Here is a 90,160-nt window from a genome sequence, read left to right as displayed (position 1 = left end):
GTCAGCGGCTCACCCGGCTTGCTCTGGAAATAGGAGCGGATGGTCTCCGCATCGACGCGACGGTTGCCCTCGACCACGATCGAGCTGGCGCTCTGCGCGACGGCACTCACGGGCGCGACGACAACTCCGGCCACCCCAGCGACGGTCAGCATCGCCACCACACCGGCGATCGAAGCCATCTTACTCATAAACCGGAAACTACCAGCCATTTGGCGCGCAACCTTACCGTTGTTCTGACGCCGCGCCGCTTGCGGCCGCAAGCTGGCACGTTCTTCACCCTGCGATCCGCTTGTACAAGCTTTTCCAGAGCCTGCAAACCAAGGCGGTCCGCCCCTCATGCCTTTTCAGGATGGCGTGGCCCATGCGCAACGCCATCCTGCGAACCTACTCAAGATTTTGAGATATTTAGGATATCGTTCCATGTCGCGAACAGCATCAACATCAACACCAACGCCAGACCGATGCGGAATCCGACTTCCTGCGCCCGATCGCTGAGCGGCCGGCCGCGCAGCGCCTCGATGGCATAGAAGAGCAGATGCCCGCCATCCAGTAACGGTACGGGGAAGAGGTTAAGAAGACCGATCGAAACCGACAGAACCGCCGCCAGCTGAAGCAGCGCCGCGATTCCGAAGGTGGCCACCTGCCCCGACACCTGCGCAATGCGAATCGGCCCGCCGAGCTGATCGGCCGATTCGCGCCCCGTCACCACGCCACCGAGATAGCTGAAGGTGCGGTCGACGATGAACCACACTTCGCGCGTGGCCATCACGGTCGCATCCACCGGGCCGAATCGCTCGGTGCGCGCATCCGCCCCGCCGCTGGCGCGCGAAATGCCCAACACGCCGATGCGATGGGTGTTGCCGAAAGTATCCTTGATCTCGCGCTGGTCCGGCGTCGCGGTCAGCGTCAGCACCTGGCCGCCGCGCTCCACCTCGATGGCGAGCGGGCGATCCGCGCTGGTGCTGACGATGCGCTGCATGTCGCCGAACGTGTCGACCTTGGTGCCGTCGATCGACAGGATGATGTCGTTGGGCGCGAACCCCGCCCGCTCCGCCGCGCTGCCCGCCTGCACGGTATCGACCTGCGGCGTCGTCACCGGGCGGCCCACCACCATGAACAGCCCGGCGAAAATGACGATCGCCAGAATGAAATTGGCGATCGGGCCGGCGGCCACGATGGCGGCGCGGGCGCCGACCGACTTGTGGAAGAAACTGCCCCGCCGGTCCGCGTCGCTCATGCGCTCCAGCGCGCCGCGATCGGGCGTCGAGGCGGCATTGTCGTCACCGAGGAATTTCACGTAGCCGCCGAGCGGAATGGCGGAAATCTTCCAGCGGGTCCCATGCCGATCGTTGAACCCGATCAGCTCCGGACCGAAGCCGATGGAGAAGGCGACGATCGAGACCCCCGCGCGGCGGGCCACCCAGAAATGGCCCAGCTCATGGAAGAACACCACGATGGTCAGCACGAACAGGAACGGGACGACATAGCCGAGGAGCCAGCTCGCATTGCCGCCCATCGAGGCGAGTATTTCCATTACAAGGTTTCCCACATAGCCGGCGACGAGGTCGTGTCGTCTTTTCCTGCCAAGCTTTTACGGCGAAGTTGGGCGAAAGTCCGCCCCGTCCCCTGCATATTTGGCCGCGACCCCGCCCCGCTTGGCGACGTCACCACAGAAGCAGGCCGAGCGCGGGGGCGTCGGGATCGCGGACGAGCCCGACCAGCAGCGCGAACAGCGCGGCCGTGATCAGCCCGTCCAGCCGGTCCATCAGCCCACCATGGCCGGGAATGAGCGAGCCGGAATCCTTCACGCCGAAGCGACGCTTCATGGATGATTCGAACAGGTCGCCCACCTGGCTCACGGCACTGGCGAGCAGTGCCACCGGGGCGGCGAGCAGCGCGGAGGGAAGGCCCGCGAGATAGATGGTGAGCATGCCGGCCAAGGTGCCGAACAAGGCGCCACCAAGCGCGCCGGACCACGTCTTGTTCGGGCTGACACGTGGCCAGAGCCTGGGCCCGCGCAGCAGACGCCCGCAGAAATAGGCGGCAATGTCCGTGCTCCACACCACGGCCAGCAGCCAGATCAGGGTGACGAGCCCGACATGCGTATCCGCCCGCAAAATCAGCGCCGGCAACGCAAGCGCGCCCGCGTAGAACAGGCCGCCGGTCGCCCAGGGGCGCAATTGCCGCCCCCCGCGGGCCACCAGCGCCATCAGCACCATGCCCACCAGCAGGACGGCCGCCGCGGCCGAGACAGGGCGGATCACCAGCATGAGGGACGCGACCACCAGCGCCGCGCCGCCAATGGCGACCAGCGCGGGCTTGGGCCGGGCGGCGATGATGCCCAGCCATTCCCACAGCACGATGAGCGACGTGGCGACGACCAGCGCCATATACGGCCAGCCGCCCCACCAGCACAGGAACAGCACCAGCGGGGCCAGAGCCATCGCCGACCCGAGGCGCGGAAGGAAATCGGCACCGATCCGCAACGGCTCAACACCCGTCCGGTTCGATTCCGCCGAAACGCCGCTCGCGGCGGCTATATTCGGACAGAGCCTTCTCGAACCAGGCGCGGTCGAAATCCGGCCAGTGCACCGGCAGGAACACGAGTTCGGCATAGGCGGCCTGCCAGAGCAGGAAATTCGACAGCCGCTGCTCGCCGCTGGTGCGGATGACGAGGTCGAGCGGCGGCAGCTCCGCCGTGTCGAGCCGCTCGGCAATGCGTTCGGGGGTGATATCGTCGGGCGTCAGCCGGCCCTGCGCCACATCGCGGGCAAGGCCCTGCACCGCGCGGGCAATCTCGTTGCGCGAGCCATAGTTGAAGGCCACGGTGAGGCGAAGCCCGGTATTGCCGCGGGTGATCACCTCGGTCTCCCGCAGCATCGTCTCGATCTCGGAATCGCCGGGGTGCCCCTCGCCGATGATGCGCACACGCACATTGTTGGCGTGCAAATCCCGCAGGTCCGAGCGGATGAAGCGCTTCAGCAGCCCCATGAGTTCGCTCACCTCGGCGAGCGGGCGCGACCAGTTCTCGCTGGAGAAACTGTAGATCGTCACTGCCTCGATGCCGAGGTCGCGGGCGGCGCTGACCGTGCGGCGCACCGCCTCGACACCGCGCCGATGCCCCTCGAAGCGCGGCAGACCGTGCGCCTTCGCCCAGCGGCCATTGCCGTCCATGATGATGGCGACATGCCGCGGCACAGCGCTGCCGGCAACCGACACCGCTGGAGACTCACGTTCACTGGGAGTGCCACCCGGCACCCCGATCTTCGCCATGTTCACGGAGGATCCCTCTCGCACCCGCGAGCTAGACGGCCAGAATTTCCTTTTCCTTCGACGCGAGGACCTGGTCGATCTCGGTGATGGACTGGTCCGTCGCCTTCTGCACCTGATCGGCCAGCCGGTCGAGGTCGTCCTTGCTGACCTCGGCGTCCTTCTCCGCCTTCTTGAGCGAATCCAGCCCGTCGCGGCGCACATGACGCACGGAGACGCGGCAGGCCTCGGCATATTTGTGCGCGACCTTCACCAGTTCCTGTCGGCGATCCTGGGTCAGCTCGGGGATGCGCACGCGCAGCACCTGCCCCTCGGTCTGCGGGTTGAGGCCGAGATTGGAATCGCGGATCGCCTTTTCCACCGCCGCCACCATGCCGCGATCCCACACCTGCACCGAGAGCAGGCGCGGCTCCGGCACATTGACCGAGGCGACCTGGTTGAGCGGCATGTGGCTACCATAGGCATCCACCTGCAGCGGCTCCAGCAGGCTCGCCGAGGCCCGCCCGGTACGCAGACCCGACAGCTCCTGCTTCAGGACGCCGATGGCACCCTGCATGCGACGCTTGAGATCGGCAATGTCGACCGGCGCAGAACTCATGGCGAACCTCTTCTCTTGATCTCGCAACACCAAGACCGGCTCCCGCAAGCCGGCATCGGCTATATCGACTCTATCCCAGCCCGAGGCAAACACTTTCGGGCGCTGGTACACCGCTGCGATGGCTAGGGAGCCACGGTGGTGGCGCGCCCCTGGCCGCGGACCGCCGCCGCGATTGCACCAGGCTCGCGGATGGAAAACACCACGATGGGCAGCTTCGCCTCGCGCGCCAGCGCGAAGGCTGCCGCGTCCATCACCTTGAGGTCCTTGGCCAGCGCCTCGTCATGGGTCAGCCGCTCATAGCGACGGGCGGTGGGATCGGTCTTGGGATCGGCGGTATAGACCCCGTCGACATTGGTCGCCTTCAGCACCGCGTCGCATTCCAGCTCGGCGGCGCGCAGCACGGCGCCGGTATCGGTGGTGAAGAACGGGTTGCCGGTGCCGCCGGCGAGCAGCACGATTCGTCCGCGCTCGAGATGGCGCGAGGCGGTCTGGCGGGCATAGGGCTCGCAGATGGTCGGCATGGGAATGGCGGAAAGCGTGCGCGCCGGGCTGCCGGCCTGCTCCAGCGCCTTCTCCAGCGCCAGCGCGTTCATGACCGTCGCCAGCATGCCCATGTGGTCGGCGGTGGCGCGGTCGAGCCCCTGCCCCGCCACGCTCGCCCCGCGCAGGATGTTGCCGCCGCCCACCACGACCGCCACCTCGGCGCCGGTGCTGCGGGCCTCGACCAGATCCTGCGCGATACGCTCGATGGTCGGCCAGTGAAGGCCGAAGGCCTCGCCGCCCATCAGCGCCTCGCCCGAGACCTTCACCAGCACGCGGGCATAGGCCGGTTTGACGGGTTCAGTTGCGGTCGACATGGGGCACCTCGCAGATTCGCGCGACGTGGGTCGCGCAGATACTAAAACACGCCGGACCGCCCTTGGGCGCTCCGGCGTGCAATTGTCAACGGCTCGTGCCGAGCACCGGGGCGATCAGACGCCGGCGGCCGCGGCGACTTCGGCGGCGAAGTCGCTTTCCTGCTTCTCGACGCCCTCGCCAAGGCCGAAGCGGACGAACGCCACCAGCTTGACCGGCGCGCCGATCTTGCCTTCGCTTTCCTTCACCGCCTGCGCCACCGTCTTGGACGGGTCGTGGATGAAGGCCTGCTCCAGCAGCGTGACTTCCTTGTAGAAAGTCTTCAGGCCGCTCTCGACGATCTTCTCGACCACGTTGTCCGGCTTGCCGGAGGCCTTGGCCTTCTCGGCCAGCACGCCCTTCTCGCGGGCGACGACATCCGCGGGAATGCTGGACGCGTCGAGCGCCTGCGGGTTGGCTGCCGCCACATGCATGGCGATCTGCCGGCCGAGCGCGGCCAGTTCATCCGCCTTGCCTTCCGACTGCAGCGCGACCAGCACGCCGATCTTGCCGAGGCCCTCGCCCACGGAGCCGTGGATGTAGGAGCCGACCACGCCCGGCGCCACGTCCAGGACGGCGGCGCGGCGCAGGTTCATGTTCTCGCCGATGGTGGCGATGGCGGTGGAGATGGCGTTTTCGACGGTGCCGCCGGTGGCGAATTCAGCCGCCTTGATCGCCTCGATATCCGCACCCGCGGTAAGCGCGACGGTGGCGATGCCACGGACCAGCTGCTGGAACTGCTCGTTGCGGGCGACGAAGTCGGTCTCGGAATTCACCTCGACCAGCACGCCCTTGCCACCCTGAACGGTGAGGCCGATCAGGCCCTCGGCGGCGACGCGGCCGGCCTTCTTGGCGGCCTTGGCGAGGCCCTTCTTGCGCAGCCAGTCGATGGCGGCTTCGACGTCGCCGTCCACCTCGTTCAGCGCGGCCTTGCAGTCCATCATGCCGGCGCCGGTCTTCTCGCGCAGATCCTTCACCAGGGCAGCGGTGATGTTGGCCATGTTCGATCCCTCAAACGATCCCGAATGTCAGTCGACGACACGGCCGGCCGGAGGGTTCCGGGCCGGCCGTGCGGTGCAATGCTTGATGTCACACGGTGACATCCTCGCGAAGGCGAGTGGTCACTCGACCTCGGCGGTCAGTCCCTTGGCCTGCGCGATCCAGCCGTCCACGCGGCCCGGCAGACCCACTTCCTCGCCGAGACGCTGGGCGTCCACGGCGTCGAGGCCGGCCACCTGCGAGAAGTGGAAGAAGCCAAGGTCGGTCAGCTTCTTCTCGATCGCCGGCGACACGCCGGTGAGCTTCTTCAGGTCGTCGGCGATGCCGCGCGGGCCCGACAGCGGCTCGAAGCTCGACCAGGCGGCTTCCGCCGGCAGCTCCTCGACAAGCGGGGCGTCCATCGCGCCAAGATCGATGCCGACATCGCCCTGGGCGCGGCCGATGCCGTCCAGCGCGGCGCGGGCCACGAGGTCGCAATAGAGGTTGATGGCGCGGCCGGCATCGTCATTGCCGGGAACCGGGAAGGCGATGCCGTCCGGATCGGAATTGGTATCGAGAATCGCGGCGACCGGAATGCCCAGGCGGCGCGCTTCGGCCACCGCGAGGTCTTCCTTGTTGGTGTCGATCACGAAAAGCAGGTCGGGAATGCCGCCCATGTCGCGGATGCCGCCGAGGGCGCGATCCAGCTTTTCCTTCTCGCGCTGGAGCGTCAGGCGCTCCTTCTTGGTGTAGCCGACGCCCTCACCCGCGTTGAGCAGCTCTTCCAGCTTCTTCAGGCGTGCGATGGAGTGGGAAATGGTCTTCCAGTTGGTCAGCATGCCGCCGAGCCAGCGGGAGTTGACGTAATACTGGGCCGAGCGCTTGGCCGCATCCGCCACCGCATCCGCCGCCTGGCGCTTGGTGCCGACGAACAGCACGCGGCCGCCGCGGGCCACGGTGTCCGACACCGCCTGCAGCGCGCGGTGCAGCGAGGGCACGGTCTGCGACAGGTCGATAATGTGGATGTTGTTGCGCGAGCCGAAGATGAAGGGGGCCATCTTCGGGTTCCAGCGGTGCGACTGGTGGCCGAAATGCACGCCAGCTTCCAGCAGCTGGCGCATGGAGAAATCAGGAACTGCCATGGTCGTCTCTCGTCCGGTTGGCCTCCGCGGACATGGCCGTGCCGAGGGATTTCGGCGCCGGCACCGGGAGCGGCGGGCCTTTCCATTCACGATGTCATGGAAAAGGGAGCCCGGCCGCGAGTCCGCGTGCGGAATGGCCGCGCATATACGCGAGCTAGGCGAAAGGTGCAAGTCGCGGGGGATTGGGGGCCGATGCGGTGGACTGCTCTGCCCCCCTCCCCCTAATAGCCCCGTCTGTGCCCAACATATTTGCCGTGGATGGTTCGCTCAAACAGGACGCCCCGATATTCCCCCAGCTCGGCCGCCAGTTCGTCGCTCAAGCTGAGCTCGATTCGGCTGAGCAGAACGGATCGTCTGCGCCCCACCACCAATGCCGAAACATCGAGCACATAGTCACCCGGTTCGAACCGGAAGGATAAATAATCGATCGGAATGAGAAAGTGATGGTTCGCCGCGGTTCCGGCCCTACTTACAAGGAGGCCGCCGCCCGCCAGCAGACCCGAAGCGTCGCCATATCCGTCGCCACATCCCCAGAAACTGAAAACCGTCTCGGTGCCGGCGCGGCGCGCTCTCGCATGCATACCCTCGACGATATGGCCCCGCGCGCCGTGCTGTAGAGCAGCATACGGAAGAATATCTTCGGCACCGGATTCGGCTCGACATCAAATCCGAAGAACACCACCGCCGGCTTCGTCATGCGCACCCGGCCGCGTCGTATATAGGTCAGCCAGAACGTGCCGAGGGAAGCCGCCAGCGCGACCAGCGAGATCCCCAGCGGCGCATAGCTCGCGGCCTGCCCATTCGCTCACCTGACACGTCTCCCGATGCCGCGCCGCCGCTCTTCGCGAGGCAATGTCGATGCGCGCGCCCTCAATGCGCCTCCACCGCCACCACGCCCGGCACCGCCTTGATGGCGCCGGCGATCTGCGGCGAGAGCGAGAACCGGCCGGGCAGTTTCACCTCGACCTCGGTGGCCCCACTCTCGCCGAGCAGCAGCACGAACGCCACCTCGCCATCGCCCCGTCCCCCGCCCGCCAGCGAGCCGAGCCGCGCGGCGACGCTTTCCAGCGGCTCGGGCGAGCGCAGGAAAATGCGCATGCTTTTCTGCATCCGCGCGGTGGCGGCATCGAGCGGCTCGGCGGTCTGGATGCGCGCGCGCACATCCTCGCCCTGCAGCTCGGCGGAAACCTGCAGCAGCAGCGCCGTGCCGGGCTCCAGCAATTCGCGATACTGCGCCAGCGTCTCGGAAAACAGCACCGCCTCGAACTGGCCGGACGGGTCGGACAGGCCGACAATGCCCATCTTGTTGCCGGTCTTGGTGCGGCGCTCCTGCCGGCTCACCACGGTCGCGGCCAGACGCCCGGCGATGGAGCCGGCCCGCACCGAGCGGGTGAACTCGCTCCAGCGCTGCACGCGCAGCTTTTCCAGGGCCTTGCCATAATCATCCAGCGGGTGGCCGGTGAGGAAGAAGCCGATGGCGTCATATTCCTTCTGCAGCTTGTCGGCCGGCAGCCAGGGGGCGGCATCGGGCAGCGGCAGGTCATTGGCCTGCGCCGGGCCGCCGAACATGTCGTTCTGCCCGACCGCCTCGTCCGCCCCGCGCTTGGCGGCATGGCCGAGAATATTGTCGATCGCGGCGGCGGCGCGGGCGCGGTTCTTCTCCAGCACGTCGAAGGCGCCGGCATTGACCAGGCTTTCCATGGTGCGCTTGTTCAGCGCCTTGGCGTTGATGCGCGCGGCGAAGTCCGACAGGCTGGCGAAGGGCCGGTCGCCGCGCGCCTCGACGATGGCGTCGACCGCGTGCCCGCCAACGCCCTTGATGGCGGCGAGCGCGTAGAGAATGCGCCCGTCCCTGACCGCGAAATCGCGGCCCGACTGGTTGACCGAGGGCGGCACCACCTCGATGCCGAGGCGTTGCGCCTCCTGACGGAATTCGGCCAGCTTGTCGGTATTGCCCATGTCGAGCGTCATGGACGCCGCGAGGAACTCGGTGGCGTAGTTCGCCTTCATGTAGGCGGTCTGGTAGGCGACCAGCGCATAGGCCGCCGCGTGGCTCTTGTTGAAGCCGTAATCGGCGAACTTGGCGAGAAGGTCAAAGATCTCCGACGCCTTGGCCTTGGGCACGCCGCGCTCGATGGCGCCGTCCACGAAGCGCTCGCGCTGCTTGTCCATCTCGGCGCGGATCTTCTTGCCCATGGCGCGGCGCAGGAGGTCGGCTTCGCCCAGCGAATAGCCCGAGAGCGTCTGGGCGATCTGCATCACCTGTTCCTGGTAGATGATGACGCCGTAGGTTTCCTTCAGGCTGGTTTCCAGCGCGGGATGGGCATAGACGGCCTTTTCCTGCCCGTTCTTGACCGCGCAATAGACCGGGATATTGGCCATCGGGCCCGGGCGGTAGAGCGCCACGAGGGCGATGATGTCCTCCAGCCGGTCCGGCTTCATGTCGACGAGCGCGCGCCGCATGCCCGAGCTTTCCACCTGGAACACGCCGACCGTCTCGCCCCGCGTCATCATGGCGTAGCTCTTGGGGTCATCGAGCGGGATGGTCGACAGGTCCAGCTGGACGCCGCGCTGCGCCACCAGCCGCACCGCGGTCTGCAGCACGGTGAGCGTCTTGAGGCCGAGGAAGTCGAACTTCACCAGTCCGGCCTGCTCCACCCACTTCATGTTGTACTGCGTCACCGGCATGTCGGAACGCGGGTCGCGGTAGAGCGGCACGAGCCGGGCGAGCGGGCGATCGCCGATCACGATGCCGGCGGCGTGGGTGGAAGCATGGCGATTGAGCCCCTCCAGCCGCGTCGCGATATCGAAGGCGCGCTTCACCACCGGGTTGGCGTCGCTTTCGGCCTGCAGGCGCGGCTCGTCCTGGATCGCCTGCTTCAGCGATACCGGGTTGGCCGGGTTCTGCGGCACCAGCTTGCACAGCTTGTCGACCTGGCCATAGGGCATTTCCAGCACCCGGCCGACATCGCGCAGCACGCCACGCGCCTGCAACGTGCCGAAGGTGATGATCTGCGCCACCTGGTCGCGCCCGTAGCGCTGCTGCACATAGCGGATCACCTCGTCGCGCCGCTCCTGGCAGAAATCGATGTCGAAATCCGGCATCGACACGCGCTCGGGATTGAGGAAGCGCTCGAACAGCAGGCCGAAGCGCAGCGGGTCGAGGTCGGTGATGGTGAGCGAATAGGCCACCAGCGAGCCGGCGCCCGAGCCGCGGCCCGGGCCGACCGGAATGCCCTGCGCCTTCGCCCACTTGATGAAGTCCGCCACGATGAGGAAGTAGCCAGGAAACTTCATCTTCTCGATGATGGACAGTTCGAAGGCGAGGCGGTCCTCATAGTCCTTCTGCGTCAGCCCCTCGGCCGGGCCATGCACGGCGAGGCGGCGCGCCAGCCCCTCCTCCGCCTGCAGGCGCAGTTCCTCCGCTTCGTCGCGGTCCATGGTGAAGCGCGGCAGGATGGGCTTGGCCGTGCGCGGGCGATAGGCGCAGCGCCGGGCGATCTCCACCGTGTTGGCCAGCGCCTCCGGCAGATCGGCGAACAGTTCCGCCATCTCGGCGCGGGTGCGAAAGCGATGCTCGGGGGTCAGATGGCGGCGGTCGCCTTCGGCGACGAGGCGCCCCTCGGCGATGCAGATGAGCGCGTCATGCGCCTCATAATCATCCTGCGCGGCGAAGAACGGCTCGTTGGTGGCGACCAGCGGCAGGTCCAGCTTGTAGGCGAGATCGACCAGCGCGGCCTCCACGCGGCGCTCCTCTGCCACGCCGTGACGCTGGATCTCGACATAGAGCCGGTCGCCGAACAGGGCCGCCAGCGTTGCCAGACGCTGCTCCGCCAGTTCGCCGCTGCCGGCGGCGAAGGCGCGGTCGATCGGCCCGGCGGGCCCGCCGGTCAGGCAGATGAGCCCGCCGGAAAAGGTCTCCAGCCAGTCGAGCTTGATATGGGGAGCGCCATCGGACGCGGTGTCGAGAAAGGAGCGCGAGACGAGCTCCATCAGGTTCGCCCAGCCCTCATGCGTCGCGGCGATCAGCACGACGCGCGGGCGCTGCGCGCCGGCCGGGCCGCGCGGGGCCGGACCGGGAAGATCGATCGCCAGCGAACAGCCGGCGATCGGCTGGATGCCCGAGCCGGACATCTTCTCGGAGAATTCCAGCGCACCGAACAGATTGCCGGTATCGGTCAGCGCGATCGCGGGCTGATGGTCCTTCTTGGCGAGGTCCGCCAGCTTGGCGATGGAAAGCGCGCCTTCCAGCAGCGAGAACGACGAATGGACGTGCAGATGCACGAAGCCTGGATCGGCGGCCATCGGGTTCCTCCTGCGACTCGGATCTCAAGCCATGAATGGTGGGCGCGCGCGCCGGCGCCGTCCACCCTGGCGCGGAAATGGTCCCCGCTGTCCTCAGATCCCGCTGAGCACGCCGGCCCAGAGGCCGAGAACGGTGACGAACAGCCCGACCGAGGCCAGTGCGGCGACTTCCTGAAGAAGGATGCGGATCATGTCGACCTCCATGGAACATATGATGAACATTACCCCCATAATCCCCGGAGTCAAATTATGTTCTTCTTTCGTTCCATCGCGTGGTTGACGAACCGATAACGAGGGACGCTCACGCGGTGATTCGCCCCGTGCCCGCCTGGCATCGGCGGTCGCGAAGGCCATGCCTTCGCACTTCGTCCTCCGCCAGATCGACGGCCGCGCGACCCGGCCCCAAAGCAAGCCGCATCAGCGGCTTGCCCGGCCTTCTCGCCAGATTGATTCCGGCATGCGCGCGGCGTCAGTCGAGACGCGGTGGCCAGACCGTATCGAGCTTGACCGACAGCCGCCCCATTTTCGAGGCCACCACCACGGCCTCGCACCGCGCCGCGCGGCCATCCAGCGCGGCGTTGAAATGGGGAACCTCCAGAGGCGCGATATGGCCGATGCGGGCGCCCTCGACCGTCACCCAGATGGCGCGCAGTTCGCCGGCCCGCGATACATCGGGCAGAAGCTCGGCGGTGCAGTCCGTGCCTTCGGCCGGCACATGCCGGCCCGCGATGCGCCCGAGCACCGCCTGATGGTCATCCGCCCCCGCCACGGGATAGTCATAGCCGCCATCGCCCTGCAGCGTCTGCGAAGCCTGTGGCGCGACGCTGCGCCGGCCGAGAAGGCGCAGCACCACGATCAAGACCACGGCGGCAACGATGACGAGCGCGAGCAGCGTCATGTGCTCGATACGGGAAAGAAGCTCCGCCGACATGGATACGCCCCGATCCTACCCCAGACATGGCCTGAAATAGCATAGGATTACCATTGCGTGGAGGTGTTGGCGTGCGAATGCGCCGCCCTTTCGCCGGCATCGCGCTGGATCGGCCGCACGGCTCCGCCAGCCCGTTCGCCCGCCAGCCCGTTCGAACGAATGATCTTCCGCGCCGCGCCGCCGGGAGATTTCCCCGGCCTTCGCGATTCGTGTCGGTCGATGGTCGCCTAGGCCAGTTCGACGACCAGCCCGTCCTGCAGGGTCACGCGCCGGTGCATGCGGGCGGCGAGCGCCAGATTATGCGTGGCGATGATGGCGGCGAGACCGGTGGCCTCCACCAGCTGGGACAGCGCGTGGAACACATGGTCGGCCGTGTGTGGGTCGAGATTGCCGGTCGGCTCGTCGGCCAGGAGCACGCGTGGCGCGTTGGCGACCGCGCGGGCGATGGCCACGCGCTGCTGCTCGCCGCCCGACAGTTCCGCCGGGCGATGGTCGAGGCGCTTGGCCAGGCCGAGATAGCTGAGCAATTCCTTGGCGCGCGCCGCCGCCTCGCGCTTGGATAGGCCGCGGATCATCTGCGGCAGCATCACGTTCTCCAGCGCGGAGAACTCGGGCAGCAGGTGGTGGAACTGGTAGACGAAGCCGATCTCGGTGCGGCGGATGCGGGTCCGCTCCGAATCCGGCAGGCCCGCCGTTCCCGCGCCGGCGATGAACACCTCGCCGGCATCCTGATGTTCCAGCAGGCCGGCCACGTGCAGCAGGGTCGACTTGCCCGTGCCGGACGGCGCGACAAGGGCGACCGACTGGCCTTCCATGACGGAAAAGTCGACGCCGCGCAGGATCTCGAGCGTGCCCTCGCCCTGTACATAGCGGCGCTGGATGCCTTCAAGGCGCAATACCGCGCCCTTCGGAGCTATGGAGGTCGGAACGACAGGCGACGGTTCAGCGGACACGTGCGCCCCCTATTCGTAGCGCAGCGCTTCCACCGGATCGAGGCGCGCGGCGCGCCAGGACGGGTAGAGCGGAGCGAGGAAGGACAGGACCAGCGCCATGATGACGACGGCCGTCGTCTCGCCGGCATTCATCTCCGCCGGCAGTCGGCTGAGATAATAAAGCTCGGGCGAGAACAGTTCGGTTGCCGTCAGCCAGGAGATGAACTGCCGGATCTCCTCCACATTCAGGCAGACCAGCAGCCCGAGCAGGAAGCCGGCCAGCGTGCCGACCACGCCGATGGCCGCGCCGGTGACGAGAAAGATGCGCATGATCGCCCCGCGCGTCGCCCCCATGGTGCGCAGGATGCCGATGTCGCGCCCCTTGTCCTTCACCAGCATGTTGAGGCCGGAAATGATGTTGAAGGCCGCCACCACCACGATCAGCGTGAGGATGAGGAACATCACGTTGCGCTCGACCTGCAGCGCGTTGAAGAAGGTGGCGTTTCGCTGGCGCCAGTCGACAATGTAGACCGGCCTGCCAGAGGCATCGTGCACCGCCGCGCGCATGCGCTCGATATCGTCGGGATTGTCGGTGTAGACCTCGATCGCGGTGACGTCGCCATTCTTGTTGAAATAGGCTTGGCTTTCCGTCAGCGGCATGAACACGAAGGCGCTGTCATATTCCGACATGCCGATCTCGAACACCGCGGCGATCTTGTAGACCTTGATGCGCGGCGTCGTGCCCATGGGGGTCACGGCGCCGCGGGGGGCGACCAGCGTGAGATTGTCGCCCGCCTGCAGCGAAAGCTGATCGGCAAGGCGCTTGCCGATGGCGATGCCGGAGCCCTCGTCGAAGCCGTCCAGCGTGCCCTGGCGGATATTGCTGCCGATCGAGGGCAGCGCGCGCAGATTGGCCTCGGAAATGCCCCGCACCAGCACGCCGCCGGCATTGAAGGCGGAGGAAGCCAGCGCCTGCCCTTCCACCAGCGGCACCGCCAGCTTGATGCCGGGCACCCCGGCAATGCGCTTGGCCACCAGGTCATAGTCGGTGAGCGGGCTTTCCAGCGGCTGCACCAGCAGATGGCCGTTGAGGCCGAGAATTTTCGACAGCAGCTCGGTGCGGAAGCCGTTCATGACCGCCATCACGATGATGAGCGTCGCCACACCGAGCATGATGCCGAGGAAGGAGAAGCCGGCGACGACCGAGATGAAGCCTTCCTTGCGGCGGGCGCGCAGGTAGCGCAGCGAGAGCATCCATTCATAGGCGCTGAACGGGCGCGTGCCCGTCGGCGCAGCGTCAGCCTTGGGCTGCGCCTTCGCGGAGGGCTTCGCGGTCTTCTTGGCTGCCATGCGTGCTCCGCCAGTGGCGTTCATCCGACAATCCGCGCCAGCGCCGATTCGAGGGACAGCGTCTCGCGCGCACCGTCCGCGCGGCGCTTCAGTTCAACCGTGCCGGCCGCCAGCCCCTTCGGGCCGACAATGATCTGCCACGGCAGGCCGATGAGATCGGCGGTGGCGAATTTCGAGCCGGGGCGCTCGTCCGTGTCGTCATAGAGCACGTCGACGCCCTTGGCGGTCAGCGTGGCGTAGATGGAATCGCACGCGGCGTCGGTCGCGGCATCGCCGGCCTTGAGGTTCAGCAGGCCGACGCTGAACGGGGCGATCGCCTCCGGCCAGATGATGCCGTTCTCGTCATGCGAGGCCTCGATGATGGCCGCGACCAGCCGCGAGGGACCGATGCCGTAGGAACCCATGTGCACCGGGCTGTCCACGCCGTCGGGTCCCGTCACCTTGGCGCCCATGGGCGCGGAATATTTGGTGCCGAAATAGAAGATGTGACCCACTTCGATGCCCCGGGCGGAGAGACGCTCGCCTTCGGGAATCGCCCCGAACGCAGCTTCGTCATGCTTCTCTTCCGTGGCCGCATAGAGGCTGGTCCAGCGGTTCACGATGGATTGCAGTTCCTCAGCGTCATCGAAGTTCACCCCCGCGGCCGGCGTGTCCATGGCGAGATAGTCGGCATGGCAGAACACCTGGCTCTCGCCGGTCGAGGCGAGGATGATGAATTCGTGGCTGTGATTGCCGCCGATCGGCCCGGTATCGGCCACCATGGGAATGGCCTTGAGGCCGAGCCGCGCGAAGGTGCGCAGATACGCGACGAACATCCGGTTATAGGCGGTGACCGCGCTCTCGAAATCGAGGTCGATCGAATAGGCGTCCTTCATCAGGAACTCGCGCGAGCGCATCACGCCGAAGCGCGGGCGCACCTCGTCCCGGAACTTCCACTGGATGTGGTAGAGGTTCAGCGGCAGGTCCTTGTAGGACTTCACATAGGCGCGGACGATCTCGGTGAGCATTTCCTCATTGGTCGGCCCGAACAGCATGTCGCGCTCGTGCCGATCCTTGATGCGCAGCATCTCCTTGCCGTAATCGTCGTAGCGCCCGCTCTCGCGCCACAGATCCGCCGACTGGATGGTCGGCATGAGGATCTCGACCGCCCCCGCGCGGTTCTGTTCCTCGCGGATGATGTTGCAGATCTTGTCCAGCACGCGCTTGCCCAGCGGCAGCCAGGCATAGATGCCCGCGCTCTCCTGACGGATCATGCCGGTCCGCAGCATGAGGCGGTGCGAGATGATTTCCGCTTCCTTCGGGACTTCGCGGAGGATGGGCAGGAAATAACGGGACAGGCGCATCGGAAAACTCGCGATTCGGCCGGCGTGGGGCGCGCGGCAATATTGGCCGACAGAAACCGGATCGGTCACTAAAATACAAGCCCTCGCGCGCGCAGGGGTCGCGACACCGCCGCAGCCTTGCGCGCTCCTGCACGGAACCGGACGCACGCAAGCAACGCGCCTCGCTATATTGCGTCGCACCATCGATCTATTGCGACGCAAGGATGACAAGGCCTTAACTTTTGCTCTATGGTGCCGGCCTCTAGAAAGAGGTCCGCCTGTCGCTGCCAGAGGCGCGCTGCCGGTCCAGGTCTCGGGAGGAATGACGGCTAAGAAAGCCCCCTGACAGACGTCGAAACGGCGCAGAATCAGGTGTGGGCGTTCAGGGTTAAAAAGGGCGGGACCTTGGGTCCCGCCTCTTTTTTTGATCACGTCCTTTTGTGCCGCGCCCCGGCCCCGGGGGCGCTTCCCACGCCAGCAGGCTTCCCGCGTCAGCAGGCTTCCCGCGCCAGACGTCGGCGCGGCGCGCGAGAACGACCTGCGCCTCAGTAGATCTTGAACGGCATCGGGAACATTTCCAGCGTCAGCCGGCCGGTCTCGACCGACCAGGCGAACAGGCCGACGATCACCGCCGCGATGATGCTCGTGGCGATCGCCTTGCGCAACATCAACGGGCGCTGCGGCGCGCCCGGCTCCGTGCCGTCTTCCACCGGCCCGTCCTCATGCTGCGAGCGAATGCCGAAGGGCAGCATGGTGAAGATCACCGTCCACCAGACGATGAAGTAGATCGCGATATAGGTCGTGAAGCTCATCCTGCCACCCTCCTGCGTGCGGTCTCATGCGTGCGCGTTCGGCAGCCCGATCCTGGCTGCGCCCCTGCCGGATGCCGCTCACGCCTGCTCAAGCTCGACCAGGGTGCCGAGGAAATCCTTGGGGTGCAGGAACAGCACCGGCTTGCCATGGGCGCCGATCCGCGGCTCTCCCGCGCCCAGCACCCGCGCGCCCGCCGCGACCAGCCGGTCGCGCGCGGCGCGGATATCGTCCACTTCATAGCAGAGATGGTGGATGCCCCCGTCCGGGTTGCGTTCCAGAAACCGGGCGATGGGCGAATTCTCGCCGAGCACGCCGAGCAGTTCCACCTTGGTGTTGGGCAGGAGCACGAACACCGTGTTCACGCCATGCTCGGGCTGGGGGACGACGGGGGACACCTCGGCCCCGAGCGTATCGCGATAGGTCGCGACCGCCGCCTCCAGATCGCGCACCGCGATGGCGACATGATTGAGACGACCGATCATCAACACATCCTCCCGCCTGCCCCTCCCCGCCCGGGCGGGCGGGGCTGGAATCCCAGCGCCGGGATGGCCACGAAAATCACTCGGCTCGCGGCGCGCGCTCCCGGCGCGCTCCCTTCATACCGTGATCACCAGCACATGGCAGAGCGGCTTCTTGCCCCACACCGCGTTGACCTGCCCGCGCACCGCGCGGGTGATCGATTCGGCAACCGCGTCCGGGTCACGCCGGCGCTGCCGCGGCAATCCGTCGAGGCAATCGAGCACGGCTTCTTCGATCACGTCATCGATCAGCTTGCCGCCAACGCCCTTTTCCGGCAGGCCGGACAGGTCGATCATCGGATCGCCCACCACCTCGCCCTTGGCGTTCATCGCCACCGCCACCGAGACGACGCCCGCGAAGGACATGCGCCGGCGCTCGGCCACCGCCGGCTCCGTCGACTTGATGAGCACGTGGCCGTCCTTGTAGAGCCGGCCGAACGGCACTTCCTCGATCACCTCGGCGGGCTGCGCCGAATCGGCGCTGGCCAGGCGCACCATGTCGCCGTCGACAAGGCGCACCACCTGCCGCACGCCCATGGCCCGGGCCAGTTCGGCATGCTCGGCCAAGTGCAGCGGCTCGCCATGCACGGGCACGGAAATCTCCGGCCGCAGCCACTGGTACATCTGCTCCAGTTCGCCGCGCCGGGGATGGCCGGACACGTGCACCAGCCCGTCCCGGTCGGTGATGACCTTCACGCCCTGCAGCACCAGCGCGTTGATGATGCGGTTCACCGAGCGCTCATTGCCCGGAATGGTGCGCGAGGAGAAAATCACGTGGTCGCCCGGGGACAGCGCGATCTCGGGATGGTCGTCATCGGCGATGCGGGCGAGCGCGGCGCGCGGTTCGCCCTGGCTGCCGGTCAGGATCGCCACCACCTTGTCGCGCGGAAGGAAGCCATAGGCATCCGCCGGGCGGAAGGCCGGCAGTCCGTCCAGCATGCCCTGCTCGCGGGCCACGCCGACGACACGTTCCATCGCCCGGCCGACCAGCACGACTTCGCGCCCGTTCCGTATGGCCGCCTCGGCGATGGAGCGCACGCGCGCGACATTGGAGGCGAAGGTCGTCACCGCGACACGGTTCGGCGCCTTGGCGATGAACTCGGCGAGCACTTCCTGCACGTCGGTCTCGGAGGGCGAAATGCCCTCGCGAAACGCGTTGGTGGAATCGCAGATGACGGCGCGCACGCCCTCATCGCCCAGCGCGGCGAAGCGGGCGGGGTCGGTGACATTGCCCACCACGGGCGTGGGATCGATCTTCCAGTCGCCCGTATGCACCACCAGCCCGAGCGGCGTGCGGATGGCGAGGCCATGGCTGTCGGGGATGGAATGGGCGACGGGAAGGAATTCGACGTCGAACGGACCGATCTGCACCCGCCCGCCGGTCGGCACCACGTGGAACGGCACCTTGGGCGCGCCGGGCTCGCCGAGGCGCCGCGCTTCCGCCAGCGCGTGGGTGAACGGCGTCGTGTAGACCGTGCAGCCGAGCCGCGGCCACAATTCCCCCAGCGCCCCGACATGGTCTTCATGGCCATGGGTGATGATGAGCCCGACCAGATTGCCCTGCTTGGCCTCCTGTTCGAGGAAGGCGACGTCGGGCATGATCAGGTCGATGCCGGGAATGTCCGGCGACGCGAAGGAAATGCCGAGATCGACCGCGAGCCATTTGCGACGGTGACGGGGTCCGAGGCCGTAAAGGCCGAGATTCATCCCAATCTCGCCCACGCCGCCCAGCGGCGCGAACACCAACTCCTCGGTGGACTTGCTCACTGCACTCCCTTTCACCCCTGTGCGCCGGACGAGGGAAATACATCGCCGGCGCTTATTATCTCACGCCCACCATCGCGGCAGCGAAGAACCATAGCACCGGAAATATCCAGTGCCTCGAAAACGCCCTGCATCTCGCGCCCGGGAAGCCGCACCGTCACCGGCTGGCCGAGCCCGGGAGCCCGGCGCAGCCAGGCCTCGCGCGTGTGCGCAAAGCCGCGGCCGCCATCCCATTGGCCGATCCGGTCCCGCATCGCCGCATCCAGCGCCCGCAGCAGGCCCGGCGGATCGGTCGGATAGCCGGCCGTCGCGAGATCGACCGTCGGGTAAGGGGCCTCAAGCGGATGATGAGCGCAGTTGACGCCGAAGCCGATCACCGTCGCGCGGCGCCCGCCGGGCAGCACCGCTCCCTCCAGCAGGATGCCGGCGAGCTTGCGCCCGTCGATCAGCACGTCATTCGGCCATTTCAGCCCGATGCGCAACGGGTCAATGCCGGTGACGGCCCGTACTGCGTCATAAAGCGCGAGCGAGGCGACAAAACACAGCTGCGGCAGACGGGCAACCGGGCCGATATCGACCAGGAGCAGGGTTGCGTAGAGATTGCCGGGTTCCGACTGCCAGACCCGTCCCCGCCGGCCGCGCCCGCTCGTCTGGCGCTTCGCGACGAACCAGCAAGGCGCCGGCCCATCGGCATGGGCCAGCGCCTCGGCATTGGTGGAACCGATCGTCTCGTAGCGGATGACCGGCGTCGCGCCGGGAAGCTCCGCCATGCTCAGAAAAGCGCCCTCGCCGCCGCGCCGGCCGCCGACAGCAGCGGCGCCGGGTAGAAGAACAGCAGCAGCGTGAACAGGCCCGACACGGCCAGCACGGCGCGCAATTCGGTCGACATCGGCTCGAAAGCCGCCGCCGGCTCGTCGAAATACATCACCTTGACGATGCGCAGGTAATAGAACGCACCAACCACGCTCGACAGCACGCCGATCACCGCCAGCGCATAGAGCCCGGCCTCGATCGCGGCGAGGAACACGTAGTACTTGGCGAGGAAGCCGGCGAGCGGGGGAATGCCGGCCAGCGAGAACATCAGCACCGCCAGGAAGAACGCCTTGACCGGGCTGGTGCGGGCGAGGCCGGCCAGTTCATCGTAATTCTCGACCATGCCTTCCTTGCGCCGCATCGACAGGATGCAGGCAAAGGTGCCCAGCGTCATCGCGACGTAGACCGCCATGTAGATCAGCACGCCGCGAACGCCCTGCTCCGTGCCGGCGGCAAGCCCGACCAGCGCGTAGCCCATGTGGCCGATCGAGGAATAGGCCATCAGGCGCTTGATGTTGCGCTGGCCGATCGCCGCGAAGGCGCCGAGCGCCATGGACGCGATCGACACGAAGACGACGATCTGCTGCCACTGATGCGCGACATGGGGCAGCGCCTCGACCGCGAAGCGCACGAACACCGCCATCGCCGCCACCTTGGGCGCGGCCGCGAAGAACGCCGTCACCGGGGTGGGCGCGCCTTCATAGACGTCCGGCGTCCACATGTGGAACGGCACGGCCGACACCTTGAAGCACAGGCCGGCGAACACGAAGACGATGCCGAAGATGAGCCCGAGCGAAGGCTCGCGCGCCGCCTCGGCGATGTGACCGAAATTGATCGAGCCGGTGAAGCCGTAGATCAGCGAGGCGCCGTAGAGCAGCATGCCGGAGGAGAGCGCGCCCAGCACGAAATATTTCAGGCCCGCCTCGGTGGAGCGCACCGATTCACGGTTGTTGGCCGCGATGACATAGAGCGCAAGGCTCATCAGTTCGAGGCCCATATAGAGCGCCAGCAGGTCGCCGGCCGAGATCAGCATCATCATGCCGAGCGTCGACAGCAGCACCAGGATGGCGAATTCGAACCGGCTCTGCTTCTCGATCTTCAGCCAGTCGACCGACATGACGAGCGTGCCACCCGCGCCGATCAGCGCCAGCACTTTCAGGAAGCGCGCATAATCGTCGAGCACGAAGCTGCCGCCGAACAGGACCGCCTGCGACGGGCCGAGGATCACCAGCACCAGTGCCGCGAACAGCGCCGCCAGTGCCAGGCCGTTCACCGTGTCGGTCGACTTCGGACCGACGATGGCGCCGAACAGGATGAGCGCGATGGCGGAAACGGCCAGCAGCAATTCAGGCAGCGCGGGGCCGAGCGCCGAGAGGGTAAACGTCATGAGCGAGGCTCCGCGAGGATCATGTACAGGTTCACGGCAGCACCAGGCTCGCCGCCTTGATGGCACCGGCCGCCACATCCGCGCGGGCCACGATCGCGTTCACCGCGGCGTTGCAGGCGTCGAGAATGGGCTGCGGCCAGACGCCGAACAGGATGGTGAAGAACAGCAGCGGCACGAGCGAGGCCATCTCGCGCGGGCTCACGTCGAGAATGGTCTTGAGGCTTTCCTTCTCCAGCGGCCCGAACACCACGCGGCGATAGAGCCAGAGCGCATAGGCGGCGGAGAGGATGACGCCGGTGGTGGCGAAGAAGGCCACCCAGCTGTTGCGCCCGAAGGCGGCCAGCAGCGTGAGGAATTCGCCGATGAAGCCCGACGTGCCGGGCAGGCCGACATTGGCCATGGTGAAGACCATGAGCAGCGTGGCGTAGACCGGCATGCGGTGCACCAGCCCGCCATAGGCGGCGATGTCGCGGGTGTGCATCCGGTCGTAGATGACGCCGACGCACAGGAACAGCGCGCCCGACACAAAGCCGTGGCTCACCATCTGGAACACGGCGCCCTGGATGCCTTCCTGGGTCAGCGTGAAGATGCCCATCGTCACGTAGCCCATGTGGGCGACGGAGGAATAGGCGATGAGCTTCTTGATGTCCTCCTGCACCAGCGCGACCAGCGAGGTGTAGACGATGGCGATGACCGAGAGCGTGAAGACGAAGGGGGCGAAATAGGCCGAGGCGTCAGGGAACATCGGCACGCTGAAGCGCAACAGCCCATAGCCGCCCATCTTCAGCATGATGCCCGCCAGGATGACCGAGCCCGCGGTGGGCGCCTCGACATGCGCGTCCGGCAGCCAGGTGTGCACCGGCCACATCGGCATCTTCACCGCGAAGGAGGCGAAGAAGGCGAGCCATAGCCAGGTCTGCATGCCCGGGGGGAAGTTGAACTTCAGCAGCGCCGCGATGTCGGTGCTGCCCGCCTGCCAGTACATGGCCATGATGGCGAGCATCATGAGCACCGAGCCGGCCAGCGTGTAGAGGAAGAACTTGAACGTGGCGTAGATACGCCGCTTGCCGCCCCAGACACCGATGATGATGAACATCGGGATCAGGCCGCCTTCGAAGAAGATGTAGAACTGCAGCAGGTCCAGCGACGCGAAGGTGCCGATCATCAGCGTCTCGAGCACCAGGAAGCAGATCATGTACTCCTTGACGCGGACCTGGATCGATTCCCAGCTCGCCAGGATGCACATCGGCATCAGGAGCGTGGTGAGCAAGAGGAAGGGCAGCGAGATGCCGTCCACGCCCATGCGGTAGGCCGCGATCTCGCCGAGCCAGGCCTTGTGCTCGACGAACTGGAACTCATGGCTGGTCGAATCGAAGCCCGCCAGCAGCAGCAGCGAGATGACGAAGGTGACGAGCGTCGCCCACAGGGCGACCCAGCGGGCATTGCGCTTGGCCACCTCGTCGTCGCCCCGGATCATCAGGACGATGAGCAGCGCGCCGACCAGTGGCAGGAAGGTGACGACGGAGAGAATGGGCCAGTCGTACATCAGTGCGCGCCCCCGAACATGAACCAGGTGATGAGGGCCGCGACGCCCACCAGCATCACGAACGCATAGTGATAGAGATAGCCGGACTGCAGCCGCACCACGCGGTTGGTGACGTCGACCACGCGGGCGGAGACGCCATTCGGGCCGTAGCCGTCAATCACGCGCACGTCGCCCTGTTTCCACAGGAAGGTGCCCACCCACTTCGTCGGCCGCACGAACAGGAAGTCGTACAATTCGTCGAAGTACCATTTGTTGAGCAGGAACCGGTAGAGCCCGTCATTGCGCTTGGCGAGGCCCTTCGGGATCGCCGGGTTGACCACATACATCCAGTAGGCGATCGCGAAGCCCATCGCCATCATCACCGTGGGCGCCCATTTCGCCCAGCCGGGAATGTGGTGGATCTCCTCCAAGATCTTATTCTCGGGGCCCATGAAGATGGCTTCCCGGAAGAAGTGATCCACATCGTGGCCGACGAAGTAGGGGTAGAGGATCATGCCCGCGAAGATCGCGCCGACCGACAGCACACCGAGCGCAATCAGCATGGTGAGCGGGGATTCATGGGCGTGCTCGTAATGATGGTGGTCATGCGGATGCCCATGGAAGGTCATGAACATCTGCCGCCACGTATAGAACGAGGTCAGCGCCGCCGCCGCCACCGTCAGCGTCCAGGCATAGGTCGAGAACGGGCTGTGGCTGACGAAGGCCGTCTCGATGATGGCGTCCTTCGAGAAATAGCCCGCCGTGAAGGGGAAGCCGGTCAGCGCGAGGCCGCCGATCATCATCGTGGCATAGGTGAACGGGATTTTCCGCCACAGGCCGCCCATGTGCCGCATGTCCTGCTCGTGGTGCATCGCATGAATGACCGAGCCGGCGGCAAGGAACAGCAGCGCCTTGAAGAAGCCGTGGGTGAGCAGGTGGAACACGCCCACCGAATAGGCCCCGGTGCCGAGCGCGACGAACATGTAGCCGAGCTGCGAGCAGGTGGAATAGGCGATCACGCGCTTGATGTCGTTCTGCACGCAACCGATCGTCGCCGCGAAGAAGGCGGTGGAGGCACCGACGAACATCACCACGTTGAGAGCGGTCGGCGACAGTTCGAATAGCGGGGAGAGCCGCGCCACCATGAACACGCCGGCCGTCACCATGGTGGCGGCGTGGATGAGCGCGGAGACCGGGGTCGGGCCTTCCATCGCATCCGGCAGCCAGGTGTGCAGGCCGAGCTGCGCCGACTTGCCCATGGCGCCGATGAACAGCAGCAGGCAGATGATGGTCGGCGCGTGCCACTCATGGCCGAGGAACAGGATGTTCTTGTCCATCAGCGCCGGCGCCGAGGCGAAGACCTGCTCGAAGGAGACCGAGCCGGTCATCATGTAGACCGCGAAGATGCCGAGCGCGAAGCCGAAATCGCCGACGCGGTTGACGATGAACGCCTTCATCGCCGCCGCGCAGGCCGAGGGCTTGTCGTACCAGAAGCCGATCAGCAGGTAGGAGGCAAGGCCCACACCTTCCCAGCCGAAGAACAGCTGGACCAGGTTGTCGCTCGTCACCAGCGTGAGCATGGCGAAGGTGAACAGCGAGAGATAGGCGAAGAAGCGCGGCCGGCTCGGGTCCTCGTGCATGTACCCCATGGAGTAGAGGTGCACGAGCGAGGAAACGGTGGTGACGAGGATCAGCATCACCGCGGTCAGCGTGTCGACGCGGATGGCCCATTTCACGTCGAGCCCGCCCGAGGCGAACCAGGTGAAGAGTTCGACCGTGCCGTCATGCCCGCCGAACGCCGTCTGGAAAAACACGATCCAGGCGAAGAAGGCGGCGACGAAGAGCAGGCCGGTCGTTACCAGCTCGGAGGCGCGCGGGCCGATCATGCGGCCGAACAGGCCGGCGATGAGGAAGCCGACGAGAGGGAGGAAGACGATCGCGTAGTACATGCTGGCTCCCTCAGCCCTTCATCGCGTTGATGTCCTCGACAGCGATCGAACCGCGGTTGCGGTAGAACACCACGAGGATGGCAAGGCCGATCGCGGCCTCGGCGGCGGCCACCGTCAGCACGAACAGCGCGAAGATCTGGCCGGTAATGTTGCCGAGGAACACCGAGAAGGCGACGAAGTTGATGTTCACCGCCAGCAGGATCAGCTCGACCGACATCAGGATGACGATCACGTTCTTCCGGTTAAGGAAGATGCCGAGCGTGCCCAGCGTGAACAGGATCGCCGCGACGGTGAGATAGTGGGGAAGTCCGATCGCCATCGCTCACAGCCCCTTGCCGGAAGGCACCTTGACGACGTCGATCGCCGTCGCCTTGCTACGCGCATTCTGGACCGGGATGCTCTGGCGCTTGACATTCTCCTTATGGCGGAGGGTCAGCACGATGGCGCCGATCATGGCGACCAGCAGAATGAAGCCGGCCGCCTGGAAGAAGTAGATGTAATCGGTGTAGAGCACGCGGCCAATCTGCACGGCGTTGGACACGCCGGGCGCCGCCGTCGACGCGACCGCTCCGGTGACGCCGGTACCGAAGGTCCAGGAGCCCAGCACCAGCACCAGTTCGGCGAGAAAGACCAGGCCGACCAGCGCGCCGACCGGCAGATATTGCAGGAAGCCCTGGCGCAGCTCGACGAAATCGACGTCAAGCATCATCACCACGAACAGGAACAGCACCGCGACCGCGCCGACATAGACGACAACCAGCAGCATCGCGAGATATTCGGCGCCGATCAGGATGAAGAGGCCCGAGGCGTTGACGAAGGTGAGGATGAGGAACAGCACCGAGTGCACGGGGTTCCGCGACGCGATGACCATGAAGGCCGAGGCGACAGCCACCCCGGCGAAGAGATAGAAGAACAGCGCGGCGAGGCTCATGCCCGACACCCCCAAGTGATCCTCGCAGTGGTCCCCGCGCACGACATCCCCGCCAACGCGGCGTCCGGGGCCTTTGCGGCTTGTATCGTTAAGGTGTTCACGTCCGTCATCCAGTCATTCGTAGCGCGCACGCTCAGCGGTAAGGCGCGTCCAGCCCGATGTTGCGCGCCATCTCGCGCTCCCAACGATCGCCGTTCGCGAGCAGCTTGGCCTTGTCGTAGTAGAGTTCCTCGCGCGTCTCGGTGGCGAACTCGAAGTTCGGTCCCTCGACGATGGCATCGACCGGGCAGGCTTCCTGACAGAAGCCGCAATAGATGCACTTCACCATGTCGATGTCGTAACGGGTGGTGCGGCGCGTGCCGTCATTGCGGCGCGGGCCGGCCTCGATGGTGATGGCCTGCGCCGGGCAGATCGCCTCGCACAGCTTGCAGGCGATGCAGCGCTCTTCCCCGTTCGGATAGCGGCGCAGCGCATGCTCGCCACGGAAGCGAGGGCTGACCGGTCCCTTCTCGAACGGGTAGTTCAGCGTCGCCTTCGGCTTGAAGAAATAACGCATCGCCAGGAAGAACGCCGAGACGAACTCGGTGAGCAGCAGCTGGCGGGCGGCCAGGTCCAATCTCATGACGCTCTCCTCAATCGGCCATGGCCGCGGCGAGCCCAAAGCCCAGCAGCGGCATCGAGACGGCGAAGACGCGGATCGTCGTCTTCCACCAGGAAATCACGCCCTCGAGCTGATCGCGGTTCAGCTTGCGGGCCTCGCGGGAGCCGCGGATCGATGTCTCCATCAGCCGCGGCAGGAACAACCATTCGAGGGCGCCGATCACCAGACCGAACAGAGCGCCGGTCCAGGCGATGGCGGAGACCTCGAACAGGCCGGTGAGAGCGCCATCGCCCATGTCAGCCCCCCGCCCCCGGCGCCAGCCCGGTGAAGTGCAGCACGCTCGCCACCAGCACGACCATGAACAGCGAGATCGGCAGGAACACCTTCCAGCCCAGCCGCATCAGCTGGTCGTAGCGGTAGCGCGGAACGATCGCCTTCGCCATGGCGAACATGAAGAACACCAAAAGGACCTTGAGCAGGAACCAGATGATGCCGGGCACCCAGGTGAAGGGCGCGAAGGGGATCGGCGACAGCCAGCCGCCCATGAACATGATGGCGGTCAGCGCGCACATGGTCATGATCGCCACGTATTCGCCGAGCATGAACAGCAGATACGGGGTGGAGCCGTATTCCACCATGAAGCCGGCCACCAGCTCGGATTCCGCTTCGCCCAGATCGAAGGGCGGGCGGTTCGTCTCGGCCAGCGCCGAGATGAAGAAGATCACGAACATCGGGAAGAGCGGCAGCCAGTACCAGCCGAGCATGCCCCACTGGCTGTCCTGCGCCTCGACGATGGCGGAGAGGTTCAGCGAGCCGGCGCACATCAGCACGGTGACGATGACGAAGCCGATGGAGACTTCGTAGGACACCATCTGCGCCGCCGCGCGCAGCGCCGACAGGAACGGGTATTTCGAGTTGGACGCCCAGCCGGCCATGATGACGCCGTAGATGCCGAGCGACGAGATGGCGAAGATGTAGAGCACGCCGACATTGATGTCGGCGATCACCCAGCCCGCGTCGAGCGGCACCACCGCCCAGGCGGAGAGCGCCAGAAGGCAGGTGAGGAAAGGCGCCAGGATGAACAGGCCCTTGTTCGAGCCGTCCGGAATGACCGGCTCCTTCAGCACGAACTTGAGCAGGTCGGCGAAGGATTGCAGCAGGCCGAACGGGCCCACCACGTTGGGGCCGCGGCGCAGCTGCACCGCCGCCCAGACCTTGCGGTCGGCCAGCAGTACATAGGCGATGACGATCAGCAGCCCGACCAGCAGCCCGAGGCTCTGGGCAAGGATGATGAGGACCTGAATGAGCGTATCGAGCCAGCTGGTTTCGGTCATGCTCTCCCTCCCCTCACTCAGCCGCGGCCTGAAGACGGGCGCGGGCGAGCGCGGAGCATTCAGCCATCACGGCGGATGCGCGCGTAATCGGATTGGTCAGGTAGAAATCGGCCACCGCGGCGCGGAACGGCGCGCGCTCCGGCGAGCCGCCCATCCCGGCCAGGGCAAGGATGGAAGCCGCATCGGCCGGCTCGACATGGTCGAGGCGGGCGAGATGCGGGTGGACGGCATAGAGCGCGGCGCGCAGCTGGCCGAGCGTGTCGAACGGCAGGCGCTTGCCGAGCACATCGGACAGCGCGCGCAGCACCGCCCAGTCCTCGCGCGCCTCACCCGGCGGGAAGCCGGCGCGGTTGGTGATCTGCACCCGGCCTTCCGTGTTCACATAGGTGCCGGACTTTTCGGTATAGGCCGCGCCCGGCAGGATGACGTCGGCGCGGTGGGCGCCGCGATCGCCATGCGTGCCGAGATAGACCACGAAGGCACCGGGAGCGATGTCGATCTCATCCGCACCGAGCGCGAAGATCACGTCCGCACCGCCCGGATTGGTCAGCGCCACCGCGTCGAGACCGCCCTCGCCCGGCACCGCGCCGATATCCAGCGCGCCGACCCGCGACGCTGCGGTGTGCAGCACGGAGAAGCCGTTCCACCCGTCCTTGACCGCGCCGACCGATACCGCGAGCCGCGCCGCCAGCGCCAGGATCGCCGCGCCGTCCGGCCGCGCCAGCGCGCCCTGCCCGATGAGGATGAGCGGACGCTGGGCGTTCTTCAGCGTCGTGGCAAAGGTGCCGTCGCCGACCAGATCCAGCAGCGTGTCCGAACCGGCGCCGAGATACTCATAGGGATAGGTCAGGTCGACATGCTCGCCGATCAGCCCGATGGGGAAATTGCCGGCCAGCCAGCGCTTGCGGATGCGCGCGTTCAGCACGCTCGCCTCAAGGCGCGGGTTGGAGCCGATGATCAGCAGCGCGTCCGCCTGCTCGATGCCGGCGATGGTCGCGTTGAACACATAGGTCGCGCGGCCGAGCGCGGGGTCCAGCTTCACCCCATCCTGCCGGCAGTCGATATTGGCCGAGCCGAGCGCGGTGAGCAGCGTCTTGAGCGCGAAGGCTTCCTCAACCGAGGCGAGATCACCGACCAGCCCGCCGATACGGTTGCCGGGCACGCCCGTCACCCGGGCGGCGATGGCCGCGAAGGCCTCGGGCCAGCTCGCCTGCCGGAGCCGACCACCGACGCGCACATAGGGGCGATCGAGCCGCTGGGTCTTCAGACCGTCCCAGATGTACCGGGTCTTGTCCGAAATCCACTCCTCGTTGACCTGTTCATTGAGGCGCGGGAGCACGCGCATCACTTCGCGGCCGCGCGTATCGACGCGGATATTGGAGCCGACCGCGTCCATCACGTCGACGGATTCGGTCTTCACCAGTTCCCACGGACGGGCATGGAACTCATAGGGGCGCTGGGTCAGCGCGCCGACCGGGCAGAGGTCGGCGACATTGCCCTGCAGCTCGGACGACATGGCCGCCTCGAGATAGGTGGTGATTTCCATGTCCTCGCCGCGCCCGATGGCGCCCAGCTCGGACACACCCGCCACCTCGGTGGTGAAGCGCACGCAGCGGGTGCACTGGATGCACCGCGTCATGGAGGTCTTGATCAGCGGGCCGATATACTTGTCCTCGACCGCGCGCTTGTTCTCGGCGTAGCGGGAGGTATCCACGCCATAGGCCATGGCCTGATCCTGCAGGTCGCACTCGCCGCCCTGGTCGCAGATCGGGCAATCCAGCGGGTGGTTGATGAGCAGGAACTCCATCACCCCTTCGCGCGCCTTCTTCACCATCGGGCTCTTGGTGAGCACGACGGGCGGCTCGCCATTGGGGCCGGGGCGCAGGTCGCGCACATTCATGGCGCAGCTCGCCTGCGGCTTGGGCGGGCCGCCCTTCACCTCAACGAGGCACATGCGGCAATTGCCGGCGATCGACAGCCGCTCATGAAAGCAGAAGCGCGGGATTTCCGCGCCCGCCGCCTCGCACGCCTGCAACAGCGTGTATTCCGGGGGAACCTCGACCTCGATGTCGTCAACGATGATCTTGGCCATCAGTTCGCCTCATGCGCTGCGCGATATGCCGCCAGCATATCGGTCACGAGAATTCCATCGATCCGCATGCCGTCGAGCCGGCATTCCGTGATCGAGACGCCGATCAGGTCGGCACGCGTGATGCGCCCGCCCGACATGTTGGCGCGCTCCAGCGTGAGGCCGGAGAAATTGACGTTCGTCACCGCCCAGCCCGACATGTTCACATCGTCAAAACGCGCGCCCGCCAGATTGACGTTCACGAAGGTCGATCCCGCGAGATTGGCGTCGTTTGCGTCGAGGAGTTCAACGACCTTGTGAAGATCCATCGCCCTCACTCCGCCGCGACCGGAACGGGGACGGGATCGGAATGCGGGTTCGCCGAATACTGGTCGATCCGCTTCTCGATCTCGGGCCGGAAATGCCGGATCAGCCCCTGCACCGGCCATGCCGCCGCGTCGCCGAGCGCGCAGATCGTGTGACCCTCGATCTGGGTGGTGACCTGAAGGAGCAGGTCGATCTCGCGCTTCTGCGCGCGGCCGGCCACCATGCGGTCCATCACCCGCCACATCCAGCCCGTGCCCTCACGGCAGGGCGTGCACTGGCCGCAGCTCTCGTGCCGGAAGAAATAGGAGATGCGGGCGATCGCCCGGATGATGTCGGTCGATTTGTCCATGACCAGCACGCCGGCGGTGCCGAACGACGATTTCACGGCGCGGCAGCCGTCGAAATCCATGATCAGGTCCATGCACTGGTCGGCCGGGATCACCGGGCAGGAAGCGCCCCCGGGAATGATCGCCAGCAGGTTGTCCCAGCCACCGCGCACGCCGCCGCCATGCTTCTCGATCAGCTCCTTGAACGGGATGCCCATCGCCTCTTCGACGATGCAGGGCGTGTTCACATGGCCGGAGATGCCATAAAGCTTCGTGCCGACATTGTTCGCCCGCCCGATGCCGGAGAACCATGCCGCGCCACGGCGCAGGATGGTCGGCGCCACCGCGATGGATTCGACATTGTTGACCGTGGTCGGGCAGCCATAGAGGCCGACATTGGCCGGGAATGGCGGCTTGAGGCGCGGCTGGCCCTTCTTGCCCTCCAGACTCTCCAGCAGCGCGGTTTCCTCGCCGCAGATATAGGCGCCGGCGCCATGGTGGACGACGACGTCGAAATCCCAGCCATGCACGTTGTTCTTGCCGATGAGGCGCGCCTCATAGGCCTGGTCGACCGCCGCCTGCAGGCGCTCGCGCTCCTGGATGAACTCGCCACGCACATAGATATAGGCGGCATGCGCGCCCATGGCGAAGCCGGCAATGAGGCAGCCCTCGACCAGATGATGCGGGTCGTGGCGCAGGATCTCGCGGTCCTTGCAGGTGCCGGGCTCGGATTCATCGGCATTGACGACGAGATAATGCGGGCGACCGTCCGACTGCTTGGGCATGAAGGACCATTTCAGCCCCGTCGGGAAGCCCGCGCCGCCGCGCCCACGCAGGCCCGAGGCCTTCATGTGCTCGATGATCCAGTCGCGGCCGGCATCGAGCAGGGTCTTGGTGCCATCCCACGAGCCGCGCTTCAGCGCGCCCTGCAGGCCCCAGTCCTGATAGCCGTAGATATTCGTGAAGATGCGATCCTTGTCGGCCAGCATGGTTCGCTCCTCAATCCGCCGTCTTGCCGGCCGCCTGGCCGCCCGGAGGCGGCGCGACGGGCTTGGCGGGCTTCTCGGCATCGGCATTGCCGGCGGCCTTGACGGCCTCGGCCACGGGCGGCTTGGCCGGCGCCGGATCGCTCTTCGGAGGAGCGGGCGGCGCCGCCGCGGCCGCGGCCGGCGCCGGAGCGGCGGCCGCTGTTGCGCCATTGGCACGCGCCGCGATCGCCTCGCGGGCGAGCGCGAGACCCGCGCCGGTGCCGACCACCGAGCCGTCATACAGTTCCGGCGAGGTGAGCACGCGCAGGCCGGTGACCGGCTCGGAAGACTTCCGGCCGTTCTGCGGGCCGGGCGTCGGCGTCTCGCCGCGCGCGAAGGCGTCGAGGATCTTTTCCAGATCCTCCGGCGTCAGATCCTCATAGACGTCCTTGAACACCTGGATCATCGGCGCATTGGTGCAGGTGCCGGCGCATTCCACCTCTTCCCACGAGAATTCGCCGGTCTCGGAGAGGTGGAAGGGGTCGGCATGGATGCGCCGCTGGCAGACCTTGATCAGGTCGCCGGCGCCCTTGAGCATGCAGGGCGTGGTGCCGCACACCTGGATATGCGCCCTTGTGCCGACCGGCTGCAGCTGGAACTGCGTGTAGAAGGTCGCGACCTCGTAGACGCGGATCGGCGCCATGCCGAGCATGTCGCCGATATAGCGCATGGCCGGCTCGGAGACCCAGCCGCCCGCCTGTTCCTGCGCGCGCATCAGCAGCGGAATCACCGCGCTGGCCTGACGGCCCGCGGGGTATTTCGCAATCGTACTCTGCGCCCAGGCGAGATTCTCGGCCGTGAAGGCGAAGCTCTCGGGCTGGACCTCTTTTGGCGCAAGCCTACGGACAGACATGCCGTACCCTTCCGATCGAACCGCAACCCCTGCCGGGATCAGCGGTCCACTTCACCGAACACGATGTCCAGCGATCCGAGGATCGCCGAGACGTCCGCGAGCATGTAGCCGCGGCACAGGAAATCCATCGCCTGCAGATGCGCGAAGCCGGGCGCGCGGATCTTGCAGCGATAGGGCTTGTTGGTACCGTCGGCGACGAGATAGACGCCGAACTCGCCCTTGGGCGCCTCCACCGCGGCATAGACCTCGCCGGCGGGAACATGGAAGCCTTCCGTGTAGAGCTTGAAATGGTGGATCAGCGCTTCCATCGAGCGCTTCATCTCGCCCCGCTTGGGCGGGACGACCTTGTTGTCGACGGCCGAGACCGGGCCGGCTTCCTTCAGGAGCAGATCGCAGCACTGGCGCATAATGTGCGCCGACTGCCGCATCTCCTCCATGCGGATACAGTAGCGGTCGTAATTGTCGCAGTTCTTGCCGATCGGAATGTCGAATTCCAGCTCGTCATAGCACTCATAGGGCTGCGACTTGCGCAGGTCCCATGCCGCGCCCGAGCCGCGCACCATCACGCCGGAGAAGCCCCAGGCGAACGCGTCCTCAAGGCTGACGACGCCGATATCGACATTGCGCTGCTTGAAGATGCGGTTGTCGGTCAAAAGGCCCTCGAGATCGTCGCAGACCTGGAGGAAATAGGGAATGAAGTCGCGTATGTCCTCGATCAGCTTGACCGGAAGGTCCTGATGAACGCCGCCCGGACGGAAATACGCCGCGTGCATGCGCGAGCCGGACGCGCGCTCATAGAACACCATGAGCTTCTCGCGCTCCTCGAAGCCCCAGAGCGGCGGCGTGAGCGCGCCGCAGTCCATGGCCTGCGTGGTCACGTTGAGCATGTGGGAGAGGATGCGGCCGATCTCGGAATAGAGCACGCGGATCAGCTGGCCGCGCCGGGGCACCTCGATGCCCAGCAGACGCTCCACGGCGAGGCAGAAGGCATGCTCCTGGTTCATCGGCGCGACATAGTCGAGCCGGTCGAAATAGGGCACCGCCTGAAGATAGGTCTTGGTCTCGATCAGCTTCTCGGTGCCGCGGTGCAGCAGGCCGATATGAGGATCGACGCGTTCGACGATTTCGCCGTCCAGCTCCAGAACAAGGCGCAGAACGCCGTGCGCCGCAGGGTGCTGCGGGCCGAAATTGATCTGGAAGTTGCGGACGTTGGGATCGACCTTCGAAGGAGCGTTCATGTCTCGATCCTCACCTCAGCCCGCCTTGGGGGCGCTGGCCTTCTCATCCCCGGGGAGCACATAGTCGGGCCCCTCCCACGGCGACAGGAAGTCGAAGTTGCGGAACTCCTGGGCGAGCTTCACCGGCTCGTAGACCACGCGCTTGCGCTCGTCGTCATAACGCACCTCCACGAAGCCCGTGGTCGGGAAGTCCTTGCGCAGTGGATGGCCGTCAAAACCGTAATCGGTCAGCAGGCGGCGCAGTTCAGGATGGCCGGAGAAAAGGATGCCGTACATGTCGTAGGCCTCCCGCTCGAACCACAAGGCACCGGGGAAGACCGGCGTGGCGGACGGCACGGGCGTCGCCTCGTCGGTCTCCACCTTGATGCGGACCCGCGCGTTCAGTGTCGGCGACAGCAGGTGGTAGACGACGTCGAAGCGGTTGTCGCGCTTGGGGTAATCGACACCGCAAATGTCGATGAAGCTGACAAACTTGCAGGACGGATCGTCGCGCAGGAAGCTCAGGACCTTGACGACATCAGGGGCGGACACCACGAGCGTGAGTTCGCCGAAGGCGACAACGACGTCCTCGATGGCCCCCGGCAGCGCCTCTTTGACGTGCGCGCCCAGCTCATTCAGCGTCTCGTCCATGTCTTTCCCGTAGTCGGTTCTTGTTGAGACCGGCGATCAGCGTTCGATCGTACCCGTACGGCGAATCTTCTTCTGCAGCAGCAACACCCCGTAGAGCAGCGCCTCCGCGGTCGGCGGGCAGCCCGGAATGTAGATGTCCACCGGCACGATGCGATCGCAGCCGCGAACCACCGAATAGGAGTAGTGATAGTAGCCACCGCCATTGGCGCAGCTGCCCATGGAGATGACGTAGCGCGGCTCCGGCATCTGGTCGTAGACCTTGCGCAGCGCCGGGGCCATCTTGTTGGTCAGCGTGCCGGCCACGATCATCACGTCGGACTGGCGCGGCGAGGCGCGGGGCGCGAAGCCGAAGCGCTCCACGTCATAGCGCGGCATGGAGACCTGCATCATCTCCACCGCGCAGCAGGCCAGGCCGAACGTCATCCACATCAGCGAGCCGGTGCGGGCCCAGTTGATGAGATCGTCAGTCGCCGTGACAAGGAAACCCTTGTCGGCAAGCTCGGCATTCACCTCCACGAAGAACGGGTCGGTGGCGCCGATCGGCTTGCCGGTATTCGGGTCGATGATGCCCCGTGGCGCCGGAGCGACCAGCGGGCTATTCGCGCTCAATCCCATTCGAGCGCTCCCTTCTTCCACTCGTAGACAAAACCGACGGTGAGAACGCCGAGGAAAACCATCATCGACCAGAAGCCGAGATCGCCCAGACTGCCGAACGTGATCGCCCAGGGAAACAGGAAGGCCACTTCGAGATCGAAGATGATGAACAGGATCGAGACCAGATAGAAGCGGACGTCGAACTTCATGCGCGCGTCGTCGAACGCATTGAAGCCGCATTCATAGGCCGACATCTTCTCCGGATCGGGACGGCTGAAGGCGACGAGGAACGGCGCGACCAGGAGCGCGAGGCCGATGACGGCCGAGACCGCGATGAAAATGACGACGGGCAGATAATCCTGCAGCAAGCTGCTCATGGACGGCTCCCTCCCCGGTCAACATACGTCATCCGACGCTGTATCGCAGTTGCGAAATATTCAAAGCACGCGGCAGGCTTATCGCACCGCCCTAGCCGAGGCAAGGGCATCCGATCCCATTCCCTCGGCACTGGTATACAGAATTCACAGCTTGAGTGCGACGGCAAGCGAGACGCCCCCATCCTTCCCGGGCCCCCTGGCGAAAGCCGGGCGCTTTCCGGCACTTATTGCATCCGGCCGATCCGCCCCCCGCGCGGGGCGCCGAGAGCCTCTCGGGTATCCGCCACCATGGTGACGGCCTGATGATACCGCAGGCGCCGACCCCGCGATCATGTCCCTGCGGCGTCAGGCTGCGTCAGCGGCATGGGTGGCCCGGAAGCCCTGCATGGCGCGGCGAGCCCCCGACCCTCGACGGGCCGCGAGGGCCGCCGCTCCCTACCCCGCCGCCAGCGCCACCACGGGATCGAGTCGCGAGGCGTTGCGCGCCGGCAGGTAGCCGAAAATGATGCCGATCGCCGAGGAACAGAGCACCGCCATGACGATGGAGCGGGTCGAATAGATCAGGCTGAATCCGGTGTCGAACGCGTCGAACGCCGCGCCGAAACCGAGCGCCAGCGTGATGCCGAGCACACCGCCGAGCAGGCACACCAGCATCGCCTCGATGAGGAACTGCTGCAGGATATCGCTACGCCGCGCGCCGACCGCCATGCGGACGCCGATTTCCCCGACCCGCTCCGATACCGATACCAGCATGATGTTCATCACGCCGATGCCTCCGACCAGAAGCGAGATGACGGCGATGACGGCCACCAGCAGCGTCAGGGTTTCCGTGGTCGAGGTGATGGTGCGGCGGATATCGTCGGTATTGAGGATGAAGAAGTCCTTGCCCCCGTGCCGCTGGGTGAGCAGCGTCGTCACCGCCTGCTCGGCGAGGCCGGTCGACACGTCGTCGGCCACGCGGATGGTGATGCTCCGGAGCGAGCTGGAGCCGAGCAGGCGCGCCTGCACGGTCGTGTAGGGCAGATAGACCGAGAGATTCTGGCTGCCGCCGAATCCGCCCTGCTGGGTCTGGGTGACGCCGACCACGCGGGCCGGCACCTTGCCGATGAGAATCACCCGTCCCAGCGGGCTGCCCGCCTCGTCGGCGAACAGCGTCTTGCGCGTATTCTCGTCGATCACCGCTTCCTGCGAGAAGTCATCGACCGCCCCGGCCGAGAAGAACCGCCCCTGCGCCAGCCTGGTGCCACGGGCGGCGAAATAGCGCTCGCTCACGCCATTGACGAGCGCATTGGCTTCCCTGGAGCCGTAGCGCACCACCGCCGAGCTGGAGACCGTGGGCGTGACGGCGGCCACATAGGGCTGGCCCGCCAGCGCATCGGCATCGGCCACCACCAGCGTGCTGATCTTGGCCGAGCGCACATCGCCGAAGCTGCGGCCGGCAAACACCTCCAGCGTGTTGGTGCCCAGGCTCGAAATATTGGCGAGCACGCGCTGGCGCGACCCCTCCCCGAGCGCCACCACGCACACCACGGAGGCGATGCCGATGATGATGCCGAGCATGGTCAGCAGCGCGCGCATGCGGTGCGCGTTCATGGCGAGCAGCGCCATGCGGAAAGCCTCGCGCAGCCGCCCCACCGCCGCGCCCACGGCACCCGCCTTTGGCGTCCGACTGCCGGCCATGGAGGTTGCGGCCGGCGCGCACGGGGACGCCGCCGTGTCGGTGCGGCGATCGGAGATGATGACGCCGTCGCTGATCTCGACAATGCGCCGGGCCCGGCTCGCCACCGCCGGATCATGCGTGACGATCACCACGGTGCGGCCCTCGGCGTTGAGTTCGTCGAGGATGCGCAGAACCTCCTCGCCGCTGCGCCGGTCGAGCGCGCCGGTCGGCTCGTCGGCGAGAATGACGTCGGGATCGTTCATCAGCGCCCGGGCGATCGACACGCGCTGCTGCTGGCCGCCCGAGAGCTGGCCCGGCCGGTGCCCCGCGCGGTTGGTGAGGCCGAGCCGCTCCAGCAGCGCATCGGCCCGCGCGCGGCGACGGCGCGGTCCCGACCCGGCATAGACGGCCGGCACCTCGACATTGCCGCGCGCGGTCAGTTCGCCCAGCAGATGATAGCGCTGGAAGACGAAGCCGAAATGTTCGCGGCGCAGGGCGGCCAACTCGCCCGCGTCGAGTTCGGCGGTCTCGCGCCCGTTGATCCGGTAGCTGCCGCCGGTCGGCCGGTCGAGACAGCCCAATATGTTCATCAGGGTCGACTTGCCCGACCCGGACGCCCCGACGATGGCGACCATGTCGCCCGCCTCGATGGAAAGGTCGATGCCGTTCAGCGCGGATAGCCGGTCCTCACCGGCCGCATAGTCGCGCCGCACGCCCTTGAGCGTCAACATGGGCTCGCCCATGTCAGAAACCCATGGGCGGCGGAGGCCCGCCGGCCCCGAAGCCGGATGTGACCGCGCTCCCTTCCTGCAGCACGACGCGCTCGCCTTCCGTCAGTCCCGACCGCACCTCGACGGTGATGCGGTCATCGAGCCCGGTCTCGATCTCGCGCGGCGTCGCGCGGCCATCCGGGCCGATCACCCGCACCTGCGCCTTGCCATCGACAGCGGGTCCCACCAGCGCCGCCGAGGGAATGGTGAGCACGCCCCGCGCCTCGCCGAGCACGATATGGACCTCGGCGGTCATGTAGGTGCGCAGGCGCCCGTCCGCATTGGGAACATCGAATATGCCGTTGTAATAGACCGCCTCGGAGCTGCTCGAACTGGTGCTGCTCGACGACAAGGAGGAGCTTGAGGACGAACTGAAGCTCGAATCGCTGCGCACCGATTCCGGCGCCGGCTCGATGAACTCCAGCTGCGCCTCGTAGCGCCGGCCCGGCTCGCCGAGAATGGTGAAATAGACCGGCTGGCCGGAATGCACGCGCACCACGTCGGCCTCGGAGATTTCCGCGCGGATGGTCATCGTGTCCAGCTGGCCGAGCACGACAATCGTCGGTGCGGACTGGATGGCGTTCACCGTCTGCCCTTCCTGGCTGACGATGGCGAGCACCGTGCCGTCTATCGGGGCGGTGATGCGCGTATAGGCGAGATCGGCCTCGGCGATGGCCACCGCCACCTCGGCCTCGCTGATCTGCGCCCGCAACGCGGCGATCTGCGCGCGCGTCACCGCGACATCCGCCGTCGCGGTGTCGAACGTGGTGCGCGAGACCGCGCTGCTCTCGACCAGCTTGCTCTGCCGTTCCAGCGTCTTCTCGTTCAGGGTCAGTGTCGCCTGCTTCTCCGCCAGCTGGGCGCGCACCTTGGCCAGCACCGCCTGCGCGGTGCGCAGTTCGTTCTGCTGGGTGATGGAATCGATCTCGGCGATGAGGTCGCCACGCTTGACGCGTTCGCCAAGCTTCACCTTCACGGAGGTGATGCGGCCCGACACCTGGGCACCCACCGCCACCAGCTTGGAGGGCTTCAGGGTACCGGTGGCCAGCACCGTCACCTCGACATCGCCGCGCGTGGCGGGCGAGCTGATATAGGCCGGCGCGGCAGCCGCGAACAGCTGCGAGCGCAAGGCCCACCAGCCGCCGGCGGCGAGGAACGGCAGGAGCAGCAGCGGAACCAGCCAACGGGTGCGGGACTGGCGGGGCGACGGGGGAGAAGCGATGGTCATGGCCTTCAGTCGGTTGGGCCATTGTCCGGCCGGACCAGGCCGATCCGGCCGGGCAATGGCCGCTCCAGAATAGGGAAAGCGTTCGGTCCACGAGATGTTCCCGATCAAGCGATCGGCTGCGCGGAGATAGGAAGCCTGGCGCGGCTACGCACCCCACGCCGCGAATGAAGATAAGGGGATGGCGGGCGCGCCGGATCGACGCGCCCGCCTCCGGAGGCCGATCAACGGGGGGGGATGTGATCGGGCTCCGGCTCCTCCGGCCGGAGCGAGGCCGGAAGAAGAGGGTTCGCGCCGGGCATGGCACCGCCAACGGCGCCGGGAACGGCACTGGGCGGCGGGACGGGCATCCAGGCCGTGGCCTGCAGCCGACCGATCTGCTCGGGAGAAAGTTCCGCGCGCAATGCGCCGATGGCGGCGGCCAGCCGCGTGGCCTGCTCGCCCTTGCGCGCAAACTCCCGCGCCAGTCGCTCGCCCGGAAGATCGCGGCCGCCGGCCGTGGAGGACAGGATGTCGGGCGGCATGGCGCCCGGCGGGCCGGCATCCGGCCGAGTATCCCGCCGAGTATCCCGCCGAGTATCCCGCCGAGTATCGCCCGTCGCTCCAGCCTCGGCCATGCCGGCGGACGGGCCCGGGAGCGGGGGCGCCATCATCGCCTGGAGAGCTTCGGTATAGCCCCGCCAGCCATCCAGCTGGTCACGGGTGATGCCGAGATAGGTTTCCATCGCGGCGAGATGGCCGGCAAGCACCAGCGGTCCGCCCGGCGGCGGGGCGAAACCCGGGGGCGGACCGAATGGCGGGCCAAACCGCGGTCCGAATGGCGGGCCCGGAGCGAAATTGAGGGGAGCGAGATCGGTGGGAGCGAAATCCGGGGCGGCATCGCGGGTCGCGAAATCCGGCGGCGTGCCGGGATTGGCCGCGAGGGTCGACACGCGCGCCTCGACCGCCACGCCGACGACGGCCAGCACAGCCATGACGAGAGTGAGGAGGACGGGCGGCAGGCGCATGGACATGGATTTCCTCGCATCCATCGGGAACGCCCGACATTCCCAGCCTTCGTTTGCCGCCAGTGGTCGTATGATTGCCGAACGTTGACGGTTTGGTCCTTTTTGTTTCCCTAGGTGTCTCCAGCCTTTTGAGCAAAGTTGGCTTGCCATTCACGCGTTGGAATGGGGAGCACTGCCGGCCATTGATGGCGGGGCACCGGGCCATCAGGGAGCCGATCTTTCGGGAGCCAATACGTGGAAGCCAGTCCGCATATCCTGGTCGTCGACGACGATCAGGAAATCCGCAAGCTGCTCGGCCGCTATCTTCAGGGCCAGGGGTTTCGCGTGACACTCGCCCAGGACGGGCGGCAGGCCGAGAAGAGCCTCACCTCGAACCGCATCGATCTGGTGGTTCTCGACCTTATGTTGCCCGACACGTCCGGGCTCGACTTCTGCCGGTCGCTCAGGGCGCGCTCGCAGGTGCCGATCATTCTGCTCACCGCGCTGAAGGAAGACGTCGACCGTATCATCGGGCTCGAGGTCGGTGCCGACGACTATCTCGGCAAGCCGTTCAATCCGCGCGAATTGCTGGCACGCATCCGCGCCGTGCTGCGCCGGACGGCGGCGCGCGAGGCCGCCGTGCCCGTGGCCCAGCAGCAGACCTATCGTTTCGCCGGCTTTGTCGCCTATCCCTCCACCCGCCGGGTGATCGACGCCTCCGGCGAGGACGTGCCGCTGACGGCCGGCGAGTTCGAGCTGCTCCAGGCCTTCCTGCTGCGGCCGGGACGCATGCTCTCGCGTGACCAGCTGCTCGACATCACGCAGGGGCGCAGTGGTTCGACCTTCGACCGCTCCATCGACGTGCTGGTCAGCCGGCTGCGACGCAAGCTGGGCGACGTGGGAAGCTTCCGCATTCTCAAGACGCTGCGCAATGGCGGCTATCAGCTCGCCGTCTCGGTTGAAACCGTCGACGCGCCGTCCCCGCCCGGACAAGAGCCATGAACACGCTGCGCGCCAAGATCACCGCCCTGCTGGTCGCCTCGGTGCTGCTGGTGATCCTGGCGGCGACCGGCCTGTCCTTCCTCCTGCTGAAGCCGCCACGGCTGAGCGAAATCGACGAATCCATCGCCGCCCAGTGGGGCCTGGTCGCCGAACTGGCCGCGCGCGGGCCGCTGCCGGCTTCGATGCAGGGCGAGTTCATCGGCCTTCACGACGACGAACCCGCCGGAGTGATCGTCGAGAACCCCACCAACGGGATAAACGAGGCCCTGGCGCGCAATGGCCGCGCCGAGCGCATCATCGTGAAAGATGGGGCCGGCTCGCCCTGGCCCGTGGTGGCGGGCCAGCTCGCCGATGGCCGCTGGCTGCTCCTGCCGCTCGCCATGCCGCCGGGCCCGAAGAATGGCGGCTGGGCACTGGCGGGCTGGGCGCTTTTGATCGCGATCGGCACCACGCTGGTCATCGTCGTCGCGGTGCGCCGCCTGACAGAGCCGCTGGCGCTGCTGGAGCGCACCGTCGCGACGCTGGGGCCGGACGGCGAGCTGGAGCCATTGCCCGAGGCGGGCCCGACCGAGGTCCGGGCCGCGGCACGGGCGATCAACCTGCTGTCCACCCGCCTGAAACGGGCGATGGAAAGCCGCATCCGCATGGTGGCTGCCGCGGGGCACGACCTGCGCACCCCGATGACCCGCATGCGGCTTCGCGCGGAATTTCTCGACGAGGAAGAACGCGCCAACTGGATCGCCGATCTCGATGAACTCGACCGCATCGCCGACAGCGCGATTCGCGTGGTGCGGGAGGAAGTCGAGCGCTCCTCGCGCACCCGCCTGCGGCTCGACGAACTGGTGAGCGAGGTCGTCGCCGAGCTTGACGCGATCGGGCTGGATATCCACCTCACCGCCAGCACTCCCGCCAGCGTGGTGGGGCGCCCGCTGGCACTTCGGCGGGCGATCCGCAACCTCGCCATCAATGCCGCCACGCATGGCCACAAGGCACGCATCCGCGTCGAGGCGGGCTATGGACGGGCCGGCGTGGTGATCGAGGATGAGGGGCCCGGCATTCCGGAGGAACTGCTGGCCCGGGTATTCGAACCGTTTTTTCGGATCGATGCGGTCAAGAATGCGCCTCTCCCCGGCGCGGGGCTCGGATTGGCCATTGCCCGCGAGATCATCACCGGCAATGACGGCACGCTGGAACTGCGCAACGGCCCGCGCGGCGGCCTCGTGCAGCGGATCGGCCTGCCCACCGTGATCACCAGCTGAGGTCCCGCGCCGCGCCGGCCACGCGCCGTGACGCGGGATAAAGCCGCACGATCAAGGCCCTGGCGGCATTTGCCGCGACATTGATTCATCAAACCACGCCGATGTGGCCACGCGCGCTGGCGCGCGCCATGCGGCGCCCGCGCGGAAATGCCATCTGCGGGACGCCGGCGGCGATGTTGGGAAGCGCGCGGATGCGGAGGAAACGACCGCCGAAAACGTCACATGCCGATCCGGCACAATGTCACGAATTTCGGGGAACAGGAGCCAAGCCATTGAAGCAAATGGCGGGAGTGACGGGGCTCGAACCCGCGACCTCCGGCGTGACAGGCCGGCGCTCTAACCAACTGAGCTACACCCCCAAAGCGCCCCCGGCAAAGGAACCGCGTGGAGTGGGGCGGGTGTTAAGGCAGCCGCCGCCGGGTGTCAAGCGCCTCCGAAGTCATCCACAGCCCTCCCCTCATCCCGGCAGATCGGGACGGCGGCGGGCGATGACGCCGTCGGCCAGCGCCATGGCGGCAATCAGCAGCGGCACCGCAAGGAAAGTGCCCGCCGGCCCCCATAGCCAGGTCCACAGCGCCATGGACAGAAACACCGCGAAGGGATTGAGCGATACCCGCCGGCTGATGATCAGCGGCGTCAGCACATGCCCCTCGACGCTGGTGAGGGCGACGAAGGCCGCGGCGGGCAGCAGCGCCTGGACGATGCCGGGAAAGCTGACAATGCCCGCAACCGCCAGAATCACCACCATCACCGCCGGCCCGAGATAGGGCACGTAGTTCAGCAGGCAGGCCAGCGCGCCCCACAGCAACGGGCTGGGCAGGCCGAGCGCCCAGGTGATAAGCGCGGTCGCCACGCCGAGCCCGATATTGATGAAGGTGGCGGTGACGAGATAGGCGCCGAGGCGATCCTCGATCTCGCGAAACACCCGCAGCGCCGCCAGCCGGGTCGAGCGCGGGCCGATGGCCTGTACCAGCCGGCGCTTGATCTGGATTCGTCCGGCGAGAAAGAACACCAGCGAACCGGTGAAGAGTATCAGCTCGCCGATGGCCGGCGTCACCAGCCCCAGCGCGCTCTCCAGCATGCGCGAATCGGCCAGACGCACCGTCATGGGCGGCTCGGCGGCGCGGCCGAGCGATTCGATCGTCTCGACGAAGGAACTCACCGTGTGCAACGCGGGCTTCAGCGCGGCGAAACGATCCTGCACGATGGCGCCGATCTCCGGAGCGCGGGCGGTCCAGTCCGCCAGCGGCGCCGCGAGAATGACCGCGGCTCCATAAAGCAGGCCCGCGAGCACGGCGACGATCAGCGCGGAGCCGAGCGGGGTCGGCACCCCCCGGCGCGCCATTGCCTCGATGGCGGGCCCGATCACGCTACCGATGATGACCGCGGCGACGATGGGAACGAGCACGGCGCGCGCCACCACCATGGCGGCCGCGAGCACGATGACGGCGGTGACGATGATCGCGACCTGCGTGGTCCGGCGCCAAAGCCGCTCGCCACGCTTTTCCTCGGGAGGCGGATCGCCCGGGCCACGTCGCGTGCCGGCCTGCCGGACGACGCCCTGACGCGCCTCCGCCGCCGCCACGATGTGCCGCTTCATGTCCATTGCCCATCCCCGCCTGTGCCCATCGCATGAAACGCGGCGCCGACCGTTCGGGTTCCCGCCGCCCGGCTGACAATAACGTGGACAAATCGGCCTTTTGCGGCATGCTGCGGCGCGTCAACCGCAGCGTCATGTCATGCATCGCCAGATGCGTGCGGCGCCGTGCGTTATGTCAGCCGCCATGCCGTTCCGGAAGGGTTCGGCAACTTGCGAGGAACCCCATGTTGAGCACAGCCCCCATCCTTCCCGTCATACTTGCCGGGGGCTCCGGGACGCGGCTGTGGCCGGTCTCGCGCGACAGCCTGCCCAAGCAGTTCCAGATGCTCACGGGTAGCCACACGCTCTTTCAGCAGACCCTCAAGCGCGTGTCGGACCGCGCGCTCTTCGCGGCGCCGCTGGTGCTCACCCATGAGGATTTCCGCTTTTTCGCCCGCCGGCAGGCGCAGGAGATCGGCATCGAGGCGACGGTAGCGCTGGAGCCTGTGCGGCGCGATTCGGGCCCGGCGCTGATCGCCGCCGCGCTCATCGCCCAGCGTCTCGCCGGCGAGGGCGCGCTGGTGCTGGCGCTGGCCGCCGACCACGCGGTGCTGGACCCCGAACTGTTCATCGATGCCTGCCGCGCCGCCGCCCGCGCCGCCCGCGAAGGGCAGATCGTCACCTTCGGCATCACGCCGGTCGAACCCTCGACCGCCTATGGCTATATCCGTCCCGGCGAGCCGTCCGGCGAGAGCGGCGCGCGCAAGGTCGAGGCCTTCGTCGAGAAGCCCGACGCCACCACGGCCGCGCGCTATCTCGGCGAGGGCTATCTGTGGAACTCGGGCAACTTCCTGTTCCCGGCCGCCCTGCTGATCGAGGAAGCCGAGCGCTTCGAGCCGGCCATGGTGGCCGCCGTGCGCGAGGCGGTGGAACTCTCCGGCGAGGATCTCGGCTTCATCCGGCTGGACGCCAAGGCCTTCGGCGCGGCGACGCCGAAATCGATCGACTATGCCGTGATGGAGCGCACCAGCCGGGCCGCCGTCATCGAGGGGCGCTTTCGCTGGTCCGACATCGGCAGTTGGGATGCGCTCCGCGCCCTGGAGCCGGGCGATGCCGCCGGCAACGTGGTGCACGGCCCGGCGACACTGCTCGACACCCGCAACAGCTTCGTCCACACGGACGGCCCGCTGGTGGCGACCGTCGGCCTCGACAATGTGTCGGTCATCGCGACCGATGATGCCGTGCTGGTCATGCCCTCCGACCGCTCGCAGGATGTGAAGGCGCTGGTCGCCCGGCTCAAGGCCGAGAACCACAATTCCGCCAACGAGCATCTGAAGGCGCACCGGCCGTGGGGCACCTATCAGACCATCTGCCGGGGCGATCGCTTCCACGTGAAGATGATCGTCGTCGAGCCGGGCGGGCGGCTTTCGCTGCAGAAGCACTATCACCGTGCCGAGCACTGGATCGTCGTCAAGGGCACCGCCGAGGTGACGCTGGACGAGCGGGTATTCGAGGTGCGCGAGAACGAATCCACCTATCTGCCGCTGGGCGGCGTGCACCGGCTCGCCAATCCCGGCAAGATCCCGCTGGTGCTCATCGAGGTGCAGACCGGCTCCTATCTCGGCGAGGACGATATCGTCCGGCTGGAGGACGTCTATAACCGCGGCTGAGGCGGGCTATTGCGAGGGTTGACGGGCCCACGCCGGGAACGGCTCGGATGCCCGCTCACGACGGCTGCGTTGCATCCGGCGCCAAGGCCGCTTATGACCCCCTCCGGTGGGTGGAGATCAAGGCGGGCGCGGCACGGCTTCACGCATGCGCCCGACGCCGATGGAGTAACGCTCAGGGCATGACCGCTCAAGGCAGCATCACGCAGGACGTCACCGCCCTGAATCTCCGCGCGGAGGGCAGCGCGACGCGCGCCGTGTCCCCCCGCGATCCGCTCGCGCCAGAAATCGCGGCGGAGATGGCGCCAGACACCGGCCGGGCGCTTGGGGTCGATGGGACGCATGGCTTTGACGGGGTGCCGCTCGATTCGGCTACTCTCGCCTCTGTCCGCACCAGCGCGCTGCGCACGCTCTCGGTGGAAGCGAGGGCGCTCGCCGCGCTGACCGCCAGCGTCGAGGGCGCGCTCGGCGACGCCATTGCCCGCGCCGCGCAGATCGTGGAAGCCGCGCGCGGCCGCATCATCGTTACCGGCATGGGCAAGAGCGGGCATATCGGCCGCAAGCTGGCGGCCACCTTCGCCTCCACCGGCACGCCGGCGCTGTTCCTGCACGCCGCCGAGGCGAGCCATGGCGATCTCGGCATGGTGACGCCCGATGACGTGCTGCTCGCCATGTCCTGGTCCGGCGAAACCGCCGAACTCTCGGACATCGTGCATTATGCCGGCCGCTTCGCGGTGCCCCTCCTCGCCATGACCTCGCGGGCGGAAAGCTCGCTCGGGCGCGCGGCGACCGTGGTGCTGGCGCTGCCGCGGGTCGAGGAGGCCTGCCCGAACGGGCTCGCCCCCACCAGTTCCACGCTCATCCAGCTCGCGCTGGGCGACGCGCTCGCCGTCGCGCTGCTGGAACGGCGCGGCTTTTCCGCCTCCGATTTCCGCGTCTTCCACCCCGGCGGCAAGCTGGGCGCGCGGCTGCTCAAGGTCGCCGACCTGATGCATCGCGACGAGGCGCTGCCGCTGGTCCGGCTCGGCACGCCGATGGCGGAGGCGTTGATCGAGATTACCGGCAAGCGCTTCGGCTGCTGCGGGGTGGTGGATGCGACCGGGCATCTTGTCGGCATCGTCACCGATGGCGACCTGCGCCGCCACATGAGCGCCGCGCTGCTGGCCCAGCCGGTGGAAGAGGTGATGACCCGCTCGCCTCTCGTGGTCGAGCCGGCCGAACTCGCCAGCGCCGCTCTGGGCCTGATGAACCGGCGGCCGGTCACGGTGGTGTTCGCGGTCGCCGAACGGACGCCGGTCGGCATCCTCCATATCCACGATATCCTGCGCGCCGGCGTCATCTGACCGCCAGCGCCCTTTTCTTAGCGCCTCGAGGGCCTTCCCATGAGCGGCACCCCCGCCAATTCCACCGTCGCCATCGGCGATGTCCGTTTCGGCAACAACCTGCCGCTGGCCCTCATTGCCGGCCCCTGCCAGATGGAAAGCCGGGAACACGCGCTGGAATGCGCCGCCGCGATCCATGAAATCGCCCGGCGGCGTCATGTCGGCGTGGTGTTCAAGACCTCGTTCGACAAGGCCAACCGCACCTCGATCAACGGCGTGCGCGGCATGGGGCTGAAGGCGGCGCTGCCGGTCTTCGCCGAGATCCGCGAGCGCTTCGGCATGCCCGTTCTGACCGACGTGCACGAGAACGACCAGTGCGCTCCGGTGGCGGAAGTGGTGGATGTGCTGCAGATCCCCGCCTTCCTCTGCCGGCAGACCGACCTGCTGCTCGCCGCGGCGGCCACCGGGCGGGTCGTCAATGTGAAGAAGGGCCAGTTCCTCGCGCCCTGGGACATGAAGAATGTCGTCGCCAAGCTGCTTGAGGCCGGCAATGCCAACGTGCTCGTCACCGAGCGGGGCGTTTCCTTCGGCTACAACACGCTGGTGACGGACATGCGCGCGCTGCCGATCCTGGCGGCGACGACCGGCGCGCCGGTGATCTTCGACGCCACCCATTCCGTGCAGCAGCCGGGCGGCCAGGGCACCTCCTCGGGCGGGCAGCGTGAATTCGTGCCGGTACTGGCCCGCGCCGCCGTGGCGGTGGGCGTGGCCGGCGTCTTCATCGAAACCCATCCCGATCCCGACAAGGCCCCCTCTGACGGGCCGAACATGGTGCCGCTCAACCAGTTCGAGGCGCTCGTCGCCCATCTCCAGGCCTTTGACCGCGTCGCCAAAGGCGACGGGAACTGAGGGCGACGGGAACTGAGGGCGAGAACAACCGGGCGCCGATCATGGCTGGGAAGAGTGAGGGAACGGGCGTGGCGATTTTCCACGACAGGGCGGCATTTACCCGCGCGCTCGAATGGATGTCGTGGCTGGGCGCCCTCGCCTGCCTCATCGCCCTTCCGCTGCTCGCGCTACTGCCGGCCGGGACGATCGAGCGCACCGGCGCGGGCAAGAATATCGAGCATTTCATCGCTTATTGCGGCACCGGCGCCCTGCTCTGCTTCGGCCTGGCCACGCCGCGCCGGCGGCTGATCGGGGTGCTGGGGCTCATCGCGCTTGCCGGGACGCTGGAATACGCGCAGGGCTTCACCGCCACCCGCTCATCCGAACTCGCGCAGTTCATCGCCAGTTCGATCGGCGCGGCCACCGGCTTCGCCGTGGCAAGCGTGGCCCGCGCGCTGCTGCGCGCCAGCTGATTTTCGCGCCTTCGCGCCTTCGCGCCTCAGCCCGCGCGCGCGGGCGCCGCGTCAAAGGCCGCACGCAGCTGCCGTGCCCCGCGCCACAGGTGCCACAGCCGGGTGAGCGGCCCGGCCGCCGGCACGCTCACGAAAGGATCGTGCGCCCGTTCCATGCGCGCGAGATCGCCGGGCACCAGCACGAGCGGCAGGAAGGCCGGCAGCAGCGCGGGATCGCGCCCGGCGAGGTGAGCCAGCGCCAACTCGTAGTGCTTGCGCGCCAGCACCCGCATGTCGCCGAGCACCGCCCGCAGCGCCGGGCTGGCCTTGCCGGACACCGCATCCTCGCGCTTGAGCCCGTGGCTGGCGAGGATGTCGAGCGGCACGTAGCACTGGCCGCGCCGCGCATGGATGGGAAAGGCGCGCAGCAGCCCGGCCACCGCATAGGCCACGCCGGCATGGCCGGCGGCATCGGCCGAATTCCGGTCGGCCCCCCCGGTCAGCACGAGGCCGGCGAGCCGGATAAGCGCGGAGGAGGTTTCCCCGGCATAGCCCTCGAGGTCGTTCATCGTCGGCATCGGGTCGTCATAGAGATCGAAGATGCGGGCATCGAGCAGCGAGAAGAACGTCTCGCGCGGCAGGCGGTGGGCCTCGATGGCGTCGAGCAGCGCCGCCGCCACCGGATTGGCCCGCACATCGCCGCGCGCGCCGCCGATCAGCGCCTCGCTCCACCATTGCAGCCGCACCTCGCCCGCCATCGGGTTGGTGATGGCCTCGCGCACCCGCGCCACCTCGACATTGAAGGCGTGCAGGGCGAACAGCGCCCCGCGCCTGTCGGCCGGCGCGAACAGATCGGCGATGTAGCGATCCCGGTCGAGCGCGCGCACCAGTTGCGCGCAATAGGCGGCGTCAGCCCCGCCCGTCTCCGCCCCGCTCATCGACCCGCCTCCGTCCGGCGTCACGGCAGCGCCAGCAGCGCGCACGCGACCGCCCGGCCCTCCCCGAGCAGCACATTATAGGTGGAGGCGGCGGCACGGGTCGGCATCGCATCGACGGAAATGCCGACATCGCGCAGCCGCCAGCGCAGCGCGTCGGGAATGGCCCAGGGATCCGCGCCGGTACCGATGATCAGCAATTCGATGCGATCGGCCTGGTCGATCACCCGTTGCAGCGCGGCGGCATCGATGTCTTCGGCGACGACCGGTGCCCACGCATGCACGCCGGAGGGCAGCGCCAGCACCGAACCTTCCGACGCCATGCCGGCGAAATGGAACAGCCCGCGCCCATAGCCGTCGATCGGCACCTGGTAGGGTAGATGGGCGGCGGATGTCGCCATGTCGGGCTCCCGCTGGGCGACCCGCTCAGGGCGTGACGCGTTCAGCCTTCGACTTCGCGGCCTTGGCTTCCTTCTCCTGCTTCTCGGCGATCGCACGGGTCGAAACGCCGAGATAGATGAGCAGGGGCGAGGCGATGAAGATGGAGGTGTAGGTACCCACCAGCACCACGCCGAACATCATCGTCACCGAGAAGGAATGAATCGCCCGGCCGCCGAACAGCACCAGCGCGAGCAGCGCCAGCGTGACGGTAACGTGGGTGATGACTGAACGCGACAGGGTCGAGTTGATCGACTGGTTCAGCAATTCGTCCGTCGGCATCTTCTTGTAGCGCCGCAGCATCTCGCGGATGCGATCATAGATGACGATGGTGTCGTTGAGCGAATAGCCCAGAATCGTCAGCAGCGCGGCGACGCTGGTCAGATCGAAATCGATCCGGAAGATCGCCATGAAGCCGATGGTGAGCACGATATCGTGGAAATTCGCGATCGAGGCACCGAGCGCGAACTGCCATTCGAAGCGGAACCACAGGTAGATCAGGATGCAGAGCACCGCCAGCATCAGGCCGACAATGCCGTAGCTGAGCAGTTCCTGCGACACGCGCGGGCCGACAACCTCGATGCGGCGATACTCGACGCCCTCGCCGAGCGCGGCACGCACCCGGCCGACCACGGCCTGCTGGGCCTGCTCGCCGCCGGGCTGCTGGGCGATGCGGATCAGCACCTCGCCGTCATTGCCGATCGCCTGGATCTGCACCTCGCCGAGGTCGAGCGCCTCCAGCTTGGAGCGCACGTCGCCCATGTTCAGCGAACTGGCGGGGTAGCGCACCTCGAGCAGCGTGCCGCCCTTGAAGTCGATGCCGAAATTGAGCCCCAGCGTGAGGAAGGCCACCAGCGCCACGATCGACAGGAGCGCCGAGATCGGGAAGCTGATGCGCCGGAAGCGCATGAAGTCGAAAGTGGTGTCGTCCGGGACGATGCGGAGCAGACGCATGGGTTTTCGACTTTCTCAGATCGGCACGTGCTGGGGACGCCGCCAGCGCACCCAAACCGCCACCATCAGGCGGGTCAACGTGAAGGCGGTGAACACGGTGGTGATGATGCCGATGCCGAAGGTGATGGCAAAGCCGCGCACCGGGCCCGACCCGATATAGAACAGCACCGCCGCCGCGATGAAGGTGGTGATGTTCGAATCAAGGATGGTCGCCAGCGCGCGCGAGAAGCCCGCATCGATCGCGGAGATCGCCGAACGGCCCGCCCTCGCCTCCTCGCGGATGCGCTCATAGATCAGCACGTTGGAATCCACCGCGATGCCGACGGTGAGCACCACGCCGGCAATGCCGGGCAGCGTGAGCGTTGCGCCGAGCATGGCCAGCACGCCGAAGATCATGCCCACATTGATCGCCACGGCCACGACGGCGACGACGCCGAACAGTCCGTAGGTCGCGATCATGAACAGCGCGACCGCGGCCGCGCCCACCAGCGAGGCGATGAGGCCGGCGCGGATCGAATCGGCACCGAGGCCGGGGCCAACCGTGCGCTCCTCCACCACCTGCAGCGGAACGGGCAAAGCGCCCGCGCGCAGCAGGATGGCAAGATCATTCGCCTGCTGGACGGTGAAGCTGCCGCTGATCTGGCCCGAGCCGCCGAGAATGGGCTCGCGAATGACCGGGGCGGAGATCACCTTGTTGTCGAGCACGATGGCGAAGGGCTTGCCGACATTGGCCTGCGTCGCCTCGGCGAAGCGGCGGGCGCCGTTGGTGTTGAAGCGGAACGTCACCACCGGCTCGCGGGTCTGCTGGTCGAAGCTCGGCTGCGCGTCGGTCAGGTCCTCGCCCGCGACCAGCACGCGCTGCTCGACGAGATAGGGGACCGGCGGGTTGTCCTGCGAATTGAGCACCTCGGTGCCGACCGGCGGCCGGCCCTGCAGCGCCTGCTGCGCGCTCATCGACGTGTCGACGAGCCGGAACGTGAGCTTGGCGGTCTGGCCCAGAAGGGCCTTCAGGCGCGAGGGATCCTGCAGGCCCGGCACCTGCACCTGGATGCGGTCGGAACCCTGGCGCTGGATCGAGGGCTCGGTGGTGCCGAGCTGATCGATGCGCTTGCGTATGATCTCGATGGACTGCGCCACCGCCTGGATGGTGCGCGCCTGAATGCCGGCATCGGTGGGCGCGAGGGTGATCGCGTCGCCGCTGAGCGACACGGTGCTGTCCATCTGCCCGCTGGTCGACATCGGGCCGCCGATCGGTGCCACCAGCGTGCGCAGCTGGGTCAGCGCCGCATCGCCATCCTGGGGATCGCGCAGGCGAACCTGCACGGCATCGCCCTGGATGTTCAGCCCGCTATAGCCGATCTTGGCATCGCGCAGGACGCGCCGCGCATCATCGCGCAGTTGCTCAAGGCGAGCCTTGCGCAGGTCCGCGGCTTCCACCTGCAGCACGATGTAGGAACCACCCTGCAGATCGAGGCCCAGCACGATCTTGCGCTGGAGGACGTGCGGCAGGCTGTCATAGGCGCTCGTCGACAACAGGCTCGGAACGATCATCAGGCAGATGATCGCCGAAACCGCGAGGATGGCGAGAGCCTTCCATTTCGAGAAATAAAGCATGTCGTTCCTTCCGGCCGCGCCCCGCGCCGCCGCAAGAGGTCAGCGTCAGGCGGCGCCGTCTTCCTTGGCCGGCTCGCCCTTGGCACGCACTTCCGAAATCATGCTGCGCAGCTGGCGCACCTTCACGCCGTCGCCGACCTGAAGCTCGATCTCGGTTTCGTCGACGACGCGGGCCACCTTGCCCACGAGGCCGCCGGAGGTGACGATGGTGTCGCCGCGGCGAACGTTCTTCACCATTTCCTGATGCGCCTTCACCTTCCGCTGCTGCGGACGCAGGATCAAGAAATACATGATCACGAAGATCAGAACGAAGGGCAGGAGCGACATCAGCATGTCGGTACCGGCGGGACCGCCGGTCTGCGCATAAGCGGGCGTGATGAACATGTCGGTTCCCTAGGTCCGTCGAAATCAGGCGGGCGAAAGGCCCGGCGAAGCGGCGCGGACTATACTGACGCGCCGGCCGAATGCAAACGGCGTCGGCAAGGCCGCAGCGTCATGTCTGCGACAGGCGTAACGGACGTTACGGTTGTGCTTGTGCCGCGCGCCGCGGATGGCTATTCCGGCAGCGCCAAGGAGCACGCTCATGACCCCCACCCCGGACGATCTCGCGCATACCCTTTCGCGCATTGCCGACGCGCTGGAGCGCATCGCCCCCGCCCGCACGGCCCGTGCCGATTTCGCGGCCGCCGACGCTTTCGTGTGGATGGCCGCCGAGAAGCGCCTGGAGCCGGTGCCGCGCGTCAACCGTGTCGACATGGCGCTGCTGAGGGGAATCGACCGCACGCGCGATTCGCTGGTGGACAACACGCTGCGCTTCGCGCGCGGCCTGCCGGCCAACAACGCCCTGCTGTGGGGCGCGCGCGGCATGGGCAAGAGTTCGCTGGTGAAGGCCAGCCACGCCGAGGTGAATGGCGAGGTGGTCGCGCAGGGAACGCCGCCGCTCAAGCTGGTGGAGATCCACCGCGAGGATATCGAAACGCTGCCCGTGCTGATGGGGCTGATGCGCCCGGCGCCGTTCCGCTTCATCGTGTTCTGCGACGACCTGTCCTTCGACGGCGACGATACGTCCTACAAATCGCTCAAGGCGGTGCTGGAAGGCGGCATCGAGGGGCGCCCGGAAAACGTGATCTTCTACGCCACCTCCAACCGCCGGCACCTGCTGCCGCGCGACATGATGGAGAATGAACGCTCCACCGCGATCAATCCCGGCGAGGCGGTGGAGGAGAAAGTCTCGCTGTCCGACCGGTTCGGCCTGTGGCTCGGCTTCCACAAATGCAGCCAGGACGACTATCTCGCGATGGTCGAGGGCTATGTCGCCCATTTCAACGTTCCGCTGGATGCGGCGACGCTCCGGCGCGAGGCGCTGGAATGGGCGACCACACGGGGCGCGCGCTCGGGCCGCACGGCGTGGCAATATGTGCAGGATGTCGCGGGGCGGCTGGGCGTCTCGCTCTCCGAGCCTCCTGCCGCCCCGCGCTGACCGGCGCCAAGGTCCTGACGTCGCGCCGGTATTCAAGGAAACGGGGGCACGCCCCCGCTCACGGCCCGGCTTGGGTGGGTCAGAGGCCGGCGAGATATTGCGAGGGATCCACAGGCTCGGATCCCTTGCGGATCTCGAAGTGAACCTGCGGCGAGTTGACATTGCCGGTCTGCCCGGCCTTGGCGATCACCTGGCCACGCTTCACCGGATCGCCCTTCTTCACGTCCAGCTCGCTATTGTGGGCATAGGCGGTGACATAGCCGTCGGCATGCTTGATCAGCACGAGATTGCCATAGCCCTTCAGCTCGCTGCCGGCATAGGCGACGACGCCATCCTCGGCAGCTTTGACCGACGTGCCTTCCGGCACCGAGACGTTGATGCCCTCGTTCTTCTGGCCGCCGGGCTTGGGACCGAAACCGGAGATCACGCGGCCACGCACCGGCCAGCGGAACTGGGTGCCGCCCGCCGCGCGCGCATCGTCCGGCGTCTCGGCCGGCTTGACGGCGGCAATGGTCTGCGGCTTTTCCACCGCCGGCTGCACCGGGGCCGGCGCGGGAGCGGCCGCGACCACGGCCGGCTTCTGGGGAGCCGGCGCGGCGGCGACATGGGGAGTGGGCGCGGCCAGCGGCGCGGGCTTGGCACCCGTGGCCGGCGCGGCGCTGGCGACCTCGTGGGTCAAAGGCTTGGGCGCGGCGGCGACCGGATTGCCGGCCGCTCCGGCGCCGGGAATCACCAGCTTGCGGCCGATCTGCACCTGCGCGTTGAAATCGACGCCGTTGGCGGCAGCGAGCGCCGAGCGCGAGATGCCGTAATTGCGGGAGATCGAGCTGAGCGTCTCGCCCGGCTGCACCACATGGGCACCGGTAGTGGCGGCAGCCACCTGCGGCGCGCGAACGGGGGCGGCAGCCGGCGCCGCCAGCTGCTGGGGCTGCGTGCCATAGAGCGGCTGCGGCTGCGCCACGGCCGGTGCCGGGTATTGCGGGGCCTGATACTGCGCGTTCGGGTATTGCGGCGCGGGCGCGGCGGCGTTGGGATAGCCCGGGGCGGGATAGGCGGGATTGGGATAGGCGGGATTCGGATAGGCCTGCCCGGGGTATTGCGGCGCCGCATTGGCCGGGGTCGCGCTGGCAAGCTGCTGCTGGCTGTAGGGAGCGGGCGCGGCGCCATAGGGAGCCGGCGCGCCATAGGCCGGGGCGGGATAGCCGGACGCGACCGCCGGCCCGCCGGGGGCGTTCATCGGCGCGCTCTGCACGGCACCTGTCGGCGCGGCGGCCACCGAGCCGGTATAGGCCGGGCCGCCCTGCCCCGCTTGGCCACCGGCGCTGCTGAACCGCGCGCTATCGGAACTGCAGGCAGCCGCCGTTCCGCCGATAAGCGCGACAACGGAAAGCCGCATGAGTGGCTTGCAACCGGACGCCGACAGAATGTTACGCATCGCACCACACCCGAACTCTGAAACCGCCCGGATTAAAGGGTCGTATAGGTAAACGTCGGCTTAAGCCGCACCGATTCCCGCCAACTCCGCGGCGGATTGACGGCAGTGTGTTCAAAGAACCGCCGCGATTCCCGGCAGCATCGGCACGAAGCGCACACGGGCCAGGTCGCGCCGCTCCAGCCCCTCCCGGCCGCGGGTGAAGCGCACCAGCGTCTGGGTTTCGCCGGGCGGGCCGATCGGGGCGACGAGCACGCCGTCGGGCTCCAGCTGGTCGAACAGCGCGGCCGGCACCTCGCTTACCGCCGCGCTCAGCACGATACGGTCGAAGGGCGCGCGCAGCGGATAGCCCTTGAGCCCGTCCGCCACCGCCACCTCGACATTCGCCAGCCCGAGATCGCGCAATCGCGCCGCCGCCGCGCCGGCCAGCGAGCGGAAGCGCTCCACGCTCACCACGCGGCGGGCGATATGGGCGAGAATGGCGGCGTGGTAGCCCGAGCCGGTACCGACCTCCAGCACGCTATGAGCCGGCAGCAGGTCCAGCGCGTCGGTCATCAGCGCCACGACGGTGGGCTGGCTGATGGTCTGGCCGCAATCGATCGGCAGCGCCTGGTCGATCCAGGCGATGCGGTGCATCACCGGCTCGATGAATCGGTCGCGCGGCACCTGCTCGAAAGCGTTCATCACCAGCCGGTCGCGAATGCCGCGCTGGCGCAGCGAGAGCAGCAGCCGCGCCCGCTCCACCGCATCGTCGGTCTCGGCAGCTTCCACCAGCGGGTCCCCAGCCAACGCCCCTCCCCGCCTATCGGATCAGCGCGCGAAGACCTGTGCAAGCCGGGTCATCATCGGCTCGTCGGTCATGTCGAGGCGCAGCGGCGTCACCGAGATGAAGCCCTGATCGAGCGCGTGCAGGTCCGAGCCGTTCACCGTCTCGAAGATGCGCTTCTCGAAGGCGATCCAGTAATAGGGATTGCCGCGCCCGTCGGCGCGCTGGTCGATGCGCAAGAGATTCTGGTCGCGCCTTCCCTGCGCGGTCACGGCGATGCCCTTCACCTCGTCCACCGGGCGGTTGGGGAAATTCACGTTGACCACGATGCCGGCCGGGATGCCCTCGTCCAGCAGCGTGCGCACCACCTGCGCGCCCCAGTGCTCGGCGACCGTGTAGGGCGGGGCCTGCTTGGTCTCGAAGCCATAGGCCTGCGACAGCGCGACCGAGGGGATGCCGAGCACCGTGCCTTCCATGGCGCCGGCGACGGTGCCGGAATAGCCGACATCCTCCGCCACGTTCTGCCCGCGATTGACGCCGGACAGCACGAGATCGGGCTTGTGATCCCTCAGGATGTGGCGCACCGCCATGATCACGCAATCGGTCGGCGTGCCCTGCACGGCGAAGCGCTTCTCCTCCACCTGCCGCAGCCGCAGCGGATCGGACAGCGAGAGCGAGTGCGAGACGCCGGACTGGTCGGTCTCCGGCGCCACCACCCACACATCCTCCGACAGCGCCCGCGCGATGCGCACGCAGGCCTCAAGGCCGGGGGCGTGGATGCCGTCATCGTTTGTGACCAGAATGCGCATGTCCACTTGATCCTACCCTGAAACGCCGTCATCCCGGTCGAAGCGCAGCGGAGAGCCGGGATCGCCCTCCACCGGCAGGCGATCCCGGATCGGCCTTCGGCCGTCCGGGATGACGCCTCACCCGCCGATCCGGGTGACGCCGCCCATATAGGGCAGCAGCACATCCGGCACCGTGACGGAACCGTCCTCGTTCTGGTAATTTTCGAGGATCGCCACCATGGCGCGGCCGACCGCGACGCCCGAGCCGTTCAGCGTGTGCAGGAAGCGCGTGGACTTGGCGCCGGCCGGCCGGTAGCGCGCATTCATCCGCCGCGCCTGGAAATCGGTGCAGGTGGAGACCGAGGAAATCTCGCGATAGGCATTCTGCCCCGGCAGCCACACCTCGATATCGAAGGTACGGGCCGAGGCGAAGCCCATGTCGCCGGTGCACAAAGTCACCACGCGGTGGTGCAGATCGAGCTTCTTCAGCACGGCCTGCGCACAGGCCAGCATGCGCTCCTGCTCCTCCAGCGATTTCTCCGGCGTGGTGATGGAGACCATCTCCACCTTGTTGAACTGGTGCTGGCGGATCATCCCGCGCGTATCGCGCCCCGCCGACCCGGCCTCAGCACGGAAGCAGGGCGTGAGCGCGGTGAAGCGCAGCGGGAGTTCTTCCTCGGAGAGGATGGACTGGGCAACGAGATTGGTCAGGGGGACTTCGGCGGTGGGGATGAGCCAGAGGTTCGCCGGCACTCCCTTTTCAAATGCGATATACTCCCTCGCATATGCCTCCCTCAATCTACGTACTTCGCTGGAAGGAGGCGGCGGATCATCCGCGCTCGTCGACTTGTATTTACGTGCACGATCCCATGCATTGAAAGCGGCCAGAAGCCTTCCATCCTTACTCTTTTCAGCATGCTCTCGATCTGCATTTGGATTGTCTAAATCTTCAAACCATAGCAGTGCCTCAGAAAAGTCGGAGATGCTTTTGTCTACCGTTTCGACTGAGAACTGATCCTCCCGGAATTTCGGCAACTGCGCCGTGCCGAACATCGCCGCATCGTTCACCAAGATCGGCGGCGCGACCTCGGTGTACCCGTGCTCTTCGGTGTGCGTGTTGATAAAGAACTGGCCGATGGCGCGTTCCAGCCGGGCAAGCTTGTTCTTCAGCACCACGAAGCGCGCGCCGGAGAGTTTGGCGGCGGCCTCGAAATCCATCTGGCCGAGCGCCTCGCCGATTTCGAAATGCTGCTTCGGCGTGAAGGCGAAGTTGCGCAGCGCCGGCATGGGCAGCGCGCTGCCGGGCGCTTCCGCATGCGCGGGGGCGTCGAACGGCACGTTGTCGTGCTCGTCCCGGCCCTCGGGCACGATGTCGAGCGGCACATTCGGGATGGCGGCGAGCGTGTCGTTCAGCTCGGTCTCCGCCGCCTTCACGTCCGCTTCCAGCGCGGGAATGTCGGTCTTGAGCGCGGCCACTTCGGCCATCAGCGCCTCGGCGCGATCATTGTCGCCCGCCTTCTTCGCGGCGCCGATCTCCTTGGAGGCGGCATTGCGGCGCGCCTGCAGTTCCTCCAGCTTGGCGATGCCGGATCGGCGGCGTTCGTCCAGCGACAACAGGCTGTCCACCAGCGCCCGCGCTTCGGCGGCGTCGGTGCCGCGCCGGGTAAGCGCGCGGATGAGGCCCTCGGGCTCCTCGCGGATCCATTTGATGTCATGCATGGACGTCTCGCTTTCGCGTCTGATCGGTCTGCGGCCGTGACGGGAACTATCCCGGGATGGGGACTACCCAATGACGGCGCCCGCGACAAGTGCGGCGCGCGCCGCCGGGCGCCCGCGCCGCTGCGCTGATGGGCGTGCGCGTCAGGTGGCGGCGTTTTCCGCCGCCGCCTCGGCCGCCGCGCGCTTCTTCTCGATCATGCGCACCAGCACGACCGAAATCTCGTAGAGCAGCAGCGTCGGGATCGCGAGGCCGAGCTGGCTCACCACATCGGGGGGCGTCAGCACGGCGGCTGCCACGAACACGCCGACAATGGCATAGCGGCGGAACTTCTTCAGCTGGTCGGAAGTGACGATGCCGATCTGCGCCAGCAGCGTCAGGATGACCGGCAGCTGGAAGCAGATGCCGAAGGCGAAAATCAGCGTCATGATCAGCGAGAGATATTCGCTGACCTGCGGCAGCATGGAGATTTCCGGCGAATCCGGCCCCGCCGCCTGCTGCATGGAGAGGAAATAGGTCATCGCCAGCGGCATGGCGACGAAATAGACGAAGGCCGCGCCGATGCCGAAACAGACCGGCGTCGCGATCAGATAGGGGCGGAAGGCGTTCTTCTCGTGGCTGTAAAGCCCCGGCGCGACGAACATGTAGATCTGCGTCGCCACCACGGGGAAGGAGATGAACGCCGCCCCGAACATGCCCAGCTTGATCTGTGTGAACAGGAATTCCTGCGGCGCGGTGTAGATGAGCTTCACATGCTCGGTGCCGCCGGCCGCGAACTCATACGGCCAGAGCAGGATGTTGTAGATGAACTTGCCCAGCATGAAGCAGGCGATGAACGCGACGAAAAACGCGATCAGCGACTTGATCAGCCGCGTGCGCAGTTCGATCAGGTGCTCGATCAGCGGCGCCTTGCTGGCGTCGATCTCATCCTGGCTCATACCTGCGGCTCTTCATTTCCGGTCGTATCACGGCCGACGGGCGTTGCCTCGCCCGGTTCGGTCACACGCGACTCGGCCACACGCGACGGGGCCACACGCGGCTGGCCGACGCGGGCCTTGGCTGGTTTGACGGCATCACCCTGCGTGGCCGACGATGCCGGAGCACTCTCCGCAGCCGGCAATACCGGCTTGGCACGCGCGCGGGTCAGCGCCGGTTTGGCCGCGGGATCCACGGCCGGATCGGCAACCGGATCGGCGGTCGTCGTCGACGTCTTGCTCGCCACCCGGTTCGATCGGGCGACAGGCTTTGCCGCCTCGGTGGGCGCACCCGATGACGCATCAACCAATGACGCATCGCCGAGCGCGAAAGCGGTCTGCACCCCTTCCACCTCGACTGGCGCCACGACCTTGCGACGCGGCGCGCGCCTGGACTTCTCGTCCGCCGGTGCATCGGCGATAGCGGATGGCGGCGTCACGCTGGCAGGCTTGATTTCGGCAGGCTTGACGTCAACCGGCTTGCCGTCAGCCGGCTTCGCCTCGGCAACCGCCGGCGGGCTGACCGCGAGCGCGGGCACGGGCGGCGCGATGACGGGCGCCGGCGTGGTCGCCTCGGGCAGGTGAGCGGCAGCGGCGCGCACCTCGTCCTCGATCGATTCGAAGGCGTTCGGTTCCAGCTCGCTCGGCTCGGGGGGCAGCCCCTCCGCCGCGTCGGGAGCCAGATCCTTGCGCTCGACCGGCGATGTCGGCGCTTTCAGCGAATCCTCGATATCGTGGAGAGGATTGGTTGGAATGGCGTTGGCGATGCTCTTGTGCGCATCGGCCGCGAGATTGCCGAGATCGTTCTTGAGACCGGTGATGTTGTCCTTGAACTCGGACAGCTCCGCCTCGCGTAGCGCCTCGTTGAACTGACCCTGGAAATCGCCCGCCATGCGGCGCAGCTTGCTGACGCCCTGCCCAACCTTGCGCAGGACGGTCGGCAATTCCTTGGGTCCGATCACGACAAGCGCGACGACGCCGATCACCAGAAGCTCGGACCAGCCGATATCAAGCATGAATTACGCACGGGCCACGCACCGCGGCCCTCCCCGATCGCCGATCCGCTTGCCGCCAAGCCGCTTGCCGCCAAGCCACCTGTCACCAAGCCACCTGTCGCCAAGCCACGCGCGAAATCAACCGACCTTGGTACGCTCGGTCTCGCCGGTCGCCTGATGGTCAAGCGTGCGCACCGGCTCGGCCGGCTTGGCGGGCGGCGTCTCGTCATCCGCCATGCCCTTCTTGAACGCCTTGATGCCCTTGGCGGCGTCCCCCATCAACTCCGACAGCTTGCCGCGACCGAAGAGGAGGAGCACGACAACCAGCACAATGATCCAATGCCAGATGCTCAACGAACCCATTTTACAACTCCCTGTCCAAAGCGCAGTCGGCCCCTCGCGGCCGCGCTCTGCAATCAGGAGCGGACACTAAGGGCCGGTTGCGGCGAAGACAAGGACTTCCGCCGGATCTATGTGCACGCCTACGTCATGCCCGCGAAACAGCCCCGCCAGGGTGCGGCGCCGAGCCACGAGCGGGCGGTCCACCCCCTCCACCGCGACCTCGTAGAGATCGAGTTCCCCGAGGAACCGGTGCACCACCACGCGGCCGGGCGTGCCCGAGCCGGGCGCCTTGAGATCCACGCCCTGCGGGCGGATCGCCGCCACCGCCCGGGCGCCCTCGGCAAGACCCGGCGCCTGGAAGCTGCCGAGCGGCGTGTGAACCCGCCCGCGCTCGACCTTTCCCTCCACCTCATTGATTTCGCTGAAAAAACGCGCGACCTGAAGATCAACCGGCCGCCGGTACAATTCCTCCGGCGTGCCGACCTGAACGAAGCGACCCTGCCGCATCAGCGCGATGCGGTCGCCCAGCCGCATGGCCTCCTCGGGATCGTGGGTAACGATGATGCAGGTGGCGCCCGCCTCGCGCAGCACGTTCAGCGTCTCGGTGCGCACACTGCTGCGGAGCCGGCTGTCGAGCCCCGAGAACGGCTCGTCCATCAGGAGAATGCCGGGGCGCGGCACGAGCGCGCGGGCCAGTGCCACGCGCTGCTGCTCGCCACCGGACAGGGCATGGGGATAGCTGCCCGCGTGGTTTTCCAGCCGCACGCGCTGCAGCGCCCGCAGCGCCTCCCCCTGCGCCTCCTCGGGCTTCAGCGCCCGCAGGCCGAAGGCGACGTTCTGCAGGTTGGTGAGATGCGGGAACAGCGCATAATCCTGAAAGACCAAGCCGATATTGCGCCTCTCCGGCGGCACGTAGGTGCCCGGCCCGGCCAGCACCGTGCGGTCGAGCAGGATCCGCCCGCCGGTCGGGCGCTCGATGCCCGCGATCAGCCGCAGCAGCGTGGTCTTGCCGCAGCCGGACTGGCCGAGCAGGCAGACAATCTCGCCGGGATGCACGACGAGCGAGATTCCGCGCACCGACGGCCGCTCCCCATAGGCATGGGTGACATCGTCCAGCGTCAGCCGGTTGGCGAGCGAGACCGGGGTGCGTGCCAGCGCCTGCTGCATGGGGGAATCCTTGGGCCTTGCGTTTCGTGCCATGGGTCCGGCGGCGGCCTGTGCGGCCCGATCAGCCCGGCTCGTCCCCGCCTTCCTCGCCTTCCGGCTCGGAATCGGGCTCGGGAGCGAGGGACAGGTCGAAATCGGGTTCGAGCGGGTCCTCGTCGTCCTGCAGCGCGGCATCGTCATTGGGCAGCGGCACGGTTAAGCCCGCGGAGACGCGCGCGTCAATCAGGCCGGTACCGCGCAGCTCGTCAAGGCCGGGCAGGTCGCGGATGCTATCGAGGCCGAAATGCACCAGGAAGGTCTCGGTGGTGCCATAGGTCACCGGTCGCCCCGGGCTGCGCCGGCGCCCGCGCAGCCGCACCCATCCGGCCGCGAGCAGCACGTCGAGCGTGCCCTTGTTGGTGGAGACGCCGCGAATTTCCTCGATCTCCGCCCGCGTCGCCGGCTGGTGATAGGCGATGATGGCCAGCGTCTCCAGCGCCGCGCGCGAGAGGCGGCGCGGTTCCGGCTTGTCGCGGGCCAGCAGGAAGCCGAGGTCGGGCGCGGTGCGCAGCATCCATTTTCCGGCCACCCGCACCAGGTTGACGCCGCGCGGCGCGTAATCGGCGGCGAGTTCGGCCAGCAGCGCCCGCACATCCGCCCCCTCGGGCAGGCGCGCCATCAGCGTCGCCTCGTCCAGCGGCTCGCCGGCGGCGAACAGCATCGCCTCGACAAGGCGCAGCGCGGTGGGGCGATGCGGCGCCGGGGCCGGTTCGCGCGTGGGCTGCGGCTCCCGCGCCGCCTCGCCGCTCACGCCTCCTCCTCGCCCGGTTCCCTGCCGCCGCCGTCACCGGCGGGTCGTGGCGCGCCCTCCGCCGCCGGCCGGGTGCGGATCCAGATCGGTGCGAAAGCGCTTTCCTGCTGCACGTCGACAAGGCCCTCCCGCACCATTTCCAGCGTCGCGGAGAAGCCCGAGGCCAGTGCGGTGGCCCGCATCTTGGGGTCGGCGATCCAGTTGATCAGGAAGCCGTCCAGCCGCGCCCACTCCCCACCGAGTGCGAGGCGGCCGAGAAGGCGCTCCAGCCGCGCCCGGGCATCCGCCAGCGCGATGACGTTGCGCGGGGCAAAACGCACCTGCGAGAGCGCGGCGCGCTGGCGCTGGGCACCATAGGCGGCGAGCAGGTCATACAGCGTGGCCTCGAACACCGGCACGCCGGAGCGCGTCAGCGGCTCGGGCGCGCCGCGCGCGAATACGTCGTGTCCGATACGGTCACGCGTCGCCATATGCGCCGCCGCGGCACGGATCCGCTCCAGCCGGCGCAGCCGCTCGGTGAGATCGGCAGCGAGATCGGCGGCGCTCGGGCCCTCTTCCCGTGGCGGCTCGGGCAGCAGCAGGCGTGACTTGAGATAGGCCAACCACGCGGCCATCACCAGATAATCGGCGGCGAGTTCCAGCCGGATGCTCCGGGCCGCCTCGACATAGGTGAGGTACTGCTCGGCCAGATCCAGAATGGAGATGCGCGACAGGTCCACCTTCTGGGTGCGCGCCAGCGCCAGCAGCAGATCGAGTGGCCCCTCGAAACCGTCGACATCGATGACGAAGGCGGATTCCTCCGCCGGACGAAGCGGCTCCGGCTCGAACGCGAACTGGCTTTGGTCCATCTGAAATTGCGGCCACCGTTCAGGATGGCGCGATCATATCCGAAAAACGCGCGCGCGCCTGCGCCAGTTCGAGGCTCGCCACCGGGGCGAGGCACGCCAGCGCCGCCGCGCAGCGCCGCGCCGCGTCGCCGTCCAGCCGGGGGGAATGGGCGGCCACGTCGCGCATCTCCTCCAACCGCCCATTGCAATGGAGCGCGAGATCGCAGCCCGCCGCGAAGGCGGCCTGCGCGCGGCTCGCCAGCGAGCCGGCCAGCGCGCCCATGGAGAGGTCGTCGCTCATCAACGCGCCATCGAAACCGATATGGCCGCGAATGACCTCCTCGATCACCCGCGTCGAGGTGGTGGCGGGATGTTCGGGATCGATCGCGGCGTAGACGACATGCGCGGTCATGGCGAGGGGAAGGTCGGCCAGCAGCCGGAACGGCGCGAAATCGGTCGCCTCCAGCTCGGCGCGGGAGGTTTCCACCACCGGCAGGCTCTCATGGCTGTCCGCACGCGCGCGGCCATGGCCGGGAATGTGCTTCAGCACGGGCAGCACGCCGCCGGCGATCAGCCCTTCCGCCGCCGCCCGCGCCAGCGCGGCCACCTGCTCCGGCGTGTCACCATAGGCGCGGTCGCCGATGATGCCGTGGCCTTCCGGCAGGCGCAGGTCGGCGCAGGGCACGCAATCGACATTGATGCCGAGCGCCGCAAGGTCCTGCGCCATCAGCCGCGCCCCGAGCCGGGCCGCCTCGGCACCGCGCGCCGCGCCCTCTCTCTCGGCAAGATCGGCGAAGACCGACGCGGGCGGATAGACCGGCCAGTGCGGGGGGCCCAGCCGCTGCACGCGCCCGCCCTCCTGGTCGATCAGCACCGGCGCGTCCGGCCGGCCGACACGCGCGCGAAAGGCCCGCACCAGATCGGCGACCTGGGCCGGCGTCTCGATGTTGCGGCGAAACAGGATGAGGCCCCACGGGGCCGTGTCGAGAAGGAAGGCCTCCTCCTCGACACTGAGCCGGGTGCCGGCGCAACCGGTGATGAAGGCACGGGGCGGCACGGATGCGGACATGAACGAAGGCACCGCTCGATCAGTTGCGCTGGACGAGGCAGGAACCGCCCTGCGCCTTGAGCGCCTCGCACAGGCTCACCGCATCGGCGCGGTTGGCGAAGGAACCCACCTGCGCACGATAGGTGACGCCGCCCGAGGAGAGATCGGCGCGACGCACCGCCCCGGCCTGGCCGGCCAGCAGGCTGCCGAAGCGGGACTGGGCGCTGCGCAACGCCGCCTGGGCGTCGGCCTCCGACGGCACCGAAGCCACCTGCACGACGAAGGCGCCATTGCCCGTGGCGGCCGCAGCCACCGGAGCGGCAGCGGCGGTGGCGGTGGTGGCCGGCGGCATCTGCGACGGGCGAACCGGCGGCACCGGCACGTTCGGCACGATGGACGGCCGGGCCGACAAGGGGGTCGGATCCGTCGACACCGGCGCGCCCGAGCCGGCGGACAGGGCGATGGGCGTGGAGGCGGTCGGCGTGGAGGCGGTCGGCTGCGATGACGAGACCGGAGGAGCGCCGCCCGGGACCGGCGCAGGCGACGCATCCTCGACAATGGTGCCGTCGGCGCGCACGGTCAGGGTGCGCACACGCTTGGGCTCGGTGGCGGGATTGCTGCCGGACGCCTGAGCTGCCGGGGTCGGGATCACGCGCGGCTGGGCCGCCTGCGAGACATCGACCGGCTGCTCCTCGCTGGAGACAACCTGCTCCTTGCCCGTGGTGGCGTTGCCGCCGACCCGGTCATAGATCAGCTTCTCGCCGGTGGCGGAGGGCTCCTGCGCGGCCTTGTCCGGCACGACCTTGGTCGGGCCGCCCTCGGCATGGATCATCGGCGGCTCGCCGCCGCTTCCGGTCAAGGAGCCGTTCGAGCGCGACAGCAGCACATAGCCGGCCGCGACGCCGCCCAACAGGATGACGACGGCCGCGCCGACCAGAAGGAGGCGGCCGCGCCCGCGACGGGGAGCCTCCTCTTCCTCGACATCATAGCCCGCGCCGTCCGCCGGCTCGTCCTCATAGGTCTCTTCCGCGACGGCCGAGCTGCCATAGTCATAGGCTTCCTCGGCGGCGCTGAACCCACGGGAGGCCGGCGCCTCGGCGCGCGTGGTGGGCGCGGCGGCCGCAGCGCCCGGCACGCCCCGGCTCATCCAGGCCGGCGGCGGCGCGGTCTCGGCCACAGGCTCCGTTCGCGGACGCGGCTCGGGACGGGGCTCCGGATGGGGCTCCGGACGGGGCTCATCGTCGAAGTCGAAAGGCTCGGCCAGCGCGCGCGAGACGGCATCGGCGGCGCTGTCGGAGAAATTGGGCGGCACGAAACCGGCAACCGGCGCCGTGGGAGCGGGACGCGGCGCCACGGGCGCTGCGGGACGCGGATCCGGCGCGCGCAACTGCGGCGCGCGAGCCTCCTGCTGCGTGCGAGTCTCCTGCTGCGTGCGAGTCTCCTGCGGCGCGCGGAATTCCGGCGCGACGCGCGGCTCCGGCGGGGCACGAAACTCTTGCGGGGCACGAAACTCCTGCGGGGCACGCGGCTCATGACGGGGTTCCGTCGGCACCCGCGATTCGCGGGCGAGGCGCGGATCGGCAGCCCGGGCCTCCGGCGCGCGCGGCTCGCTGATCCGCGGCTCGGCGGCCCGAGGTTCGGTGATCCGAGGTTCCGTGATTCGAGGCTCGCTTGCCCGCGAATCGTGGGCAAGGCGGGGATCCTGGGACAGGCGGGGATCCTGGGACAGGCGGGGATCCTGGGACAGGCGGGGATCCAGCGGCGGGCGCGGCTCATACCCGCGCGGCTCCACCGGACGCTCGACGGGGCGCTCCGGGCGCACGTAATTGCGATTGAGATCGCGCGCGGCATCTTCGAGCGACTGGCGCTCGGGACGCGGCGGCGGCGCGGCGGGGCGACGCGGGGGCTCGGAATAAGCTTCAGCTGCCAGCGCCGAGAAGGAACTCGGCGGGGGCGGCGCTGCCGGGCGCCCGCCCGTCGGCGGCGCGACAGGCCGGGTCGGTGCCGGACGCGGCGGCATCGGCGCGCGCGGGGCCGCCGCTGCCGGCGCGGGCGCGCCGCTGGCCGGGGCCGCCGGACGCGTCGCCGGAAGCTGACGCAGCAGATCGGCGAACTCGTCCTCCTGACCCATCAGGCGCGCCAGTTCGGCAAGCGGATCCTCGGCCGGGTTCTCCTGCCGATTGCGCGTTGTGTCGTTGGCCATGTTCACCGAACCCGTTCGCTGCGTCTCTCTATACCGCCGCCGGAGACGGCATCACCGCGGCGGCACACCCGCCACGCCGACGCGGCTGCTCACCGCATCTCCTCGGGAGCATCGACTCCAAGGATAGAGAGTCCTGAAGCGATGACCAGCGCAACCGCATGCACCAAAGCGAGTCGAGCATAGGTTGAATTTCGATCATCTTCTATAATGAAGCGTAAATGTGGCAAGTCCTTGCCGCGATTCCACTGCCCGTGAAGCGCACTGGCCAAATCGTAGAGATAGAACGCGACCCGGTGCGGCTCGCGCGCCGCTGCGGCCTGATCAACCAGTCGCGGATAGGCGGCGATCAATTTGGCCAGCCCCACCTCTCCTTCATCGTCGAGCCGCGACAGTTCGGCTTGCGCAAAGGCAGCTGGCTCCAACGGCAGATCCGGGAAAGCTTCCTTTGCGTTGCGCAGGATCGAGCGCGCGCGGGCATGGGCGTACTGGACATAGAATACCGGGTTGTCGCGCGACTGCTCCACCACCTTGGCGAGGTCGAAATCGAGCACCGCGTCGTTCTTGCGGTAGAGCATCATGAAGCGCACGGGATCGACGCCCACCTCCTCGACCACGTCGCGCAGCGTGACGAAGGTGCCGGCGCGTTTGGACATCTTCACCGGCTCGCCATTGCGCAGCAGGCGCACCAGCTGGCAGATCTCGACGTCCAGATGCCCTTCGCCCGCCGTGGCCGCCTTCACCGCCGCCTGCATGCGCTTGATGTAGCCGCCATGGTCGGCGCCCCACACGTCGATCATCTGGCGGAAGCCGCGATCGAACTTGTCCTTGTGGTAGGCGATGTCGGCGGCGAAATAGGTATAGGCGCCGTCCGACTTCACCAGCGGCCGGTCGATCTCGTCGCCGAACTGGGTGGCGCGGAACAGCGTCTGCTCGCGGTCCTCCCAGTCCTCCACCGGCGCGCCCTTGGGCGGCGGCAGGCTGCCCTGATAGACGAGGTCGCGCGCGCGCAGATCGTCCATCAGCCGATCGATGATCGAGGAATTGCCCCCCACGCGGGCGTGCAGCGTGCGCTCGGAGAAGAAGAGATCGAAGCGGATATTGAGCGCGGCCAGATCCGTGCGGATCATCGCCATCATGTCGTCGATGGCGATGATGCGCACGAGCGGCAGCCACTCGGCCTCGCTCTTGTCCAGCAGCGTCCGGCCGTATTTGGCGACGAGGTCGCGCCCCACCGGCTTGAGATAATCGCCGGGATAGAGCCCCTCGGGGATGGTGATCGTCTCGCCCAGCGCCTCGCGGTAGCGCAGATAGGCGGACTGGGCGAGCACGTCGACCTGCGCGCCGGCGTCGTTGATGTAATATTCGCGCGTCACCGCGAAGCCGGCAAAGGCGAGCAGGTTGGCGAGCGCGTCGCCGAACACCGCCCCCCGGCAATGGCCGACATGCATCGGCCCTGTCGGGTTGGCGGAGACATATTCGACATTGACCCGCGCGCCGGCCCCGATCGAGCCGCTGCCATAGGCGCGCCCCTGCGTCAGCACCGCGGCGAGGACGCGCGGCCAGAAAGAACCGTCCAGCGCGATATTGATGAAGCCGGGGCCGGCCACGTCCACCCGGCGCACGCCGGCTATGGCCCCGAGCCGGGCCGCCAGCAGGTCGGCGAGATCGCGCGGCTTCAGGCGCGCGTCCTTGGCCAGCACCATGGCGGCATTGGTGGCGAGGTCGCCATGGCTCGGGTCGCGCGGCGGCTCGACCACGACGCGCGAGACGTCGAGCCCGGCGGGCAGGATGCCCTCGACCGCCAGCGCACCGACGACGGCGCGAAGATGATCGGCGAAGATCGCGAAAAGGTTCATTCAGCAAACTCCCGGCACGGCAGGCCCTTATGAGGCGACGCGGCGGCTGGCGCTACCCCAGTTCAACCGGCAAGTCAAAAGCGACCAATCTTTGCCGCGCCTCCCACCGGCCCGCGCCACATCAGGCCACGCCGTGACGCCCCGGCGCGACGGCGCGTGGCGCGGGCGAGGGGCCGAACAGCCGTCCGTGCTCGGCCAGCGCGTAGCGGTCGGTCTGGCCGGCGATGAAATCAGCGATGCGCCGGGCCCGCGCGCCCTCGGTGCGCCCGGCGACGCTGGCACGCCACTCCGGCGGCAGCGCGGCGGTGTCGTCCATGTAGCGGTGGAACAGGTCGCGCACGACCTCGCCGGCGGCGTTCATCTCCGCCATCACGCGCGGATGGCGGTACATGCGCGGGAACAGGAAGGCCTTGATCGCCCGCTCCGCCGCCACCAGCCTCGGCGACAGGCCGACCAGCGCCGCCCCGGAATGGCGCACCGCATCGGCGCTGGCGGGCTGGGTCAGCGCGGCGCGCCGGCTTGTCTCGGCGACGACGTCCTCGATGAGCGCGGTGATGACCCGTCGGCCGATCTCGTGGATGAACCGCGCCCGGTCGATATCCGGCCAGCGGGTGCGAATGTCGGCGATGATGTCGCCGATCAGCGGCAGCGAGGCGAATTCCTCGATGTCGAACAGCCCGGCACGCAACCCGTCGTCGAGGTCGTGCACGTCATAGGCGATGTCGTCGGCGATGGCGGCAACCTGCGCCTCGGCGCCGGGCCAGCTCCACAGCCACAGGTCCTGCCGCTCGGCATGCACCTCGATGGCGTGCGGCAAGGGGCCTGTGAGCGGCCCGTTATGCTTCACGATGCCCTCAAGCGTCTCCCAGCTAAGGTTCAGCCCGTCGAAATCGGGGTAGCGATTCTCCAGCCGCGTGACGACGCGCAGCGACTGCGCATTGTGATCGAAGCCGCCATAGGCCCCCATGCAGGCGTCCAGCACGCGCTCGCCGGCATGGGCGAAGGGGGGATGGCCGAGATCATGCGCCAGCGCCAGCGCCTCGGCGAGGTCCTCGTCGAGGCCCAGCGCGCGGGCAATGGAGCGCGCCACCTGCACCACTTCCAGCGTGTGGGTGAGCCGGGTCCGGAAATGGTCGCCTTCGTGATAGGAGAAGACCTGCGTCTTGTAGGCGAGCCGGCGGAAGGCGGAGGAATGGATGATGCGGTCCGCGTCGCGGCGAAAGGCGCTGCGGCTGCCCGCATCCGGCTCGGGAAACAGGCGCCCCCGGCTTTCCTCGGCGTTCGACGCCCATGGCGCGCGCGGCTGTGCTCCGGCCACCGCCATGCGCGGACCTCCCCTGCAATGATCCCCCTTTGACTCGGGGGCGGCAGCACTTAACTATCGGGTTAAGTCATATTCAACCCGAAGGCACGCGACATGAGCGCCAGCCCGTCGATTTCGGCCGGTTCCACCGAACTCCCCTCTCCGCCCCCCAGCGTCGGCGTCACCGCCAGCGCCACTCGCCGCATTGCCGAGATCCTCAAGGGCGAGCCGCCCGAGAGCGTGCTGCGGGTGAGCGTGGAAGGGGGCGGCTGCTCCGGCTTCCAGTACAAGTTCGACATCACCACCGCGCGCGAGGCGGACGACATCCTGCTCGGCGATGAGGCGGCGCGCGTGGTCATCGACCCCGTGTCGCTGGAATACATGTCGGGATCGCAGCTCGACTTCGTCGACGACCTGATCGGCGCGTCCTTCCGCATCAACAACCCGCATGCCACCGCGTCCTGCGGCTGCGGCACCAGCTTCGCCCTGTGATGACCCCGGTCGGCGTGCTCTGCGCGATCCCGCAGGAGCTGGCCTATCTCGCCGACAATCTCATCGCCCCGGAAATGTCCGAGGCGGCCGGCATGCGCTTTCACGCCGGCCGCCTCGATGGGGCGCCGGTGGTGCTGGCCGAGGCCGGCATGGGCAAGGTGAACGCCGCCATCGCGGCGACGCTGCTGATCGAGCGATTCGGCTGCCGGCTGGTGCTGTTCTCCGGCATTGCCGGCGGGCTCGACCCGGAGCTTGCGGTGGGCGACGTGGTCATCGCCGATCACGTCGTGCAGCATGATGCCGGCTATCACTCGGAGGCCGGCTTCACCGTCTATCAGGCGGGACACCTGCCCTTCTTCAGCCCGCATGAAGGGCTGGGCCTCGCCGCCGATGCGGCGCTGCTCGCCCGCGTGCAGGGCGCGCTGGCCGATCTCGTGCTGGCCCCGCTCTCCTCCACCGATTCCGCCCGAGCGCCGCGCCTGCATGTCGGCCGGGTGCTCACCGGCGACCAGTTCGTCGGCAGCGAAAGCCTGCGCGAGCGCCTGTTCCGCGAACTCGGCGGGGCGGCGGTGGAGATGGAAGGCGCCGCCATGGCGCAGGTCTGCGCGGCGTTCGGCGTGCCCTGGCTGGTGATCCGCGCGCTCTCCGACCTTGCCGGCGCGCAGTCGCATTTCGACTTCCGGCTGTTCATCGAGGAAGTGGCGCTGTCCTCCGCGCTCATCGTCCGCCGGCTGCTGCCGGTGCTATAGAGTACGCGCCGATTCACGACTGCAGAAGGCCCGCCGATGCGCATCGCCACCTGGAACATCAATTCCATCCGGCTCCGGGTCGACAACATGATCACCTGGCTCAACGAAACCCGGCCGGATGTCGTGTGCCTGCAGGAGATCAAGTGCCAGGACGAGCAGTTCCCGCGCGAGGCGTTCGAGGGGCTGGGCTACAATGTTGCCGTGCACGGCCAGAAGGGTTTCAACGGCGTCGCCGTGCTGTCGCGCCTGCCTTTCGACGAGGTGACGACCGGCCTGCCCGGCGGGGATGGCGACGTGCAGTCGCGCTTCATCGAGGTGGTGGTGTCGACGGCGGAGGGCGTGGTGCGGGTATGCGGCCTCTATCTGCCGAACGGCAACCCGGTCGACAGCGAGAAATATCCCTACAAGCTCGACTGGATGGCCCGGCTCAAGGCGCATGTGGCCGGCCGGCTCGCCTTCGAGGAGCCGCTCGTGGTGTGCGGCGACTTCAACGTCATCCCGGAACCCGAGGACGCCGCCCATCCGGAGGCCTGGGTGCATGACGCGCTGTTCCTGCCGCAGACCCGCGCCGCCTTCCGCGAACTCATCAATCTCGGCCTGACCGACGCGCTGCGCGCGACGAGCGACGCGCCGGGACTCTACAGCTTCTGGGATTATCAGGCCGGCGCCTGGCAGAAGAATAACGGCATCCGCATCGATCACCTGCTGCTCTCGCCGCAGGCCAGCGACCGGCTGGCGGCGGTGGGCATCGACAAGCACGTGCGCAGTTGGGAGAAGCCGTCCGACCACGTGCCTGTCTGGGCGGACCTCGCCTTCAAGTAAGGGCTTTCGGCGCAGGCGAGCGCATCCACCCCCGGCCCTTGCGGGCACCTCTCCCGGTCCGGGAGACGCGCGGACCGCCTCAGCGGCCCGTCTTCACATATTGTTCGAGATAGACCAGCGCCATGGCGCGCTCGTCCGAATCCGCGGTCGAGAACGCGTCGTCATAGAGGTCGACCACCCATTTGTCGTCCGGGCCGGCGGCCGCCTCGCGCGCCAGGGTCAGCCACATCAGGCCGCGCGCGCCCTGGCGGGGCACGCCCTCATCGCCCTTGAACAGCAGCCCGCCGAGCGTCGCCTGCGCCTGGTACTGGCCCTTGTGCGCGGCCAAGCCGAGCCAGCGCGCAGCAAAGCGGGGATCCCGCGAGACGCCGTCGCCGTCGATATAGAGACGGGCAAGGTGATACTGCGCTTCCGGATCGCCGAAATAGGAGGCGGCATAGGCGAACATGTCGCGCGCCCGCCCGGGGTCGCGGCGCACCTTGCTGTTGGGAATGCCTTCGAGATAATAGGCGCCCAGCGCCACGAAGGCATCGGCCACAAAGCGGGCCTGCGGCGTCGACGGGTTGTCGTCGGCGTGCATGTTGGCGACCTGGGTGAAATACTCGAACGCCTTGATGTCGTTGCGCTCGACGCCCTCGCCCTCGGCATACATGCGCCCGAGCTTCCACTGCGCGCCGGCATGGCCCTGGTCGGCCGCGTAGCGCAGCGAATCGATGCCCTTCTCCATGTCGCCGGACCGCAGCGCCTGCGTGCCGAAGCGCACGGCTTCCTCCAGCGGACGAACTTTCGCGGGCGCCACGACGCCGGGAACCACCGCCTTGGGAAGCGCGGGGCCGGCGGCGGTGTCGGTCGAACCGTCGAACGCCAGCGCGGCGACGGGCGCGAGCGCCACCGCGGCGAGAGCGCCCATCAGGGCGAGGAGAGATGAACGCTCAAACATCCGCATAGCACGATGTCTCTGCCGCGCCGCCGGGATGGGTGACCGCCCCGTCACGGGCGGGTCCCACGGCTTGCGCGAACTTCCAGATGGCCCCCGAGCCGACGGGCGACGGACGTGGCTTCCACTGCGCCTTGCGGGCCGCGAATTCCTCGTCCGAGAGCGCCACGTCGAGCGTGCCCTCGATAGCGTCGATGGTGATGATGTCGCCGTCGCGGATGAGCCCGATCGGCCCGCCGACCGCCGCTTCCGGCCCGACATGGCCGATGCAGAAGCCGCGCGTGGCGCCGGAGAAGCGTCCGTCGGTGATCAGCGCCACCTTGTCGCCCGCGCCCTGCCCGTAGAGCGCGGCGGTGGTGGAGAGCATTTCCCGCATGCCCGGCCCGCCCTTGGGGCCCTCATAGCGGATGACCAGCACGTCGCCATCTTCATAGGCACGGTTGGTGACCGCCTCGAAGCAGGCCTCCTCGCCGTCGAAGCAGCGCGCGGGGCCGGTGAATTTCTGGTTCTTCATGCCCGCCACCTTCACGATGGCGCCGTCCGGGGCGAGGTTGCCCTGGAGGCCGACCACGCCGCCGGTGACGGTGATGGGATCATTGGCCGGGCGCACCACGTCCTGATGCGGGTTCCATTTCACCGAGGCGAGATTCTCGGCGATGGTGCGGCCGGTCACGGTGAGGCAGTCGCCGTGCAGGAAGCCGTGCTCCAGCAGCGTCTTCATCAGCAGCGGAATGCCGCCGGCCTCGAACATGTCCTTGGCGACATAGCGCCCGCCGGGCTTGAGGTCGGCGATATAGGGCGTGCGCTTGAAGATCGCGGCGACGTCGAACAGATCGAACTTGATGCCGGCCTCATGCGCCATGGCCGGCAGGTGCAGCGCCGCGTTAGTCGAGCCGCCGGACGCGGCGACCACGGTCGCGGCGTTTTCCAGCGCCTTCAGCGTGACGATGTCGCGCGGGCGGATGTTGCGGGCGATGAGGTCCATCACCTGCTCGCCCGCCGCCATGCAGAAGCGGTCGCGGATCTCGTAGGGCGCGGGCGCGCCGGCCGAATAGGGCAGCGCGAGGCCGATCGCCTCGGACACGGTCGCCATCGTGTTGGCGGTGAACTGCGCGCCGCAGGCTCCGGCCGAGGGGCAGGCGACCTGCTCCAGTTCGTCGAGGTCGTCATCCGACATCAGGCCGACCGAGTGCTTGCCGACCGCCTCGAACATGTCCTGCACGGTCACCGGCTGTCCGCGGAACGAGCCGGGCAGGATGGAGCCGCCATAGATGAAGATCGAGGGAACGTTGAGGCGCAGCATCGCCATCATCATGCCGGGCAGCGACTTGTCGCAGCCCGCCAAGCCGACCAGCGCATCATAGGCATGGCCGCGAATGGTGAGTTCGACACTGTCGGCGATCACCTCGCGCGAGGCGAGCGAGGCCTTCATGCCCTCGTGGCCCATGGCGATGCCGTCGGTGACGGTGATGGTGCAGAACTCGCGCGGCGTGCCGGCGGCGGCGGAAACGCCCTTCTTCACCGCCTGCGCCTGGCGCATCAGCGAGATGTTGCACGGCGCGGCCTCGTTCCAGCAGGAGGCCACGCCGACCAGCGGCTGGTGAATCTGTTCGCGCGTCAGACCCATCGCGTACAGATAGGACCGATGCGGCGCCCGCGCCGGCCCTTCCGTTACGTGACGACTGGGCAAATGCCGCTTGTCGATGATGGTCCTGACTTCCATTTCTGGTCGAGCATCCCGGTGCGGAGTTATTCTCGGGTGACCACACCCGGAAATTACTTTCCTCCGTCTATCCGTCGGATTTCGTGCCGGTTTGTGGCGGCTTCACGGCATGGCGGACGACGCTTCGGAACATGGTTGCGAATGCATGACGGTGTTGCCGACGAGTCACAAATCAGCGATAGGAGATTTCTTAGATATCGAGCGGTCGCCACGGCCTCGCGAGGGCCAATGAGCGGCCGCAGCGGAGGCACTTATGGGCCCGGTTTCCCCGCGTTTTCGTGACGTGAGCCGGGTTTCAATGCGCGGCGCGCAGAAACTCTTTGCCCGGCTGGGCCACACTTGAGGAGACGGACATGTCGAGCGGAAACATCGTCGAACGCCTGCGGGCCATGGCCGCCGATCTCGATCAGTTCCGCCGCGACAAGGTGGAGGACGAGCTTTCCGAGGCCGCCGACGTCATCGAGCGGCTGCGCGCGGAACTGGATCGCATGGAGCGTCAATCAGCGGCCGCGCCGGTGGCACCATCCGCCGGCGGCACGCCGCCCGGCGCCTGACCCTCCGCTCGCCTGACCCTCCGCTCGCCTCCTCGCCGCTCGCCTCCCCGCCGCTCGCCTGCCCGCCGCGGCAAGGGTTCGCTCAGTCGGCGGCGCTGCGCGTCCAGGTGGCCGACACCACCTCGGGCAAATGGCGGATGCGGGCAACGACGGCGTCGAGCTCGGAAATCCGCACCGAGGTGTTGACCAGCGTCGCCCGCAGCTCGGCCGATCCATCCGCCCGCTCGGTCGGCTCGATCACATCGACCGGGAACTGCGCCTTGTCCAGCAGAGCCGAGAGCTTGCCCTGCAACTCGGCGGGGTCGGCGCGCGTCACCACGTTGACGCCATAGGTCGCCTCGGTCGATTCCTCGGAGCGCGGGATGCGCTCCAGCGCCGAGACCAGCGGGCGCAGCATGGTGTTGCCCGCCAGCACGAAGGCGGTCAGCAGAACCGCCTGGGCGATGAGGTCCGCGCCCGCGCAGGCCCCCACCGCCGCCGAGCACCACAGCGTCGCCGCCGTGTTGAGGCCGCGAATATTCGCGCCCTCCTTCATGATGACGCCGGCGCCGAGAAAGCCGATGCCCGAGACGACATAGGCGACGACACGCACCGCTCCGTCCGGGCCGGCAAGGTGCATCGCCATGTCGACGAACTGGCAGGCGCCGATTGCCACCAGAACATTGGTGCGCAGCCCCGCGGTACGCTGGCGATACTGGCGCTCGGCGCCGATCAGCGTGCCCAGTCCGAACGCGGCGAGCAGGCTGACCAGCGTGGCGAGGAAGTCGCCCGCGTTGAAGCTCTCGATGAACGGCATCGTCGATTCTCCGCCGTTTCCGGCCCCAGTATCAGCCCTGCCCGGCCGTGCTCAGCCCAGCCGGCCCCCGCCGCCCGGCTCAGGCCGCCTTGCTGAGCCGCACCAGTGCCTCGCGAATGCGCGCGGCGCGCGCCTGCGCCGTCTCGCGCCGCTCGCGCTGCTCCTCGATAACCTCCTCGGGCGCCCGCTTGATGAAGTCGGCATTGCCGAGCTTGGCGTCGACCTTGGCGACGTCGTCCATCGCCTTGGCCAGTTCCTTGGCAAGGCGTGCGGCTTCCGCGTCCATGTCGATAATGCCGGCGAGCGGCAGCGCCGCCGTCTCGCTGCGCACCACCACCTGCACCGAGCCGGCCGGCGCCTCCATCTCGAACGCGACGCCCGACAGCCGCGCCAGGCGCACCAGCACGTCGTGCCAGACGACGATGCGGGCCTTCGCCTCCTCGCTGGCCCCCACCAGCACGAGCGGGATCTGCGCGCCGGCCGGCACGTTCATCTCGGCACGGACGGAGCGGATCTCCATCACCAGTTCGATGAGCCAGCCAATCTCCGCCTCGGCCTGCGGCGCGTCCAGCCCCGTGAGGCTCGACCACGGCGCCAGCACCAGAAGCCCCGTGCGCGGCGCGCCGGTCTCGGCGGTGCGCGCCCACAATTCCTCGGTGAGGAAGGGCATGAAGGGGTGGAGCAGCTTGAGGATCTCGTCGAGCACGAAGGCCGTGGTGGCCCGCGTCTCGCCCTTCCAGCCGGAGCCTTCGCTCATGAACACCGGCTTGGCGAGTTCGAGATACCAGTCGCAGAAGATGTTCCACACGAAGCGGTAGGCCGCGCCCGCCGCCTCGTTGAACCTGTAGGCTTCCAGCGCCGCGGTGATCTCGGCGCCCGCCTTCTGGGTCTCGCTGATGATCCAGCGGTTGAGCGTCGATTCCGCATTGCGCGGATCGAAGGCCGGGTCGCGCCGGCACTCGTTCAGCTCGGCAAAGCGGGCGGCGTTCCACAGCTTGGTCGCGAAGTTACGGTAGCCCTCGACACGGCTGGTCGCGAGCTTGATGTCTCGGCCCTGCGCGGCCATGGCGGCGAGGGTGAAGCGCAGCGCATCGGCGCCGTACTGGTCAACCAGCGACAGGGGATCGATGACGTTGCCCTTGGACTTCGACATCTTGGCGCCCTTCTCGTCGCGGACGAGGGCGTGGATGTAGATGTCCTTGAACGGCACCTCGCCGTCCATGAAATGCAGCCCCATCATCATCATCCGGGCCACCCAGAAGAAGATGATGTCGAAGCCGGTGATCAGCACCGAGGTCGGGTAGAAGCGCTTCAGTTCCGAGGTCTCGTCCGGCCAGCCCAGCGTCGAGAAGGGCCACAGGGCCGAGGAGAACCAGGTGTCGAGCACGTCCTCGTCGCGGGTGATCAGCGCCGCCCGCCTGTCGGGGTCGCCCGCCAGTTCGCGGGCCTCCTCATCGGTGATGATGCCGGCCTGCACGCAATGAGCGAGCGCGCTGGCGACCGCCGCCTCTTCGGTCTCCTCGACGAACACCGTGCCATCGGGCCCGTACCAGGCCGGGATCTGGTGGCCCCACCACAGCTGCCGCGAGACGCACCAGGGCTGGATGTTCTCCAGCCAGTCGAAATAGGTCTTCTCCCAATTCTTCGGGACGAAGGAGGTCGCCCCCTCGCGCACGGCGGCCAGCGCAGGCTGGGCCAGCGTATGCGCGTCCACATACCATTGGTCGGTCAGCCAGGGCTCGATGACCACGTTGGAGCGGTCGCCATGGGGCACCATGTTGGTGTGCGGCTCGATCTTGTCGACCAGCCCGCGCTCCTCGAACAGCGCGACCACGGCCTTCCGCGCGGCCTCCCGGCTCTGGCCGTCCAGCGCCAGCACGATATCGAGATCCGCGCCGGGCGCGGCATCATCGAGAAATTCGGCATTGCCCTTCAGCGCGAGCCGCGCCTCGGCGTCGAGCACGTTGATCATCGCCAGCGCATGCCGGCGACCGACCTCGAAGTCGTTGAAATCGTGCGCCGGGGTGATCTTGACCGCGCCGGTGCCCTTGGTCGGGTCGGAATAGGTGTCGGCAACGATGGGAATCAGCCGGCCGACCAGCGGCAGCCGCACCTTCGCGCCGGCGGCGACCAGGCCCTGATAGCGCGGATCCTCGGGGTGCACCGCCACCGCCGTGTCGCCCAGCATGGTCTCGGGCCGCGTGGTGGCGACGACGATATAGTCGCGCGTCTCGAACTCGAAGGGCTGGCCATCCTCATCGAAGACGATGGGATGCTGATAGGTCACGCCATCGGCGAGCGGGTAGCGGAAGTGCCAGAGGTGGCCCTTCACCTCGACCTGCAGCACTTCAAGATCGGAAATGGCCGACTGGAACTTGGGGTCCCAGTTCACAAGGCGCTTGTCCTTGTAGATCAACCCTTCCTTGTAGAGCTGCACGAACACCTTGACGACGGCGCGCGAGAGCCCCTCGTCCATGGTGAAGCGCTCGCGCGACCAGTCGCAGGAGGCGCCCAGCTTCTTCAGCTGGTTGATGATGGTGCCGCCGGATTCGTCCTTCCACGCCCAGACGCGGTCGACGAAGGGGCCGCGCCCCATCTCCCGCCGGCCGGGCAGCTGGCGTTCGGCAAGCTGGCGCTCGACCACCATCTGGGTGGCGATGCCGGCATGGTCGGTGCCCACCTGCCACAGCACGTCCTTGCCGCGCATGCGCTCGAAGCGGCAGAGAATATCCTGCAGCGTGTTGTTGAGCGCGTGCCCCATATGGAGCGAGCCGGTGACGTTGGGCGGCGGGATGACGATGCAATAGGGATCGGCGCCGGCCCGCTCGGGTCGACCGGCCTTGAACGCGTCGGCCTCCACCCATGTGCGGTAGATGCGGTCTTCCACGGCGGCGGGATCGAACCTGTTGTCGAGCATTTTGGCTCCGGCACCTCGAATTGAACGGGTGCGAGAGAAAGCGGAGCCTTGGCCTCGAGTCAACACGCCAAACCGTCAACGCATCCGCGACGGCCGGCAAAGCGCCCGGTGAGGGCAGCGGACCCACACGCGGCAGGTCGCCCGGAAGCGCACCGGAGGAAAACCCGCCGGTGCGCCCGTCATCAGCGTCGGATCACTGGCCCTGGCGGGTGACGCGCTCGATCTCGGCCCGCACCAGCCGCTCGACCAGCGTCGGCAGGTTTTCGTCCAGCCACGCTTTCAGCATGGGACGGACCGCTTCGGCGACGAGGTCGTCCACCGTCCGCGAGTTCGATGCCACGGTGCGCGCCAGCGTGCCGAAGGCGTTGGAGACCGCGGCCGTGGTGATGTTCGACACCAGCCGCGAGCTGCCCTCGGCGACCGGCGCCTCGGCGGCGACCGAACGCAGCGAGGGAGCGAAGCGGGGCTCGGCGAAGCGGCTGCCCGCGTTGGCCTCGGGCGCGCGAATGTCTTCCGCCGGCTCGGCGGCGTATGCACGCGACGAAACGGGGACGGGCTTGGCAGGCACCTGCATGTCGGCGGTCTCCGGAACGGATGTAGCTTCAATCATGGCGAAGGCGGCGCGCAGCGACGCCGGAATATCAGTCATGCCGTCCGCGAAGCGGGGCGCGACAGCGGAGCGAAGGTCATCATTTACCGCTGCCCCCGACAGCACCAGCGAGCCCTCGACGGCGCGAGACGACACTGCCGCATCAACGGCATCGGCCACGTCCGGAAATCCGGCGAACCCGTCGGGCGCAAACGAACCGTGGCGCAGGTCGAAGGCATCGCCGACCGGCTCATTTTCGAGAGACGCATAGGCCAGATCATCGGCGGACGAAGCCGAAGCGGCCTCCTCGCTCCGGGAGGCCGCTGCCGGTTCAGCCGCGAGCGCATCGCCGGACGGCTCCCCCTCCCCGCGCGGCAGCTCGGCAGCGCGCGACCGGGAGTTCGTGGCCGTCTCGACCCGCGACGATTCAGCCGGCGCGGAAAGTGGGTCACCGGCAACATCGTCCGAGATGATGCGCCGGATGGAGGCGAGTATTTCCTCCATCGACGGCTCACTGGCCCGTGCATTCGCCGACATGTCCAAAATCCAGTCTCGAATCGCCGCGCCGCCGTCTCAAAAACCGCGCGACCCGCACGAATCACTCGTGAACGCTTCGTAAATATGACACCGCCTATAGCATGGCGCCACGCGCAGGCCGGCGGTCATTGTGGAGAAGAGCACCCCCACACACAGGTTCCATCGCCCCGCGCGGACAGGGTGCCGGACAACCGCGCGGGAGACGCGGCGCAGGAGAGGCGGTGCAGGAGACGCGGCGCCGGTCATTCGACCAAGGAGTTGCTGACCGCCCTGCCCGCCCCGCATGCACACAAGTCGGCACATGGCCGGGAGTGCCGGGCACACCGAGACGACGGACAGATCCGCACGAAAAAGGGGCGGCTCACCGCCGCCCCGTATCGTGTCTCGCGAATGCCGTCCCGCGAAGCCGCCCGCTTCCGGGCCGGTGGCTCAATCGCCGCCGGGGGTGCGCACGCCAACCCAGGCGTCGCGGACCTGCTCGTAGTGAACCTTCGGATTGTAGGTCGCGATCTTCAGCCCGAGCCGGGTCGCATTGAGGTCGCCCGTCGCCGACAGCACGGCGTAGGAGGCGACCACGCGGTCGCGCTGGGCGGTGACGAGGCTTGCGCGGGCGTTGAACAGCGCGGTCTGCGCGTTCAGCACGTCAAGCGTGGTGCGCTGGCCGACACGCCATTCCTCGCGCACGCCGCGCAGCGCGATCTCGTTCGCCGCGACGGAAGCCTGCGCCGACTCGATGGCGGCCTTGGAGGCCTGCAACGCGCCCCAGTACTGAACGACGTTGGCGCGCACCTGCTCGCGGTTGACGTCCACCTCGATGCGCAACTGCCCGAGCGTTTCCTTGCTTTGCCGGATGTTCGCAAACTCGGCGCCGCCCTGATAGATCGGCACGTTGAGATTCAGCGTGGCCGCGGCGGAGGTCGTCCGCTGGACGTAGGTCTGGCTGTTATAGTCCGACGATGCCTGCCCATTGAGGGTCAGCGTCGGCGAAAGCGCCGCTTCGGCCACCTTGACGTTGGAAAGACCGGCATCGACGGCGAACTGCGCCGACTTGATGGCAGGATGCTTGCCGAGGCCCGTTTCCACCGCGAGCGGCAGCGTCTTGGGCAGAAGGCCGTCGATCGGACGTCCCGGCGTCAGCTTGGTCGGGCGCAGGCCGATGACCTGGAAGAACACCGCATTGGAGGTGTTCAGGTTGGATTCGGCCAGCGCGAGTTCGCTCTGGGCAGTGGCGACGGACGCCTCGGCCTGGGCCACGTCGGTGCGGGTGATTTCACCCACCGAGAAACGGTCCCGGGCGGCGCGCAATTCCTCGCGCAGGGCCTGCAGGTTCTGCTTCTGCAATTCGAGCAGCGCGGAATTCTGCAGCACGTTCATATAGGCGGTCGCCGCGTCGAGCAGCACCAGCTGCTCGGTGTTGCGCAGCAGTTCCCGCTGGCCGCGCACCTGCGATTCGGCACTGCGAACCGAGTTCGCCGTCTTCAGGCCATCATAGATGGTCTGACTGATCGTCACTCCGACGCCATACGGCCAGGTCGTTGAGTGTGTGGTCCCGCTGACGTTCTGGGACGAGAGGGTGGAACTGCCCACCTTCGACTCGCTCCACTGCGTTCCATAATACGCCGTGCCGAAGATCTGCGGGCGATAGCCCGCCAGAGCGATCGGCACGTATTCGTCGGTGACGCGCGTTGCGGCGCGCTGCGAGTTCAGCGTCGGATTATTCTTGTAGGCAGCCGCCAATGCCTCATCGAGAGATTGAGACAGGGCAGGATGCGAAACCCCCACAAGACATATCACCGCTGCGCACGCGAAGAACCTGCCCCCGGCAGCTGACAGCCACATCATCCAAACCCCTGCGAACGCTCGTTCGATGCGGAGCCGCCTGCCTGGGGCGACTCTCTATGTTCATTTTCACGTGGTGGCAGAATATGTGGTCGCTATCGAACTGTGAACCTTTGGACCGGCCGACGCGTCGATTTAATCGCACACGCGGCAGATCAGCCACAGAGGGGTGCCAAGCCCTTCAAAATACAAAGCTTAAGCGTGCCTCGAAGCCCGGCAAGGTGGGCACGGCGGCATCGAAAACGACGCGGCTGCCAATACCACCTGTGGTTTTGGTAAATATAGTCGCACGTCCAGCACGTCCCCGGCCGAGCACGGCGACCAGCCGCCCGCCCGGCTTGAGCTGCGCGAGCAGCGTCTCCGGAGCCGAATCGACCGAGCCGTTGAGCAGAATCACGTCGTAGGGAGCCTCGGCCGGCCAGCCGGCCGTCATCGTCCCCTGCACATAGGCCGCGTTGAGCAGGCCGAGATCGACCAGCACGGCGGAGCCTTGCGCGGCGAGCGCGGCATCTTCCTCCAGCGCCACCACCTGGCCCGCCAGCTTGGCCAGCACGGCGGTGGAGTAGCCGGAGGCGGCGCCGACATCCAGCACCAGCGCGTCCGGCCCGATCTCCGCCGCCTGCAGCAGCTTGGCCAGCACCATCGGCTCCATGAGGTAGCGCGAGGGATTGCCTTCCTTCACCAGCAGGTCGTCGTCGATGTAGGCGAAGTTGCGCAGCCCGGCGGGCACGAAGCGCTCGCGCGGGGTCTCCATCATGGCGGCGACGATGCGAAGGTCGGTGACATCGTTGGCACGCACCTGCGCGTCGACCATGGCGCGACGCATCTCAGCGAAATCGATCATTCGGGGACAACCTCGATGCTGCACCCACCGCTCCCCAAAGGCCCTGGAGCGCGGCGCGGGTAAAAATCCGCAGCAGAATTGCGGCACGCGCGCGCGCAATGCAAGCCTTCGATAACGGCCTTCGATACCGGCCTTCGATATCGGGGCTCAACGCCCGGCCGTCGCCCCGCCGGTGCGAGACCGGCCGGTGCGAGACCGACCTGCCCTTGCACGACCAAGATCGATCTGCCCTTGCACGACAAGGCGTCGCCGCCGGCCCGGCCCGACGTTTCCCTCGCGGCTCGCCACGGTTTCGCGGCGCGCGTCCCGGCGGCGCTCGCCTTTTGAACCCCGCGCGGGGCGGCGCGCCATCCCCAACTGGCGCGGGAGAACCGCTGAGAACCGCGCAAGGTCCGTTGCCGATCCCGGACGGCTCTGTTATGAGGCGCCCCGGTCATCCGGATGACGACGCATCGTCGCCCCGGACGGCCACGTGGCGGAGTGGTTACGCAGCGGACTGCAAATCCGCGTACGGGGGTTCGATTCCCTCCGTGGCCTCCAGTTCACGCGCGCGCCGCCGGCAGCCTGTTTCATGGGCCGCCGGCGGCGCGTGTCGCCTGCCATGCCAAGGCCGGGCCGCGACGTGCCGACGTTTGACAACGCACCCCGAACGTCGTTGATGATGCCGCGCCGGGGGGCGGCCGCAGATGCACGCGTGCATGCAGGTGCCGTATTTTCACGATACCGCTCGATATCAAGGGAACTGCCTGATGGTGCCGACCAAGCTGGCCAATGCCTTCCGTAACATAATCAGCCCCGAGACCCGGGACACGATCCGGCGGCTGATAATGACTGACGGACGCCGGCACTGGAAGGGCTATGCCATTTCCTTCGTCTTCATGGGCATCATGGCGGGAACCACGTCCGGCCTCGCCTATCTCATGGGCGACGTGGTCAACCGAATCTTCGTGCAGCAGAATTCGGCAGCCGTCTGGATTCTTTCCGGCGCCGTGCTGGCGCTGAGCATCACCAAGGGCTTCGCCACCTACGGCCAGGCGGTCTCGCTCTCGCGCGTGGGCAACCGCATCGTCGCCGACAACCAGAAGCGCGTGCTGAACCGGCTGCTGACGCAGGACGTCGCCTATTTCAGCGGCAGCCACACCGCCGAGATCATGCTGCGCTTCAGCAACGGCGCCCAGGCCGCGCGCAACGTGCTGAACCTCCTGATCACCAGCATCGGCCGCGATTTCCTCTCGGTGGTCGGCCTCACCGCCGTGATGATCGCGCAGGATCCGTTCATGGCGCTCATCGGCCTGCTGGTGATGCCCATCGCGGTCGGCGGCGTGCGCAGCCTCATCCGCAAGGTGCAGAAGATCTTCCAGCGCGAGTTCCACTCGGCCGTGCAGATCATGACCGAATCGCTCGAAGCCTTCCAGGGCATCCGCACCGTCAAGTCCTTCACCATGGAGGACAACATGCGCACCAAGATCTACGGGCGCATCGACGGGCTGGAGAAGGCCTCCAACCGCATGATCCGCGCGCAGTCGCAGTCCGGCCCGCTGATGGAAGCGCTGGGCGGCGTCGCCGTCGGCCTGGTCATCATGTATGCCGGCTGGGGCGTGCTGCATGGCGGGCGCACGCCGGGCGAGTTCTTCTCGGTCATCACCGCGCTGCTGCTCAGCTATGAGCCGGCCAAGCGGCTCGCGCGCCTCAATATCGATATCACGCCCCAGTTGCTCGGCGCGCGGATGCTGTTCGAGATTCTCGACCGCAAGGCGGTGGAGGTTGACCCGCCGGGCGCGGCGGATCTCAAGCTCGCGGGCGGCAGCGTCGAGTTCAAGGACGTCCATTTCGGCTACCGCGAGGGCGAGCCGGTGCTGCGCGGCCTCAGCTTCGTTGCCGAGGGAGGCCGTACCACCGCGCTGGTCGGCCCCTCGGGCGGCGGCAAGAGCACGGTGATGAGCCTGCTGGAGCGCTTCTACGAGCTGGAATCGGGCAGCATCTGCGTCGACGGCCAGGACATCACGCAGGTTACCTATCGCTCGCTGCGCAATGCCATCGGCTTCGTGAGCCAGGACGTGTTCCTGTTCTCCGGCACCATCCGCGACAACATCGCCACCGGCCGGCCGGGGGCCACCGATGAGGAAATCATCGCCGCAGCCCGCGCCGCGCATGCCCACGACTTCATCAGCGGCTTCGCGGACGGCTATGGCAGCCAGGTCGGCGAGCAGGGCACGCAGCTCTCCGGCGGCCAGCGCCAGCGCATCGCCATCGCCCGCGCCTTCCTGAAGGACGCGCCGATCCTGCTGCTGGACGAGGCCACCGCCGCGCTCGATAGCGAATCGGAGGCGGAAGTGCAGCGCGCGCTGCGCCAGCTGCAGATGAACCGCACCACCATCGTGATCGCCCACCGCCTGCAGACCGTGGTCAATGCCGACCGGATCTGCGTGGTCGATCAGGGCCGCGTAAGCGAGAGCGGACGCCATGACGAGCTGATCGCGCGGCGCGGCCGCTACTTCAATTTCCACCAGCTTCAGTTCGCCGGACAGGAGCAGCGGCTCAGCGCCTGACAAGGTTATCCACATGGCCACGCGGTTCCCGCTTCACAAATGGGAACCACGTTGCTATATCGCCCACCTCCGAGGCGCTCGGCGCCTCCGGTCCCTGATAGCTCAGTTGGTAGAGCGTTCGACTGTTAATCGAATGGTCGCAGGTTCGAGTCCTGCTCAGGGAGCCACTCCCCCGTTTCCGGGGCGGCTCAGCTTTTCCTGCACCCTCCCGAATTCTGAAAGTCGCTGGATAATTTGACTTCCAGCCTCCGCTCGCTGCCCCAGCCGGAATCAGCCAGAGCCGCCCCATCCCGCGAATTTGTTGGCCTTGTTGTTGGCCTTCCGTTACGCGATCGCAACCAGACGCGCCGAACGGGATGTGGTGGCCGATCTGCGAGGCCCGCTTGTCGCACCCACGATCAAGCACCGATTTCGGGCCGCGTTCGTCACGCTCGCCAATGAGAGCCGACGCTGGCATTCCGAGCCTTCGGCGCGCATGGAGCGCCGTTCGGTCCCACCATCTCCGGCACAGCGGCCGAGCCAGAAAAGTGGCGACCGACTGACAGGTTCTCCGACGAGGAGAATGGCAGCGTCTATGGCTCCGCCTGGCTCACCCAGCATGAGCGCCAGCTTTTAACGGGTGCCACCGTGGCCATCAGCGGAGACGGCGGCTTCTCGATCACGCGGCCGAACGGCAAGCGGGCCTATCCGCTCGCCGCCGCCGAGAAGGGCGACGCCCGCGTCAAGCTGACGGCGAAGGGTACCGCCGGCCATGGCGCGCTGGTGAATGACGACAACGCGATCGCCCGGCTGGCGGCGATGGTCGAGCGTATCGGCACCCACGCGTTCCCGATCCACCACACGCCCAACTCGATGCCATGCTGGCGAGGTTCGAAGATTTCCCGGGCACCCGTTTCCTCGATGAAACGTTCGATGAGCCATCGGCGGAACTCGGCTTTTTCGCCTCGACCATCCATGCGTCGCTGCGCGACGCCGAGGGTCGTGTCGTGGCCTATCTGCGTCCGGGTGGTACGGACGGCAAGCGGCTGTCGAAGATCGGCATCAACGGCCACGGCTTCGTGCCCATGAAGCTGCCGGCAGATTTCGGTTATTGCGGGCTTTTCCACGCCGTCGACGAGCGCGTGCCGGTGGAGGCGCTGAAATTCGGCGTGCGGGTTCTGCGGCACGTCATCCGCGACAGCTGGGGCGCCAGCCCGGCTTGCTCGCGGCAAGTACAGGCCGTTTCATGTGACAGACCGTTTCATGTGACAGGCCCGATTCATGAAAATGGTCTCGCCGCTGGAGAGCCGCGCCTTTGCCGGGCTGTGGTTCAGCTATTCGATATCGGTGATGGCGACGGCACGGCGGCCGACGATCGTGGCCCGAATGTTCTCGATGGACCCGGCGGCCTTGCGGCGCTGGGCATCGTTCCCACCTTTCGGACCCTCGGGGTTTCTCGGCGGCGCCGTCGCCGGTGGCCCCTGCCGGCGGCGGCAAGACCACCGGGCCCTCCCTCCGGCGCGCGAACCCATGCCAGCTTGAGAAGGACGGCAGGGCGCTCAGTCCCAGGCCAGCGCGCCGCCATTCTGGTATTCGATGACGCGGGTCTCGAAGAAGTTCTTTTCCTTCTTGAGGTCCATGGTCTCGCTCATCCACGGGAACGGGTTGGGGGTTTCCGCGAAGACCGGCGCCAGCCCGATCTGGGCGCAGCGCCTGTTCGCGATGAAGTGCATATATTGTTCGCACAAGGCCGCGTTCAGCCCGAGGAACCCGTTCGGCATGGTGTCGCGGCCATAGGCGGCTTCCAGATCGGCCGCGTCCTTCAGCATGGCGCGCACCTCGTCCTGGAAGGCGGGCGTCCACAAATGCGGATTCTCGATCCTGATCTGGTTGATCACGTCGATGCCGAAATTCAGGTGGATGCTCTCATCGCGCAGAATATATTGATATTGCTCGGCAATTCCGACCATCTTGTTGCGTCGGCCGAGCGACAGGATCTGGGCGAAGCCGGTGTAGAACCACATGCCCTCGAACACGACATAGAAGGCCACGAGATCGCGCAGGAAGGCCTGGTCGGCCTCCGGCGTGCCGGTCGCGAATTCCGCGTCGTCGAGATGCCGGGTATGCTTCAGCGCCCACGCCGCCTTGTCGGTGATGGAGGGCACCTCGCGGTACATGTTGAACAGTTCGCCCTCATCCAGCCCGAGGCTTTCCACGATGTACTGGAAGGTGTGGGTATGCACCGCTTCCTCGAAGGCCTGTCGCAAGAGGTATTGCCGGCATTCCGGATTGGTGAGGTGGCGATAGATCGCCAGCACGATATTGTTGGCGACAAGGCTTTCCGACGCGGCGAAGAAGCCGAGATTGCGCTTGATGGCGCGGCGCTCGTCCTCGGTCAGGCCATCGCGCGATTTCCAAAGCGCGATGTCGGCCTGCATCGACACTTCGGTCGGCATCCAGTGATTGTTGCAGCCGGACAGGTACTTCTCCCACGCCCATTTGTATTTGAGCGGCAGAAGCTGGTTCACGTCGGCTCGCGCGTTGATCATCCGCTTGTCGTCCACCGAGACCCGCGCGCCGGAGCGGTCGATCTCGCCGAGACCGCCGGCATCCGCCGGCGGGGCGTAGCCGGCGGGCGCGGGGGAAAGCGGGCGGGCCGGGGGGCTGTCGAGGTCGGACCAGTCGAGCATCATCAGGGTTTCCTTCTCGCCGCTCACTGGCAGGCTTCGCAGTCGGGATCGTTGATCGAGCAGGCCTGCCCCCAGGACGCCTCCGGGTTCACCAGGATCGGCGCGGCAATGGGCGCGGCAATGGGCGCAACAGGGCCGGAGGAGACGGCGTTGAGCTTGCCGTCCGTGCCCTTCAACGTCGATTTCTCGACATGGGTGGCCGAACGCGAGCGCAGGTAATAGGTGGTCTTGAGCCCGCGCTTCCACGCCAGCCGGTAAAGCTCGTCCAACTTCCTGCCCGAGGGGTTGGCGATGTAGAGATTGAGCGACTGCGACTGGTCGATCCATTTCTGCCGGCGCGCTGCCGCCTCGATCAGCCACGCGCTGTCGATCTCGAAGGCCGTGGCGTAGAGCGCCTTGAGATCGTCCGGCACGCGATCGATCGACGCGAGGCTGCCGTCGAAATATTTGAGGTCCGACACCATCACCTCGTCCCACAGGCCCCGCTGCTTCAGGTCGCGCACCAGCGCGGCGTTCACCACCGTGAAATCGCCCGACATGTTCGATTTGGCGAACAGGTTCTGGTAGACCGGCTCGATCGACTGCGACACGCCGCAGATATTGGAGATCGTCGCGGTCGGCGCGATCGCCATCGTGTTGGAGTTGCGCATGCCGAAGCGGACCACGCGGGCCCGCAGGCTCTCCCAATCGAGCGTCGAGGAGCGGTCCACATCCAGCCCGCCGCGCGCCTCGCTCAGCAATTCGATGCTGTCGATCGGCAGGGTGCCCTTCGACCATAGCGAGCCTTCGAAGGACGGGTAACGCCCGCGCTCGGCCGCAAGGTCGCAGGAGGCGGAAATCGCGTGGAAGCTCACTGCCTCCATGCTCTCATCGGCGAAACGCACGGCCGCCGGCGAGCCATAGGGGATGCGCAGCGCCTGCAGCGCGTCCTGGAAGCCCATGATGCCGAGCCCGACGGGTCGGTGGCGCAGATTCGAGCGGCGCGCTTCGGGAATGGTGTAGAAATTGATGTCGATGACGTTGTCGAGCATCCGCATCGCGGTGGTCACGGTGCGTTGCAGGCGGGCGTGATCCAGCCCCTGGCGCGTGACATGCGCCAACAGGTTGACCGAGCCGAGATTGCACACCGCGACCTCGTCATTGGACGTGTTGAGGGTGATCTCGGTGCACAGATTCGACGAGTGAACCACGCCGACATGGCCCTGCGGCGAGCGGATGTTGCAGGGATCCTTGAAGGTGATCCAGGGGTGGCCGGTCTCGAACAGCAGGGTGAGCATGCGCCGCCAGAGATCGGCCGCGCGCACCTGCTTGAACACCTTCAGCTCGCCGCGCGCGGCGCGCGCCTCATGGGCCTCATAGGCCGCCTTGAAGGTGGGGCCGACGAGATCGTGCAGGTCCGGCGTCTCGTCCGGTGAGAACAGCGTCCATTGCGCGTCGTCGGCGAGGCGCTGCATGAACAGGTCCGGCACCCAGTTGGCGGTGTTCATGTCATGGGTGCGGCGGCGGTCGTCGCCGGTGTTCTTGCGCAGGTCGAGGAACTCCTCGATGTCGATGTGCCATGTCTCGAGATAGGCGCAGACCGCGCCCTTGCGCTTGCCGCCCTGGTTGACCGCGATGGCGGTGTCATTGGCGACTTTCAGGAATGGCACGATGCCCTGGCTCTCGCCATTGGTGCCCTTGATGTGAGCGCCGAGGCCGCGCACCTGTGTCCAGTCATTGCCGAGCCCGCCGGAATATTTGGCCAGAAGGGCATTGTCCTTGATCGACGTGAAGATGCCGTCGAGATCGTCCGGAACGGTGGTGAGGAAGCAGGAGGAAAGCTGCGGGCGCGGCGTGCCGGCATTGAACAGGGTTGGCGTCGAGGCCATGAAATCGAAGGACGACAGCAGGTCGTAAAATTCGATCGCCCTGGCCTCGCGGTCGATCTCGCGCATCGCGAGCCCCATGGCGACGCGCATGAAGAAGGCCTGCGGCAGCTCGAAACGTATGCCGCGCACATGCAGGAAATAGCGATCATACAGCGTCTGCAGGCCGAGATAGTCGAATTGCAGGTCGCGCTCGGGCAGCAGCGCAGCGGCGAGGCGCGCGAGGTCGAAGCGGCCAAGCTCGGGGTCGATCCGCTCATGGGCGATGCCGGTCGCGACATAGGCGCGGAAATAGTCGGCATAGCGGGCCGGCATCTCGCCCTGCGTCGCCTGATCGGGCCGGCCGGTCGTGAAGCTCAGAGCCTCGCGGCGCAGCTTGTCGAGCAGCAGCCGGGCGCTCACCTTGGCGTAGTTCGGCTCGGTCTCGATCAGGGTGCGGGCGGCGAGGATGGGGGCCAGCGCCAGTTCGTCCTGGCGAATGCCGTCATAGAGGTTGCGGTTGGTCTCGATCCGCACGGCGTCGGCGCAGACGCCCTCCAGCGCGGCGCAGGATTCGGCAATGAGCGCCGCCAGCCGGGCGCCATCCAGCACGGCCAGCGAGCCGTCGGCAAGCTTCATGCGCAGCGCGGGCGCCTCGGGGGCCTGCGCGGCGATGGAGGCTTCGGCCCGCTCCTGCGCCCGCTTCTCGCGATAGAGCACATAGGCGCGGGCAACCTTGTGATGTTCGCCGCGCATCAGCGCCAGCTCGACCTGATCCTGAATATCCTCGATGTGGAAGCTGCGCCCGAAATCGGCCCGGCGCGTGAGGCCGGCGACGATCTGCTCGGCGAGGCCGGCGACGATGTCGTGGACCCGGCGCGAGGCGGCGGCGCTGTTGCCTTCCACCGCGAGGAACGCCTTGGTCAGCGCCACCGCGATCTTGGAACCGTCGAACGGCGTCACCGCGCCATTGCGGCGAATGACCTGATAGCCCGGCTCGGCAGCGGGCTTTGCCGCCAGGGCGGCGGGAACGGGCGCGGAGAGGCCCGCGTGATTTTCGGT

At 67.5% G+C, this 90,160-nt stretch carries 77 protein-coding genes and 3 tRNA genes (1 of these 80 cut by a window edge); 14 read left to right on the top strand and 66 right to left on the bottom strand.

Translation table 11 applies throughout. The features are described 5' to 3' along the window. Window positions 1-388: 388 nt before the first annotated feature. The 35 genes from rseP to QOZ99_RS16035 all read right to left on the bottom strand — a co-directional run bounded on the left by rseP (window position 389) and on the right by QOZ99_RS16035 (window position 39,466). Window positions 389-1,534: an RIP metalloprotease RseP gene (rseP, locus tag QOZ99_RS16205; protein WP_306891032.1), complete on the bottom strand. Its 1,146-nt coding sequence runs from the start codon at window positions 1,532-1,534 to the stop codon at window positions 389-391. 130 nt (window positions 1,535-1,664) lie between these two features. Next, window positions 1,665-2,486, bottom strand: a complete 822-nt coding sequence (locus QOZ99_RS16200; protein ID WP_306891031.1) for a phosphatidate cytidylyltransferase — start codon at window positions 2,484-2,486, stop codon at window positions 1,665-1,667. Between the two features lie 4 nt (window positions 2,487-2,490). Further along, entirely contained in the window at window positions 2,491-3,273 is a 783-nt protein-coding gene (locus tag QOZ99_RS16195) for an isoprenyl transferase (protein ID WP_306891030.1), read from the bottom strand. Between the two features lie 31 nt (window positions 3,274-3,304). Next, window positions 3,305-3,868: a ribosome recycling factor gene (gene frr / locus QOZ99_RS16190; RefSeq protein WP_183188553.1), complete on the bottom strand. Its 564-nt coding sequence runs from the start codon at window positions 3,866-3,868 to the stop codon at window positions 3,305-3,307. A gap of 122 nt (window positions 3,869-3,990) precedes the next feature. Continuing rightward, window positions 3,991-4,725: a UMP kinase gene (pyrH, locus tag QOZ99_RS16185; protein ID WP_306891029.1), complete on the bottom strand. Its 735-nt coding sequence runs from the start codon at window positions 4,723-4,725 to the stop codon at window positions 3,991-3,993. 114 nt (window positions 4,726-4,839) lie between these two features. Further along, window positions 4,840-5,763, bottom strand: a complete 924-nt coding sequence (tsf, locus tag QOZ99_RS16180) for a translation elongation factor Ts (protein WP_306891028.1) — start codon at window positions 5,761-5,763, stop codon at window positions 4,840-4,842. Window positions 5,764-5,883: 120 nt separating this feature from the next. Beyond that, window positions 5,884-6,882 carry a 30S ribosomal protein S2 gene (locus tag QOZ99_RS16175; protein WP_306891027.1) on the bottom strand — a complete coding sequence of 333 codons (999 nt, stop codon included), beginning with the start codon at window positions 6,880-6,882 and terminating at the stop codon, window positions 5,884-5,886. A gap of 870 nt (window positions 6,883-7,752) precedes the next feature. Beyond that, complete coding sequence (gene dnaE, locus QOZ99_RS16170; RefSeq protein WP_306891026.1) at window positions 7,753-11,187, bottom strand: DNA polymerase III subunit alpha; 3,435 nt, start codon at window positions 11,185-11,187, stop codon at window positions 7,753-7,755. Window positions 11,188-11,656: 469 nt separating this feature from the next. Next, window positions 11,657-12,118, bottom strand: coding sequence for a hypothetical protein (locus QOZ99_RS16165; RefSeq protein WP_306891025.1), 462 nt, complete (start codon window positions 12,116-12,118; stop codon window positions 11,657-11,659). Between the two features lie 227 nt (window positions 12,119-12,345). Beyond that, window positions 12,346-13,035 (bottom strand): ABC transporter ATP-binding protein, encoded by a 690-nt coding sequence (locus tag QOZ99_RS16160; RefSeq protein WP_306891040.1) that lies wholly within the window; start codon window positions 13,033-13,035, stop codon window positions 12,346-12,348. Window positions 13,036-13,080: 45 nt separating this feature from the next. Continuing rightward, window positions 13,081-14,400, bottom strand: a complete 1,320-nt coding sequence (locus QOZ99_RS16155; protein WP_370876872.1) for a lipoprotein-releasing ABC transporter permease subunit — start codon at window positions 14,398-14,400, stop codon at window positions 13,081-13,083. A 20-nt stretch (window positions 14,401-14,420) separates the two neighbouring features. Continuing rightward, window positions 14,421-15,743: a proline--tRNA ligase gene (gene proS, locus QOZ99_RS16150; protein WP_306891024.1), complete on the bottom strand. Its 1,323-nt coding sequence runs from the start codon at window positions 15,741-15,743 to the stop codon at window positions 14,421-14,423. A 524-nt stretch (window positions 15,744-16,267) separates the two neighbouring features. Next, window positions 16,268-16,534, bottom strand: coding sequence for a DUF1467 family protein (locus tag QOZ99_RS16145; RefSeq protein ID WP_306891023.1), 267 nt, complete (start codon window positions 16,532-16,534; stop codon window positions 16,268-16,270). Between the two features lie 78 nt (window positions 16,535-16,612). Beyond that, window positions 16,613-17,017 carry a methylmalonyl-CoA epimerase gene (mce, locus tag QOZ99_RS16140; protein ID WP_306891022.1) on the bottom strand — a complete coding sequence of 135 codons (405 nt, stop codon included), beginning with the start codon at window positions 17,015-17,017 and terminating at the stop codon, window positions 16,613-16,615. A gap of 114 nt (window positions 17,018-17,131) precedes the next feature. Continuing rightward, window positions 17,132-18,820, bottom strand: a complete 1,689-nt coding sequence (locus QOZ99_RS16135; protein WP_306891021.1) for a ribonuclease J — start codon at window positions 18,818-18,820, stop codon at window positions 17,132-17,134. A gap of 11 nt (window positions 18,821-18,831) precedes the next feature. Continuing rightward, the gene (locus tag QOZ99_RS16130; protein ID WP_306891020.1) at window positions 18,832-19,587 is read right to left on the bottom strand and encodes a biotin--[acetyl-CoA-carboxylase] ligase; all 756 of its coding nucleotides are present in this window, start codon (window positions 19,585-19,587) and stop codon (window positions 18,832-18,834) included. A 2-nt stretch (window positions 19,588-19,589) separates the two neighbouring features. Then, window positions 19,590-21,017, bottom strand: coding sequence for an NADH-quinone oxidoreductase subunit NuoN (gene nuoN, locus QOZ99_RS16125; protein ID WP_306891019.1), 1,428 nt, complete (start codon window positions 21,015-21,017; stop codon window positions 19,590-19,592). Window positions 21,018-21,048: 31 nt separating this feature from the next. Further along, window positions 21,049-22,563 (bottom strand): NADH-quinone oxidoreductase subunit M, encoded by a 1,515-nt coding sequence (locus QOZ99_RS16120; RefSeq protein WP_306891018.1) that lies wholly within the window; start codon window positions 22,561-22,563, stop codon window positions 21,049-21,051. After that, window positions 22,563-24,491, bottom strand: coding sequence for an NADH-quinone oxidoreductase subunit L (gene nuoL / locus QOZ99_RS16115; RefSeq protein WP_306891017.1), 1,929 nt, complete (start codon window positions 24,489-24,491; stop codon window positions 22,563-22,565). The genes QOZ99_RS16120 and nuoL overlap by 1 nt, the downstream gene beginning before the upstream one ends. 10 nt (window positions 24,492-24,501) lie before the next feature. Then, a complete protein-coding gene (gene nuoK, locus QOZ99_RS16110) occupies window positions 24,502-24,810 on the bottom strand; it encodes an NADH-quinone oxidoreductase subunit NuoK (RefSeq protein WP_183188538.1) in 309 nt (102 codons plus the stop codon). Between the two features lie 3 nt (window positions 24,811-24,813). After that, the gene (locus tag QOZ99_RS16105) at window positions 24,814-25,422 is read right to left on the bottom strand and encodes an NADH-quinone oxidoreductase subunit J (RefSeq protein ID WP_183188537.1); all 609 of its coding nucleotides are present in this window, start codon (window positions 25,420-25,422) and stop codon (window positions 24,814-24,816) included. A gap of 133 nt (window positions 25,423-25,555) precedes the next feature. Then, complete coding sequence (gene nuoI, locus QOZ99_RS16100; RefSeq protein WP_306891016.1) at window positions 25,556-26,044, bottom strand: NADH-quinone oxidoreductase subunit NuoI; 489 nt, start codon at window positions 26,042-26,044, stop codon at window positions 25,556-25,558. A 10-nt stretch (window positions 26,045-26,054) separates the two neighbouring features. Next, window positions 26,055-26,318 carry a hypothetical protein gene (locus QOZ99_RS16095; protein WP_306891015.1) on the bottom strand — a complete coding sequence of 88 codons (264 nt, stop codon included), beginning with the start codon at window positions 26,316-26,318 and terminating at the stop codon, window positions 26,055-26,057. 1 nt (window position 26,319) lies between these two features. Further along, a complete protein-coding gene (gene nuoH / locus QOZ99_RS16090; RefSeq protein ID WP_306891014.1) occupies window positions 26,320-27,357 on the bottom strand; it encodes an NADH-quinone oxidoreductase subunit NuoH in 1,038 nt (345 codons plus the stop codon). 13 nt (window positions 27,358-27,370) lie between these two features. Further along, a complete protein-coding gene (nuoG, locus tag QOZ99_RS16085; RefSeq protein WP_306891013.1) occupies window positions 27,371-29,449 on the bottom strand; it encodes an NADH-quinone oxidoreductase subunit NuoG in 2,079 nt (692 codons plus the stop codon). Beyond that, entirely contained in the window at window positions 29,449-29,754 is a 306-nt protein-coding gene (locus tag QOZ99_RS16080) for a pentapeptide repeat-containing protein (RefSeq protein WP_306891012.1), read from the bottom strand. The genes nuoG and QOZ99_RS16080 overlap by 1 nt, the downstream gene beginning before the upstream one ends. Window positions 29,755-29,759: 5 nt before the next feature. Next, complete coding sequence (gene nuoF, locus QOZ99_RS16075) at window positions 29,760-31,067, bottom strand: NADH-quinone oxidoreductase subunit NuoF (RefSeq protein WP_183188532.1); 1,308 nt, start codon at window positions 31,065-31,067, stop codon at window positions 29,760-29,762. Window positions 31,068-31,077: 10 nt separating this feature from the next. After that, the gene (gene nuoE / locus QOZ99_RS16070; RefSeq protein ID WP_306891011.1) at window positions 31,078-31,959 is read right to left on the bottom strand and encodes an NADH-quinone oxidoreductase subunit NuoE; all 882 of its coding nucleotides are present in this window, start codon (window positions 31,957-31,959) and stop codon (window positions 31,078-31,080) included. Between the two features lie 38 nt (window positions 31,960-31,997). Further along, window positions 31,998-33,197, bottom strand: coding sequence for an NADH-quinone oxidoreductase subunit D (locus tag QOZ99_RS16065; protein ID WP_306891010.1), 1,200 nt, complete (start codon window positions 33,195-33,197; stop codon window positions 31,998-32,000). A 15-nt stretch (window positions 33,198-33,212) separates the two neighbouring features. Further along, window positions 33,213-33,827, bottom strand: coding sequence for an NADH-quinone oxidoreductase subunit C (locus tag QOZ99_RS16060; RefSeq protein WP_306891009.1), 615 nt, complete (start codon window positions 33,825-33,827; stop codon window positions 33,213-33,215). 36 nt (window positions 33,828-33,863) lie between these two features. Continuing rightward, window positions 33,864-34,442: a NuoB/complex I 20 kDa subunit family protein gene (locus tag QOZ99_RS16055; protein WP_306891008.1), complete on the bottom strand. Its 579-nt coding sequence runs from the start codon at window positions 34,440-34,442 to the stop codon at window positions 33,864-33,866. Further along, on the bottom strand, window positions 34,433-34,798 hold the full coding sequence (locus QOZ99_RS16050) for an NADH-quinone oxidoreductase subunit A (RefSeq protein WP_306891007.1): 366 nt from the start codon (window positions 34,796-34,798) through the stop codon (window positions 34,433-34,435). The genes QOZ99_RS16055 and QOZ99_RS16050 overlap by 10 nt, the downstream gene beginning before the upstream one ends. Window positions 34,799-35,233: 435 nt before the next feature. Next, the gene (locus QOZ99_RS16045; RefSeq protein WP_306891006.1) at window positions 35,234-37,201 is read right to left on the bottom strand and encodes a MacB family efflux pump subunit; all 1,968 of its coding nucleotides are present in this window, start codon (window positions 37,199-37,201) and stop codon (window positions 35,234-35,236) included. A gap of 1 nt (window position 37,202) precedes the next feature. Further along, the gene (locus QOZ99_RS16040) at window positions 37,203-38,456 is read right to left on the bottom strand and encodes an efflux RND transporter periplasmic adaptor subunit (RefSeq protein WP_306891005.1); all 1,254 of its coding nucleotides are present in this window, start codon (window positions 38,454-38,456) and stop codon (window positions 37,203-37,205) included. Window positions 38,457-38,677: 221 nt separating this feature from the next. After that, window positions 38,678-39,466 carry a hypothetical protein gene (locus QOZ99_RS16035; RefSeq protein ID WP_306891004.1) on the bottom strand — a complete coding sequence of 263 codons (789 nt, stop codon included), beginning with the start codon at window positions 39,464-39,466 and terminating at the stop codon, window positions 38,678-38,680. 228 nt (window positions 39,467-39,694) lie between these two features. Between QOZ99_RS16035 and QOZ99_RS16030 the strand changes: the two genes are divergently transcribed. Next, on the top strand, window positions 39,695-40,441 hold the full coding sequence (locus QOZ99_RS16030) for a response regulator (protein WP_306891002.1): 747 nt from the start codon (window positions 39,695-39,697) through the stop codon (window positions 40,439-40,441). Beyond that, the gene (locus tag QOZ99_RS16025) at window positions 40,438-41,700 is read left to right on the top strand and encodes an ATP-binding protein (RefSeq protein ID WP_306891001.1); all 1,263 of its coding nucleotides are present in this window, start codon (window positions 40,438-40,440) and stop codon (window positions 41,698-41,700) included. The genes QOZ99_RS16030 and QOZ99_RS16025 overlap by 4 nt, the downstream gene beginning before the upstream one ends. Window positions 41,701-41,982: 282 nt before the next feature. Here the strand turns inward: QOZ99_RS16025 and QOZ99_RS16020 are convergent. Then, window positions 41,983-42,059: transfer RNA gene (locus tag QOZ99_RS16020), tRNA-Asp, on the bottom strand. A 98-nt stretch (window positions 42,060-42,157) separates the two neighbouring features. Continuing rightward, a complete protein-coding gene (locus QOZ99_RS16015) occupies window positions 42,158-43,300 on the bottom strand; it encodes an AI-2E family transporter (RefSeq protein ID WP_306891000.1) in 1,143 nt (380 codons plus the stop codon). A 224-nt stretch (window positions 43,301-43,524) separates the two neighbouring features. On the opposite strand from QOZ99_RS16015, the gene QOZ99_RS16010 reads away from it, so the two are divergent. The 4 genes from QOZ99_RS16010 (at window position 43,525) to QOZ99_RS15995 (ending at window position 47,629) form a co-directional block, all read left to right on the top strand. Next, window positions 43,525-44,949 (top strand): mannose-1-phosphate guanylyltransferase/mannose-6-phosphate isomerase, encoded by a 1,425-nt coding sequence (locus QOZ99_RS16010; RefSeq protein WP_306890999.1) that lies wholly within the window; start codon window positions 43,525-43,527, stop codon window positions 44,947-44,949. A gap of 179 nt (window positions 44,950-45,128) precedes the next feature. Continuing rightward, complete coding sequence (locus QOZ99_RS16005; protein WP_306890998.1) at window positions 45,129-46,289, top strand: KpsF/GutQ family sugar-phosphate isomerase; 1,161 nt, start codon at window positions 45,129-45,131, stop codon at window positions 46,287-46,289. A 39-nt stretch (window positions 46,290-46,328) separates the two neighbouring features. Continuing rightward, entirely contained in the window at window positions 46,329-47,177 is an 849-nt protein-coding gene (kdsA, locus tag QOZ99_RS16000) for a 3-deoxy-8-phosphooctulonate synthase (RefSeq protein ID WP_306890997.1), read from the top strand. A gap of 41 nt (window positions 47,178-47,218) precedes the next feature. Then, the gene (locus QOZ99_RS15995; RefSeq protein ID WP_306890996.1) at window positions 47,219-47,629 is read left to right on the top strand and encodes a VanZ family protein; all 411 of its coding nucleotides are present in this window, start codon (window positions 47,219-47,221) and stop codon (window positions 47,627-47,629) included. 26 nt (window positions 47,630-47,655) lie between these two features. On the opposite strand, the gene QOZ99_RS15990 is transcribed toward QOZ99_RS15995, so the two are convergent. From QOZ99_RS15990 to yajC, 5 genes are read right to left on the bottom strand one after another with little or no spacing between them, the layout of a single operon-like run. Next, entirely contained in the window at window positions 47,656-48,546 is an 891-nt protein-coding gene (locus QOZ99_RS15990; protein ID WP_306890995.1) for a phytoene/squalene synthase family protein, read from the bottom strand. 20 nt (window positions 48,547-48,566) lie between these two features. Then, a complete protein-coding gene (locus tag QOZ99_RS15985) occupies window positions 48,567-48,944 on the bottom strand; it encodes an Mth938-like domain-containing protein (RefSeq protein WP_306890994.1) in 378 nt (125 codons plus the stop codon). A 25-nt stretch (window positions 48,945-48,969) separates the two neighbouring features. After that, a complete protein-coding gene (gene secF, locus QOZ99_RS15980) occupies window positions 48,970-49,935 on the bottom strand; it encodes a protein translocase subunit SecF (protein WP_306890993.1) in 966 nt (321 codons plus the stop codon). A gap of 15 nt (window positions 49,936-49,950) precedes the next feature. Further along, the gene (gene secD, locus QOZ99_RS15975; protein WP_306890992.1) at window positions 49,951-51,549 is read right to left on the bottom strand and encodes a protein translocase subunit SecD; all 1,599 of its coding nucleotides are present in this window, start codon (window positions 51,547-51,549) and stop codon (window positions 49,951-49,953) included. 45 nt (window positions 51,550-51,594) lie between these two features. After that, window positions 51,595-51,933 carry a preprotein translocase subunit YajC gene (gene yajC, locus QOZ99_RS15970; RefSeq protein ID WP_306890991.1) on the bottom strand — a complete coding sequence of 113 codons (339 nt, stop codon included), beginning with the start codon at window positions 51,931-51,933 and terminating at the stop codon, window positions 51,595-51,597. Between the two features lie 199 nt (window positions 51,934-52,132). Here yajC and QOZ99_RS15965 point away from each other — a divergent pair, with 199 nt between their 5' ends. Continuing rightward, the gene (locus QOZ99_RS15965) at window positions 52,133-53,029 is read left to right on the top strand and encodes an ATP-binding protein (protein WP_306890990.1); all 897 of its coding nucleotides are present in this window, start codon (window positions 52,133-52,135) and stop codon (window positions 53,027-53,029) included. A gap of 79 nt (window positions 53,030-53,108) precedes the next feature. Here QOZ99_RS15965 and QOZ99_RS15960 read toward each other — a convergent pair whose 3' ends face one another. The 14 genes from QOZ99_RS15960 to QOZ99_RS15895 form a co-directional block, all read right to left on the bottom strand. After that, window positions 53,109-54,425, bottom strand: coding sequence for a peptidoglycan DD-metalloendopeptidase family protein (locus tag QOZ99_RS15960; protein ID WP_306890989.1), 1,317 nt, complete (start codon window positions 54,423-54,425; stop codon window positions 53,109-53,111). A 150-nt stretch (window positions 54,426-54,575) separates the two neighbouring features. Continuing rightward, entirely contained in the window at window positions 54,576-55,250 is a 675-nt protein-coding gene (locus QOZ99_RS15955; protein ID WP_370876871.1) for a protein-L-isoaspartate(D-aspartate) O-methyltransferase, read from the bottom strand. Between the two features lie 21 nt (window positions 55,251-55,271). Further along, window positions 55,272-56,036 carry a 5'/3'-nucleotidase SurE gene (surE, locus tag QOZ99_RS15950; RefSeq protein WP_306890988.1) on the bottom strand — a complete coding sequence of 255 codons (765 nt, stop codon included), beginning with the start codon at window positions 56,034-56,036 and terminating at the stop codon, window positions 55,272-55,274. A 117-nt stretch (window positions 56,037-56,153) separates the two neighbouring features. Continuing rightward, window positions 56,154-57,734, bottom strand: a complete 1,581-nt coding sequence (serS, locus tag QOZ99_RS15945; RefSeq protein WP_306890987.1) for a serine--tRNA ligase — start codon at window positions 57,732-57,734, stop codon at window positions 56,154-56,156. 141 nt (window positions 57,735-57,875) lie between these two features. After that, window positions 57,876-58,670 (bottom strand): twin-arginine translocase subunit TatC, encoded by a 795-nt coding sequence (tatC, locus tag QOZ99_RS15940; protein WP_306890986.1) that lies wholly within the window; start codon window positions 58,668-58,670, stop codon window positions 57,876-57,878. Next, on the bottom strand, window positions 58,667-59,722 hold the full coding sequence (gene tatB, locus QOZ99_RS15935; protein ID WP_306890985.1) for a Sec-independent protein translocase protein TatB: 1,056 nt from the start codon (window positions 59,720-59,722) through the stop codon (window positions 58,667-58,669). Before tatB ends, tatC begins: the two co-directional genes overlap by 4 nt. 117 nt (window positions 59,723-59,839) lie before the next feature. Continuing rightward, on the bottom strand, window positions 59,840-60,064 hold the full coding sequence (locus QOZ99_RS15930; protein WP_306890984.1) for a twin-arginine translocase TatA/TatE family subunit: 225 nt from the start codon (window positions 60,062-60,064) through the stop codon (window positions 59,840-59,842). A 66-nt stretch (window positions 60,065-60,130) separates the two neighbouring features. Beyond that, on the bottom strand, window positions 60,131-61,210 hold the full coding sequence (locus QOZ99_RS15925) for an ABC transporter ATP-binding protein (protein ID WP_306890983.1): 1,080 nt from the start codon (window positions 61,208-61,210) through the stop codon (window positions 60,131-60,133). Between the two features lie 61 nt (window positions 61,211-61,271). Next, entirely contained in the window at window positions 61,272-62,000 is a 729-nt protein-coding gene (gene scpB, locus QOZ99_RS15920; RefSeq protein WP_306890982.1) for an SMC-Scp complex subunit ScpB, read from the bottom strand. Continuing rightward, window positions 61,997-62,848: a segregation and condensation protein A gene (locus QOZ99_RS15915; protein WP_306890981.1), complete on the bottom strand. Its 852-nt coding sequence runs from the start codon at window positions 62,846-62,848 to the stop codon at window positions 61,997-61,999. The genes scpB and QOZ99_RS15915 overlap by 4 nt, the downstream gene beginning before the upstream one ends. A gap of 19 nt (window positions 62,849-62,867) precedes the next feature. Further along, a complete protein-coding gene (nagZ, locus tag QOZ99_RS15910; protein WP_306891037.1) occupies window positions 62,868-63,884 on the bottom strand; it encodes a beta-N-acetylhexosaminidase in 1,017 nt (338 codons plus the stop codon). Window positions 63,885-63,915: 31 nt separating this feature from the next. After that, entirely contained in the window at window positions 63,916-66,078 is a 2,163-nt protein-coding gene (locus tag QOZ99_RS15905; protein WP_306890980.1) for an SPOR domain-containing protein, read from the bottom strand. Window positions 66,079-66,167: 89 nt separating this feature from the next. Continuing rightward, on the bottom strand, window positions 66,168-67,934 hold the full coding sequence (gene argS / locus QOZ99_RS15900) for an arginine--tRNA ligase (RefSeq protein ID WP_306890979.1): 1,767 nt from the start codon (window positions 67,932-67,934) through the stop codon (window positions 66,168-66,170). 121 nt (window positions 67,935-68,055) lie between these two features. Beyond that, window positions 68,056-69,258 (bottom strand): deoxyguanosinetriphosphate triphosphohydrolase, encoded by a 1,203-nt coding sequence (locus tag QOZ99_RS15895; protein ID WP_306890978.1) that lies wholly within the window; start codon window positions 69,256-69,258, stop codon window positions 68,056-68,058. Window positions 69,259-69,351: 93 nt separating this feature from the next. Between QOZ99_RS15895 and QOZ99_RS15890 the strand changes: the two genes are divergently transcribed. From QOZ99_RS15890 to xth, 3 genes are read left to right on the top strand one after another with little or no spacing between them, the layout of a single operon-like run. Next, a complete protein-coding gene (locus QOZ99_RS15890) occupies window positions 69,352-69,729 on the top strand; it encodes a HesB/IscA family protein (RefSeq protein ID WP_306890977.1) in 378 nt (125 codons plus the stop codon). Further along, window positions 69,729-70,478, top strand: coding sequence for a 5'-methylthioadenosine/adenosylhomocysteine nucleosidase (locus QOZ99_RS15885; protein ID WP_306890976.1), 750 nt, complete (start codon window positions 69,729-69,731; stop codon window positions 70,476-70,478). The genes QOZ99_RS15890 and QOZ99_RS15885 overlap by 1 nt, the downstream gene beginning before the upstream one ends. A gap of 36 nt (window positions 70,479-70,514) precedes the next feature. Beyond that, window positions 70,515-71,300 (top strand): exodeoxyribonuclease III, encoded by a 786-nt coding sequence (gene xth, locus QOZ99_RS15880; protein ID WP_306890975.1) that lies wholly within the window; start codon window positions 70,515-70,517, stop codon window positions 71,298-71,300. Between the two features lie 79 nt (window positions 71,301-71,379). Here the strand turns inward: xth and QOZ99_RS15875 are convergent, their stop codons facing one another. Together QOZ99_RS15875 and ilvD are read right to left on the bottom strand one after the other, a co-directional pair. Then, window positions 71,380-72,246 carry a tetratricopeptide repeat protein gene (locus QOZ99_RS15875; protein ID WP_306890974.1) on the bottom strand — a complete coding sequence of 289 codons (867 nt, stop codon included), beginning with the start codon at window positions 72,244-72,246 and terminating at the stop codon, window positions 71,380-71,382. Further along, a complete protein-coding gene (gene ilvD, locus QOZ99_RS15870) occupies window positions 72,233-73,960 on the bottom strand; it encodes a dihydroxy-acid dehydratase (RefSeq protein WP_306890973.1) in 1,728 nt (575 codons plus the stop codon). The genes QOZ99_RS15875 and ilvD overlap by 14 nt, the downstream gene beginning before the upstream one ends. 353 nt (window positions 73,961-74,313) lie before the next feature. On the opposite strand from ilvD, the gene QOZ99_RS15865 reads away from it, so the two are divergent. Continuing rightward, window positions 74,314-74,514: a hypothetical protein gene (locus tag QOZ99_RS15865; RefSeq protein WP_306890971.1), complete on the top strand. Its 201-nt coding sequence runs from the start codon at window positions 74,314-74,316 to the stop codon at window positions 74,512-74,514. An 82-nt stretch (window positions 74,515-74,596) separates the two neighbouring features. Here the strand turns inward: QOZ99_RS15865 and QOZ99_RS15860 are convergent, their stop codons facing one another. From QOZ99_RS15860 to QOZ99_RS15840, 5 genes are all read right to left on the bottom strand, one after another. After that, window positions 74,597-75,310 carry an MgtC/SapB family protein gene (locus QOZ99_RS15860; protein WP_306890970.1) on the bottom strand — a complete coding sequence of 238 codons (714 nt, stop codon included), beginning with the start codon at window positions 75,308-75,310 and terminating at the stop codon, window positions 74,597-74,599. Between the two features lie 79 nt (window positions 75,311-75,389). Continuing rightward, on the bottom strand, window positions 75,390-78,227 hold the full coding sequence (locus QOZ99_RS15855) for a valine--tRNA ligase (protein WP_306890969.1): 2,838 nt from the start codon (window positions 78,225-78,227) through the stop codon (window positions 75,390-75,392). A 193-nt stretch (window positions 78,228-78,420) separates the two neighbouring features. Further along, a complete protein-coding gene (locus QOZ99_RS15850) occupies window positions 78,421-79,353 on the bottom strand; it encodes a DUF2497 domain-containing protein (protein ID WP_306890968.1) in 933 nt (310 codons plus the stop codon). Between the two features lie 429 nt (window positions 79,354-79,782). Continuing rightward, window positions 79,783-81,192 (bottom strand): TolC family outer membrane protein, encoded by a 1,410-nt coding sequence (locus QOZ99_RS15845; protein WP_306891036.1) that lies wholly within the window; start codon window positions 81,190-81,192, stop codon window positions 79,783-79,785. A gap of 181 nt (window positions 81,193-81,373) precedes the next feature. Beyond that, window positions 81,374-82,036 carry a protein-L-isoaspartate O-methyltransferase family protein gene (locus tag QOZ99_RS15840; protein WP_306890967.1) on the bottom strand — a complete coding sequence of 221 codons (663 nt, stop codon included), beginning with the start codon at window positions 82,034-82,036 and terminating at the stop codon, window positions 81,374-81,376. A gap of 466 nt (window positions 82,037-82,502) precedes the next feature. Between QOZ99_RS15840 and QOZ99_RS15835 the strand changes: the two genes are divergently transcribed. From QOZ99_RS15835 to QOZ99_RS15825, 3 genes are all read left to right on the top strand, one after another. Next, window positions 82,503-82,576: transfer RNA gene (locus QOZ99_RS15835), tRNA-Cys, on the top strand. A gap of 209 nt (window positions 82,577-82,785) precedes the next feature. Further along, window positions 82,786-84,585: an ABC transporter ATP-binding protein gene (locus QOZ99_RS15830; RefSeq protein ID WP_370876870.1), complete on the top strand. Its 1,800-nt coding sequence runs from the start codon at window positions 82,786-82,788 to the stop codon at window positions 84,583-84,585. 91 nt (window positions 84,586-84,676) lie between these two features. Further along, window positions 84,677-84,752, top strand: a tRNA-Asn gene (locus QOZ99_RS15825). 516 nt (window positions 84,753-85,268) lie between these two features. Here QOZ99_RS15825 and QOZ99_RS15820 read toward each other — a convergent pair. From QOZ99_RS15820 to QOZ99_RS15810, 3 genes are all read right to left on the bottom strand, one after another. Then, window positions 85,269-85,751, bottom strand: a complete 483-nt coding sequence (locus tag QOZ99_RS15820; RefSeq protein ID WP_306890965.1) for a hypothetical protein — start codon at window positions 85,749-85,751, stop codon at window positions 85,269-85,271. Between the two features lie 372 nt (window positions 85,752-86,123). After that, window positions 86,124-87,254, bottom strand: a complete 1,131-nt coding sequence (locus QOZ99_RS15815) for a ribonucleotide-diphosphate reductase subunit beta (RefSeq protein WP_306891035.1) — start codon at window positions 87,252-87,254, stop codon at window positions 86,124-86,126. Between the two features lie 23 nt (window positions 87,255-87,277). Further along, on the bottom strand, window positions 87,278-90,160 hold the 3' portion of the coding sequence (locus QOZ99_RS15810) for a ribonucleoside-diphosphate reductase subunit alpha (protein ID WP_306890964.1). It continues 12 nt past the right edge of the window; 2,883 of the gene's 2,895 nt are visible here — the last part of the coding sequence; the start codon falls outside the window, past its right edge; the stop codon is at window positions 87,278-87,280.

Source organism: Ancylobacter amanitiformis (assembly GCF_030814815.1).
Lineage (GTDB): Bacteria > Pseudomonadota > Alphaproteobacteria > Rhizobiales > Xanthobacteraceae > Ancylobacter > Ancylobacter amanitiformis.
Note: the sequence above shows the minus strand (reverse complement) of the source record. Positions and strands in the feature narration are given on the sequence as shown.

What these genes read in the sequence shown, in the direction of transcription:
- rseP (WP_306891032.1), bottom strand. Translation starts at nt 1,534, where the DNA reads ATGGAAATACTCGCCTCGATGGGCGGCAATGCGAGCTGGCTCCTCGGC.
- QOZ99_RS16195 (WP_306891030.1), bottom strand. Translation starts at nt 3,273, where the DNA reads ATGGCGAAGATCGGGGTGCCGGGTGGCACTCCCAGTGAACGTGAGTCT.
- frr (WP_183188553.1), bottom strand. Translation starts at nt 3,868, where the DNA reads ATGAGTTCTGCGCCGGTCGACATTGCCGATCTCAAGCGTCGCATGCAG.
- pyrH (WP_306891029.1), bottom strand. Translation starts at nt 4,725, where the DNA reads ATGTCGACCGCAACTGAACCCGTCAAACCGGCCTATGCCCGCGTGCTG.
- tsf (WP_306891028.1), bottom strand. Translation starts at nt 5,763, where the DNA reads ATGGCCAACATCACCGCTGCCCTGGTGAAGGATCTGCGCGAGAAGACC.
- QOZ99_RS16175 (WP_306891027.1), bottom strand. Translation starts at nt 6,882, where the DNA reads ATGGCAGTTCCTGATTTCTCCATGCGCCAGCTGCTGGAAGCTGGCGTG.
- dnaE (WP_306891026.1), bottom strand. Translation starts at nt 11,187, where the DNA reads ATGGCCGCCGATCCAGGCTTCGTGCATCTGCACGTCCATTCGTCGTTC.
- QOZ99_RS16165 (WP_306891025.1), bottom strand. Translation starts at nt 12,118, where the DNA reads ATGTCGGCGGAGCTTCTTTCCCGTATCGAGCACATGACGCTGCTCGCG.
- QOZ99_RS16155 (WP_370876872.1), bottom strand. Translation starts at nt 14,400, where the DNA reads ATGGCAGCCAAGAAGACCGCGAAGCCCTCCGCGAAGGCGCAGCCCAAG.
- proS (WP_306891024.1), bottom strand. Translation starts at nt 15,743, where the DNA reads ATGCGCCTGTCCCGTTATTTCCTGCCCATCCTCCGCGAAGTCCCGAAG.
- QOZ99_RS16145 (WP_306891023.1), bottom strand. Translation starts at nt 16,534, where the DNA reads ATGAGCTTCACGACCTATATCGCGATCTACTTCATCGTCTGGTGGACG.
- mce (WP_306891022.1), bottom strand. Translation starts at nt 17,017, where the DNA reads ATGATCGGTCGTCTCAATCATGTCGCCATCGCGGTGCGCGATCTGGAG.
- QOZ99_RS16130 (WP_306891020.1), bottom strand. Translation starts at nt 19,587, where the DNA reads ATGGCGGAGCTTCCCGGCGCGACGCCGGTCATCCGCTACGAGACGATC.
- nuoN (WP_306891019.1), bottom strand. Translation starts at nt 21,017, where the DNA reads ATGACGTTTACCCTCTCGGCGCTCGGCCCCGCGCTGCCTGAATTGCTG.
- QOZ99_RS16120 (WP_306891018.1), bottom strand. Translation starts at nt 22,563, where the DNA reads ATGTACGACTGGCCCATTCTCTCCGTCGTCACCTTCCTGCCACTGGTC.
- nuoL (WP_306891017.1), bottom strand. Translation starts at nt 24,491, where the DNA reads ATGTACTACGCGATCGTCTTCCTCCCTCTCGTCGGCTTCCTCATCGCC.
- nuoK (WP_183188538.1), bottom strand. Translation starts at nt 24,810, where the DNA reads ATGGCGATCGGACTTCCCCACTATCTCACCGTCGCGGCGATCCTGTTC.
- QOZ99_RS16105 (WP_183188537.1), bottom strand. Translation starts at nt 25,422, where the DNA reads ATGAGCCTCGCCGCGCTGTTCTTCTATCTCTTCGCCGGGGTGGCTGTC.
- nuoI (WP_306891016.1), bottom strand. Translation starts at nt 26,044, where the DNA reads ATGAGATTGGACCTGGCCGCCCGCCAGCTGCTGCTCACCGAGTTCGTC.
- QOZ99_RS16095 (WP_306891015.1), bottom strand. Translation starts at nt 26,318, where the DNA reads ATGGGCGATGGCGCTCTCACCGGCCTGTTCGAGGTCTCCGCCATCGCC.
- nuoH (WP_306891014.1), bottom strand. Translation starts at nt 27,357, where the DNA reads ATGACCGAAACCAGCTGGCTCGATACGCTCATTCAGGTCCTCATCATC.
- nuoG (WP_306891013.1), bottom strand. Translation starts at nt 29,449, where the DNA reads ATGGCCAAGATCATCGTTGACGACATCGAGGTCGAGGTTCCCCCGGAA.
- QOZ99_RS16080 (WP_306891012.1), bottom strand. Translation starts at nt 29,754, where the DNA reads ATGGATCTTCACAAGGTCGTTGAACTCCTCGACGCAAACGACGCCAAT.
- nuoF (WP_183188532.1), bottom strand. Translation starts at nt 31,067, where the DNA reads ATGCTGGCCGACAAGGATCGCATCTTCACGAATATCTACGGCTATCAG.
- nuoE (WP_306891011.1), bottom strand. Translation starts at nt 31,959, where the DNA reads ATGTCTGTCCGTAGGCTTGCGCCAAAAGAGGTCCAGCCCGAGAGCTTC.
- QOZ99_RS16065 (WP_306891010.1), bottom strand. Translation starts at nt 33,197, where the DNA reads ATGAACGCTCCTTCGAAGGTCGATCCCAACGTCCGCAACTTCCAGATC.
- QOZ99_RS16060 (WP_306891009.1), bottom strand. Translation starts at nt 33,827, where the DNA reads ATGGACGAGACGCTGAATGAGCTGGGCGCGCACGTCAAAGAGGCGCTG.
- QOZ99_RS16055 (WP_306891008.1), bottom strand. Translation starts at nt 34,442, where the DNA reads ATGGGATTGAGCGCGAATAGCCCGCTGGTCGCTCCGGCGCCACGGGGC.
- QOZ99_RS16050 (WP_306891007.1), bottom strand. Translation starts at nt 34,798, where the DNA reads ATGAGCAGCTTGCTGCAGGATTATCTGCCCGTCGTCATTTTCATCGCG.
- QOZ99_RS16045 (WP_306891006.1), bottom strand. Translation starts at nt 37,201, where the DNA reads ATGGGCGAGCCCATGTTGACGCTCAAGGGCGTGCGGCGCGACTATGCG.
- QOZ99_RS16040 (WP_306891005.1), bottom strand. Translation starts at nt 38,456, where the DNA reads ATGACCATCGCTTCTCCCCCGTCGCCCCGCCAGTCCCGCACCCGTTGG.
- QOZ99_RS16035 (WP_306891004.1), bottom strand. Translation starts at nt 39,466, where the DNA reads ATGTCCATGCGCCTGCCGCCCGTCCTCCTCACTCTCGTCATGGCTGTG.
- QOZ99_RS16025 (WP_306891001.1), top strand. Translation starts at nt 40,438, where the DNA reads ATGAACACGCTGCGCGCCAAGATCACCGCCCTGCTGGTCGCCTCGGTG.
- QOZ99_RS16015 (WP_306891000.1), bottom strand. Translation starts at nt 43,300, where the DNA reads ATGAAGCGGCACATCGTGGCGGCGGCGGAGGCGCGTCAGGGCGTCGTC.
- QOZ99_RS16010 (WP_306890999.1), top strand. Translation starts at nt 43,525, where the DNA reads ATGTTGAGCACAGCCCCCATCCTTCCCGTCATACTTGCCGGGGGCTCC.
- QOZ99_RS16005 (WP_306890998.1), top strand. Translation starts at nt 45,129, where the DNA reads ATGACCGCTCAAGGCAGCATCACGCAGGACGTCACCGCCCTGAATCTC.
- kdsA (WP_306890997.1), top strand. Translation starts at nt 46,329, where the DNA reads ATGAGCGGCACCCCCGCCAATTCCACCGTCGCCATCGGCGATGTCCGT.
- QOZ99_RS15995 (WP_306890996.1), top strand. Translation starts at nt 47,219, where the DNA reads ATGGCTGGGAAGAGTGAGGGAACGGGCGTGGCGATTTTCCACGACAGG.
- QOZ99_RS15990 (WP_306890995.1), bottom strand. Translation starts at nt 48,546, where the DNA reads ATGAGCGGGGCGGAGACGGGCGGGGCTGACGCCGCCTATTGCGCGCAA.
- QOZ99_RS15985 (WP_306890994.1), bottom strand. Translation starts at nt 48,944, where the DNA reads ATGGCGACATCCGCCGCCCATCTACCCTACCAGGTGCCGATCGACGGC.
- secF (WP_306890993.1), bottom strand. Translation starts at nt 49,935, where the DNA reads ATGCGTCTGCTCCGCATCGTCCCGGACGACACCACTTTCGACTTCATG.
- secD (WP_306890992.1), bottom strand. Translation starts at nt 51,549, where the DNA reads ATGCTTTATTTCTCGAAATGGAAGGCTCTCGCCATCCTCGCGGTTTCG.
- yajC (WP_306890991.1), bottom strand. Translation starts at nt 51,933, where the DNA reads ATGTTCATCACGCCCGCTTATGCGCAGACCGGCGGTCCCGCCGGTACC.
- QOZ99_RS15965 (WP_306890990.1), top strand. Translation starts at nt 52,133, where the DNA reads ATGACCCCCACCCCGGACGATCTCGCGCATACCCTTTCGCGCATTGCC.
- QOZ99_RS15960 (WP_306890989.1), bottom strand. Translation starts at nt 54,425, where the DNA reads ATGCGGCTTTCCGTTGTCGCGCTTATCGGCGGAACGGCGGCTGCCTGC.
- surE (WP_306890988.1), bottom strand. Translation starts at nt 56,036, where the DNA reads ATGCGCATTCTGGTCACAAACGATGACGGCATCCACGCCCCCGGCCTT.
- serS (WP_306890987.1), bottom strand. Translation starts at nt 57,734, where the DNA reads ATGCATGACATCAAATGGATCCGCGAGGAGCCCGAGGGCCTCATCCGC.
- tatC (WP_306890986.1), bottom strand. Translation starts at nt 58,670, where the DNA reads ATGAGCCAGGATGAGATCGACGCCAGCAAGGCGCCGCTGATCGAGCAC.
- tatB (WP_306890985.1), bottom strand. Translation starts at nt 59,722, where the DNA reads ATGCTTGATATCGGCTGGTCCGAGCTTCTGGTGATCGGCGTCGTCGCG.
- QOZ99_RS15930 (WP_306890984.1), bottom strand. Translation starts at nt 60,064, where the DNA reads ATGGGTTCGTTGAGCATCTGGCATTGGATCATTGTGCTGGTTGTCGTG.
- QOZ99_RS15925 (WP_306890983.1), bottom strand. Translation starts at nt 61,210, where the DNA reads ATGCAGCAGGCGCTGGCACGCACCCCGGTCTCGCTCGCCAACCGGCTG.
- QOZ99_RS15915 (WP_306890981.1), bottom strand. Translation starts at nt 62,848, where the DNA reads ATGGACCAAAGCCAGTTCGCGTTCGAGCCGGAGCCGCTTCGTCCGGCG.
- QOZ99_RS15905 (WP_306890980.1), bottom strand. Translation starts at nt 66,078, where the DNA reads ATGGCCAACGACACAACGCGCAATCGGCAGGAGAACCCGGCCGAGGAT.
- argS (WP_306890979.1), bottom strand. Translation starts at nt 67,934, where the DNA reads ATGAACCTTTTCGCGATCTTCGCCGATCATCTTCGCGCCGTCGTCGGT.
- QOZ99_RS15895 (WP_306890978.1), bottom strand. Translation starts at nt 69,258, where the DNA reads ATGGCGGTGGCCGGAGCACAGCCGCGCGCGCCATGGGCGTCGAACGCC.
- QOZ99_RS15890 (WP_306890977.1), top strand. Translation starts at nt 69,352, where the DNA reads ATGAGCGCCAGCCCGTCGATTTCGGCCGGTTCCACCGAACTCCCCTCT.
- QOZ99_RS15885 (WP_306890976.1), top strand. Translation starts at nt 69,729, where the DNA reads ATGACCCCGGTCGGCGTGCTCTGCGCGATCCCGCAGGAGCTGGCCTAT.
- xth (WP_306890975.1), top strand. Translation starts at nt 70,515, where the DNA reads ATGCGCATCGCCACCTGGAACATCAATTCCATCCGGCTCCGGGTCGAC.
- QOZ99_RS15875 (WP_306890974.1), bottom strand. Translation starts at nt 72,246, where the DNA reads ATGCGGATGTTTGAGCGTTCATCTCTCCTCGCCCTGATGGGCGCTCTC.
- ilvD (WP_306890973.1), bottom strand. Translation starts at nt 73,960, where the DNA reads ATGGAAGTCAGGACCATCATCGACAAGCGGCATTTGCCCAGTCGTCAC.
- QOZ99_RS15865 (WP_306890971.1), top strand. Translation starts at nt 74,314, where the DNA reads ATGTCGAGCGGAAACATCGTCGAACGCCTGCGGGCCATGGCCGCCGAT.
- QOZ99_RS15860 (WP_306890970.1), bottom strand. Translation starts at nt 75,310, where the DNA reads ATGCCGTTCATCGAGAGCTTCAACGCGGGCGACTTCCTCGCCACGCTG.
- QOZ99_RS15855 (WP_306890969.1), bottom strand. Translation starts at nt 78,227, where the DNA reads ATGCTCGACAACAGGTTCGATCCCGCCGCCGTGGAAGACCGCATCTAC.
- QOZ99_RS15850 (WP_306890968.1), bottom strand. Translation starts at nt 79,353, where the DNA reads ATGTCGGCGAATGCACGGGCCAGTGAGCCGTCGATGGAGGAAATACTC.
- QOZ99_RS15845 (WP_306891036.1), bottom strand. Translation starts at nt 81,192, where the DNA reads ATGTGGCTGTCAGCTGCCGGGGGCAGGTTCTTCGCGTGCGCAGCGGTG.
- QOZ99_RS15840 (WP_306890967.1), bottom strand. Translation starts at nt 82,036, where the DNA reads ATGATCGATTTCGCTGAGATGCGTCGCGCCATGGTCGACGCGCAGGTG.
- QOZ99_RS15830 (WP_370876870.1), top strand. Translation starts at nt 82,786, where the DNA reads ATGGTGCCGACCAAGCTGGCCAATGCCTTCCGTAACATAATCAGCCCC.
- QOZ99_RS15815 (WP_306891035.1), bottom strand. Translation starts at nt 87,254, where the DNA reads ATGCTCGACTGGTCCGACCTCGACAGCCCCCCGGCCCGCCCGCTTTCC.